Source organism: Apilactobacillus apisilvae, from assembly GCF_023380225.1.
In the GTDB taxonomy this organism is placed as follows: domain Bacteria; phylum Bacillota; class Bacilli; order Lactobacillales; family Lactobacillaceae; genus Apilactobacillus; species Apilactobacillus apisilvae.
In genome coordinates this window covers 692,059-807,401 of record NZ_CP093362.1, presented here as the reverse complement: position 1 = coordinate 807,401, position 115,343 = coordinate 692,059, and the positions used below count along the sequence as shown (strand labels likewise).

The 115,343-nt window shown below is 31.1% G+C and carries 108 protein-coding genes, 1 pseudogene, 3 riboswitches and 1 other annotated feature (2 of these 113 only partly in view); of the genes and pseudogenes, 68 read left to right on the top strand and 41 right to left on the bottom strand.

Annotated elements, in window-relative coordinates:
* Positions 1-809, top strand: the final stretch of a protein-coding gene (locus MOO46_RS04175; RefSeq protein ID WP_249510445.1) for an ABC transporter ATP-binding protein. 967 nt of this gene lie to the left of the window's left edge; 809 of the gene's 1,776 nt are visible here — the last part of the coding sequence; the start codon falls outside the window, past its left edge; it ends in the stop codon at positions 807-809.
* A 43-nt stretch (positions 810-852) separates the two neighbouring features.
* Here MOO46_RS04175 and thiD read toward each other — a convergent pair whose 3' ends face one another.
* A complete protein-coding gene (gene thiD, locus MOO46_RS04170) occupies positions 853-1,653 on the bottom strand; it encodes a bifunctional hydroxymethylpyrimidine kinase/phosphomethylpyrimidine kinase (RefSeq protein WP_249510444.1) in 801 nt (266 codons plus the stop codon).
* Between the two features lie 338 nt (positions 1,654-1,991).
* On the opposite strand from thiD, the pseudogene MOO46_RS04165 reads away from it, so the two are divergent.
* The 4 genes and pseudogenes from MOO46_RS04165 to MOO46_RS04150 form a co-directional block, all read left to right on the top strand.
* Positions 1,992-2,645, top strand: a pseudogene (locus tag MOO46_RS04165) (ribonuclease H family protein); the annotation flags it as partial.
* 214 nt (positions 2,646-2,859) lie between these two features.
* A complete protein-coding gene (locus tag MOO46_RS04160) occupies positions 2,860-3,411 on the top strand; it encodes a sugar O-acetyltransferase (protein WP_249510443.1) in 552 nt (183 codons plus the stop codon).
* 186 nt (positions 3,412-3,597) lie between these two features.
* A complete protein-coding gene (locus MOO46_RS04155) occupies positions 3,598-5,244 on the top strand; it encodes a BCCT family transporter (RefSeq protein WP_449658085.1) in 1,647 nt (548 codons plus the stop codon).
* 92 nt (positions 5,245-5,336) lie between these two features.
* On the top strand, positions 5,337-6,272 hold the full coding sequence (locus tag MOO46_RS04150; RefSeq protein ID WP_249510441.1) for a phosphoglycerate dehydrogenase: 936 nt from the start codon (positions 5,337-5,339) through the stop codon (positions 6,270-6,272).
* A gap of 44 nt (positions 6,273-6,316) precedes the next feature.
* On the opposite strand, the gene map is transcribed toward MOO46_RS04150, so the two are convergent.
* Complete coding sequence (gene map / locus MOO46_RS04145) at positions 6,317-7,117, bottom strand: type I methionyl aminopeptidase (RefSeq protein WP_249510440.1); 801 nt, start codon at positions 7,115-7,117, stop codon at positions 6,317-6,319.
* Positions 7,118-7,258: 141 nt separating this feature from the next.
* Here map and MOO46_RS04140 point away from each other — a divergent pair, with 141 nt between their 5' ends.
* Together MOO46_RS04140 and MOO46_RS04135 are read left to right on the top strand one after the other, a co-directional pair.
* Positions 7,259-8,152 carry an alpha/beta hydrolase gene (locus MOO46_RS04140; protein ID WP_249510439.1) on the top strand — a complete coding sequence of 298 codons (894 nt, stop codon included), beginning with the start codon at positions 7,259-7,261 and terminating at the stop codon, positions 8,150-8,152.
* A gap of 144 nt (positions 8,153-8,296) precedes the next feature.
* The gene (locus tag MOO46_RS04135) at positions 8,297-9,652 is read left to right on the top strand and encodes an MFS transporter (protein ID WP_249511697.1); all 1,356 of its coding nucleotides are present in this window, start codon (positions 8,297-8,299) and stop codon (positions 9,650-9,652) included.
* Between the two features lie 53 nt (positions 9,653-9,705).
* Here MOO46_RS04135 and MOO46_RS04130 read toward each other — a convergent pair whose 3' ends face one another.
* From MOO46_RS04130 to MOO46_RS04115, 4 genes are all read right to left on the bottom strand, one after another.
* The gene (locus tag MOO46_RS04130) at positions 9,706-11,625 is read right to left on the bottom strand and encodes a M13 family metallopeptidase (RefSeq protein ID WP_249510438.1); all 1,920 of its coding nucleotides are present in this window, start codon (positions 11,623-11,625) and stop codon (positions 9,706-9,708) included.
* Between the two features lie 89 nt (positions 11,626-11,714).
* On the bottom strand, positions 11,715-12,623 hold the full coding sequence (locus MOO46_RS04125) for a glycine betaine ABC transporter substrate-binding protein (protein ID WP_249510437.1): 909 nt from the start codon (positions 12,621-12,623) through the stop codon (positions 11,715-11,717).
* A gap of 16 nt (positions 12,624-12,639) precedes the next feature.
* Positions 12,640-13,506, bottom strand: coding sequence for an ABC transporter permease (locus MOO46_RS04120; protein ID WP_249510436.1), 867 nt, complete (start codon positions 13,504-13,506; stop codon positions 12,640-12,642).
* Positions 13,499-14,698: a quaternary amine ABC transporter ATP-binding protein gene (locus MOO46_RS04115; RefSeq protein ID WP_249510435.1), complete on the bottom strand. Its 1,200-nt coding sequence runs from the start codon at positions 14,696-14,698 to the stop codon at positions 13,499-13,501. The genes MOO46_RS04120 and MOO46_RS04115 overlap by 8 nt, the downstream gene beginning before the upstream one ends.
* Positions 14,699-14,937: 239 nt before the next feature.
* Here MOO46_RS04115 and MOO46_RS04110 point away from each other — a divergent pair, with 239 nt between their 5' ends.
* The 4 genes from MOO46_RS04110 (at position 14,938) to MOO46_RS04095 (ending at position 19,289) form a co-directional block, all read left to right on the top strand.
* Positions 14,938-16,041, top strand: coding sequence for a YibE/F family protein (locus MOO46_RS04110; RefSeq protein WP_249510434.1), 1,104 nt, complete (start codon positions 14,938-14,940; stop codon positions 16,039-16,041).
* The gene (locus MOO46_RS04105; protein ID WP_249510433.1) at positions 16,038-16,793 is read left to right on the top strand and encodes a YibE/F family protein; all 756 of its coding nucleotides are present in this window, start codon (positions 16,038-16,040) and stop codon (positions 16,791-16,793) included. The genes MOO46_RS04110 and MOO46_RS04105 overlap by 4 nt, the downstream gene beginning before the upstream one ends.
* 12 nt (positions 16,794-16,805) lie before the next feature.
* Positions 16,806-18,734 (top strand): S9 family peptidase, encoded by a 1,929-nt coding sequence (locus MOO46_RS04100; RefSeq protein ID WP_249510432.1) that lies wholly within the window; start codon positions 16,806-16,808, stop codon positions 18,732-18,734.
* 66 nt (positions 18,735-18,800) lie between these two features.
* On the top strand, positions 18,801-19,289 hold the full coding sequence (locus tag MOO46_RS04095; protein WP_249510431.1) for a hypothetical protein: 489 nt from the start codon (positions 18,801-18,803) through the stop codon (positions 19,287-19,289).
* 38 nt (positions 19,290-19,327) lie between these two features.
* On the opposite strand, the gene MOO46_RS04090 is transcribed toward MOO46_RS04095, so the two are convergent.
* From MOO46_RS04090 to MOO46_RS04080, 3 genes are all read right to left on the bottom strand, one after another.
* Positions 19,328-20,587, bottom strand: coding sequence for a M20/M25/M40 family metallo-hydrolase (locus MOO46_RS04090; protein WP_249510430.1), 1,260 nt, complete (start codon positions 20,585-20,587; stop codon positions 19,328-19,330).
* Between the two features lie 85 nt (positions 20,588-20,672).
* A complete protein-coding gene (locus MOO46_RS04085; protein WP_249510429.1) occupies positions 20,673-21,356 on the bottom strand; it encodes a VIT1/CCC1 transporter family protein in 684 nt (227 codons plus the stop codon).
* Positions 21,357-21,370: 14 nt separating this feature from the next.
* Complete coding sequence (locus MOO46_RS04080; protein WP_249510428.1) at positions 21,371-22,060, bottom strand: VIT1/CCC1 transporter family protein; 690 nt, start codon at positions 22,058-22,060, stop codon at positions 21,371-21,373.
* A 352-nt stretch (positions 22,061-22,412) separates the two neighbouring features.
* On the opposite strand from MOO46_RS04080, the gene MOO46_RS04075 reads away from it, so the two are divergent.
* Both MOO46_RS04075 and ppcA read left to right on the top strand, forming a co-directional pair.
* The gene (locus tag MOO46_RS04075; RefSeq protein WP_249510427.1) at positions 22,413-23,585 is read left to right on the top strand and encodes an aminotransferase class I/II-fold pyridoxal phosphate-dependent enzyme; all 1,173 of its coding nucleotides are present in this window, start codon (positions 22,413-22,415) and stop codon (positions 23,583-23,585) included.
* A gap of 21 nt (positions 23,586-23,606) precedes the next feature.
* A complete protein-coding gene (gene ppcA, locus MOO46_RS04070; protein ID WP_249510426.1) occupies positions 23,607-25,118 on the top strand; it encodes a phosphoenolpyruvate carboxylase in 1,512 nt (503 codons plus the stop codon).
* Between the two features lie 49 nt (positions 25,119-25,167).
* Here the strand turns inward: ppcA and MOO46_RS04065 are convergent, their stop codons facing one another.
* The 3 genes from MOO46_RS04065 to MOO46_RS04055 all read right to left on the bottom strand — a co-directional run bounded on the left by MOO46_RS04065 (position 25,168) and on the right by MOO46_RS04055 (position 29,026).
* Positions 25,168-26,592: an MFS transporter gene (locus tag MOO46_RS04065; protein ID WP_249510425.1), complete on the bottom strand. Its 1,425-nt coding sequence runs from the start codon at positions 26,590-26,592 to the stop codon at positions 25,168-25,170.
* 83 nt (positions 26,593-26,675) lie between these two features.
* Positions 26,676-27,656, bottom strand: a complete 981-nt coding sequence (dapF, locus tag MOO46_RS04060) for a diaminopimelate epimerase (protein ID WP_249510424.1) — start codon at positions 27,654-27,656, stop codon at positions 26,676-26,678.
* A gap of 2 nt (positions 27,657-27,658) precedes the next feature.
* Positions 27,659-29,026: an aspartate kinase gene (locus MOO46_RS04055; RefSeq protein WP_249510423.1), complete on the bottom strand. Its 1,368-nt coding sequence runs from the start codon at positions 29,024-29,026 to the stop codon at positions 27,659-27,661.
* A gap of 184 nt (positions 29,027-29,210) precedes the next feature.
* A riboswitch (Lysine riboswitch) is annotated at positions 29,211-29,396 on the top strand.
* A 132-nt stretch (positions 29,397-29,528) separates the two neighbouring features.
* On the opposite strand from MOO46_RS04055, the gene lysA reads away from it, so the two are divergent.
* From lysA to MOO46_RS04020, 7 genes are read left to right on the top strand one after another with little or no spacing between them, the layout of a single operon-like run.
* A complete protein-coding gene (gene lysA, locus MOO46_RS04050) occupies positions 29,529-30,836 on the top strand; it encodes a diaminopimelate decarboxylase (protein ID WP_249510422.1) in 1,308 nt (435 codons plus the stop codon).
* Between the two features lie 14 nt (positions 30,837-30,850).
* The gene (dapD, locus tag MOO46_RS04045) at positions 30,851-31,555 is read left to right on the top strand and encodes a 2,3,4,5-tetrahydropyridine-2,6-dicarboxylate N-acetyltransferase (RefSeq protein WP_249510421.1); all 705 of its coding nucleotides are present in this window, start codon (positions 30,851-30,853) and stop codon (positions 31,553-31,555) included.
* A gap of 6 nt (positions 31,556-31,561) precedes the next feature.
* The gene (locus MOO46_RS04040; protein WP_249510420.1) at positions 31,562-32,704 is read left to right on the top strand and encodes an N-acetyldiaminopimelate deacetylase; all 1,143 of its coding nucleotides are present in this window, start codon (positions 31,562-31,564) and stop codon (positions 32,702-32,704) included.
* 10 nt (positions 32,705-32,714) lie between these two features.
* Positions 32,715-33,629 carry a 4-hydroxy-tetrahydrodipicolinate synthase gene (dapA, locus tag MOO46_RS04035; RefSeq protein WP_249510419.1) on the top strand — a complete coding sequence of 305 codons (915 nt, stop codon included), beginning with the start codon at positions 32,715-32,717 and terminating at the stop codon, positions 33,627-33,629.
* Positions 33,626-34,402 (top strand): 4-hydroxy-tetrahydrodipicolinate reductase, encoded by a 777-nt coding sequence (gene dapB, locus MOO46_RS04030; protein WP_249510418.1) that lies wholly within the window; start codon positions 33,626-33,628, stop codon positions 34,400-34,402. The genes dapA and dapB overlap by 4 nt, the downstream gene beginning before the upstream one ends.
* A 15-nt stretch (positions 34,403-34,417) precedes the next feature.
* Complete coding sequence (locus MOO46_RS04025) at positions 34,418-35,593, top strand: aminotransferase class I/II-fold pyridoxal phosphate-dependent enzyme (protein ID WP_249510417.1); 1,176 nt, start codon at positions 34,418-34,420, stop codon at positions 35,591-35,593.
* Between the two features lie 18 nt (positions 35,594-35,611).
* Positions 35,612-36,688: an aspartate-semialdehyde dehydrogenase gene (locus MOO46_RS04020; RefSeq protein WP_249510416.1), complete on the top strand. Its 1,077-nt coding sequence runs from the start codon at positions 35,612-35,614 to the stop codon at positions 36,686-36,688.
* Positions 36,689-36,724: 36 nt separating this feature from the next.
* Here MOO46_RS04020 and MOO46_RS04015 read toward each other — a convergent pair whose 3' ends face one another.
* The 5 genes from MOO46_RS04015 to MOO46_RS03995 form a co-directional block, all read right to left on the bottom strand.
* Complete coding sequence (locus MOO46_RS04015; protein ID WP_249510415.1) at positions 36,725-37,174, bottom strand: Fur family transcriptional regulator; 450 nt, start codon at positions 37,172-37,174, stop codon at positions 36,725-36,727.
* A gap of 105 nt (positions 37,175-37,279) precedes the next feature.
* The gene (locus MOO46_RS04010; RefSeq protein WP_249510414.1) at positions 37,280-37,705 is read right to left on the bottom strand and encodes a hypothetical protein; all 426 of its coding nucleotides are present in this window, start codon (positions 37,703-37,705) and stop codon (positions 37,280-37,282) included.
* Between the two features lie 195 nt (positions 37,706-37,900).
* Complete coding sequence (mmuM, locus tag MOO46_RS04005) at positions 37,901-38,677, bottom strand: homocysteine S-methyltransferase (protein ID WP_249510413.1); 777 nt, start codon at positions 38,675-38,677, stop codon at positions 37,901-37,903.
* Positions 38,678-38,679: 2 nt separating this feature from the next.
* Positions 38,680-39,855 carry an amino acid permease gene (locus MOO46_RS04000; protein ID WP_249510412.1) on the bottom strand — a complete coding sequence of 392 codons (1,176 nt, stop codon included), beginning with the start codon at positions 39,853-39,855 and terminating at the stop codon, positions 38,680-38,682.
* Between the two features lie 11 nt (positions 39,856-39,866).
* The gene (locus MOO46_RS03995; RefSeq protein WP_249510411.1) at positions 39,867-40,019 is read right to left on the bottom strand and encodes a hypothetical protein; all 153 of its coding nucleotides are present in this window, start codon (positions 40,017-40,019) and stop codon (positions 39,867-39,869) included.
* 43 nt (positions 40,020-40,062) lie between these two features.
* Positions 40,063-40,269 (bottom strand) — a binding site (T-box leader).
* A gap of 147 nt (positions 40,270-40,416) precedes the next feature.
* On the opposite strand from MOO46_RS03995, the gene MOO46_RS03990 reads away from it, so the two are divergent.
* Entirely contained in the window at positions 40,417-41,454 is a 1,038-nt protein-coding gene (locus MOO46_RS03990; protein WP_249510410.1) for a lactonase family protein, read from the top strand.
* Between the two features lie 35 nt (positions 41,455-41,489).
* Here the strand turns inward: MOO46_RS03990 and MOO46_RS03985 are convergent, their stop codons facing one another.
* Entirely contained in the window at positions 41,490-43,865 is a 2,376-nt protein-coding gene (locus MOO46_RS03985; protein ID WP_249510409.1) for an ATP-dependent DNA helicase, read from the bottom strand.
* A gap of 30 nt (positions 43,866-43,895) precedes the next feature.
* On the opposite strand from MOO46_RS03985, the gene MOO46_RS03980 reads away from it, so the two are divergent.
* From MOO46_RS03980 to MOO46_RS03970, 3 genes are all read left to right on the top strand, one after another.
* Positions 43,896-44,099, top strand: a complete 204-nt coding sequence (locus MOO46_RS03980; protein ID WP_249510408.1) for a hypothetical protein — start codon at positions 43,896-43,898, stop codon at positions 44,097-44,099.
* Between the two features lie 83 nt (positions 44,100-44,182).
* A complete protein-coding gene (locus MOO46_RS03975) occupies positions 44,183-44,650 on the top strand; it encodes a DUF2798 domain-containing protein (RefSeq protein WP_249510407.1) in 468 nt (155 codons plus the stop codon).
* A gap of 134 nt (positions 44,651-44,784) precedes the next feature.
* Positions 44,785-45,642: a DegV family protein gene (locus tag MOO46_RS03970; protein WP_249510406.1), complete on the top strand. Its 858-nt coding sequence runs from the start codon at positions 44,785-44,787 to the stop codon at positions 45,640-45,642.
* Here MOO46_RS03970 and MOO46_RS03965 read toward each other — a convergent pair.
* The 3 genes from MOO46_RS03965 to MOO46_RS03955 all read right to left on the bottom strand — a co-directional run bounded on the left by MOO46_RS03965 (position 45,628) and on the right by MOO46_RS03955 (position 48,192).
* Positions 45,628-46,326 carry an MIP/aquaporin family protein gene (locus MOO46_RS03965; RefSeq protein ID WP_249510405.1) on the bottom strand — a complete coding sequence of 233 codons (699 nt, stop codon included), beginning with the start codon at positions 46,324-46,326 and terminating at the stop codon, positions 45,628-45,630. The two genes, MOO46_RS03970 and MOO46_RS03965, sit on opposite strands and share 15 nt — an antisense overlap.
* Before the next feature lie 110 nt (positions 46,327-46,436).
* Positions 46,437-46,772, bottom strand: a complete 336-nt coding sequence (locus MOO46_RS03960) for a hypothetical protein (protein ID WP_249510404.1) — start codon at positions 46,770-46,772, stop codon at positions 46,437-46,439.
* A 106-nt stretch (positions 46,773-46,878) separates the two neighbouring features.
* Positions 46,879-48,192 (bottom strand): nucleobase:cation symporter-2 family protein, encoded by a 1,314-nt coding sequence (locus MOO46_RS03955; RefSeq protein WP_260525481.1) that lies wholly within the window; start codon positions 48,190-48,192, stop codon positions 46,879-46,881.
* A 72-nt stretch (positions 48,193-48,264) separates the two neighbouring features.
* Positions 48,265-48,364, bottom strand: a riboswitch (purine riboswitch).
* 122 nt (positions 48,365-48,486) lie between these two features.
* On the opposite strand from MOO46_RS03955, the gene MOO46_RS03950 reads away from it, so the two are divergent.
* Entirely contained in the window at positions 48,487-49,464 is a 978-nt protein-coding gene (locus MOO46_RS03950) for an asparaginase (protein ID WP_249510403.1), read from the top strand.
* Positions 49,465-49,481: 17 nt separating this feature from the next.
* The gene (locus MOO46_RS03945; RefSeq protein WP_249510402.1) at positions 49,482-50,645 is read left to right on the top strand and encodes a hypothetical protein; all 1,164 of its coding nucleotides are present in this window, start codon (positions 49,482-49,484) and stop codon (positions 50,643-50,645) included.
* Positions 50,646-50,694: 49 nt separating this feature from the next.
* Here the strand turns inward: MOO46_RS03945 and MOO46_RS03940 are convergent, their stop codons facing one another.
* The 4 genes from MOO46_RS03940 to MOO46_RS03925 all read right to left on the bottom strand — a co-directional run bounded on the left by MOO46_RS03940 (position 50,695) and on the right by MOO46_RS03925 (position 53,576).
* Positions 50,695-50,877: an LBP_cg2779 family protein gene (locus MOO46_RS03940; RefSeq protein WP_249510401.1), complete on the bottom strand. Its 183-nt coding sequence runs from the start codon at positions 50,875-50,877 to the stop codon at positions 50,695-50,697.
* Positions 50,878-50,950: 73 nt separating this feature from the next.
* Positions 50,951-51,589: an energy-coupling factor transporter transmembrane component T gene (locus MOO46_RS03935; RefSeq protein WP_249510400.1), complete on the bottom strand. Its 639-nt coding sequence runs from the start codon at positions 51,587-51,589 to the stop codon at positions 50,951-50,953.
* Entirely contained in the window at positions 51,586-53,001 is a 1,416-nt protein-coding gene (locus MOO46_RS03930) for an ATP-binding cassette domain-containing protein (RefSeq protein ID WP_249510399.1), read from the bottom strand. The genes MOO46_RS03935 and MOO46_RS03930 overlap by 4 nt, the downstream gene beginning before the upstream one ends.
* 14 nt (positions 53,002-53,015) lie before the next feature.
* Complete coding sequence (locus tag MOO46_RS03925; protein ID WP_249510398.1) at positions 53,016-53,576, bottom strand: ECF transporter S component; 561 nt, start codon at positions 53,574-53,576, stop codon at positions 53,016-53,018.
* Positions 53,577-53,673: 97 nt separating this feature from the next.
* Positions 53,674-53,764, bottom strand: a riboswitch (TPP riboswitch).
* 64 nt (positions 53,765-53,828) lie between these two features.
* Between MOO46_RS03925 and MOO46_RS03920 the strand changes: the two genes are divergently transcribed.
* Together MOO46_RS03920 and MOO46_RS03915 are read left to right on the top strand one after the other, a co-directional pair.
* A complete protein-coding gene (locus MOO46_RS03920; protein WP_249510397.1) occupies positions 53,829-54,830 on the top strand; it encodes a D-alanyl-D-alanine carboxypeptidase family protein in 1,002 nt (333 codons plus the stop codon).
* A gap of 104 nt (positions 54,831-54,934) precedes the next feature.
* Positions 54,935-55,555: an LVIS_2131 family protein gene (locus MOO46_RS03915; RefSeq protein WP_249510396.1), complete on the top strand. Its 621-nt coding sequence runs from the start codon at positions 54,935-54,937 to the stop codon at positions 55,553-55,555.
* Positions 55,556-55,593: 38 nt separating this feature from the next.
* On the opposite strand, the gene MOO46_RS03910 is transcribed toward MOO46_RS03915, so the two are convergent.
* Complete coding sequence (locus MOO46_RS03910; protein ID WP_249510395.1) at positions 55,594-57,447, bottom strand: FAD/NAD(P)-binding protein; 1,854 nt, start codon at positions 57,445-57,447, stop codon at positions 55,594-55,596.
* Positions 57,448-57,568: 121 nt separating this feature from the next.
* Between MOO46_RS03910 and MOO46_RS03905 the strand changes: the two genes are divergently transcribed.
* From MOO46_RS03905 to MOO46_RS03895, 3 genes are all read left to right on the top strand, one after another.
* Positions 57,569-57,895: a hypothetical protein gene (locus MOO46_RS03905; protein WP_249510394.1), complete on the top strand. Its 327-nt coding sequence runs from the start codon at positions 57,569-57,571 to the stop codon at positions 57,893-57,895.
* A 123-nt stretch (positions 57,896-58,018) separates the two neighbouring features.
* Positions 58,019-58,453 carry a MarR family winged helix-turn-helix transcriptional regulator gene (locus MOO46_RS03900; protein WP_249510393.1) on the top strand — a complete coding sequence of 145 codons (435 nt, stop codon included), beginning with the start codon at positions 58,019-58,021 and terminating at the stop codon, positions 58,451-58,453.
* On the top strand, positions 58,446-59,828 hold the full coding sequence (locus tag MOO46_RS03895) for a DHA2 family efflux MFS transporter permease subunit (protein WP_249510392.1): 1,383 nt from the start codon (positions 58,446-58,448) through the stop codon (positions 59,826-59,828). The genes MOO46_RS03900 and MOO46_RS03895 overlap by 8 nt, the downstream gene beginning before the upstream one ends.
* A 116-nt stretch (positions 59,829-59,944) precedes the next feature.
* On the opposite strand, the gene MOO46_RS03890 is transcribed toward MOO46_RS03895, so the two are convergent.
* The 6 genes from MOO46_RS03890 to MOO46_RS03865 form a co-directional block, all read right to left on the bottom strand.
* A complete protein-coding gene (locus MOO46_RS03890; RefSeq protein WP_249510391.1) occupies positions 59,945-60,490 on the bottom strand; it encodes a hypothetical protein in 546 nt (181 codons plus the stop codon).
* A 98-nt stretch (positions 60,491-60,588) separates the two neighbouring features.
* Positions 60,589-61,359, bottom strand: a complete 771-nt coding sequence (locus MOO46_RS03885) for an ABC transporter ATP-binding protein (protein WP_249510390.1) — start codon at positions 61,357-61,359, stop codon at positions 60,589-60,591.
* A complete protein-coding gene (locus tag MOO46_RS03880; RefSeq protein ID WP_249510389.1) occupies positions 61,352-62,251 on the bottom strand; it encodes an ABC transporter permease in 900 nt (299 codons plus the stop codon). Before MOO46_RS03880 ends, MOO46_RS03885 begins: the two co-directional genes overlap by 8 nt.
* Positions 62,248-63,243, bottom strand: a complete 996-nt coding sequence (gene trpX, locus MOO46_RS03875) for a tryptophan ABC transporter substrate-binding protein (protein ID WP_249510388.1) — start codon at positions 63,241-63,243, stop codon at positions 62,248-62,250. The genes MOO46_RS03880 and trpX overlap by 4 nt, the downstream gene beginning before the upstream one ends.
* Before the next feature lie 395 nt (positions 63,244-63,638).
* On the bottom strand, positions 63,639-65,264 hold the full coding sequence (locus tag MOO46_RS03870) for an APC family permease (RefSeq protein ID WP_249510387.1): 1,626 nt from the start codon (positions 65,262-65,264) through the stop codon (positions 63,639-63,641).
* Positions 65,265-65,435: 171 nt separating this feature from the next.
* On the bottom strand, positions 65,436-65,819 hold the full coding sequence (locus tag MOO46_RS03865) for a VOC family protein (RefSeq protein ID WP_249510386.1): 384 nt from the start codon (positions 65,817-65,819) through the stop codon (positions 65,436-65,438).
* 188 nt (positions 65,820-66,007) lie between these two features.
* Between MOO46_RS03865 and MOO46_RS03860 the strand changes: the two genes are divergently transcribed.
* From MOO46_RS03860 to MOO46_RS03850, 3 genes are all read left to right on the top strand, one after another.
* Entirely contained in the window at positions 66,008-67,558 is a 1,551-nt protein-coding gene (locus MOO46_RS03860) for an ABC-F family ATP-binding cassette domain-containing protein (protein WP_396121418.1), read from the top strand.
* A gap of 85 nt (positions 67,559-67,643) precedes the next feature.
* On the top strand, positions 67,644-68,378 hold the full coding sequence (locus MOO46_RS03855) for a hypothetical protein (protein ID WP_249510384.1): 735 nt from the start codon (positions 67,644-67,646) through the stop codon (positions 68,376-68,378).
* Between the two features lie 18 nt (positions 68,379-68,396).
* Entirely contained in the window at positions 68,397-68,696 is a 300-nt protein-coding gene (locus MOO46_RS03850) for a hypothetical protein (RefSeq protein ID WP_249510383.1), read from the top strand.
* A gap of 45 nt (positions 68,697-68,741) precedes the next feature.
* On the opposite strand, the gene MOO46_RS03845 is transcribed toward MOO46_RS03850, so the two are convergent.
* The 3 genes from MOO46_RS03845 to MOO46_RS03835 form a co-directional block, all read right to left on the bottom strand.
* Entirely contained in the window at positions 68,742-69,554 is an 813-nt protein-coding gene (locus tag MOO46_RS03845; protein ID WP_249510382.1) for a hypothetical protein, read from the bottom strand.
* A gap of 104 nt (positions 69,555-69,658) precedes the next feature.
* Positions 69,659-70,570 carry a proline iminopeptidase-family hydrolase gene (locus MOO46_RS03840; protein ID WP_249510381.1) on the bottom strand — a complete coding sequence of 304 codons (912 nt, stop codon included), beginning with the start codon at positions 70,568-70,570 and terminating at the stop codon, positions 69,659-69,661.
* Positions 70,571-70,606: 36 nt separating this feature from the next.
* Positions 70,607-73,027, bottom strand: coding sequence for a Xaa-Pro dipeptidyl-peptidase (locus MOO46_RS03835; protein ID WP_249511654.1), 2,421 nt, complete (start codon positions 73,025-73,027; stop codon positions 70,607-70,609).
* Between the two features lie 138 nt (positions 73,028-73,165).
* On the opposite strand from MOO46_RS03835, the gene MOO46_RS03830 reads away from it, so the two are divergent.
* Together MOO46_RS03830 and MOO46_RS03825 are read left to right on the top strand one after the other, a co-directional pair.
* Positions 73,166-73,576, top strand: a complete 411-nt coding sequence (locus MOO46_RS03830; RefSeq protein WP_249511653.1) for a bis(5'-nucleosyl)-tetraphosphatase — start codon at positions 73,166-73,168, stop codon at positions 73,574-73,576.
* Between the two features lie 5 nt (positions 73,577-73,581).
* Positions 73,582-74,142 (top strand): guanylate kinase, encoded by a 561-nt coding sequence (locus MOO46_RS03825; protein ID WP_249511652.1) that lies wholly within the window; start codon positions 73,582-73,584, stop codon positions 74,140-74,142.
* A gap of 17 nt (positions 74,143-74,159) precedes the next feature.
* On the opposite strand, the gene MOO46_RS03820 is transcribed toward MOO46_RS03825, so the two are convergent.
* Entirely contained in the window at positions 74,160-75,032 is an 873-nt protein-coding gene (locus MOO46_RS03820; protein ID WP_249511651.1) for a LysR substrate-binding domain-containing protein, read from the bottom strand.
* A gap of 106 nt (positions 75,033-75,138) precedes the next feature.
* Here MOO46_RS03820 and MOO46_RS03815 point away from each other — a divergent pair, with 106 nt between their 5' ends.
* The gene (locus tag MOO46_RS03815) at positions 75,139-76,158 is read left to right on the top strand and encodes a YeiH family protein (protein ID WP_249511650.1); all 1,020 of its coding nucleotides are present in this window, start codon (positions 75,139-75,141) and stop codon (positions 76,156-76,158) included.
* Between the two features lie 35 nt (positions 76,159-76,193).
* Here MOO46_RS03815 and hflX read toward each other — a convergent pair whose 3' ends face one another.
* A complete protein-coding gene (hflX, locus tag MOO46_RS03810; RefSeq protein ID WP_249511649.1) occupies positions 76,194-77,462 on the bottom strand; it encodes a GTPase HflX in 1,269 nt (422 codons plus the stop codon).
* Between the two features lie 144 nt (positions 77,463-77,606).
* Here hflX and MOO46_RS03805 point away from each other — a divergent pair, with 144 nt between their 5' ends.
* From MOO46_RS03805 to MOO46_RS03770, 8 genes are all read left to right on the top strand, one after another.
* Positions 77,607-79,256 (top strand): peptide ABC transporter substrate-binding protein, encoded by a 1,650-nt coding sequence (locus MOO46_RS03805; protein WP_249511648.1) that lies wholly within the window; start codon positions 77,607-77,609, stop codon positions 79,254-79,256.
* A gap of 198 nt (positions 79,257-79,454) precedes the next feature.
* Positions 79,455-81,086, top strand: coding sequence for a peptide ABC transporter substrate-binding protein (locus tag MOO46_RS03800; protein WP_249511647.1), 1,632 nt, complete (start codon positions 79,455-79,457; stop codon positions 81,084-81,086).
* 157 nt (positions 81,087-81,243) lie between these two features.
* Positions 81,244-82,872, top strand: a complete 1,629-nt coding sequence (locus tag MOO46_RS03795; RefSeq protein ID WP_249511646.1) for a peptide ABC transporter substrate-binding protein — start codon at positions 81,244-81,246, stop codon at positions 82,870-82,872.
* 147 nt (positions 82,873-83,019) lie between these two features.
* Complete coding sequence (opp3b, locus tag MOO46_RS03790) at positions 83,020-83,949, top strand: oligopeptide ABC transporter permease (RefSeq protein WP_249511645.1); 930 nt, start codon at positions 83,020-83,022, stop codon at positions 83,947-83,949.
* A gap of 4 nt (positions 83,950-83,953) precedes the next feature.
* Entirely contained in the window at positions 83,954-84,973 is a 1,020-nt protein-coding gene (locus tag MOO46_RS03785) for an ABC transporter permease (RefSeq protein WP_249511644.1), read from the top strand.
* A 10-nt stretch (positions 84,974-84,983) separates the two neighbouring features.
* Complete coding sequence (locus MOO46_RS03780; RefSeq protein ID WP_249511643.1) at positions 84,984-86,030, top strand: ABC transporter ATP-binding protein; 1,047 nt, start codon at positions 84,984-84,986, stop codon at positions 86,028-86,030.
* A gap of 18 nt (positions 86,031-86,048) precedes the next feature.
* Positions 86,049-86,999, top strand: coding sequence for an ABC transporter ATP-binding protein (locus tag MOO46_RS03775; RefSeq protein ID WP_249511642.1), 951 nt, complete (start codon positions 86,049-86,051; stop codon positions 86,997-86,999).
* Positions 87,000-87,080: 81 nt separating this feature from the next.
* Entirely contained in the window at positions 87,081-87,344 is a 264-nt protein-coding gene (locus MOO46_RS03770) for a hypothetical protein (protein WP_249511641.1), read from the top strand.
* A gap of 46 nt (positions 87,345-87,390) precedes the next feature.
* On the opposite strand, the gene MOO46_RS03765 is transcribed toward MOO46_RS03770, so the two are convergent.
* Positions 87,391-88,053: a histidine phosphatase family protein gene (locus tag MOO46_RS03765; protein ID WP_249511640.1), complete on the bottom strand. Its 663-nt coding sequence runs from the start codon at positions 88,051-88,053 to the stop codon at positions 87,391-87,393.
* Positions 88,054-88,212: 159 nt separating this feature from the next.
* Between MOO46_RS03765 and helD the strand changes: the two genes are divergently transcribed.
* From helD to MOO46_RS03720, 9 genes are all read left to right on the top strand, one after another.
* Complete coding sequence (helD, locus tag MOO46_RS03760) at positions 88,213-90,513, top strand: RNA polymerase recycling motor HelD (RefSeq protein WP_249511639.1); 2,301 nt, start codon at positions 88,213-88,215, stop codon at positions 90,511-90,513.
* A 117-nt stretch (positions 90,514-90,630) separates the two neighbouring features.
* Positions 90,631-91,554: a type I pantothenate kinase gene (gene coaA, locus MOO46_RS03755; RefSeq protein WP_249511638.1), complete on the top strand. Its 924-nt coding sequence runs from the start codon at positions 90,631-90,633 to the stop codon at positions 91,552-91,554.
* 80 nt (positions 91,555-91,634) lie between these two features.
* Positions 91,635-93,182 carry a glutamine-hydrolyzing GMP synthase gene (gene guaA / locus MOO46_RS03750; protein WP_249511695.1) on the top strand — a complete coding sequence of 516 codons (1,548 nt, stop codon included), beginning with the start codon at positions 91,635-91,637 and terminating at the stop codon, positions 93,180-93,182.
* Positions 93,183-93,269: 87 nt separating this feature from the next.
* A complete protein-coding gene (locus tag MOO46_RS03745; RefSeq protein WP_249511637.1) occupies positions 93,270-94,031 on the top strand; it encodes a hypothetical protein in 762 nt (253 codons plus the stop codon).
* A gap of 102 nt (positions 94,032-94,133) precedes the next feature.
* Entirely contained in the window at positions 94,134-98,831 is a 4,698-nt protein-coding gene (locus tag MOO46_RS03740; protein WP_249511636.1) for a type ISP restriction/modification enzyme, read from the top strand.
* A gap of 107 nt (positions 98,832-98,938) precedes the next feature.
* On the top strand, positions 98,939-99,346 hold the full coding sequence (locus MOO46_RS03735; RefSeq protein ID WP_249511635.1) for a hypothetical protein: 408 nt from the start codon (positions 98,939-98,941) through the stop codon (positions 99,344-99,346).
* 66 nt (positions 99,347-99,412) lie between these two features.
* Positions 99,413-100,462, top strand: a complete 1,050-nt coding sequence (locus tag MOO46_RS03730; protein ID WP_396121413.1) for a DNA/RNA non-specific endonuclease — start codon at positions 99,413-99,415, stop codon at positions 100,460-100,462.
* Between the two features lie 106 nt (positions 100,463-100,568).
* On the top strand, positions 100,569-100,832 hold the full coding sequence (locus MOO46_RS03725) for a hypothetical protein (RefSeq protein ID WP_249511634.1): 264 nt from the start codon (positions 100,569-100,571) through the stop codon (positions 100,830-100,832).
* Entirely contained in the window at positions 100,829-101,203 is a 375-nt protein-coding gene (locus MOO46_RS03720) for a hypothetical protein (RefSeq protein WP_249511633.1), read from the top strand. The genes MOO46_RS03725 and MOO46_RS03720 overlap by 4 nt, the downstream gene beginning before the upstream one ends.
* 44 nt (positions 101,204-101,247) lie before the next feature.
* On the opposite strand, the gene MOO46_RS03715 is transcribed toward MOO46_RS03720, so the two are convergent.
* A complete protein-coding gene (locus tag MOO46_RS03715; protein ID WP_249511632.1) occupies positions 101,248-101,589 on the bottom strand; it encodes a hypothetical protein in 342 nt (113 codons plus the stop codon).
* A gap of 84 nt (positions 101,590-101,673) precedes the next feature.
* On the opposite strand from MOO46_RS03715, the gene MOO46_RS03710 reads away from it, so the two are divergent.
* The 6 genes from MOO46_RS03710 (at position 101,674) to MOO46_RS03685 (ending at position 108,395) form a co-directional block, all read left to right on the top strand.
* Positions 101,674-101,979, top strand: a complete 306-nt coding sequence (locus tag MOO46_RS03710) for a hypothetical protein (RefSeq protein WP_249511631.1) — start codon at positions 101,674-101,676, stop codon at positions 101,977-101,979.
* A gap of 94 nt (positions 101,980-102,073) precedes the next feature.
* On the top strand, positions 102,074-103,003 hold the full coding sequence (locus MOO46_RS03705; protein WP_249511630.1) for a hypothetical protein: 930 nt from the start codon (positions 102,074-102,076) through the stop codon (positions 103,001-103,003).
* A gap of 69 nt (positions 103,004-103,072) precedes the next feature.
* Positions 103,073-104,464 carry a flavocytochrome c gene (locus MOO46_RS03700; RefSeq protein WP_249511694.1) on the top strand — a complete coding sequence of 464 codons (1,392 nt, stop codon included), beginning with the start codon at positions 103,073-103,075 and terminating at the stop codon, positions 104,462-104,464.
* A gap of 526 nt (positions 104,465-104,990) precedes the next feature.
* Positions 104,991-105,392, top strand: coding sequence for a hypothetical protein (locus MOO46_RS03695; protein ID WP_249511629.1), 402 nt, complete (start codon positions 104,991-104,993; stop codon positions 105,390-105,392).
* 63 nt (positions 105,393-105,455) lie between these two features.
* Positions 105,456-105,809 carry a hypothetical protein gene (locus MOO46_RS03690; RefSeq protein WP_249511628.1) on the top strand — a complete coding sequence of 118 codons (354 nt, stop codon included), beginning with the start codon at positions 105,456-105,458 and terminating at the stop codon, positions 105,807-105,809.
* Positions 105,810-105,869: 60 nt separating this feature from the next.
* Positions 105,870-108,395, top strand: a complete 2,526-nt coding sequence (locus MOO46_RS03685) for an AAA family ATPase (protein WP_249511627.1) — start codon at positions 105,870-105,872, stop codon at positions 108,393-108,395.
* A 38-nt stretch (positions 108,396-108,433) separates the two neighbouring features.
* On the opposite strand, the gene MOO46_RS03680 is transcribed toward MOO46_RS03685, so the two are convergent.
* On the bottom strand, positions 108,434-109,069 hold the full coding sequence (locus MOO46_RS03680) for a carbonic anhydrase family protein (protein ID WP_249511626.1): 636 nt from the start codon (positions 109,067-109,069) through the stop codon (positions 108,434-108,436).
* An 82-nt stretch (positions 109,070-109,151) separates the two neighbouring features.
* Between MOO46_RS03680 and MOO46_RS03675 the strand changes: the two genes are divergently transcribed.
* From MOO46_RS03675 to MOO46_RS03655, 5 genes are all read left to right on the top strand, one after another.
* Positions 109,152-110,030 (top strand): RluA family pseudouridine synthase, encoded by an 879-nt coding sequence (locus MOO46_RS03675; RefSeq protein WP_249511625.1) that lies wholly within the window; start codon positions 109,152-109,154, stop codon positions 110,028-110,030.
* A gap of 14 nt (positions 110,031-110,044) precedes the next feature.
* Complete coding sequence (locus tag MOO46_RS03670; RefSeq protein ID WP_249511624.1) at positions 110,045-110,803, top strand: DUF1003 domain-containing protein; 759 nt, start codon at positions 110,045-110,047, stop codon at positions 110,801-110,803.
* 17 nt (positions 110,804-110,820) lie between these two features.
* A complete protein-coding gene (locus tag MOO46_RS03665; protein WP_249511623.1) occupies positions 110,821-111,219 on the top strand; it encodes a hypothetical protein in 399 nt (132 codons plus the stop codon).
* A 135-nt stretch (positions 111,220-111,354) separates the two neighbouring features.
* Positions 111,355-111,891 carry a GNAT family N-acetyltransferase gene (locus MOO46_RS03660; protein WP_249511622.1) on the top strand — a complete coding sequence of 179 codons (537 nt, stop codon included), beginning with the start codon at positions 111,355-111,357 and terminating at the stop codon, positions 111,889-111,891.
* Positions 111,892-111,972: 81 nt separating this feature from the next.
* Entirely contained in the window at positions 111,973-112,884 is a 912-nt protein-coding gene (locus MOO46_RS03655) for a cation diffusion facilitator family transporter (RefSeq protein ID WP_249511621.1), read from the top strand.
* A gap of 42 nt (positions 112,885-112,926) precedes the next feature.
* Here the strand turns inward: MOO46_RS03655 and MOO46_RS03650 are convergent, their stop codons facing one another.
* Positions 112,927-113,271 carry a hypothetical protein gene (locus MOO46_RS03650; RefSeq protein WP_249511620.1) on the bottom strand — a complete coding sequence of 115 codons (345 nt, stop codon included), beginning with the start codon at positions 113,269-113,271 and terminating at the stop codon, positions 112,927-112,929.
* A gap of 167 nt (positions 113,272-113,438) precedes the next feature.
* Between MOO46_RS03650 and MOO46_RS03645 the strand changes: the two genes are divergently transcribed.
* The 3 genes from MOO46_RS03645 to MOO46_RS03635 form a co-directional block, all read left to right on the top strand.
* Positions 113,439-114,098: a metal-dependent transcriptional regulator gene (locus MOO46_RS03645; protein ID WP_249511619.1), complete on the top strand. Its 660-nt coding sequence runs from the start codon at positions 113,439-113,441 to the stop codon at positions 114,096-114,098.
* Positions 114,099-114,199: 101 nt separating this feature from the next.
* Positions 114,200-114,964 (top strand): threonine/serine exporter family protein, encoded by a 765-nt coding sequence (locus MOO46_RS03640; RefSeq protein ID WP_249511618.1) that lies wholly within the window; start codon positions 114,200-114,202, stop codon positions 114,962-114,964.
* 9 nt (positions 114,965-114,973) lie between these two features.
* Positions 114,974-115,343, top strand: partial view of a threonine/serine exporter family protein gene (locus MOO46_RS03635; protein WP_249511617.1) — the 5' portion only. 86 nt of this gene lie beyond the right edge of the window; 370 of the gene's 456 nt are visible here — the first part of the coding sequence; the start codon lies at positions 114,974-114,976; the stop codon falls past the right edge of the window.

Here is a 115,343-nt window from a genome sequence, read left to right as displayed (position 1 = left end):
TTATGAACATTAAAGAACAAAATGATTATTCAGGAACTTTGGCTTTTCCAAATGATTTTAAATCTATTGATTATAATCATTTATCATTTAGTTATCCTGGTCAAAATGAACTAGCGTTAAATGACGTTTCATTTAATGTTAAATCAGGTGAAAGAATCGCAATTGTTGGTGAAAATGGTTCTGGTAAATCAACATTAGTTAAATTATTAATGCGGTTTTATGATCCTGTTAAAGGGAATATTAAAATTAATAATAAAGACATTAACAAAATGAATATTGATGATTATCGTAAAAATTTAAGTGCTGTTTTCCAAGATTATTCAAAATTCTATTTACCAATTAAGGATTCAGTTGGACTAGGTAATATTAGAAAATTGAATGATAAACAATCAATTATTAATGCGATGCAGGATGGTAATTTTTATGAAACTTTTAAAAATAAAAATTTATCATTAAATACAATGTTAGGAAAACAATTTGATAATGGAATTGATCTGTCAGGTGGGCAATGGCAAAAGTTAGCAATTTCAAGAGCTTTTATGGCTGATTCTAAGATAATTATTTTAGATGAACCCACAGCTTCATTAGATCCTAGAAGTGAATTTAATATTTATCAAAGTTTTATCAAAATGACAGAGAATAAAACAGTTTTCTTTATTACTCACAGAATGTCAGCTGTTAAGTTAGCAGATGAGGTATTAGTTTTGAAATCTGGAAAAATTGTTGGTTTTGATAGTCATGACAAACTTATGAAAAATAATAAATATTATGCAGATTTGTATAATTTGCAGGCGAAATCATTTGAATAGAAAAAAGGTCTCCCGAAAAAGAGACCTTTATTATTTGTGTTATCTATTCTGCCCAATGATTAATAGGACCAAATTTGTGACCAACTTCGATACCATTTTTAATGGCTTTATCTACATAATCATCAGCAATTCTAATTGAATCTTCAATCGATGTTCCTTTAGCAATTTCAGCGGTAATGGCAGCAGATAGTGAATCACCAGTACCATTTTTATGGGTAGTATCATAGTAAGGGCCGTCAATCCAAAAATCTTTGCCAGACTCTAACAGTACGTAATCTTTTACTTGTTTAGTTTCACCAGCAATGTGTTTGCCTTTAATAATTACATTTTTGGCGCCCATTTTAATTAATGCTTGTGCAGCTTGTTTTATATCTTTATCAGACTTAATCTCTTTATTGGTTAATTTTTCAGCTTCATAGAAGTTAGGTGTAATAACAGTTGCCAATGGCACTAGTTTTTCGATTAATGTAGCCAATGCATCTTCTTTTAATAACATGTTACCATGTTTGGTAACGATTACTGGATCGACAACTAGTGGACCAAAATCATATTTTTTATAATTTTCAACAACTAATTTAATCATATTAGTATCATCTAGCATTCCAGTTTTAGCAGCTTTGATTTTAAAATCATCAGCCAAATCTTTAAATTCTTGATTGATAAATCTTTCAGGCATTGTGACGCTATCATGAATTCCATATGAATTACCAGCAACACATGCTGTGATGACTGATGTTCCATAAGTTTTTCTTACAAAGAAAGTATGCAAATCAGCTTGCATACCAGCACTACCATCGCTGTCTGAACCTGCAATTGTTAAAGCTTGTGGAAATTCATTTACCATAAATATACACACCCCTGATATTTAAATTAATAACATTCTAACATAAACTTGAAAAAATTATTCATTATATATATAATATTATTTGATTAAGTCTAATTTGCGTTAAGTGTCATGTATGTATTATAATGACATGAGTTAAGTTTTTAGATAAAGGAGTAATTTACATGAGAGCTTGTCATCCAAACGGTGTTCAAGGACGTCGTCCAATTAACACTAATAAACGTAATAAAAAACAAAAAGAAGTAGCTGACTTAAGAAAATTCTTGAAGTCATCAGCTAAGTAATTTTTAGGACTCAGTTTTAACTGAGTCTTTTTTTGTATGATGGGAGGATCTTTGATGGCTAAATCTAAAAAATATTATGCAGTTAGAAAAGGCAAGCATCCTGGAATATATACAACTTGGGCAGAGACCCAAAAACAAGTTATTGGCTTTTCGGGAGCCCAATTTAAAGGCTTTGCAACTGAAAAAGATGCCAAAGAATTTATTGGTGTAAAACTTACTAAGAAACCAACACCTGCTAGTATTAAAATTTTTACGGATGGTGGTTCTAGAAATCATGGCAATAAATTAGGTCAGCATGTAAAAAATAATGATCCAGCAGCTTGGGCCTATTTAATTAATCAACATGGCAATAAACATTCTGATTCTGCTGGTGAATTTGGTGCTACTAATAACAAGATGGAAGTTTTAGGACTAGTTAATGCATTAGACTATTTAGTTAAAAATAATCTAAATAAATTATCTGTTGATGCGATTTTGGATTCTAAGTATGTTTTAGACTCAATCAATAAAAAATGGCTTTGGGGATGGAAACGTCGCGGTTGGAAAAAAAGTGATGGTAAAACAATCAAAAACAAAGTCGAATTTATGCAGCTAGCAGAGTTATTACCCAAATTTTCAAGCCTGCATTTTTATTGGACCAAAGGACATGCTAATAATAGTGGTAATAACTATGTTGATGATCTTTTAAATAAAACAATGGATAAACTAGAAGGTCAGCAGTTTAATAAGCCTAAAATTAAAAATAAAGTAACTATAGAACATAATATTAATCAAGATTCTTCTTCAGCACAAGATAATAACTATATTGATAAGCAAAGTTCGATTAAAAATATAGAAGAAAACTTAAAAAATATGAACCTTTTTTAGTTAATTTTGTTATTGTGATATAATTAATTTTAAATATATGAAAGCGGGATAATTAATGAAAACTGAACGACAAAAGATGACTGATGGTGAACCTTATAAACAATTTGATGAAGACTTACAAGCTCGTCGTCGTTATATTCGTAAACAATTAAAATTGATTAACAATCTAGACGATAATAGCAAACAAAATGATCTTATAAAGCAGCTCTTTGGTGACTGTGGTAAAAGTTTGTGGATTGAAGATGGTTTAGAATTTGATTATGGATATAATATTCATATTGGAGACTCATTTTATGGTAATTATCATTTAACCTTGTTGGATACTTGCCCAATCACGATTGGTGACAATTGTTATTTTGGACCTGATGTTGGTTTATATACGCCAGTCCATCCAATCAATCCAGACGAAAGAAAAGCCGATGTCGAATCAGGTAAGCCTATTACAATTGGGAACAATTGTTGGCTTGGCGGTCATGTGACAGTTTTACCTGGTGTAACTTTAGGTGAAAATGTTGTTGTCGGTGCTGGTTCAGTTGTTACCAAATCATTTGGTGATAATGTTGTCTTAGTTGGCAATCCTGCACGAGTAATTAAAACGGTAAAATAAACTACAAAACGCCTATTTTCGGGCATTTTACATATGTGATTATTTGTGTATAATATAATTGATATGTAAAAATAATTAACTTATTTTGTATAACCTTAGCAAAGCTGTGCAAATAGTTATTCGTTATATACGAATCTCTTTTTGGCAGCTTTTTGCGTAAAATGGTTTATAAATATCATGAATATTATGAGGAGGATTATTATTTTTAAAAGTAAAAATATTGACAAACTAGTCTTTATTCCTACTGTAATTTTATTCTTTGGGGTTTCTATCTTCTTAATGATTGGTGGATCTTCCCTTCAAGGAGTGTTGAACATTGTCCTAAGCTGGATAACTGGCAATATGGGATGGGGATACATGTGGATTTACATAATTAACTTTCTTTTCTTTGGATATCTTATTTTTTCTAAATATGGAAATATCCGATTAGGGGATGTTGATGAAAAACCTGCTTACAGTAACTTCCAGTGGGGAAGCATGGTTTTTGCGACAGCAATTGATGCAAGTATTTTAATGTTGAGTATGGTTGATCCATTAAGATATGTTCAAAGTCCAGAAGGTGGAGTAAAGCCATTTTCTGAATCTGCATATAACTTAGCACATATGTATGGCCAATATGATTGGGGTCCAATGGCATGGTTAATGTTTGGAGCACCTACGATTGCAATTGGCTATATGATGTATAATAAAAAACGCAAAATTCAATCATTAAGTGATGCAATTACCATTTTAGATGGTGATTCATTATGGAAGAATATCACTAAAAAGATTGTAAATATTTTAGTTGTATTTGGAATCATGGGTGGTGTTGGAGCTTCTGTTGGACTAGAAATTCCTATTATTTCCAATGTATTAAGTTCTTTAACCGGACTACCAGATAATTTAATGATGAAAATTGGACTTTTCTTAGTTCTATTTGTTATTTTCTCTGCTGCTGTATTTAAGGGGCTTAATGGTGGAATTGATAAGTTAAGTAATGCTCATATTTGGACAGCTATTATCTTTTTAGCAATTGTCCTTATTTTGGGCCCAACTGTTTATATTCTTAAATCTGAAACAAATAGTGTTGGAGTATTAATTCAAAAGTTCATTCCAATGAGTTTGAATACTGTTCCTAACGGTAATCCTAGTATTGAACAACAAGAAACAATCTTCTATTGGGGTTGGTGGCTATCATACATGCCTTTTATGGGATTATTTATTGCCAAATTATCTCGTGGACGTACTATTCGTCAAGTGTTAGTAGGAATGCTTACTTATGGTGCTTTAGGCTGTATGAGTTTTTATGCAATTTTAGGTGGTTACTCTTTATGGTTGCAAAAGACTGGAACTATTGATCTAGTTCATATATTGAATACACAAGGCCAGGCAGCTGTTATTTCAGCAGTTGTTGGCTCATTACCAATGAAGTATTTAATGTTTGCTATCTATTTCTTATCTTGTTTTGTATTCTTGGCAACAACTATTTCATCTTCAGCATTTGTACTTTCATCATTTACTAGCTTACCTTTAAAACCTGGTCAAGAACCTAGTCGATTAAATAGAATGACTTGGGTAGTCGTATTCATTATCTTTTCATTTAGTTTAGTGTTAGTTGGTGGTTTTGAGACAGTTCAAACGTTCTGTACATTAGCTGGTTTCCCATTGATGTTTGTATGTGTATTAATCATTATTTCAGTATTTAAGATGATTAGAGAAGATAAATCAATTATTAAAACTAATAGTTTTGTTAACCGTCGTCGAAGGAAAAAAGCTGCTACGGTTGAAAGAAAAAGTGCTATTAAGGGTAAATTAATTTTATGGCCCAAAAACACAATTAATAAGAAAAAATAATCTTAAAAAGACTACTTAATTAAGCGATTTAATAAGTAGTCTTTTTGTTTTTGTGATAATATTTATATAAAATAATAATTAGAGGTGTCAGTATGGCTGAAAAAGTTATCATTCCTAAAGAATTTGAAAAATATTTAAAACCTAGATTTGAAGAACGAGGTTTTGAAGTTATTTCACTAAATAGTGAGCAAAAAAATTCATTGCTAGAACATAAAGATGCTGATGGTATTGTTGTTAACACATCCCCTTTATCTAAGGACATTATCGATCAAATGCCTAATCTAAAAGTGATATCTCGCTTTGGCGTTGGTTATAACAACGTTGATTTAGAACATGCTAAAGAAAAGGGAATCTATGTAACCAATACTCCAGCTGGTAATGAAGTATCAGTTGCTGAAAATACTGTTGCTGATATTTTGTTAATGTCAAAAGACTTATATAATGTTTCTAAGCATATGCGTAATGGCGATAATGATTATGCTTTTGATAATCCTTCCCATGATTTAAGAGATAAAACCGTTGGAATTATTGGTTACGGGAATATTGGACATTACGTTGCTAAACTATTATCTAGTTTTGGTGTGAATATATTAATTTGGAATCGGAGTAAAAAAGAATCACCATATGGTAAGTTTGTTGAATGGGATGAATTATTAAAGAAGTCAGACTATGTTAGTCTTCATTTACCAGCTGTAAAAGGAACGATTGGTTCAATTAATAAAGATTCCTTTAAAATGATGAAAAATACAGCTCACATTATTAACTTTGCTCGTGGGGCAGTCATTAATCAAGCTGATTTAGTAGCTGCCTTAAAACAAGGTGAAATTGCAGGTGCTGGTTTAGATGTTTATGAAAACGAACCATTGCCAATGGATGATGAATTAAGAAAACTTGATAATGTCTTTATTACTCCACATAGTGCAAGTAATTCAGTTGAATCTTTTACTAAAATAGCCGAAATGGATGTTAGTGAAATTACAAAAGTCTTGAATGGTGAAAAACCAGATCATTGTGTTAATGGTCTATAAAATAAAAAGCTTCGTTAACTAAATGGTTAACGAAGCTTTTTTGATTAGAATTTTAGTTTATATTTTTCATCAATATCATCATCTTGTGAGGTTAAAATTTTAGGACCATCTTTAGTGATGGCGATAGTATGTTCATATTGAGCTGAGTTAGTTCCGTCAGAAGAAACATAGTAAGTCCAATCATCTTTTTTGTCATAACGATCAGTAATTTCCCAAGTTCCGAGATTAACCATTGGTTCAATGGTAATAGTCATACCTTCTTTTAGACGAAGACCTTGACCTTTTTCACCATATGCAGGAACATTTGGTTTTTCATGCATTGTAGGTTGAATTCCGTGACCGATTAGTTCACGAACATCACCCATATGATTTTGATTTTCGATATAATCTTGGCAAGCAAAACCAATATCACCTAAACGATTACCAATAACAGCTTGATCAATACCACGATATAATGCATCATGACATACTTTCATTAATTTTTCGTCTTCTGCCGCCATTTTACCAACTTTATATGTCCAGCAGGAGTCACTTTCAAAGCCATCTTTATTAACAGTCATATCTACTTTTAAGACGTCGCCTTCTTTTAATAGTAGACCTTTACGTGGAATTCCATGAGCCACTTCATCATTGATAGAGATACAAGTAGCAAATTTGTAGCCATCAAATCCTTTTTCAGAAGGAGTAGCACCATGTTCTGTAATATATTTATTAGCGAATTCTTCGATATCCCAAGTATCTAAACCTGGCTTAATCATCTTTCTTAATCCTTTGTGAACACCAGCTAAAACAGCACCTGATTTAGCCATCATTTCGATTTCTCTTGGTGATTTTAGTGTAATCAAAATAATTTCTCCTTTTGTTTATATAATTAAACTATATCTCTAATCTACTACATTTAACTCTATTTGGCTAATTATAATAAATAATGTACATTTTTTAAAATTCTAGTATCATGATAATAGAAGAAAAGGAGGAGTTTTCTTTTGAGTAAAACAGCAAGAACTAATGTTATCTTAATCATTATTACCGTTTTTGTTGCTTTTTTTGCAGTGTTTTTTGCAATTAGAAGTGATCATATTATCAAAAATAATGCCTCTTCAGGTGGTTTAGGATTTGGTGGTGGATATAATACGCCAACTCTTTATGTCCATGGGATGCGAGGCTCTAATAAATCGACTAATCATCTAGCTACAATTGCCAGTCGTGACGGTGGTCATCGTGCATTGGTGGTATTTGTAGATAAAGATGGTAATATCAATTACAAGGGTAATTTAAATTTACAAACTAGCAAACCAATTATTCAGGTTATATTTAAAAAGAAATTTACGCCAGTTAAACAACAAACTAAATGGCTTCATGAAATTTTAAAACATTTAAAAGACCATTATGGATTCAATTATTACAATGCCGTGGGGCATTCAACAGGGGCATTGTCAATTTTAGAAGTCGTTGCTAAGCACAATAAGGATGAATCAATGCCTAAATTGCAAAAGTTTGTTTCAATTGCTGGACCTTATGATGGATTACTAACAATTAATGATCGACCAAATCGAAATTATGTAAATAGTAATGGTAAACCTAATATTATGTATCCATCTAATAAATGGTATCCAGCTTATACTTCATTATTAAATGACTGTAAAGATTTTCCAAAAAATGTTCAAATTCTAAATATTTATGGAAACGACAGTAGTAATACTAATTCTGATGGCATTGTTTCAACAGCTTCTGCTAAGTCGCTTAAATACTTAGTTTCAAAAAGGGTAAGCGATTATCAAGAAATTCCAATTTATGGGATGAATGGTGAACACAGTAGGTTGCATAACAATATTGCTGTTGATCATATCATTGCACGTTTTTTATTTGACCGAAATTAAAGACAAGATATTTTACTTATTTTATTTTTGGTATAGAATTAATATAGTTATTATTTTATAATTATTCTAAACTGGAAGGTGAAATTTGTGAAAAGCTATGATTTGAATGGTAAACCATATAATCGATTTTTATTTGTTTTCATAATGTTGTTAGGTAGTTTTACTATGTCAATTAGTCAATCATCAATTTCAACAGCATATCCAACTCTAATGCAATTTTTTGGAATTGATGCCTCGACAGTTCAATGGTTAACAACCGGTTTTATGTTAATTATGTGCGTGATGATGCCGGTTAGTCCTTGGTTACTTAATAATATTAAGTTTAAGCAATTATTTTTAATGATTTTAGCTATTTTTGATATTGGAACTTTGATTGTTGTGATTGCCCCTAACTTTGGCATCATGATGCTAGGTAGAGCAATGGAAGCTGTTGCAGTCGGAATCTTATTCCCATCTTATCAATCTGTATTACTTTACATTACTCCAGAAGAAAAACGTGGGTCTACAATGGGGTATGCAGGATTGATTATGGGATCTGCACTTGCTTGTGGACCAATTCTTTCGGCCATTGTGCTTCATTTTTCTGCATGGCGTGGATTATTCATCGTATTCATGATTATAATTAGTGCTTTATTTGTTATTTCATTATTTGCAATTAAAGATGTCATGCCACAAAAAGAAAGTCATTTAGATATTACTTCAGTTATTATGTCATTTGGCTTAATTGGGATATTGTATGTTGTAAATATGATTGGTAAAGCTAACATTGATTTTACTTTAGCGATAGTTATTTTATTAGTAAGTATTTTGATGATTGTAGTTTTTGTAATTCGTCAATTTACAATTAAACAGCCATTACTCCAATTAAGAGTTTTAAAGAATTTTAATTATGATTTATCGATCGGATTAACGGGAGCATCTTATATTGCTTTGATTGTTGTAACGGTTATTTTCCCACTATATTATCAAAATGTTTTGGGGGTCTCTAAAACTATTTCTGGTTTAGCATTAGCTCCTGGAGCGATTTTATTAAGCTTATTAAATCCAATTACTGGTAAATTAGCTGATAAAATTGGCTTTAAACTAGTAATGTTAATTGGAATGACGATGATTCTAGTTGGCTGGGGAACGCTAAGTATTGTTGGAGCAAGCATTAGTTTAGTTCCGATGATGATCTTAGCCGCATTAATTGAAGGTGGAAATGCCTTTGTTATGATGCCAGCTGTAACAATGGGAGCTAATTCACTACCTAAAGATTTAATTTCTGATGGGACTGCTGTTGTTAGTACCTTTAGACAAATTTTAGGATCCACAGGTGTATTAGTGGCTACGTTGATTTTATCTAATGTAATGACTGACAATGTTTCCAGAGGAATGAGTCACTCATTAGCACAACAAAGTGGATACCACGTAGTATTTATTACATTTTTCGTGATTGAAATCATTGGCTTAGTGATGGCTTTAATGCTTAAAAATACTAAACAAACCAAAATAAAATAGTAAAAAATAAATAGAGCTATCCATTAACGGACAGCTCTATTTTTATATCTTAATTACCAAATATTTACTCGATCTGCAGGTTTCATGTACATACCATCATCAGGTTTAACATCAAAAGTAGTATAGAAGTCGTCTAAGTTTTTAACTTGAACTTGTGCTCTTAATTCTGAAGGAGCATGAACATCAATTGATAATAATAATTGTTTGAATTGTTCAGTTGACTTAGTCCGCCAAATCTTAGCCCAGTTAATGAAGAAGTCACGTAAATTACAATCTTCTTCACCTTTAGCAGCTTCTTCAGCACAACTTAATCCACCAGCATCAGCAATATTTTCAGAAACGGTTAATTTACCATTAACTTTTTGTCCAGCAAATGGCATGCCATCGAATTCTTTAATCATACTTTGAGCTAATGTATCAAAGTGTTTATGATCTTCTTTAGTCCACCAATTGTTTAAGTTACCATCTTCATCAAATTGACAACCATTATTATCGAAAGCATGTGAAATTTCATGGGCAATTACTGCACCAATACCACCAAAGTTTTCACTTGATGATTGTTTCAAACTATAAAATGGTGCTTGTAAGATAGCGGCAGGGAAGACAATCACATTTTCTAGTGGTGAGTAGTAAGCGTTAACAGTATTAGCACTCATATCCCATAGACTCTTATCAACTGGTTGGTTCCATTTACTAAATTCATCCTTAATGACTAATTTGCCAATATTATGAATGTTTGTGAATAAATTACCATCTTCTTTACCAGTTACTTTAAATTGGTTAAATAGTGGGTCAATCTTATCTGGAAATCCAACGTGAATTGATAGTGCATTTAATTTCTTAATTGCCATTTTCTTAGTATCTTCGCTTAACCAGTCATTGTTGCTTAGACGTTTTTCGTAAACGTTGATCATTTTAACAACCATATCATGAACATCTTGTTTAGCTTTTTCACCAAAATATTTATGACCGTAGTAATCACCAATAACTTGGTCAAAAGTTCCAGCAGCTAAGTAATATGCTGCTTTTTCTTTTTTAACAGCTTCTTTTTTACCAGATAGTGTTCTGGAAAATTCACCACCGACTTGACGGAATTCTTCTGTCAAAATACTAGTTGATCCATTTATAGTTTTAACTAGCATCCAATTTTTCATCATTGCAAAAGTATCATCATTAACAATCTTATTGAAAGCTTCAAAGTATTCTGGTTCGGATACAATTACTTGATTAGGTTCTTGACCAATTAATCCTTTTATATAAGTGATCAAATCAAATTTATTAGATTTAGCTGCTAAATCATCAAATGACATTGGATTGTACATTTTAGTGAAGTCAGCACTTTCTTCTGCTGATTTAACATTTGGGGCAATCAAACGATCGAATTGTTCCGCTGAGTCCACGATATTTTTAGCTTGCGCATCTTTATAACCAGCCATTACTAACAACTTTTGTGACATCTTTTTAAATACCGGCATTAATTTTGCGCCAGCTGGATTTTCTTTGTCATAGTAAGTTTTGTCTGGTAAGAAAGTGCCGGCACCACTTGCATATAATGCATTATATTTAGCATTCTTCATATCAGCTTCAATGCCAAAATTAAATGGAAGTGGAAGACCATCCAAAGTCCAATCACTTAGTTTTTTATTTAAATCATCGAATGATTGAATATTTTCAATTTTCTTTAATAGTGGTTGAATAGGTTTAGCACCATCTGATTCACGTTTGTCAAAGTCAGTAGCTAAATCATATAGTTTTTTAAATTCAACCATATCATCGTTTTGAGGCTTCATTTTACCTGATTTTAATGCATCAAAATCATTCATTAATGTTTTATCGATATTATCTACTAAGTCCATGAAACCACCAGTAGATGAATGATCATTGGGAATGGTAGCATTCTTAATCCATTCACCATTTACGGCTTTATAAAAATTATCTTTAATTTCTGAATCTTTAAATTCACTATTCTTCATTTAAACACCTCATTTTATAAGTTCACTCTAGGATAAACTATAATATACAAAAAAGCTATTCACAAGTTAAGTGAATAGCTTTTGGATGACTACTTATTAATTAAATCGTCGATTGAATTAATATTTTTCATATATTTTGGAACTGCTAAACCAACTTTAGCACCATTTAGATTGGTAGTAACATCGTCAATTTTACCCTTATATTGTTTCATATAAAGGCCAGCAGTGTTAGGTAACCATGCGGCCAATGAAGCATCAGCTGCATTAGTAGCAATTGAAGCAAACATTGGTTGCATTTCTAGTGCTTGAATTGTCGCTTTATATCCCATCTTGTTTAGTAATTCAGCCATAACATTTGTTGATGCAATTTCTGAATCCCAAGCAACATAAGTTAATTTGATAGGCTTACCATTACCTTTTGGAACACCTTTAGTCCATTCAGCAACTAATTTTGGATTCTTATTAATGAAATCATCAGCAGCTTTTTTAGGATCAACACCATCGTTAGTTTGTAACATAACGTCAGACATTTGAGCAGGTGTCCAGTGGAATTGTTTTAGCAATTGATAAGCACCAGGATTATCTTTCTTTAATCCTTCTCTTGCAATTGTATGAATTTGTTCAGATTTACCATATACATTCTTAGGATCTTTTAAGAACTTAATAGGGAATTTTTTGAACATCCAGTGTGGTTGCCATCCAGTTACAACAATTGGTTGCTTGTACTTGATAGCTTTACCTAGTGTACTTGTCATTGCGGCAGTAGAACTAGTTTGTAGTTGCCACTTATTTTGTGCTAATGGATATTCACTTAATGCTTTTTGAGTGGAAGCCATAATACCAGCACCAGCATCAATTCCAGTAATTGTATAGTTGATTTGAGGTCCTAACTTCTTATGAGAATTATAAGGTGAAGTTGCACTACTGCAGGCAGTTAAGACTGTCGCAAGTAGGAACATGGATAAAGTTCCAAGAACAAATTTAAATCTCTTTCTCATTAAAATCCTCCTTTAACTATTTTGAACTACTTTTGCTTTTGTTAAATGCTTGTGTGATACGGTCTAAGATAATTGCTAAGATAACGATTGCGAAACCAGCAGCAAATCCAGATCCAGCATTGTTTCTACCAACAGCGAAGTAAACTTGAGCACCTAGACCAGTAGCACCAATCATAGAAGCAATAACTACCATTGATAGGGCTAACATCATACCTTGGTTTACACCAGACATTAATGTACTTTTAGCAATTGGTAATTCAACTTTCATTAGCTTTTGCCAACTAGTTGAACCAAATGAATCAGCAGCTTCAACTAAGTCTTCAGGAACTTGTTGAATCCCTAAAGCAGTCATTCTAACCACTGGAGGTAGTGAGAAAATAACTGATGCAATAACACCAGGAACCATTCCAATTCCGAATAGTGATACAGCTGGAATTAGGTAAACAAAGGCTGGCATTGTTTGCATAAAGTCTAAAATTGGTTTAACAATTAAGTTAACTGTACTACTTTTAGCCATCCAGATACCTAAAGGAATTCCAATGATAACAATAATTAAACTCGAAGTTAAAACTAAAGTTAAAGTTTGTGTCATATCACGCCAGTAACCTTGGTTCCAAATTAATAATAAACCTAATAGTTCAAAAAGCATTAATCCCCAGTGCTTGCTATCATGAAGAGCCCAGTAGGTAATACCAAGAACTAAAATAATAAATAGCCAAATTGGTAAGATATCGAAAACAGCTTGGAAACCATTAATAATTCCACCAATAAAGTTAGTGATTCCATTAAAGAAGCCAACAAATTGAGTTAACCAGTTAACAAACTTATTAATCCAATCGGCTAAAGGAATTTGTGTCATATTTAAAGCGAATAAATTAGCCATTATTAGCCACCTCATTTCCAGAAATTGCTTCAAGTACAGAACTTCTTAAGATAATTCCTAATAGACGACCTTCTTTATCAATAACTGAGAAAGGAACGGAAGTCTTAGAAATATCAGTCAAGATTGACTTGATAGGAGTATCAGGAGATGTAGTTGGAACGTTTGTATTTAAAATTTCATTTAAATCACGTTTATCATTTTCGATTAAGTTAATAACGCCTTTAGCATCAACTAAACCTTTGAAGTGATGGTTAGAATCAACAACATAAGCACTTGAAATTTCATTGTGTTGCATTAATCTCAATGCAGTTCTTGGACCATCCTTTTCAATATTTACAACGTTAGGGCGAATCATTACACGGCTAGCGGTAAGGATCTTAGTACGATCAACACCTTCAATGAATTTTTCAACATATTCATTTTTAGGATGTTGTAGAATATCTTCAGGTCCACCGATTTGAACGATTTCACCATCACGCATAATCATAATACGATCACCGATACGTAAAGCTTCATTTAAATCATGTGAAATGAAAATGATAGTTTTCTTTAAATGTGATTGTAGTTCAAGTAATTCATCTTGCATTTCTTTTCTATTAAGTGGATCCAATGCAGAGAAAGCTTCATCCATTAGTAGAATTTCTGGATCGTTAGCTAAACCACGAGCTAGACCAACACGTTGTTGTTGACCTCCTGATAATTCGTTAGGGTAACGATCATCATAACCATGTAGTCCAACTAGTTCTAGACATTCATGAGCCTTTTTGTTACGAGTTTCTTTATCAACACCTTGGATTTCTAAACCATAAGCTGCATTATCCAATATAGTGCGGTTAGGGAATAATGCAAAGTTTTGGAAAACCATACTCATTTTCTTACGTCTGAATTCACGTAATTGTTTTTTGTCGAAATCGGTAACGTTTTGACCATCCAAAATAATTTCACCATTGGTTGGTTCATACAAACGATTAAGCATTCGAATCAATGTAGACTTACCACTTCCTGATAGTCCCATAATAACAAAGATTTCATTATCGTTAACATCAAAGTTGGCATCATGAACACCAACAACGCTGTTAGTTTTAGCCAAAACTTCATCTTTGGATTCTCCATTATTGATCATTTCTTGGGCGCGACCAATATGACGACCGAAAATTTTAGTGAGGTGTTTAACTTCAACTTTTTTGGTCATAAAATTCCTCCTTAAAAATTATAGATACTATAAATAAGTGCAAAAGCATAAACAACATTATTACAAAAAATTACATTAGATGTCAAATGATAACGTGTTTTGAAAGTTGATTTGACGGTCTAAAAGCCTTGCTATAACTTAAAGTTATGCACTTTATTAGTATTTTATATTAACTATGTTAAGATTATCCTATCTACGTTTATTGTAGTACAAACTAATAAAAATGAGATGAAAAAAGCATGCTAAAAAATTTACAAAAAATTCCATTAAAGATGATTACTTTATTCATTTTATTTGGAATATTATTAATGGTTTTTGTTAGTCATGACGACTTCTTGTATCATCAACCGATCATAAGAGTCGATAGTGCAAAAGTTGTTAATACCACTAAAAATAGTGATAGTTTTCAAAACACAGACTATAGTTACCAACAAAAAATTTATGGAACCATTGTTAATGGAAAATATAACGGTGAAAAAATATCTTTAAATAATACTTATACTAAATCTGGTGCAATGGACCATAAATATTCTGTGGGTCAGCATGCATTTGTAATATTACATAAAAATTGTAGCTTAAACGCTACAATTAAGGATTATAAAAGGGATGTACCGATTGTATTTTTGCTTTATTTAGTAATTGCATTGTTATGTATTTTCTTAAAATTTGCTGGATTAACTGCAGTAGGCAGTATCATTGTTAATACAATTTTGTTCATGCTGGCCATTTATTTAGATGGTTTTAATAATGGAAATAATGTTCTTTTGATTTTTAGTTTATTATCAATTGTTTTCTCGGCAGTGACATTGTGGATGGTCATTGGAATTAATAAGCAAATGTTGGTTACTCTAGTTTCTACGGTTTTATGTACTACTTTATCGATTATCGTAAGCTTGATTGTATTTAAATTTACGCATGAAAAAGGTATTTTTTATGAATCAATGCAGTACGTTACTCAACCACCCAGACCGTTATTCTTAGCGTCGACAATTATTGGTTCATTGGGAGCGGTAATGGATGAATCAACTGACATTATTTCGTCTTTATTTGCTTTAAAGATGGAGCGACCACAAATTTCTAAAAAACAATTGTTTTTATCAGGTCGTAATATTGGCAAATCGATTATGGGACCTTTAATCAATGTCTTATTTTTTATTTTTATGGGTGAAACTTTGGCAATGACATTATTATTCTTAAAAAATGGTAATAGTTGGGGTTATTCTTTCTCAATGAATATGTCACTTGGGATGGTTCAAAGTCTTATTAGTGGAATTGGTATTGTGTTAGCCATTCCAGTTGCTAGCGCATTGACTAGTCTAATTGCTGAGGAGGCTAAAAAATGAGTGCAATTGTTGTCTTGGGATTAGTTTTATTTGTATTAATGATTTTAGTTGGTGGTAAACAGGGACTAGAGTCGTTTTTAAGTTTGCTATTTAATTTTGGCTTTTTATTTTTCGCAATTGTTTTAATTACATTTCATTTTCCACCAATAATTGTGACTTTAGTTACTGGAATAATTGTTTTAGCACTTACTATTTTTTTAAGTGGGACTAATGATAGTACTAGTAGTTTAGCTTTTCTTGCTTCTATTTTAGTGTTGTTCATTTTAGTTTTGCTGATTGTTCCAGTTGAACATTGGGCTCAAGTTCAAGGATTTGGATTGGAAGATAGTGATGATTTAGAAGGAATGTCGATTTTAATTGGCATTAATTTTATAAAAATCGAAATTGCAACAGCTATTTTAAGCACATTAGGTGCAATTGCTGAAGCAACCATGGCGATTGCATCTGGATTGGATGAAATTAAGGAACAACATCCAGAAATAAAACCTAGTCGCTTATTGTTTGATGGGATTTACGTTGGAAAACAAATTATTGGGACCACACTAAACACATTATTTTTTGGACTTTTTGGTGGTTCGTTATCGCTCTTTGTGTGGTTTCATAGTTTAAATTATTCTTTTGGTGATATTTTGAATGATAAGGTTTTTGATGCCCAATTTATTGTAATTTTATTTTCTCTAATTGGAGTTATTTTAACTATTCCAATTACTTCAATTGTAATCGCTGAAAAATGGCGAAAAGATAAAAAATAGGAAGATGATTATATGAAGAAGATTAATGATGGTGATATTTATGACTTGTATTCGCTAACGCAACTTAACTCTGACAAGTTTTTTGTGAAGAATGGAATAGATAAATTTGAAAATTCATATACTGCAAAAATATATCATCTTGATAACCATTTAAATTCAACACCAATTACAGATGAATCTTTTAGTTTATCGCCAATTAAAATTAATGATGAACTTTATTATTTAAATAAAATTAATGGTAATATGCAACTGGTGAGAAGATCATTAACTAATCACGATAAAAAAATATTAACTAGTAATGGTAATGTCAGTGATTTATTATCTTCTAAAAATAAACAAAAACTATTTTTTAAAGTAACTAGGACTAAAGTTGAGCCTAAATTTGAAGCCAAAAAGTTTCCACAAGTTCGATATATTAATTGTTTAGATAATCGCAATGATGGCTTTGGTTGGAAAGATCATCAAACAGTTTATATTCTATACGAAATGGATGTAGCTACTGGTGATTTTCAAATATTAAAAACAACGAAGCACAATTTTAATATTTTAGACATTAATCAAGATGGAACCTCACTAATGTTTAGCCAAAATATCTATTCACTTAATAAAAGCATTTCCAGAGTTTACAAGTTAAACTTAGTTAGTATGAAAGAAAATCTTATAACGCCAACCGATGGCAATTTTAATGAGGCCATTTTTGCTCCCGACAACAATAACGCATTGCTAGTTGGTAATAATAATGAATATGGTAGTGGGACCGTTTTTGATTTATATGTATATAATTTCATTGATGAAAAAATGAATAATTTAACTAGTTGTATTGATGATATCGAAGTTAGTTATAATGGCGGCTTAGCAACTGATTTTGTTCAAAATCGTAGTAATAAAGGGGTTAAATGGATAAATAACGATTATTATTTATTTCACGCTACTTCTCATGGTCGCAGTCAAATTTATCTTGGTTTCAAAGATGATATTAAAAAGATATATGATGATGAAACTGAAATATATGATTTTAGTATTTTAAATGAAAATCAGTTATTATTAAGTGTTTCCTCACAATCTTCTCCTAATAAACTATTGTTATTTAATATCAAAGAAGATAAACAACAATTAGTTTATAATCCAAATAAATTGTATGAGCAAAAGCATGATTTTGTATTGCCAAAGTCTTTTTCGACAATTTCTGAAGATAAGAAATTTAATATACATGGCTGGTGTTTATTTCCAGAAACTAACAAAACAAAAGTGCCAGTTATTTTATATATTCATGGGGGACCTCATGAAACTTATGGCGATAGCTTTTTTTATGAATTTCAATATTTAGCTAGTCATGGTTTTGCAGTTTTATTCATGAATCCACGAGGCTCCAGTAGCTATGGTCAAACTTTTGAAAAAGCTTCAATGGGTAGAGTTGGGAAAGAAGATTATTCTGACATACTTACAGGATTGAATTATTCAATGAAAAAATTTGATAATTTAGATAAGGATAATATTTTTATAGCCGGGGGATCTTATGGTGGCTTTATGGCTAGTTGGATTATCTCTCATACTGATAAATTTAAAGCTGCAATTGTACAAAGACCAATTGTCGATTGGCATTCATTTTATGGAACTTCTGATATTGGAGTTCGTTTTTCCAGGAATGAGTTAGGAGCAGATATGGATGATGAGGGGGTTAACTTTTATTGGGATGCTTCTCCCTTAAAATACGCTAAAAATATTAAAACACCCACCAGAATTCAACATGGTGAATGGGATATGCGTTGTCCTGTAAATCAAAGTGAAGCCTTATTTCAAGCGATTAAGCGTAATGATATTGAGGCTGATTATATTAGGTACCCACAATCTTTTCATGGATTTTCCAGAAATGGTTTGCCTAACTTGAGAGTTCAAAGAATTAATGACATTTACAATTGGTTTAACAATCATGTTAATTAGTTTTTTATTTTCATTAATAGTGTGATAATAATAGTGTAATATACATATGAAAGTGAAGTGATATCAGTGGGAACAATTGTTTATATTGTCTTATTAGTTGTTTTAGCTTTGGCAGTATTATTTGGTTTAGTAGAAGTTTTACCTAAAATTCGTAAACTTAATAATCAAGTTGAAAAAAGTATTAAGACTTCTATGAATGATAAAACTTTGATTGCAAGAATGGATAATCAGAAAAGACAAGTTAGTGGTTTGAATGTTCGTTATGGATTAATGGCAATTATTTTTACTATTTTTGTACTAAGTATATTTTATGCACAACTTGCTAATAATTGGATGATTTTAGCTTTAATTGTGATTGAAGTAATTTTTATCATGAATGAATTGAAAAATTCTAATTTAATTAAGAAAAATTGGAATCACGATAAAGATAGTTTGAAATTAATGCAACAATCTAATAAATTAACGTTTTTTATGATGATTGGTGTTTTCATAGCCGTTGATGTATTCGAATTATTATTTGAATTATTATACGCACAAGGTTTTACGTTACTTTAATAAAAAATGTTGCTAAGTGAATAACTTAGCAACATTTTTTATTTACTCATGAAATTTAATATAGATTTTTCTAGTAAATCAATCATATTGAAATAACTAGGCATGTCTACGTATTCATTGGGGCCATGTGAAGTAGTATTACCTGGTCCTAAAATAATAACGTCCATTTTTTCATTTCGACGTCTAAATTCTGAAGCATCAGTACCTAATGATACTCCAATTGTGGGTAATGGCATGGGTTCATCCATAGTATTTTTAGCATTTTGCTGTAAAATTTCAATTAAACCAGTATGATCATCACTTTTTACGGGCATTTCACTATGTTCAACAGTTAATTCTAAATCAATCCCTGGTTCCGTATTCATTTTATCAATCATGCATTGAAGACGATGAGTTAAATCTTCATTGTCTACTTGTGGAATAGTTCTAACCTTTACGATTTCATATGCCAAATCTGGGACTGAATTAATTTGTTTACCACCACGGAAAATGTCAGGGGAGTAAACAGTTTTTCCTAATTCTGGATCAGATTCAACTAAGTTAGCATAAAATTCTTTTTCTTTTAAATAGTATTGGATCAATGTATCAATAGCATTAATTCCCATTCTTGGCATAGAGCTGTGGACAGCCTTACCGTGAGCAGTTACTCGGTACGCCATCCATCCTTTATGAGCACTAATAATGAAATGTTGCTCATTGGCATCAGACAAGAATGATTTTTTGAGTAATTCTTTTAGTGTTTCAGGAGCGATTGTGACGCCATCACTATTTACATATTTTCTTAGTCGATGAAGATTAACACCACTGGGTTCAGCAATCATAAGAGCATCTAAATCATCAGCATAGCCTTTGTCAGTCAGATATTTAGCTCCAGCTGCACTTAATTCTTCACCAATAGTGGCGATTAATCTAATGGTACCGTTTATTTTAGAGGAAGATTCATATAATTCAATCATAGTGATAACCATTTGAGCGATTCCAGATTTCATATCAGAAGCGCCACGACCATATAAGCGACCTTTTTTAATTTCAGCCTTGAATGGATCAGATAACCAGGTTCTTTCATCACCTTGATGGACAGTATCTAAATGACCACTTAAGCCAAGCTTAGGGTGGTCACCATTTCCAATTTCAACAATTAAATTACTGCGCCCATGGTATTGCATGATTAGTTTTCCATCAATTCCATGTTTTTTGAAGACATCTAGTAAATATGTTGCAATGTCATTTTCGTTATCATCAACAGTTGGCATATTGACCATATTTTTTAAAATTTTAATTTTTTCGACTTTATCCATAGAATATCCTCCTAAAGTTATAAACGGTTAGACTAATTTTAGGGGATGACAAATTAAAAATCAACGTTATCTTATCTTTTAATAATTAAAACTGATTCATCAGTTTACCGAGCGAATAATGGATAATCATAGTTAAAATACCAATAATTATGTTTCTGATAACAGCAGTTTTAACTAATCCGTTACCTAACTTAGCACTTAAAAATCCAGTTAAAGCTACAGAAGCAATTACTGCCGCAATCGTATATGGCCAGCGATAAATACCACTTGTTAAACTCATTGCTAAGAGTGGAAAAATACCACCTAAAGCAGCTGATATTAATGACGAAAATGCTGCATTCCATGGATTCATATAATGACCAAGTTGAATACCATATTTAGTATTAACAACGGTTTCCAATGGTTTTTTATTAATTAATTCTTTGGCGATTTGTGTTGCTGTGTCATCACTAATCCCACGTTGCATATAATAATTTTTAACTGATTCAATTTCACTATTGATATTGGTATTTAATAAATTTCTTTCTACTTTTACTGCTGAGTTTTCAGCGTCACGTTGTGAACTAACCGATGCATATTCTCCTGAAGCCATTGAAAAAGCACACGCTAGTAAGTCAGAAAGCCCAGCAATGAAGATTGTAAAAATATTAGGCGTAGCAACTGCAACTGAAAATAAAACACCAACAACAGTTAAAATACCATCATTGGAACCCAGCACTCCAGCCCTAAGGGTATTTAACTTTTCGTTCATATTTTGCTTTTTTGCCATAAATTAAATTCCTCCTATTTGCCAATCATTCCGACTAATAAACCAATTAAATATGTCACAATCATTGTTAGTAGTCCCGAAATAATATTTCTGGTTGCTGATTTTAACTTATTTGCATTACTTAATACCGCAGCAATATATCCAGTAATTGCTAATGCAATCACAACAGCAATGAAAGTGGCTATGATATTTAATCCAGATGGAAAAATAGAAATTGCTACTAGGGGTAGAATCGATCCAGTCGGAAAAGAAATCATGGAAGCAATTGCAGCGGCATAGGGGCTGGTAAATTCATTTACTATAAAGCCATATTTTTCGCGAACCGTTGTTTTTAATGCGTCTTTTTTCATCATTTCATTGGTTGCATTAGTAGCTAATTCTTTGGAAATTCCAATCTGCATGTATTTATCTCGAACTAGAGTAAACTCTTCATTATAATTATTTTTTAGAGCCTGTTTTTGGCTTATAACTGCATTCTTCTGAGAATCACTTTCAGTGTTAACTGATACATATTCACCCATAGCCATGGAAACAGTACCGGCAATCATACCGGCAATTCCAGAAATGAATACAGCAAATGTATTAGTTGTTGCACCAGCAACTCCAATAACAATCCCAGCAACTGATAAGATGCCATCATTAGCACCCATCACACTTGCTCGAATAATATTTATTTTTTGTGCTAAACTCTGTTTACTTTTCATAAATACTTAATCACCTTGCTAGTTTATAATGATTATTAATTAATAACATTTACAATATTATTATTAAAAAACCAAAATGTAAAGCTTTTTCTATTTATTATTGTATATTTAATGAAAAAGTTAGGCAATCCTAATAAAAGTTGTTTATATCTTTAAAATGCCTTTAAAATAACAATTTAGCAGTAAAATAAAATGTTAATTATAATCCGATGATAAAACAGTGTTGATTTTATTAGTTAGTTATACTATGATTTTCTTAACATTAAAATGTGAATTGAACGTTGAAAAGAGACTTCTTGATTTTTTAATTAAAACCAAGGGGCCTCTTTTTGTTAATTTAGGAGGAAAAGTAATGCCAAAATTAGCTTCATCATTGACCGATGTATACAATAAAAGTTTAGATTCATTAGCACCATCAGGCATTAGAAGTTTTGATAAAAAGATTTCTGATATTGATGGAATTATCAAATTAACAATTGGAGAACCTGATTTGAATACTCCAGAACACGTAAAGCAAGCTGGAGTGGATAGTATCATGAATAATGATTCTCATTATGCAAATCAAATTGGTAAAAAAGAATTAAGGGATGCAATTGCTAATTATTTAGATAAAAAACATAATTTGAATTATGATTCTGATTCAGAAATTGTTGTAACGGTAGGGGCGACTGAAGCTATTTACGCAGCTTTTCAAACCATTTTAAATCCTGGGGATAAAGTTATTGTTCCTACTCCAACATTTGCATTATACTTTCCAATTATTCAAATGTTAGGTGCTACTCCAGTCAAAGTAGATACTTCTGATAATGGATTTGTACTAAGTCCAGATAAATTATCCCAAGCATTAGATAATGAGGGCTCAGCAGTTAAAGCGGTTCTTTTGAATTATCCTGGGAATCCAACTGGAGTTGAATACTCAAAAGATGATTTAGAAAAATTAGCTAAAGTAATTAAAGAACGTAATTTATTCGTTGTATCAGATGAGATTTACAGTGATATTACTTATGATGTTGAACATTATTCAATTGCAACAATGTTACCTGAACAAACTATCTACATTAGTGGATTATCAAAATCACATGCAATGACTGGATATCGAGTTGGTTATGTATGTGGACCTAGTGAAGTTATTAAAAAATTAAGTATGGTTCATGCTTTCTTAGTCACTGCAACCACTAATTCAGCTCAAGTTGCTGCTGCAGAAGCTTTGAAAAATGGGATGGAAGATCCTGTTGAAATGACTAAGATTTATAAAAAACGTCGTGATACCTTGCAAAAAGGTTTAACTGATATGGGCTTTGAAATGCCTCAACCAAAAGGTGCCTTTTATATGTTTGCTAAAATTCCAGCTGAATTTGGCAATGATGATGAAGCATTTGCGCTTGAATTAGCAAAAAAAGCTAAAGTAGGGGTTATTCCAGGTAGTGCATTTGGCCCTGGTGGTGAAGGTCACATCAGATTTTCTTATGCTGCTTCAGATGCTGTAATTGATGAAGCAGTTAAACGAATTAAAGAATATTTATAATATTACTTGGGGGTAAATACAATGGACAGAAGAATACCAAACATCATGGGGACGCAACATCCAGACAATGCCAATGTTCCGTTTTTTAAGAAAGATGGCGATTCATTTGTTTCAGCATTTAATGAAATTAACGAAGCCTATCAAAACTATTCAGTTTTAGATGCTGATGAATATATGTGGGATTGGGAAGGTAAACATGCTGATTCATCTGTGATTGATCGATTGTATTCAGAACATTATGAATATTTTAAACAACATCCACTTGGTAATGACAAATTTTTAACTTTCCGGTTGCCTAATATTTGGGAAGAAAAGGGTTATAGTTTAATGCAAGCTATGACAACCATTCTTTTGGCTGAAGATTTTGCAGATGACTTAAAATTTAAAAATCGTCCATTATTTGAAGCAATTTTACCAATGGCTAGAACTGCTGACCAATTATTAAATATGGAAGAAAAATTCTCTAGTTTAGCACATTTCAAGGATAAGGAATTTGGTAATGGTCATAAAAATACTGATCGATTACGTATGATTCCACTTTTTGAAAGCTTTGAAGCTCAATATAATGCACCTAAAATTTTGAAAAAATATGTCGAATTATATAAGAAAAATTTTGGTGAAGACTTAAAATATATGCGTGTCTTCTTGGCTGGTTCAGATTCAGCATTATCTAATGGATTCTTAAATAGTATTATTGGAAATAAATTAGCCTTAACTAAATTAGGCGAATTTTCGAATGAATCTGGCATTGATATTTATCCAATTGCTGGGACTGGTAGTACAATTTTTAGAGGTGGATTATCACCATTGATGGTTGATCGTTATTTAGAAGAATTTCCCGGTCTAAAGACAGCAACTATCCAATCAGCATTTAGATATGATTTTCCGTTAGATTCAGTTGTTAAACCAGCAGTTGCTAAATTACGTGATGGTTTACAACATAATGCATTTAAGATTATTAATGATGAAGATCAAAAAACTTTACTAGATGTCGCTGATAAATCAGCAGCCGAATATCATAAGACACTTGATCCATTAATTAATGATTTACAATCAGTGTTTGATGCATTTCCAAAACGTCGTGATCGTCACCAACACGTTGGAATTATTGGTTATTCTCGTGATGTCGATGGATATAAGATGCCTCGTGCAATTACTTTTACTGGATCATTGTATTCAGTTGGGGTGCCACCAGAAGTGCTTGGAACTGGTCGTGTCTTGAAAAAATTAGATAAAGAAGAATTTAAAACACTAACGCAATATTATCCAAATATTAAGAAAGATTTTGAACATGTCTTAAGATACTTTAGTGCAGATGCATTAGAATCATTAATTCAACAAAATGACAATTGGAAAGGCGTTAAAGAAGATGTTGAAGCAATTCAAGATGTCTTTGGAATTGTCGCTGGCCCAACTAATGATGATGAAGTGGAACATGCTAAGTTAGCTAACGATTTAGTAAGAATTAATGATAAAGAAGTTCGTGATATTTTAATTGAAAAAATGGCTAAGTTAAGACATTTCTTAGGTTAATAAAGTTTATAAAAATAGCGTATCGAAAATTTATTCGATACGCTATTTTTTATTTTGCTTTTTTACGATGATGCATTAACCACATCAACATTAACATTACTGCGATCATAATTGCAGCTGCTATCCAGTATGTGAAATGCATTCCGAATAAGAACCATGCATCATGTCCAAATGGATAAGTAGTGATTGATCGATTAGCTTTCATACTCATTCCAGTATATAGCAATGAAGTTGATAACGATAACCCTACTGTGAAACCAATGTTACGACTTAAAGCTAAGACTGAACCAGCCACACCTTGTTGATCCTTGCGTGCATTTTCCATTACCATTGGATTATTTTGGAACAATCCATTCGCAGTAGCAAAAACCATAAAACCAAATAATAGGATTGCTAATGGCCAAGTAGGTTGAACGACTGCAAAAATGATTTCAGCAATTACGAAAATAATGGATGCTCTAAATGACATTTTAACAGCACCATATTTATCACATAAAACACCACCTAAATATGCAGTAAATACATTTACAACTGGTAAAACACTCATAATAAAACCAGTTTGTGAAGGTGAAAATTTTAGATTATCTTGAATATAAAATGGCAATAAAACATTGTTGAAATAAATAATAATATACATAAACATTAAAGCAATAATACTGATTGTAAAACCAGGATTTTTGAATAATGATAAATCTAAAATCGGTTCTTTGACCTTTAATTCAATTCGAATAAATGTGGCAACTAAGATAGCAGTGATAATAAATGCAGCAATGACACCAATGTTACTAAAACCAATTTCTTGTCCAGTGAAGATGGCAACAAAGAATAATCCAATTGAAATTGCTAAAGTAATAAAGCCAAAATAATCAATATTTAATTTTGGCTTAGGTTCATTTTTACTTGTTTTATTATAAACAAATTCACCAAAGATAAATGCGGCAATTCCGATAGGTACGTTAAACAAAAAGATCCAATTCCAACTAGCAATTGATAGAATAATTCCTGCAACGGCTGGTCCAGCGATATATCCCAATTGACCAATGGTAGTATTTATTCCAAGTGCTTTTCCACGTGAACTAAATGGAACGGACTCAGTAATGATTCCTAAGTTAGTTGCCATTGTCATTGAAGCGCCTAATCCTTGCAGACAACGTGCAATTAATAAAACAACTAAATTAGTGCTAATTCCACAAATTAAAGAACTGATAGTAAAAACTAAAGTTCCGAGTTGAAAAATCCTTGATTTACTAAGTTGATCACCTAGTTTGCCAAAAAGAATTAACGACATACATATTAGCACTAGGTATGCGGAAGATATCCATTCAGCTTGATTCATTGGAACATTTAAATCTTTGGAAATTTGCGGTAAAGCTGTATTTACAATACTCATATCAACAGTTCCTAAAAATGAAACAATGGCGACTGATAGAATGATAAGCATCTGTTTGTGTTTCAATTTCTTCACTTCCTTCATAATATTCATTTCATATTGTATCAGATTAACTAATCATTTATTAATCTAAAAAGACATCTACAACATTGTAGATGTCTTCTTTATTATTTAATTGATTCAACAAATTTTTGATAGTATTTCTCTTCACTAGAGTCGATAAATTCACTATTTTCATTGCTTATATTAGCTGAATGTAAGTTACTTTCATTAACTGATAATTTACCCACAAAAGTAGCGTTACCGATTAATTCAATCCATTGTTTATTAGGTGTGTCATGAACCTTAGTTTGCACCATTCCACCTGGATTATAAACATTAATAGGTTCCTTAATATCAACTAAATTAGGGAAATTAATTGCGAAAGCTAATGAAGTAGCGGACATTCCAGTCCCACAGGCATTGGTGAAGCCAACTCCACGTTCATAAGTGTGTACAAATAGGTTGTTACGACTTAGAATCTTGGCAAAATTGACATTTACTCCATCAGTAAAGTAGGGGTTAGGATCATTTAATTTTTTACCAATTTCACCCAATGTTTCGTTTAAATCGTGGTCATTTTCTACAAAGCTAATTAAATGAGGATTAGGTACTGCAATTGCAGTAAATCTTAAGTGATCATTGATTTCAGGTAATGCTTTATTCAAAATATTTGTTGTATTTAAATTGTCAAATGGGAAAGATTTATTGTCAAAACGCACCGGTGATATTTCAACGCTAAATGCAGGAACATTATTAGCTAATTCACCATGCTTATTTACTAAGAGGTCAGCTGACATCGTTTCAACTTTAAAACTATCCTTATGATATTTACTAGATAAATATCTGGCTACACACCGTAAGCCATTTCCACACATCGATGCTTCACTGCCATCAGCGTTAATTACACGCATCTGAGCTAAAGCATCTTCATGATTTGATTGGTTAATTACTAGTAATCCATCAGCAGGATTTAAGTTACTGCTTTGACTAGTGATTTGTTTAGTTAAATTTACTAACTCTTGATCATCTAATGTTTTGTCTAATAGTGTTTGATCTAAGATATAAAAATGATTTTCAGAACCATGCACATAAAATAGATTAATCATAATTATTTCTCCTTATTAAAAAATTCTTTATAAATACTTTTTACAGCTTGATTAGCATTGGCTTCTCTAGTTCCAATCATAATTGAAATTTGGGAAGCTCCTTGATTAATCATATGAATGGGAATGTTGTCATTAGTGATAGGTTCAATAATATCACTAATTGTATTAGCTGAATCACGCATTCCTTCACCAACCACCATGATAATAGCATAATCATCAATCCAGCTTAACTTATCGGGCTTGATGGTTTCTTGAATGTCATTACATAATTTCTTAATAGTTGGTTTATCTAAATTGTCTTTATCAAAAATAATAGTTAAATCGTCAATTCCAGATGGCATATGTTCATATGAAATGTTGTACTTTTGAAAAATAGTTAGTAATTTAAGTGTGATCCCGACTTCTTTATTTAGCAAATATTTATGTAAATAAAGCGCTGAAAATCGATTAGATGAGGAAACTCCAGTAATTGGGTGTTCAGGTTGAAAAGAGCCTTCGGGAACAATTAAAGTGCCCGGTTCATCTGGCAGGTTAGTGTTTTTTACATTAATCGTTACATTACCTTTGATTGCTGGAATAATTGCTTCATCGTTGAAAACAGAAAAACCAGCATATGCTAGTTCACGCATTTCACGGTAAGTCATTTTCTTAATTGAAACAGGGTGATTAATTATTTTTGGATTAGCTGAATAAATTGAACTAACATCAGTGAAATTTTCATACATTGGAATGTTTAAACCATTAGCGATGATGGAACCAGTGATATCTGAACCACCACGTGCAAAGGTTGCGATATCGTCATTTTTTGTATAACCAAAGAATCCGGGGATAACTAATTTTTCGTATCCATAACCAAAATGGCCTAAGTTTTCATATGTTTCATCTAAAACATCAGCTGCATTGGGATTTTCATCAGAAACAACAATCCCTAATTCTTTAGGATCAACAAATTTGGCGGAAATGTTTAGATGATTTAAAATAATGGCCATTAATTTCGCATTCATTCTTTCACCATGGGCTTTAAAGGCAGCCATTAAATAATCATTATTTAAATAATCTTTATCTGGGAGCTGTTTAAATATATTAACAATGGGGGCAAATTCTTTATCACTAATATCATAAGTATCAGCGATATCTTGATATCTTTGAATAATATTTTTTAAAATATCTTGGTAATCATTTTTGTTAATAACTTTAGTAGCATAATCAATTAATAAATCAGTCACTTTAATATCGTCGCTAAAGCGCTTACCAGGTGCTGATAGTACTATAATTTGGCGATTTTCGTCACTTTTTATTATATTAATTACTTTTTGATATTGTTCACCATTAGCTAATGAACTGCCACCAAATTTAATTAATTTTGTCATCCAATATCAACTCACAATCTAATCGTTCTAATTAATTTGCATTCTAACATTAAAATTGAATTAGACAAGCGGCTTTTGTTTTTGCAACGTGCATTTAAAAAGTCTATATATAGTAAATAAAAATTATAAAAAAATATGTTTTATAAAATAGTTGACTTAGGTAGGTAAATAGTTTTATTATGTAACTAATCGAAGAGGTCGCAATCGAAAAGATTAGATAAGCTTAGTCACTACAATGATTTTGAGGCTTGTTGAAAGGTGAGATTGCCGAAGTGGAATTTAATTGTAGGTAAATATTCTGCTGGGACATGATTAAACAAATCATGGACTGTCACAAGAACATATTTCTTGTGGAGCGCTTTCGACAATTGAAACCGAAAATGAGAAGAACATTAAATTTGGATTCTTTTGTACGAGTGTAACCACATTCATACGAAGGAATCCTTTTTGTTTTCAATTGGCCGAAATCGAACAAAATATTCGATAGAAAGGCATGTTTATTATGACTAAACAAGTTACAAATGAAAATATTAATGATAAGGGGCATCTTTTAATTGGTGGTTGTGATGCAGTTGATTTAGCTAATCAATTTGGCACGCCACTAGTTGTCTATGATGTCGCAAAAATAAGATCACAAATTAGAAAATTTAAAGCAGTTTTTGAACAAAGTAATGTTGACTATGCTGTTTGTTATGCCAGTAAAGCATTTGCTAATACTGCCATGTATCAATTAGTTAACCAAGAACAAGGTCACATTGATGTTGTATCTGGTGGTGAAATGCAAATGGCATTACATGCTGGTTTCCCAGCGTCAAAAATGAGTTTCCATGGGAACAACAAATCTAGTGATGAATTAAAAATGGCATTGGAAAAGCATGTTGGAGTTATTATGCTAGATAATTTCCATGAGATTAATTTATTAGGTAATTTGTTAAATGATATGAATACAACTTGTGATGTAATGTTGAGAATTACTCCTGGCATTTCAGCACATACGCATGAATTTATTCAAACTGGTCAAACCGATAGTAAGTTCGGATTTGATCTAGAATCTGGTCAAGCAGAACAAGCTTTTAAGAAAGTTAAAGCTAATGAAAGAATGAATCTGTTAGGAATTCATGCTCATATTGGTTCACAAGTTTTTGAATTGAAAGGCTTTGAAATGGCTGCTAGTAAGCTAGTTGATTTAGCGGCTGAATGGAAACAAAAATTTGATTACGAAACCAAAGTTATTAATGTTGGTGGTGGTTTTGGGATTAGATATACCGATGAGGATGAACCATTAAAGCCCGAAGCATTTGTTAAAAATATTGTTGAAACCATTAAAGCTAGAACAAAAGCGACTGGTATTAAAATGCCAGCAGTTTGGATTGAACCAGGGCGTTCAATCGTTGGGAATGCCGGTTACAATTTGTATCGAATTGGTTCTAGAAAAGATGTTCCTGGAATTAAATCTTATGTATCTGTTGATGGTGGAATGGGCGATAATATCAGACCAATGTTATATGATGCTGAATATGAAGCTGTAATGGCTGATCAACCATTACGTAAGCCAATCGAAAACGTTCATTTAGTTGGTAAATATTGTGAATCTGGTGATGTTTTAATTAAAGATCAACCACTACCTGAAACTAAACCTGGTGATGTAATTGTTATGTTAGATACAGGTGCTTATGGATATTCAATGGCATCTAACTATAATTTGAATCCTAAACCAGCAATTGTATTTGTTGAAAATGGTAAGCCTCAAATAGTTACTCGTCGTCAGAATTACGATGATTTATATGAATTAGATAATCCATTAAATTAAAAGGAGAAATTAAAATGGCAAATTTAGACGCACACGAAATTATTAACTACATCGGTAACGCTGAAAAGAAAACTCCCGTAAAAGTTTATCTTAGTGGTCAAATGGATAAAATTGATTTTCCAGATTCAATTAAGGTATTTAAAGAAGCTCATACTGCAACTATCTTTGGTGATTGGAAAGTGATTGCCCCACTTTTAAATTCTGATTTTATTAATGACTATGAGATTGAAAATAATGCTCGTAATTCAGCAGTCCCATTATTAGATTTGAAAAATGTGAATGCACGAATTGAACCAGGTGCAGTTATTCGTGATCAAGTTAAAATTTCTGATAATGCAGTTGTCATGATGGGAGCTATTATCAATATTGGTTGTGAAATTGGTGAAGGTTCCATGATTGATATGGGAGTAGTTATGGGCGGCCGTGCGCTAGTCGGTAACCATTCTCATATTGGTGCTGGAGCAGTTCTTGCAGGGGTAATTGAACCAGCTTCTGCCAAACCTGTTCAAATTGATGATGATGTTTTAATTGGTGCGAATGCGGTTGTCATTGAAGGTGTTCACGTTGGAAAGGGTGCTGTGGTTGCTGCCGGAGCCATTGTTACTTCTGATGTTGCTCCTTATACAATGGTTGCTGGAACCCCGGCTCGTAAAATTAAAGATGTCGATGCAAAAACTCAATCTAAAACTAGCCTTGAAGACGACTTAAGAAAGTTGTGATTTTTAATGACTGATATTAACTTAATTGATATTAGACGACACTTGCACCAAATTCCTGAGTTAGCATTGCATGAAAATAAAACTCACGAATATTTGATGCGTATAGTAGGAAGTTTTAATCAAAAAAATTTAACAATTGGATCAATTGAATCTTTACCAACTGCAATCTTAGTTAAAATTAATGGTTATGACCCTAAAAGAACAATCGGTTATCGTTCTGACATTGATGCTTTACCAATTGAAGAAGCTACTGGTCTATCATTTTCATCTAAACATCCGGGATGTATGCATGCTTGTGGTCACGATATTCATATGACTGTTGCATTAGGAGTTCTACATTATTTTGCTGAAAACCAGCCGAAAGATAATATGGTATTTTTCTTCCAACCAGCTGAAGAAAGTGAAAGTGGTGGTCGTAAAGCATATGAAGCAAATGCCTTTAATGGAAATTTTAAAGTTGATGAATTTTATGGATTACATGATAATCCTAGTTTGCCAGCTGGTGCAATTGGTTGCCGAATGGGAACTTTATTTGCTGGAACGACCGAAATTAATATTAATTTAACTGGTAAAGGCGGGCATGCTGCTTATCCACAAAATGCTAATGACATGGTAGTTGTTGCTGCACAGTTGATTAATCAAGTGCAAACTATTATTTCAAGAAGTATTGATCCCATTCAAAGTGGTGTTATAACACTAGGAAAGATTGAAGCTGGAACTATTCGAAATGTAATTGCCGGACATGCCAGAATTGAAGGAACTATTCGGGGGTTAACACAATCAATGATTGAATTGATTGATAAGCGCTTAGAAGAAATTTGTCATGGAATTGAATTAAGTTATAACTGTAAAGTTGATTTGGAACTTAATCAAGGTGGATATTATCCAGTCGAAAATGATTCAGAGTTAACCCGTGAATTTATTGAATTTATGCAAAATGATGAAGATGTTAATTTTATTGAAACCAAACCAGCAATGACAGGGGAAGACTTTGGTTATTTATTGTCTAAAATTCCAGGAACCATGTTTTGGTTAGGAGTTGGCGATGATTCTTCATTACATACCGCAACTCTAACTCCTGATGAATCTTCAATTGATAAAGGGGTTAATGCCATTATTAGTTTCTTAGAAAATCGAATGAAAAGATAGGTGAGTATGAATGTTTGAAAATGTTGATTTAATGACGGCAATTATTACACCCTTTGATAATGAAGGGAAAATTGATTTTGATGTTTTAAAAAAAATCACTGACCACTGTTTAGCAACAGGTAGTCGTGGCTTTGTTATTGGTGGAACTACTGGAGAAACACCTACATTAACTCATGATGAGAAGATTGATCTATATCGTCGCTTTGTCAAAATTGTCGATGGTCGCTGTTCAATTATTGCGGGTACTGGTAGTAATAATACTCAGGAAACAATTGAATTTACTAAAGAAGTCAGTGAAATTAAGGGAATCGATGCTGCATTAGTTGTTGTTCCTTACTACAATAAACCTAATCAACGTTGTATGAAGGCCCATTTTAAAGCTGTTGCTGATAATTCAAATGTACCAATTATTATTTATAATATTCCAGGTCGTACTGGCGTCACAATGGATAATGAAACTGTGATTGAATTATCACATCACGCTAACATTATTGGAGTTAAACAATGTACTTCGATGGAAGACTTAGAATATTTAGTTGATCATACAGATGCTAAATTTAATATTTATACGGGTGAAGATGCTCAAGCTTTATTTGCCAAAAGTATTGGTGCTAACGGTGTCATTTCAGTTGCTTCACATATTTATGGTAATCAAATGCGTCAAATGTATGATGAATTGGAAGCTGGCAATTATAAATTAGCCGGAACATTACAAAGAAAACTAACCCCAAAAATGTCAGCATTATTTATGTATCCTTCACCTTCACCAGTAAAAGCAGTGATGAATGCTCAAGGATACTCAGTTGGTGATTGTCGTTTGCCAATTCTTTCATTGAACCAAACAGAAAAGCAAACCTTAGCTCAGCATTTAGGATTAGCTAAAGAGGCACTATCAAATTCATTACCAAAGGAGTTAAATTTATGATTAAAGTTTTATTAGCCGGCTTTACCGGATCAATGGGGCAAAAAGCAATTAATTTAATCGATACAACTAAAGGAATGGAATTAAGTGGTGTTTATTCTCCACACTGTGTGCAAGATAACGCTAAATATGATTTAGCAAGCCAAGTTAAAATTTATAATTCTTTAGATCAAATTGATTCAAATTATGATGTTTGGGTTGATTTTACCCAACCAGATGCAGTTTATGAAAATACAAAATTTGCGATTGAACATGATATTCATCCCGTGATTGGAACTAGTGGTATGAAAGATGAACATCAAAAAGAATTGCTTAAATTAGCTCAAACTAAACAACTGGGAGGAATTATTGCACCTAACTTTGGCTTATCAGCAGTCTTATTAATGAAGTTTGCTGGTGAAGCGGCTAAGTATTTCCCAGATGCAGAAGTTATTGAAATGCATCATCAAGATAAAAAGGATGCACCATCTGGGACTGCCTTGAATACTGCTAAAATTATTAGTGCTAATCGAGATGAAGATAAAGCTAGCAAGGATGAAAATAAAGATAATTTATCAGGATCTCGTGGTGGAACGTATGATGGTGTCCACGTCCATGCGGTTCGTTTACCAGGTTATGTTGCGCATGAACAAGTTTTGTTTGGTGGTGCTGGCGAGGCCTTGACATTACGTCAAGACTCATTTGATCGTGGATCATTTATGAAAGGGGTCAAAGTTGCAATTGAAAAAGTTGCTGACTTAGATCACTTAGTAATTGGATTAGAAAATATTTTATAAAAGAGATGATTGTAGATGCCTGAATTATCAAATGGCTTAACTAAAACTTATAATCAAAGATTAAATTCGATTCAACCTTCTAATATTAGAGGCTTTGATAATCAAATTTCTAAAATTAAAGATATTATTAAATTAACAATTGGAGAACCAGATCTAAATACGCCTAAGCACATTAAAACGGCAGCCAAGAAAAGTATTGATGATGATGATTCTCATTATTCACATCAAGCTGGTAAACTGCCACTAAGAAAAGCCATTCATAATCACTTGCTAAATGAATATCGCTTAGATTACAATCCAGAAAATGAAATTGTAGTCACAATTGGAGCAACTGAAGCCATCTATGCTACTTTTGAAACACTGCTTAATCCTGGAGATGCAGTGATTTTACCAACACCACTGTTTTCATTATATGAACCAATTATTACTTTATTGGGTGGTAAGGCGATTAGCTTAGATACTTCTAAAGATGGATTCATGTTGACGCCAGAAAATTTAGATAGTGTTCTGAAAAAATATGGCAATAAGGTTAAAGCAATCCTTTTGAATTATCCAGGAAACCCAACTGGGGTTGAATATTCACCAGAAGAAGTTAAAGCATTATCAAATGTTATTGAAAAGTATAATATTTTTGCAATTACTGATGAAATTTATTGTGAATTGACTTATGACGTTGAGCATCAATCGTTAGCTGAATATTTACCTGAACAAACGATTTATATTAATGGATTATCAAAATCACATGCCATGACCGGTTGGCGTGTTGGTTATGTATGTGGGCCACACGAATTTATTGAAAAATTATTAACAGTGCATGCTTTTATGGTTACTTGTCCACCTGATGTTACACAAGTAGCAGCTTATGAAGCTCTTGAAAACGGTGGCTCAGATGCTAAAGAAATGCGTAACATTTATAAACGTCGTCGTGATTTTATTAGTGATAGGTTAACTAAATTTGGTTTTAAGATGGCGATGCCTCGTGGAGCTTTTTATGTATTTGTTAAAATTCCAGATAAATTTGGGAAAGATGATACTAAATTTGCTTTAGATTTAGCTGAAAAAGCTAAAGTGGGTGTAATTCCAGGTAGTGTTTTTGGAAAAGGTGGCGAAGGATACATTCGTTTATCCTATGCTGCTTCAGATGACAATATTAAAGAAGCAATGAATCGAATTGAACAATTCTTAAATTAATAAAGAAGGTAATTATTTATGAAAGAATATAATGTAGCAATTTTAGGTGCCACTGGTGCTGTTGGAATTAGAATGGTGGATCAATTAGCCAATTCAACGGTTCCTGTAAAATCATTGAAATTATTGGCATCAGCACATTCTGCTGGTAAAGTAATGGACTTTAATGGCGAAAAAATTACGGTTGAAGAGACTACTCCTGAATCTTTTGATGGCGTTGACTTAGTGTTAGCATCAGCAGGTGGTGCAGCTTCCAAGAAGTTTTTACCTGAAGCTGTTAAACGTGGAGCAGTTTGTGTGGACAATACTAGCGCTTTTAGAATGGACCCTGAAGTTCCATTAGTGGTTCCAGAAGTTAATCCAGAACAATTAAAAAATCATAAGGGGATTATTGCTAATCCAAATTGTTCAACTATTCAAATGGTTGTGGCATTAGCACCGGTCTTCAAAAAGTATGGGTTAAAACAAGTCATTGTATCTACATACCAGGCAGCATCTGGTGCCGGTCAATCTGCTTTAAATGAATTTTATCAGCAGGCTAAAGATTATCTAGAAGGTAAACAAATGTCTGCCGATATTTTACCAACAGCAGGAGACAAAAAACATTATCCATTAGCATTTAACTTATTACCTCAAATTGATGTTTTTGAAGATGAAGGCTATACCCATGAAGAATGGAAAATGATTCATGAAACTAAAAAAATTATGTTGAATGATATGGATGCTACAGATTTAAAGGTTACTGCAACTTGTGTTCGTGTTCCGGTTCCAATTTCACACGGTGAATCAGTGTATTTTGAAGTTGAAGATAAAAGCGCAACTGCCGAAGATATTAAAAAAACTATTAGTGATGCTGCAGGGGTAACTTTACAAGATGATCCAGATCATCAAGTTTATCCTCAACCACTTAATGCTGAAGGTAAACGTGAAACCTTTGCTGGTCGAATTCGTCCAGATCAAGAGAATAAGGGATGCTTTAATATGTGGGTTGTTGCTGACAACTTGTTAAAAGGAGCTGCATGGAACACTGTTGAAAATGCTGAACGCCTGGTTGATGAAGATTTAGTTAAAGTACCTAAAAATTATTATCAAAAATAATATACAAAAAAGTCATCAGATTTTTCTGATGACTTTTTATTTTTTTAATTTAGTTTGGCATTCTTTACATAAGCCATATACTTCAACGTGACTTTGTTTTACTTTAAAACCGGATTGTTGTTCAGTAGCTTGACTAAGTGATTTTTCCAAACCTTTATAATCTGGATATTCAATATCAATTATTTTTCCACAGTTATTACAAATAGCATGAAAATGTGGATTCCCAAAGAAATCATAACGGATTCCACCATCTTCAGCTGGTAGCTCAATAATGATGTCTAATTTTTCAAATAGTTGTAAACTGTTATAAATAGTAGCAACACTTAAATTTGAAAATTCTTTTTTTAAAGCATCGTAAATAGTATCTACTGAAGGATGATTATCATTATTAATCAAATATTTTAAGATAATTTGTCTTTGCGGAGTTATTCGAACTTTATTTTCTCTTAATGTATCTAAAGCATTTTTGTATGCTGAATCTGACATATAATATCCCTCCTTAAATAATTTGCTAGTTTAGAATAATTATTAACTTAATAATAAAATTAATTTTTAAATAAATCAATAAAATAGCAATTATTTAAATGGAAATTAATATAGTCTTAAATGACGTTCAATTTTCTCATTGGTTGGTTGAATATTGTAATAAAATTTAGCTGTTGGCCAGTAATCTTTAGCTAGTTTGTGAATTCGGTTTAAGATTTCCATTTCTAAGGTTGTATCAATTTCGATGATATTAAGATAAATGGTAGGAGCAGTATCACCTTCACTAATATTAGCAATTCCACCCATTCCAATAAATTGGTGGGTCTCTTTATTTTCAATTCCCCATAATAGGGCTTTTTTACGCATAACATCAATCATGGCAGCATTAATGAAATTACCAGTTGATGCAATATCAGATTCAGGGTCAGACTTTTTTTGAAAATCAATTACATCTTGTAACTTAAATTCTGTTAACCAATCTAATCTAAAATTATTAGTTAAAATAGGATGAATACCTTCAAAACTCTTCATATTTATTTAAGCTCCTTTATTTAAAATACTACATATAATTATATTCCATAAATTTTACTTTTTAAAGAAATGCTCATAAATAGATAGAGTTTGTTTTTCAGACATGCAGCAGCATCCACCAATGTATTTTAAACCTAAATGTAGCCATTGCTTTGCTAGTTTATTGAATTCATTAATATTCAGTCCATCTTGATTTCATTCTTTAATTTCAGGGTTGTAAGTTGCACCAGAGTTAGGAAATGCGATTAAGTCTTTATGGTTAGGGTAATTATTAATTAAGTTTTTTAGAGCAGGGGTGACAATTTTAGGGTCAGTACAATTGAGGCCATAGACAATTACATTATTTTGTTTTTCTAAAAATGCTTGGACAACTTTAATATTAGTTCCATCAGCTAAATGATTGGCATCTTTCATTGAACAAGCGACAATAGATGGGACTGTAAATTGTTTAGTAAATTTTACCAATGCCTTGATTTCTGCAAAATTAGGTAATGTTTCTAATAATAATACATCAACACCCAATTTTACTAAAATTTCAATTCTTTCTTTATGAAAATCAACATATTCTTTTTCAGATAATTGATAATCACCAGTATATTCAGACCCATTTGCTAAGAAAGCGCCATAAGGACCAATGCCGGCTGCTAACCAGGCTTTTTTAGATACTTGTTTTTGAGCATCTTTAGCTAAATTGAAGGCCTTTTGAATTAAATTACAAGCTTGCTCATGATTGTAACCATGACTAGTTAAGCCTTTAATACTTGCTTGATAGGTATCAATAGTTGTTAAAGTAGAACCAGCATTAAAATATGCTTGATGAACTTCTTCCACTAACTTTGGATATTGATCTAAAGCGCGTGCAGTCCATAATTTATCATTTAAATTTAGTCCACGTTCTTCCAATCCAGTAGACATAGAACTATCCATTAAGATGTGTTTTTGATTTTTAGCCCAAAGTTCAAATTTATTCATAGCTAGGCTCCTTTTCTTTCATAAAATAATTTATATGTTAGGTAACAAATAATTGCAAATGGTAAACCAATAATAATTGCAATCCGCTGATTAGGATCCCATGCAATTCCAATTAGTGAAAGGGTACAAATAATAATTACTAACCACGGAATTATTGGATACATTGGTGTTTTATAAGTTAACTCATCAATTGAATGTTTTTTAAGAAACAGTTTACTAAAGTTTAGTTGTGACCAACCAATAATTAGCCAAACTACGACAACCGCAAAAGCCGAAATTGCAGTTAATGCTAAGTAAACTGTATTGGGGGCATAAATACTAGAAAATAATGCCAAAAAGCCACCTAAAATGGTTAAGGTTAATCCATAAATAGGAATACCGTGTTTACTTAACTTAGCTAATGATTTTGGTAAAGTTTGTTTATCAGCTAAAGACCATAACATTCTTGAAGCTGCATACACTCCAGAGTTAGCCCCAGAAAAGATTGTGATAAATAAAATGGCATTCATAATGTCTGAAGCATATGGAATATTAACTGAATGTAAAACTGTAACAAATGGAGTTTGTGAAAATGATGATGAACTTTGAGGTAAAATTGACCCTAAAGCAATGATTGTGCCAATAAATAAAATAATTAGTGTAATTAGATTTTTTTTGATTGCGATAGGAACAGACTTTTTTGGATTACTACTCTCACCAGCACCAACTGCAATCATTTCAGTTCCTGAGAAAGCAAAGTTAGCGGATAAGATAATTGATATAAGGGGTGTGATTCCATTTGGGAAAATGCCATTTTTTGTTAACTTACCAAAAATGGGGTGAAATGGAATTATTTTAAAAATGATTAAAATACTAATTACTAAAAATACTGATAAGGCAAGAACCTTAATTAAAGACATCCATAGTTCACTTTTAGCAAAAACATCCATATTTAAAGTATTAAGTAATAAAATTATAATTGCAAAAATTAAGCTATATCCCCAAATAGGAATATTACTAAAATACTGTCTGGCAATTGTAGCTAGTGCGATAAATTCTGAACCTAAAGCAATTGTCCAAGTTAACCAATACATCCAAGCAACTACAAATCCCATTGCTGGACTAATGTATTTGCTGGCATAAGTATGAAAAGCACCGGTATTTGGATCTTGAACAGTAAGTTCACCTAAGCATGCCATGACCATGCATACTAAAATAGAACCAATAATATAGGCAATGATTGTCCCAATTGGTCCATAGAGTAACCAGTACTCATAAAAATACCAGTACCAATAACACCACCTAATGACATTGTGATTAAATGCTTACTTTGTAATTCTTTAGAAAAAGTTTTCTTCACCATATTCAACATCACTCCTTTATAAAATAAAAAACACCCGTCCTTAAAAAAGGGCGAGTGTCTCGTTGTACCACCTTATCCGGAACGACTTACATATTCCTTTGTGTTTTATCGGGTACTACCGTTATAAGTTAAATGTTCACTTATAATAGTTCAGAGACCATTTTCGTATAGTAATAATTTACTTATTTTCACCAACCATAAGTTCTCTTTAAAATTATTAACTATTTACTTTTCTCATCAAAACCTAATATTTTAATTTGTTACTCATTATTATAAGGATATTTATTATTTAGTCAATATCTAAAATTGTTTAGCAAAATCTTTCGAATTACTATAAAAATATGTAATAATAGAACTATATAGTAAATCTAATTCTAGTTGAAAGTGAGATTTTAACATGATTGAAAAATTCTTAATTGGAACATATACTAGCAAAATTAGTAAGGGTGTCTATGAAATTGACTTAGATACTGATAAAAAAGAATTACAAAATTTACAATTTGTTGCTAAGGGCCGTAACCCTACATATGTAGCAATGTCTAAAGATAACAAGATTTATTCAGTTGATAAAGCTGAAAATGGTGCTGGTGGTGCAATGGCATTAGATGCATCTACTCGTCCAACTACTGAAATTAACCGTTGTATTAATGAAGCTACTAATCCGGCTTATATTGCTGTTGATGAAAAACGTCAATTTGTTTATACTGCTAATTATCATACTGGTGAAGTAATGGTATATAAGATTGAATCTGATGGCTCAATTGATTTTCAAAATAAGGTTGTTCATGAAGGTCATGTTGGTCCAAGACCTGAACAACAAAATGGTGCGCATCCTCATTATGCTGATTTAACACCGGACAATCGTTTAGTGGTTGTGGACTTAGGTCAAGATCGTGTTTATGTTTATGATATTAATGACGAAGATGGTAGTTTAACTGAAATTTCTTGCTTAAAGATGGAAGCAGGCTTTGGTCCAAGACATATTGTTTTTGATCATAATACTAATTTGGCATATTTAGTCGGTGAATTAAGCAGCAAGTTAGCAGTGCTAAGATATAATGCCGATAATGGAACTTTTGAAGTTAAACACATTGTTGATACAATTCCACATGATTGGGTTGATCATAATGGTTCTGCTGCTATTAGAATTTCCGAAGATGGTAAATTTATCTATGTTTCTAATCGTGGGAATAATAGTTTAGCTGTTTTTGAAGCTCAACCAGATGACAAAGTTAAACGCATTCAATTAATTCCTACTGAAGGTGACTTTCCACGTGATTTTAACTTTAATTCTGATGAAAGTTTTGTAATTGTAGTTAACCAAAATAGTGATAATGCTACTTTGTACTCACGTGATAAACAAACTGGTAAATTAACAGTTATACAACAAGACTTCATGGTACCAGAAGGTGTCTGTGTAGCTAAAGAAATTTAAATATAATAAAAATAAGCATATCTTAATCGATATGCTTATTTTTTATGCATTTGCCAAAAATTTTTAATTAGATAATTGTTTTGTTTTTGACTATAAGCAGTTTGTAGATTATTTTTTTGCCAGTTATTAGGAAAATATTTTTTATAGCGGCTTTGTGAGAATCGATAATCCATTAATAAGATATTACCAACATCTTGGTCGGTTCTAATTAGTCGACCAGCAGCTTGAAAAATATTATTTAGTCCCGGTAATTGGTACGCATATTCAAATCCATGACCATTTTCTTTATCAAAAAATTCTTTGATTAAATTATTTTCGGTGCTCAGTCCTGGTAATCCAACGGATATAATTCCGACACCAATTAATTCATCATGTTTTAAATCAATTCCTTCACTGAAGATGCCACCCAATAAAGCAAATCCAATTAAGTTTTTATTTGTATTATTTTTAAAAGTATTAATAAAATTAGCCCTTTGATCATTATTCATAAATGATTCTTGTTCAATAATTGGAATATTGGGATTTTGTTTTTTAAATTCTTTAACAATCATTTCTAAAAAATGTTTAGAAGGTGCAAAAATTAAATAATGGCCAAATTTATTATTAACCATAGTTTTGATGCTATCAATTATTTTTTGTACATTATTTGCTCTTTGTTTGTAGGTTGTTGCAATATAATTATTAATAATTATTTGTTGATTAGTAGGTTTGAAAGGCGATTCAATTTCGTATGATAAACTATCATCCTCATCACCAAGTAATCTTTGATAATATTTAATTGGCGAAAGGGTAGCAGAAAATAAGACTGCAGCTCCACCCAATGATAGGGATTCACTTAGATTTTGACTAGGATCAATGCAAAACAATTTAATGATTGTATTTTGATTATCTTTGAAAATTCTCGTTTGATAAGTTTGATCATAAAAATCATTTATTCTTTGATAATGTAATAATTTAAAATAATATTCAAGAATCATATCAGTTAGTTCATCATCTTGTTCGTTTTTTCTTAACCATTCGTGGATTTTGTCAATTAATTTATTAACTTGTTTGTTAAATGCATTTAACGGTTCTGAAAAATTAACTTGATCAACATTTTTGTCTTTTAAAATTTTAGTATTACTCTTATAAGAACGATTGAATGTTTTTAATGCGTTATTTAACTTTTCATTTTTATTTGTATTTACATTTGATAATTTAATTAATTTCTTAATTGGAGAATTATTTAAACTAGCTGAATACATATCACGAGAACGATTAACCAAATTATGGGCTTCATCAATTAAAAAGATGTTGTCGCTATCTTTAACTGCAAAAAATCTTTTTAAATACACTTGAGGATCAAATAAATAGTTATAATCACAAATAATAACATCACAAAATAAGCTAATGTCCAGTGAAAATTCAAAAGGATCCAGTTGATATTGTTTAGCATATTTTTTAAGAACTTTATTATTGATTTGATTTTCATTGGTTAGAATTTGTTTGATTGCTGGTTTCAGTCGATCATAATATCCAATCATATATTTATTATCTTCAGGTTTCACATTTCTTTCTTCATCAAAGATAATTTTATCTTTAGCGGTAATCGTAATACTTTTAATATATAATTTATTTTGTGATAGGATATTGAGGGTTTCTTCAGCGACGCTTTGGGTGCTTTGCTTAGCAGTGAAATAAAAAATACGATTACACAGATTTTCACCCATTGCTTTAACTGCTGGAAATAACGTGGAAATTGTTTTACCAGTTCCAGTGGGTGCTTGCGCAAATAAATGCTTTTGAAAAGCGATTGATTTGTAAACAGTCGCTGCAAATTCACGTTGACCCTTTCGAAATGATTTAAAAGGAAATTTTAGTTTCTTAGCAGTGACATTTCTTTTTTTAATGATATCACTTCTTAATTTGAGCCATTCTTCATATTCATTAATTAAATTATCAAAAAAAGTTTTGGCTTCTTTTTTTGATATGTCTAAATATTTAGTATTAATCTTTTCATCAGGTGTCTGAACATAAGTTAATTTTAATGTTACTTTTTTAATTTTGGGTTTTGCATCCATCAATAAATGTGCATAAACTTTTGCCTGTCCCCAATATAACTTTAAGATGTTATCGGGAATTTCATTAAAATTTAAATCGGATGTTTTAATTTCTTCAATTTCTGTTTTTTTATCGTTTGAGATTAATCCATCAATTCTTCCATCCAACTTGAATTGGATATTATTGATTACTAATTTTTTAGATAAATTTATCTCTGATTGATAATCTTTTGATTGCTTTTTTTGTAATTTTCGATGAATTCTAGTTCCTTGTTTAGCAGTGTTGTTACTATTTAAATGACTGTTTAAATCACCACTACGCAATGTGAATTCAACTAATTCACGAACGCCAATATGATTAATAATGATCACCTCTAAAATAAAATGGATGGAGTATTACTTATGAATGAACAAGACTTACAACGAATTGTGAATGGATTTAAAAAATATAATATTGAGATTAAATATGATGGTCTATTAATTACGAAAATTAATGATCAAAATGCGAAGCTGGATGTCAGAACGTATATGCCTAATCAAATGGTTGAATTAATATGTAATGTTATGAAAACAAAGATCATCAATGATATCTGGAATAATTTGTAACATAATTGTAACTTACGAAGCTTTTTTTTTAATGGTATGGTAAAAATTGAAGATTAATATAAATACTAAGAAGGAGTAAATACATGCCAAGAAATTTTAAAGAAGAGTTAATGTTTACAGGAATGATGGCAGGAATGATGGTTATTGTAATGGAAGCTTATAATATTGCAATTTCGAGTGGAATTGATTCAGGATTTATTTTAGAAGTGTTAAAGGGATATCCATTAGCACTAGTTGTTGCAGCTATTTTAGATTTAGCTTTAGTAGGTCCACTTGTTAAAGGAATATTCTTTAAATTTATTTTTAAACCAGAATGGGAAAAAACCCCCATCAAAATAGCATTATGGATCTCATGTATGATGGTCTTAGGAATGGTAACTCTAATGTCACTATTTGGCATTATTGTAACATTTGGTTTAGGCAATATTTCATGGGGAATTTACGGTCATGCTTGGTTATTTAACTTAATTGTTGCTTTGCCACTTCAACTAATCATTGTGGGACCAATTAGTCGATTGGGACTAGGTAAAATTCAAGCAAGTACTAATTAAATTTATTCAAAAAGATAGGCTTAAAAAGTCTATCTTTTTTTATTTTATATTATAAGTTACAAAAAGATAGTGAAAAAAAGTTTAATTACCTTTATCATGGTTATATATAAGTAGCTTAGATAAGGAGAATTTAAATGATAAAAATTGTAACTGATTCTACTGCATTAATTCCACAAGATGTTTGTAATGAATTAGGAATTAATGTAATTCCTTTGAATGTTAGCATTGGGGATAAATCGTACAAAGATGATATTGATATTAACGGTCAAAAATTAATTAAACAAATTGATGATAATCCAAAAGGTGACTTTCCAATTACTAGTCAACCTTCAATTGGTGACTTTGTGGAATTATACAATAGTTTAACTAAAGATGGCGATACCGTTATATCAATTCATATGACCGATTTGTTAAGTGGAACAGTACATTCCGCAGAACAAGCTGCTGAAATTGCCGATGGTACAGTAAAAGTTATTAATACCCATTATATTGATCAAAGTCTGGGATTTATTGTTAAAACAGCTGCCAAAATGGCTAACACTGGTGAATATAACGTAAATCAAATTATTGATGCAGTAAATGAAATGATTAAAAATACTAATTTATATATTGGTGCAAGTACACTAGAGAACTTGGTTAGAGGTGGACGTATTAGTAAAGCAAAGGGAATTATTTCTAAATTAATGAATTTACATGTCATTTTTGAAGTTTTACCTAAAGATATGGATTTACAAATTAAAGGTCGTGGCAAAAAAACATTTAATAAATGGTTTGAAAATTATTGCGAAAACATTAAAGATGAAGATTTTTCTTTTATTGGAATTAGTTACACTGGTGATGATACTTTTCCATCAAAAATAAAACAACGTTTAGGAGAAATGTTCCCAAACGCTGAATTATCAATGTTATATACTTCTGCAATTGTAGCAACTCATACTGGTAAAAATGCTTTTGCAGTTATGACTTGTAAATCTGGATCATTTATAAACTAAAAAACTAAATATAATGCCTAAGATACCGCCAACCAGTGGACCTAGTAATGGAATAATTGAATATTTCCATTGTGATAGTCCTTTGTCATAGGTTCTAGAAAAGAACAATCTAGGAATTAAGTCACGTACTGGATTGAAAGCAGCGCCAGTAATTGGTGCAATAATTGAAATTATAATCGTCATTAAAATTGATGACCAAATAGTTTTTATCCACCAAGGACTATCTACTATATTAGACATGGCCTGCATGTTTATTACGATAATAAATGTACCAAACATTTCCCAAATAAAATTTGTTTTCCACTTATTTAGATTTCTTGGTACAGTTGCATATAAGTTTAAATTAAGTGGCAAGCTTCTTAGCCATTTTGACCACACCAAGTTAACCGTGGATGATGCTAACCAGGCACCTAAAGTTTGCATAATTACTTCTCCAATAAATAACCAAAAACTAATTTTATCATTTACTGCTAAAGTAAGCGAAACAACGGGGTTAAAACCTGCAGTACCAAATAGCAACGTGGTTATAAATGATGGAATTAAAATACTAATTCCCCAATAAAAACCAGTTAACCAACGATTTTGATGCTTAGGAAATAAAAAATAATTAATTACAACACTGCTTACTAAACCTAAAGATAGCATTAAGTATGTACCGACAAACTCACCAATTAAAAGTTTCATTAATTATTACCCCCCTTTATAAGTATTTACGTTTAGTAGATTAACACTACTTTGATAAAAAATGAAATATTATTAACTATAAAAAAACAAGCCATCATAAAGGCTTGTTTTTATTTTTCCCATGAATTTAGTTGAGGTTCATTATTACCCAAATAATTAAATGCTTTTTTAGCAATAATAGGTGCCTTTTCATTTACAACTTTAGTATCATGATCATAAACATCGTTTAAATATCCAACACCAATATTATAAAACTTTTCATTTCTACCGAAACCTTGGTCATTGAACAGACTATCCAGTCCTTTTAAATCATTCTTTCCAGCATTGTAGATGTCTTTAGCAACATTTTTATCATTGCTTAACTTTTTATTACCATATTCGACTAAAAAGTCATCCATATCATGAATAATTGTTGATTCCATATTACGAATTTTTTTCCCAGACATTTTAATCACCTCAATTTCAATTCTAGACCTAATATTGGATTGTTATCAAATTTCTTGCTTTAAATAAAAAAATAAGGATTATACAACATGTACAATCCTTATTTTTTTATTCTTTATTTAATTCAATTTGACCACTAAGACTGAATAATACAGTTAGCAATACTGCCATAAATCCACCAACAACGATTCCATTGTCTAAAACAATTTGTGCTGCTTTTGGGAATGAATTAAATATTTGTGGATAAACAGTTACACCAATGCCTGATCCAACAGATAATGCAACGATTAATAGGTTAGCATTTTTATCAAAGTCAACTTGTTGCAAAATTCTTATTCCTTGCACTCCAACCATACCAAACATTACAATCATAGCACCACCAAGAACTGAACTTGGTACAATTGTTGCAAAAGCACCAACTTTAGGAAGTAATCCTAAGAATAATAGGAAAAATCCAGCATAGTAAATTGGACGTTTAGTTTTAATTCCTGATAGTTGAACTACTCCGACGTTTTCTGAGAAAGTAGAGTATGGGAAAGTGTTGAATACACCACCAAGCATTGCGGCAATACCTTCAGCACGGTAGCCATTTGCTAATTCTTTACTAGTTAATTTTCTACCTGTAAGATCACCTAGTGCCAAGAAAACACCAGTTGATTCAACCATAGTAGTTAATGATACTAAGATCATAGTTAAAATTGCAGACCAACTAAAATGAGGTGTACCAAAATAAAATGGTTGAGGTAGGCGGAACCAACTGGCACTAGAAACTGATGCTAAGGAAATCATTCCCATTGCTCCAGCTAATCCAGTTCCTGCTGCCATTCCAATTAATACAGAAATTGACTTTAAGAAACCCTTACCAAAAATATTAATTAATAAAATGATAATCATAGTTACTAAACCAACAGTTAGATTTTGAGTACTAGCAAATGTTTTGGCACTAGCATCGCCACCACCCAAGTCTTGGACTGCAACTGGCACTAACGAAAATCCAATAATAGTAATTAAAGATCCAGTAACAACCGGTGGGAAAAATTTTCTTAGTTTAGAAAATAATCCGGAAATTAAAAATACGAAAAATCCAGAACAAATAATTGCACCATAAATATAAGTGACTCCTAAAGTCCCACCAATTGTTTCTAACGGGGTAATAACTTGAACCGCACACCCTAAGACAACTGGCAAACCAATTCCTGTAATCGGAGTTTTCTTTAATTGAAGTAATGTTGCAATTCCACACATAAAGATATCAGCAGAAACTAAGTAAGTCATTTGAGCGGCATTAAAATGTAAAAATGCACCAATTAACAATGGAACAATAATATCACCTGAATACATAGCCAACAAATGTTGTAAACCTAAAACAGCAGCTTTCAAGTGTGAAACTTGTTTTAGATTACCTTCATTATTATTCAAAATAATCCTCCTAGTTTTATTAACCTATATGTAAATAACTAAGCAAATAAAAAAATCCTCATGCATAAGCAAAAGGATTCTCATCTTTTTACTTATAGTCTGGAATTTATGGTTCCAGGTAGAAACTTACCAACCATATTTTGGTAATTATATAGGCAATAAAATATATTATATTTGTCATAATATTATATTAAAATATTTGAAAAATCAACCGTATGTCGATGTATAATTGTGATACTTACTAATTAAATGTACAATGTAAACTATTAGTTTATAATCACGAGGAGGCAAATTGTCTTGAAAGAAATCTTAGCAATTCATACTGGTGGAACCATTTCCATGTCACAAGATGATAGCGGGGATGTCATTCAAAATGAAAAAAATCCAATTGCAAATCAACAATCAAACTTATTAGGGAAAAATATAAAAATAGTAAACGAAGAATTATTCAATTTACCTTCGCCACATATTACGCCTAAAGTAATGTTCAAAATTGTGAATCGAATCAAAAAAGCTAAGAAAGAAGGATATTATGGTGTCGTTGTGACTCATGGAACTGATACCCTTGAAGAAACAGCTTACTTTTTAGATTTAACTTTGCCTAATGACATGCCAGTCGTTGTTACTGGTGCTATGCGTTCCTCTAATGAAATTGGAACGGATGGTTTGTATAACTTATTAAACGCTGCTGCCACTGCTGCTAATGAAGATGCTAAAGGCAAGGGTGTGTTGGTTGTTATGAATGATGAAATTCATACTGCCAGATATGTTACCAAAACACATACAACTAATGTAGCAACATTTAGAACACCAACCTTTGGACCAATTGGAATTATTAGTAAACATCATCCAGCATTTTTCCAAGAATTGATTCAAAGTGAAGTTGTTAATATCGATAACGTTTGCGATGGAGTATTTTTAATTAAAGGTTTTGCTGGAATGGATGGAACCTTATTTGATGCTTTAAATAACGATAATACTAAGGGATTAGTGATTGAAGGTTTAGGCGCAGGCAACTTGCCTCCAGAAACATTACCTTCAATTCAAAGATTGTTAGATCGAAATATTCCAATTATTTTAGTTTCTAGATGTATCAATGGTGTAGCTCAAGATATTTATGCCTATGAAGGTGGTGGCATTGAGTTGCAAGATATGGGATTAACTATTTGCCACGGATTAAATGGTCAGAAAGCTAGAATAAAGTTGATAGTTGGCTTAAGTGCTGGAAAATCTGGTAAAGAGTTAGCTCATTTTATGAGTAACGCAATTTCTTAAAATTTGAGGTTTTTAAAATGAATTCGATACTAGAACAAATAAGTAACGCTAGGTTAAATAATTTGTTAGTTAATATTTATTTAACTTCGGGGGATGTTTTTTATACCGGATATATTTATCAGTATAATCAAAATGAAGTGTTAGTTAAGACTTATGAATCAACTGCGATGGCAGATGGCTTTGTATCAATTAAAGTATCAAATATTGAAAGTATTGAATATCAAAGTGAAGATTTGGATCGAATTGAAGAAAAAATGGTAATTGTTGATAATGATCATTTAATTCAATTTTCCCCCAAAGAACCTAATTTTGTCAGCAATATTCATTTGTTTCAACAAATTTTAATTCAAAGTTATTTAGATAAACAAATGATTTTGTTACAAGAAAATGATTCTGAAAAATTCTTCACTGGAATTACTACTAAGATTAACAATGACGGTATTGATTTCTTAGTAATTAATAAGTTTAAGCTAGCAGAAAATTATATTAAACATCTATCTTTTGATAATATTAGATTAATTGAATTTCAAGGACGTGAGTTAGAAACCATGAGTAAGGTTATTAGTAAAATGAACACTCATGACCAAGTTTCACAAACTACCAAATCAATTAATCATATTATTGAATTATTAACACAATCATTTGATAATCAAAGCTTTATTGAGGTCAATGCTAGATATAATGATAGTTACTTTTATGTAGGAAAGGTAATTATGATTAATGATGAGGGAATTATATTACGAGTTGTTGATATGTCAGGCCAGTTTGGTGGTTATGTACTAATGAAAATGATTGCTATTGATAGTGTAACTATCAACACTGATTATTTATCAATTGTGCAATTAATGGTTCAAAATAATATCCAATCATCAATAGTTCAACAACCCGTGTTAAATGCTGATCGCCAATTTGATGCAACTGAAAACAATCTGTCACTGATATTGAATCAGTCAATGAATACTAGAAACTTAATCCGACTACAATTGAAAAATGGTAATGCTTTCTTAGGGTATCCATCTCTTATAGATACCGAATATATTGAGTTTAATCTATTAGACGAAACTAGAACTTTCTTTATTAATGATAAAAAAATTGCGATTAATGATATTGTTGAAATTGGTTTTGACTATATTCAAGCTTATATAGATGAACGTCGTTTAAAATTAAATGGTGATTTATAAAAAAGATACGGTGTCTTTATGACATCGTATCTTTTTTAGTTGTTAATTGTTATCCTAATATTTCTTTAATAATATTAACTTCATCTTGACTAGGTGACTTTTCCATACTTTTAATATTGTGCAATTCTTCTACACTAAAATGTAATTTAAATGCTAACAAAGTATCTGGAATATCATTATCTTTTTGATAATTAATTATTTCTTCGGCAATGTTGTTCATTTTTCTTTCCATTTGAACTCCCCCTGTATAATTAACTTTCAATTTAATTATAACGTAATTATAAAATAGAGCATTAATTTAATCTTTAAAATATAATAATAATTTGAATTATTATTAATATTATTAACATTTTCAAATAGTCTAAATAATTAATTTCAATTTTATTAAAATGAGTTCTTGGATGATTATCTATAAAAACATGTGAATTCATCCCTTCAGCTAACATGTTGGACCAATTTAGTGCTGACATAATACTTTTGAAATATAATGTGGGTGATAATAATGATAGATATACATTCCGCATAGCTGCAGCAATTTTTATTTGTTTTATTTCTTTTTGAATAGTTTTAGTTAAGTTAAATGCACCTAATATGCCATAAGCAAATTTGGCTGGTAGTTTAAAGTTCTGTTCTAATGTGAAAACTAATTCTTCAATAGAAGATGAATTGGTGAAAACACTTCCTAATAGAATATAAGAATAGACACGAGAAACTAAAATAATGCTATAATCTGGATTTCCATTAATATTTTGTGCAAAATAAATACCCAGGGCAGGAATTATAGGAACAATAACAAGATAGATTAAACTCTTTATTTTAATTTTATTGATTATTAAAATTAAAATACTGATGATAATAATCAATGAATTTAGTATCAAGTTGTACGTAAAAGATATTTCAATCGCAATCATTAAGATTGTTATTAATTTTAATGCTGAATTCATTTAACATCCTCCTGATAGATTAAATTTTTATTTCGAAGGGTTAAATGAAAATCAATTAGCGATTGTAATTCAAATAATTGATGACTAATTATAATTTGGGTTTGTCCACGCTTCTTGGCTAGCTTTAAGATACCAATAATTAATTCGATATTCTTTAAATCTATGCCTTTAAAGGGTTCATCTAGTAACAAAACTGATTGGCCCATAATAATCATTACAATTATTTGCAAACGTTTCTTTTGACCATCACTTAGTGAGTAAACAACTTGTTGATATAGCTTATTTAGACCTAATTTGTTAATAAATTGATTAATTTCTGCCTTAGAAAAAATCATGTTTTTAGTTTTCTTTAATGATAAATTGATTTCGTCTTTAACGGTCATTTTAAAGAATTGCCGATCATTTTCTTGAAAAACAATTCCTATTTCTTGATAGTATTTTCTGGATTTTATTTTACCAATATCTTTATTATTCAATATAATTTGACCCTTAAATTGATGCATCTTTATTAAAACGTTCATTAAGGTTGATTTACCGACACCATTTTTCCCAGTTAATAAAGTTGTCTTATTTTTATATAAAGTAGTATTAACATTTTTTAGAATTTCTTTATTGCCATTATTGATTGAAACATTTTTTATTTTTAAAATACTTTCATTATTCTTAGGCAATTTGCATGTTAAATTTATTTTTTGTTCGAATTTATTAATTAATAGCTTGTGTTGATTAATATTTAAAAATTTAAAGCTACTATTTGATTCATCAAATGAAATAATATTATCAACAATATCATTATAATTTGATAGATCATGATCAATAATAATAATGGTTTTTCCTAATTTCTTTAAATTGTTTAGTTGAATAATTAGTTGTTGTCTAGCTTCTTGATCGATACTAGCAAACGGTTCATCTAAAAATATAATATCGGAATCAATTGCGTAAATGATTGCTAAGGCCAATCGTTGCTTTTCACCACCTGATAACTCTTCAATTGGTTGGTGAAGAATTTCGTTTATTTTGCAAAAGTTGGTAGCTCTTTTAATTCTATCGATAATTTCTGAGTGATTTAGTTGCATATTTTCCAGTGTGAAAATAAATTCATCATATCCATTTTTCATGCAAAATTGTTGATTGGGATTTTGAAACATCATCGCCACTTTTGTTCTCATTTGTTGTTCGGTAAAATTATTAATATTAGTTGTATTGATTATAATTTGACCATTAACTGTTCCATTATCATATTTAGGATAAAATCCTGCCATTACTTTTAATAAAGTTGATTTACCACAACCAGAATCTCCATATAATATTGAAAGGGTAGATGATTTAAAACTTAAATTTGTATTTTTAAAAATATAATTTTGACTATTATCATATTTAAAGCTTAAATCGTTTAATTGTAATATTTTCAATATAGTGAATGCTCCTAATTATTTTTAATGACATTACTTTTTTCTAGCATATTAGAGATTAATTTACTTAAAATACCACCAAATACAAATACAGAAAGCAATCTAGTTATAAATAATAAAATTAATAAGTTGAAAGAATAAGCATTATAACCATTTTTAAACCAGTCCCATCCAAATGTGATAATGGTGGTAGTAATAGTAGTACTTATAATTCCAATCCAGTTATAATTTTTATATCCTGTAACTGTAAATCCTAATTCAGAAGCGGTTCCTTGAATAGCACCACTAATTAAAGTGGAAGCTCCCCATTGACCACCAATAAACATTTCTACAACAGAACCCAATATTTCTGATAAAATGGAAGCACCAGGAACTTTAAATATTAATGTAGCCAGTGGGGCTGCCATGATCCATAATCCAATTAATAAGTCATTTGCCATTGGGGCTAATCCCATTGGTGTTAATAAAATAGTTATTGCATTATATAAGAATCCGGTTGCAAAAAATATGATTCCACAAATAATAGAAATCAATGTTAATAAAATAATGTTTCTTAAGTTCCAGTTACTATGCATAAAAAATCTCTCCTTTTGATATTTGGAGCAATAAAAAAGAGCTCCAAAAAAGTTTGGAGCCCTTTAATTGATTTATACTATTAAAAGTAACGATATAAATTAAAAGGTATTGTTTTCCTTCGCAGGGATTATCCTGAATCAGGTACAATGGGTTTTATCTCAGCCAAAAGGCACCCCAAACATTTATGACTAAAATATACAATGAATAAAATTAAAAATCAAGTAATGATGATTATAGAAAGTGAATAATGTATGAAAAATAAAATAATTAGTTTTTCAATTGCTTTTTTATTAGTAATTGTTGGACTTACATTTATTGAAATGAAAAATCCTAATTCGATTGCAAATCAAATAATTAAAAATAATAAAAGCCAAAAGCCACATTCATCAGTTATCCAATTTAAAAATGCCCCAATAACTAACTCTAAAGATTTAAAACTTGTAGGTGAACCTAAATCGATGGTTGCGATAGATGCGGATAAGGGTAAAATACTTTATTCACATAATGCAAAACATCTAGAAGAAATTGCTTCATTATCTAAACTAATGACTTTATATCTAGTGATTAAGAAGGCGCAAAAAGTAAATGGTTGGAATCAAATTGTTAATACATCTGATCCAAGATTAAAAAAAATGGGCGATAGCTATATCCTTGGTGGATTTAAATTTAATGATGGTCACAAATATACGGTAAGAGATTTATATAAAGCTGCTTTAATCAAATCATCAAATAACTCAGCAATTGCCCTAGGTGAATGGGTGGCTGGTACTAATGTGAAATTCATTAAAATGATGAATGAACAAGCTAATGAATGGCATTTAAATTCTCACTTTGTTTCATCCTCAGGGTTGGATAATACCGACTTAAAGCCTTATGGATATCATGATGTAGGGGGATCTAATGCTGTTAATGAGGTTTCAGCAGAAGATATTGGTAAAATTGCAGTTTATATCTTAAAAGAATACCCAGAAATTGTTAATGATTCTAAGCAAACCGAATCTTATGTAAATGATCAAACTCTTTATAATGAAAATGGCTTATTAAAGGGAAAGCCTTTTTATGATCCATCTTTATATGTAGATGGATTAAAAACTGGTTATACTGAAAATGCTGGACTTTGTTTTGTTGGTACTAGTAAAAAAACTGGTAAAGACAGATTAGTAACAGTCACACTTGATGATAATAATGAGTTTTCAAATACTAGTACTTTAATGAAATTTATTTATAAAAATTCTAATTTGTATAAAAAATAATTTATTAATAATGTTAATAAGTGTTTGGTTATTTTAGTTATATAGTGTAAAATGGTTCGTATTGTTGTACTTTTATTTTAATTAATAATAGAAGGGAAAGGTTTATGGAATCGGCCTGGAATATAGTAGGTGTGATTTTTTGGATAGCACTGTTTATTTACGCTATTTTTATAGTTCATAATATTGGTGTTAGAAGAAGTAGAATTATACTTAATAATAATTATTCCTTTTCATGGAATCATTTTATCAAAACAATTTTACAATTGTTAATATTACTTTTAGGTGTAGGTTTTCTTATTTTTCAAACATTTAAATCTAACATTGATGCTAAAGATGTTCTAATCAAAAGAGAATATAATCCATTAATTTTAGATACTAATGGAAAAGAATCTTACTATGTAAGTGTATCCAAACAAAATTCACCTAAATTGAATCAGTCATATTCTTATTTAAGTAGGGATAAACATATTCAAGTTTCTAGTGACAATTCTAGTATTCTTGTTGGTAGCAATAATGTTATTAATATTCCTAGTTTTGTTTTTGATTGGCAAAAACAAAATGTTAATCGACTTGATAAACTTTATCAAAAAGCATGGGTAGTCAAAGTTAAAACTACTTATAAAAATAATTTTATAAATGGAATTGGATTGCATGCTGGTAGACAAGCAAATCAGTATACTTTAATTAGAATTCCAGATAGTTCATTTATTTATAAATCTAATTAAAAAGTCTTAATGAGATATTCTACCTCATTAAGACTTTTTTACATATATTTAGTTACATTATCAATTTTTAAATTTAATATGTTTTTTGAAATTTTTTCAGCTGCTTGTAAAATAGCATCATTAACACCAGGACGAGGAATAGCACTAGTTACGAAGTATAAGCCTTCAGTATTTAGCCCCCAAGTGAAAAGATTTACCTCATTTTTAACTTGATCGGAATCAACTTCAATATCAATTGATGTATTATTTACAATATCTCCATTTGATAATTTAATAGATTGTGGCTTAATCATATGACTATCAAGTAAATTTTTTAATAATGGGTTATCAGTAATATTAATATTAGGAGCGTTAGTCCGAGCTTCAATTAAAGCATCACCCTGGATAATTTGATTGCCATAAAATGCAGAACGAGAGATGAACTTATGATTAGCACCGATTGTTTGCATTTGAGGTGGTAAAATAGTTACAATTTTTGCCCTCATTAAAGCTAATAATTCTTCACTTCTAATAACTGGGGCACCCATAGATAAAAATTTAATATTAGATGAGAATTGCCCTTTATATTTATTTACATACTCATCATTGGACAGTAGATTATTTGCTAATACATACCTAATATTATCTCTTAAATCTCTTAGCATTTCTAAGCCACCAATTATAGGTCCAGTTTTGGAGCCCATTTTGGCATCTTTGATAACCATACTTAACCAATTCATAACATGTGTTTGATAATCTTCTGTATTAGTCACTTTAATTCCAGCAACTGGATTTAAAATTAAATCCCAGTTAAATATATCGTTATTTTTAATTTTATAATCTTCAATTAACTTTTTATGGTCATTAATTTTTAAAAAGTCTGATTGAAATTCTTTTAAATCAATATTTTTATAATTCTTTTGAATTAATAAAGTATAATAACGGTATTCAACATCTAGTCTTAGTAGTTTTTGAAAATCATCAAATGATAGTTTGCCATTTTTTATATATTTTTCAATATTTTCTTTTGTTAGAAAATAAGCAGGATAGTTTTCGTTATAATTTTTTTGGCTAATTGCTTTTGGATAATATGGAATCCCACGTCTAGATCCAGCCACGATGGTAGGTTCTTTGCCTGCTGGATGATAAGTAAGTGTTCCATCATCATTTGTAGTAAAATTACCACCACGTTCTTTAGTTAATCGACTTAAGTAATCGTTGAAGCTTAAGCCCATCCCTCTAACGATGACAGTATCATTTGACTTAATAGTTGATAGATTAATTTCATCAGCGTAATCTGGCTTAACATAAGTTAAATTATTTTCTTTTCCATATTTTTTGAATGATTCTTCGGTTGTCGATAGACTGTTATCTTGCTGACCTAGACTAAAGACAACTTTGTCAACGTAATAATTTTGTTTTGCTTGTATTATAAATTTTTCTTCTTCTTTTTTAATATCGCTAACGACTTGATTAAGATGTAAAGATAATTCAATATTGTTATTATTATTGATTATATCAATCATTTTTTTAAAAAAATATTTACAATAAACGCCACAAATAGCTCGAGGAACATAACTATTGTATTTTAATTTATCCAAAGCTTTTAACAAATTATTTTTGTTAGGGTATTTTTTCTCGTTTAGGTTACTAATAAATTGTTGAGCTTGCTTTGACTCTATCCATTCAGCAATTGAATATGCGCCTTTTTGATCATCATTAAATAAAGTTAATTCATTAGCGGGAGTATTCATAATTAAGTCGATTGGTTGATTAATTTTCCAAACTCGGCCGCCAATATCTTTAGTATCAAATAAGTGCAAACTAAGTTGTTGATTTTTATTTACATTATTTATTAAATTGTTCAAGATTAGTAGTCCTCTGGGACCAGCACCAATAATTCCAATATTCATATTTTGAACGCTCCTTTATTATATTGATAATACTAACATGAATAAATTAAAAATTTGAATTTTTACACCGAAAAGATTATCTATATATATGATAAAATTATTCATAAGGATGGTGTTAAAGATGAGTGAAGAAATTCCAGAAAATATGGATGAAGTTAAATTAAAGATGGCACGACTACAAATTGACGGTCATGAAAATATTAATGAAGATGAAATCATTCAAAAAGCAATTAATGACTTGTTTCAAGATTATTTAGATGAAGCAGAAGAAGGACACTATGATACTGGAAAATTAGATAAAAATAAAATTGTTATTACTGGTGTTACTGGTAATATAGTTGCTACCTTAGAATCTGAAGGCAATGATTTTATTGAGGATTTTAAAAAAGATGCTTTGTCTTTATGTTTTCGACTAGAAAACGAAGCTGTCAAAGTTGCCAAAATGTAATTACAACAAAGACTGACCCTAAATGGGTAGTCTTTTTTATTTTAAATATTACCCCTTGAAAATAAAAAATAATCGCTTATAATAATTGTTAGTTAGCTAACTAATTTTATAGGGGTGATTTATTTGAAAGAGAATGTTGGTCGTTTAGTAAAAATAGCATCCATTCAGTTTGCACGACATTTTGATAATATGGCTAAAGAATATGGTTTAACTAGTACACAAATGTCGATCATTGATTTTGTTATGCGTAAACCAAATGAAGAAATTTTTCAAAAAGATATCGAAGAGGAATTTTATATTCAACGTTCAACGGCATCAATTTTATTAAAAAGGATGGAAGATAAAGAACTTGTCCGAAGAATTCCGTCGACGCTAGATGCTAGGAAAAAACAAGTCATTCTTACTGATAAATCATTTAAATTACAGTCTAAAATTAATGATTTTATGAATGAAAATCAAGAATTATTAGATGAAAAATTCTCTGAAAAAGATTTAGATAAGCTAAACGAAGGTTTGAAAAAAATAATTTATATTATGGGGGATAGAAAGCATGAATGAAAAGATTTCTTTAAAAACATTATTATCTGTAATTGCTGCTGGAATTATGTCCTTTAGTGGAGTAATTATTGAAACTTCAATGAACATAACATTTCCAACATTAATGAAAGATTTTAATATTGATACAAGTACCGTTCAATGGATGACAACTATTTACTTATTAGTCGTTTCAATTGTTGTACCGTTATCAGCTATTTTAAAACGTAATTTTAAGACTAAGTCATTATTTATAACTGCGAATATTTTATTTATTGCAGGAGTTTTAATTGATTTATTTGCACCCACTTTTTCTTTGTTATTAATTGGTAGAATGGTACAAGGATTAGGAACAGGTATTGCTTTACCACTAATGTTCAATATTATATTAGAACAAGTTCCAAGGAAGAAAATCGGTTTAATGATGGGAGTGGGTAATTTAATTACTGCAATTGCTCCTGCTGTCGGTCCTACTTTTGGTGGAATTGTAGTTTCATCGATTGGGTGGAGATACATTTTCTTAATTTTATTACCAATTCTAGTTATTTCATTAATACTAGGTATGTTCGCAATTAAAAACAATGAAGTTAGTGAACGGACTAAACTAGATTTCATGAGTCTGATCTTGATTGTTATTACTTTTGCCGGTTTAGTTTATGGATTCAGTAGTATGGGTAGTGGAAACGTATTTAGTTTAAATGTTTTACTTCCAATTATTATTGGAATCATTGCTCTAATTATCTTGTATAGACGTTCAGTAACAATTGATAATCCCATTATTAATTTATCTATTTTAAGAAATAGTAAATTTTCAGGACATGTTGTTGCCTTCTTTATTTTGCAATTTATCACATTAGGAATGTCATTTATTCTTCCAAATTACGTTCAAATTGTAAATAATCAATCAGCCTTTATTGCTGGATTAATTGTTTTACCAGGTGCTGCATTAGGAGCTGTTTTTGCACCATTAGCTGGTAAAATTATGGATAAACTAGGTGCGTATAAGCCAATATTATCAGGAATGTTAGCTGGACTTATTGGTTTATTACTATTTGTCATTTTTGGTACACATTTATCAAATTGGATGATCTTAATGTTCTACTTAGTTTATATGCTATGTTTAGGTTTGTCCTTTGGTAATATTATGACTAGTGGATTAAGTAATCTAAATTCAAATGATAGTTCTGATGGGAATGCTATTTTTAATACAATTCAACAAATTTCAGGAGCAATTAGTACTTCAGTTATTTCTGCAATTGTTGCTATCAGTCAAACAAACCCTGCATATAGTAAGAGTTTAGGAACAGCAATTGGATCTGAACATGGATTTATTTTATTAATTGTATTGCTATTAATAGCATCATTTATACTAAACAAGGTTGTTAAAAAGGGTAAATAAATATTTTATCCTAATTAAAAAAGTATCTATCATTTTTAATCGATAGATACTTTTTTATTATTCTATATCTTTAGGATTTAAAATATCTGCTTCACATTTTTTATTAAAATAATATTTTATTTAATAAATTTTAATGTATAGAATCCCTGACTATCAGCACTCACTGTGTAAGTCTTATAACCATTATTTAGCCATTGACTTTGAGTCGTTTTAGCATAACTCTGTGCATCAGCCACCGAGCTAAAAGTATGTGGTTCAGCAAACATATCATCACTGCTACTAGATTTGTTGTTTGATTCCTTTTTATTAGTATCATTTTGGACTGAATTGTTTTGGCTTTTGTTTTCAGTTTCATTACTATCTTTAGATACATCAGATTTATTTTTTTGCTGTTTGTTAGAATTATCGTTAGCATTGCTATTTTTATTTTCGTCGGTTTCTTTAGAAGTTTTATTACTAGTAGATAATTCTGTTTTAGTACTATTGTCAGAAGTAAAATAAGTGATTGCTTTCACTCCGCCAATAATTAAAGCAGCAATTACAACAATGAAAATAATGATAGGCCATATTTTAAAGTTAGAAGCTTGGTTAGTTCTGGTATTATATTGCTTTTCATTAAAATCATATTTTTTTATACGATTATTGTCATCGTCGTTATTCATATATATATGTTCCCCTCCATTTCAAGGAAAAATAAAAGTAGACATACTATATTATAACAAACATTTCTATATTTATTAATTTTAAATCAATTTGCTTATTATTGAATATCGTTAAAAAAGGTTAATAATTTTTCTTTAGTTAAGTTTTTCTTTTCTTCACCAGAGATATCATAAGAAACTTTACCTTGATGGAGAACTAAAAGACGATTTCCATAGTTAATAGCATCGTCTAAATGATGTGTAATCATTAAACAAGTCAACTTTTCTTGATGAATAGTATTATCTGTGATGTCCATTAATTGTTGTGAAGTTTTGGGGTCCAAAGCAGCTGTATGTTCATCTAAAAGTAAAATGCCAGGCTTATTAATGGTTGCCATTAAAAAACTTAGTGTTTGTCTTTGACCACCAGATAAATTACCGGTTGCTGTGGTTAAACGTTTATCTAAATTATTGTTCATTTTTTTAGTAAGCTTTTTAAACTTATTCATCTGGCTCTTTAAGTTACGAGGGACTAATGAATGTTTTTTACCTCTTTTTTCAGCAAGAAGCAAGTTTTCAGCAACTGTCATTCGCGGAGCAGTTCCCATTTTAGGATCTTGGAAAACACGACTTAAGAATGCAGTTCTTTTAACAACTGAAGTCTTAGTGATATCTTTATTATTATAAATTACTTGGCCAGAGTTTGGTTTTAAATTTCCACCAATCGTATTAAAAAGGGTAGATTTACCTGCTCCATTTGATCCTAATATTGTTATGAAATCACCAGGATAAATATCTAAATTAATATGATCTAAAATGTTTAATTCCTCAGCGGAACCTTCATTTACGGTTTTAACGATATTTTTCAATTGAAAGATTGGTTTAGTCATGATTCTTTAACCCCCGTTTCAATACATGTTTTAAGTGAAATTTCTTTTCTAAAGCTGGCACTCCCATGAAAATAGCTAGTAATACTGATGAAATAAGGTTTAGATCGGTTGCATTGAATCCTAGTTGTAATACCAATAATAAAACTAAACGATAAATGATACTGCCAATAGTAACGGCGATTAGTCTTTGCACCATTGTTAAATCACCAAATACGACTTCACCAATAATGATGGATGCAAGTGCAACAACAATGATTCCAATTCCCATATTAACATCTGAGTAGCCATTGTTTTGTGCAACAAGGGCACCACCTAAAGCAATTAAACCATTTGATACACTAACACCCATTATTTTCATATTATCAGTATTAATGCCTAAAGATTCAGCCATGTTTTCATTATCACCAGTAGCGATAAATGCTTGACCTAAATCAGTTTGTAAGAAATATACCAATACAATTGTTACGATTACAATAATAATAAGTCCTAAAGCAACACTATCAAAATATGGTGGTAGTGATTGAAAAAAATGGCCATTTAATAATGTTGGTAAACCTAATAAAGATTGGTTGGGTTTACCCATGATTCTCAAATCAATGGAATATGATGCTGTCATAACCAAAATCCCAGCTAATAATACTGGAATTTTAGCTTTTGTGTATAACAATCCGGTTACTAAACCAGCGAGGCATCCCACTAAAAAGGCCATAATCGTTGCGATTATTGGTGAATATCCATGAGCAATTGCTGTAACTGCGGTTGCAGCTCCCATAGGAAAAGTACCTTCGACTGTCATATCTGGGAAATCTAAAATTCTAAAGGTTAGGTATAGTCCAACTCCTATTACTGCCCATAATAGGCCTTGGCCAATTGCAGAAATTATTAAACTCATTTATAAATCACTCCTTGTCTTTCAGCTTTTTGAATTAATGGTTGAGGAATATGAATGCCTAATTTTCTAGCCTGGTTGAGGTTAAGTGCTAAATCACCATGTTTTAAAGTTTGAATTGGCATTTCTGATGCATTTTCGCCATGTATTATTTTTGCAGTAACTTTACCGGTTTCCACACCTAATTTAAATTGATTTAAGCCATAGGTTGCAATTCCGCCATTTTTAACGACATTTGATGCTGTAGGGAAAATAGGGACGTTACGTTTATTGGCCACTGCGACTAATGTTTGGATTGCTGATGCTACAGTATTATCATTTGGTACATAGACTGCATCAACATTTTGGACCATTTGAGTAGCAACTTGATTTAAATCATTTGTATTAGCAATTGAGTATCCTTTAACTTTAATTCCTTCTTGTTTACATATTTCCGTAAATTTTTTGTATTGGCTAGTAGCTGAATCATCACTAGAAGTATAAATAACGCCCAAAGTTTTCATATTTGGCATAATTTGTTTTATTAGATCTAGTTGTTGCTTCATTGGTGGAAGATCTGAAACTCCGGTGGTGTTTCGACCTGGTTTTTGATTTGAATTTACTAGTCCAGCTGACTTAGGATCTGTAATGGCACCTAAAACTAAAGGTCTATTTTTTACTGTATTTGCTAAAACTTGAGCAGAAGGGGTAGCAATACCAATTGATAAGTCGACATTTTCATTTGCAAACTTCGTACTCATTGTTTTTAGATTACTTTGATCGTTTTCGGCATTTTGAAAATCAATCTTAATATTTTTACCAGGTTGAAATCCGGATTCTTTTAATCCTTGTATAATTCCATGATGGATGGCATCCAAAGCGGGATGCTCTGTTAGTTGTAAAATCCCAATTTGTGGGATATGATCACGACTTATTTTTACAGGTTGTTTCTCTTTATAATAACCAAACGCTAAAATTAGAAATAATACAATAATTACTGAATATAAACGTTTCATTTATGTAGCACTCCTTTATTTGATGTTCTTAATAAAATATTCCAATAAAAAAGCGGATAACCCAAACATCCCAGGTTTATCCGCTTAAAATACATATATAGCATACCTGTGGTGTTTGAATTTCATCCGCACAAGCTTTTATTGATTCGTGAGAAAGAAGCTGGTACAGATGCGCTTAATTAATAGGAACATCTAATTAAATCGCATCTGTATTTTATAATGCGATTTATTAACACCAGCTTTGCCAAGTAGAAACTATTGATAAGTTGTTTAAAATATTTTCCATTGGATCTTTCCCCTTTCATTTATTAAGTTTAATTTTAAATTTATCCTATATAAAAGTCAAGCATAACAAAAAAGAGTGAACATTAAGTTCACTCTTTTATAAATTTATTTTATTTGTCTTTTTTATTTTCGTCTTCAAAATCTTCTAGATTAATTTCATCATTTACTTCTTTGGCATTTCTTAAATCTTTGGTTACCATTGCACTTGAAATCCCCCATCTGTAGAAGGCAAGTGAAGCAATAATGATAACTAAGAAATCATATGGATAATGAATCCAGTTTTGACCACCGAATGGTGTTGAACCCATGTATGAAATAATTGAAATGAAAATTAAGTAACCAATCATCCAGAAACTACCTGTAAATTGATCCTTAGTTTTCTTCCAACCAGTTTTCCATTCGAAATAGAAGTAGAATGGTAAACCTAGTAAGATAACAAGAATAACTTTAACAGTTGTTGGCCACATTGCCCAGTAAGTTGCTAAGCTAGCAAGAACAAATGCAAGTGGAGCCATAACTTTTAATAGTTTCAAACGAATAGGACGTTTGAAGTTTGGAGCAATTCTTCTTAGTGCAGTTACTGTAACAGGACCAGTTAAGTATGCAATTAGAGTAGAAGTAGAAATAACACTAGCAAGTGTTCCCCAACTTCTGAACAATGCTACTAGTAACACACTAATAATTAAGTTAACTATCATGGCAATTCTTGGAACACCCCAACGTTCATTCATTTTACCAATGAATTTAGGCATGTGTTCGTTTTGTACCATGGCTGCTAATGTACGACCAGTTTGGGCAACGAATGAAACACCGGTACCAAATGGTGATATAAAAGCATCTAAGTATAATAGTACAGCTAACCAATGAATACCCAACAAGATTGCTAAATCAGCAAATGGTGATTGGAAATCAACACCGTGCCAACCGTTAACTAAATCTTGAGGTACGATTGTACCGATAAATGTGAATTGTAGTAATACATAAATAACGATACTAATTGCTAAGGAAATAGTAATTCCTAAAGCGATGTTTCTCTTAGGATTTTTAATTTCTTTACCCATGTTAATAACAACTTGGAATGCATTGTATGAGAAAATAATACCTGAAGCTGTTGTTGCTGAGAAAATAGCAGCACTACCATAAGGCATGAATCCTTGAGAAGTGAAGTTTCCAGAGTGGAAACCAGACATTAATAACATAATAATTGTTAGTAATGGAATTCCCAATTTAAAAATTGAGATAAAACTAGTGAATCGAGCTAATAAATTAACAGACCAATAGTTCAATAATGTAAAGACTAATATGAAAAGAAAAACGACAAATAAACCGGTATTGGATATTTCACCATTTACCAAGAATCCATGTGTCCAGTGTGCCCATTTCCATGGCCAAGAACCCATGTATTGAACCGCAGCAACGGCTTCAATTGGAATCAATGTAACTAATGATACCCAATTAGCCCAAGCCGCGATGAAACCTAGTAAAGAACCGTGGGTGTATTGAGCGTATTTACTCATTCCACCACTTTCTGGGAACATAGAACCAAGTTCAACATAGTTGAATGCGATAGCACCAATAACAATAGCACCAACGATCCAAGATATAATAGCAGCTGGTCCAGCAACCTTGGAAGCTTCCCAAGATCCGAATAACCAACCTGAACCAATAATGGAACTAAGTCCCAACATTACAATCTGAAATAAACCTATCTTTCCTGAATTATTATTTTTTTTCATAATACTCCTTTCATGGTCTCCAAGTATATTACCAAAAATATTTATCAGTGTAAAATGATAAAAGACCAGTGTGATAAGCTTTTATGCTTCCATCTACTATAATAATAGTATTTCTAAGCATTTACAAATAATTAAAACCGTAATAAAAATTATTAAAATTTTGTAATGTTTTTAATCTTTATATTCGCAAATTTCAATAACATTTTGTTCAGGATCATTAACATATATTGAGTTCATTTCACCATTAGCACCACTAACTTTTTTTGGACCATCGATAATTTCTACTCCATAATTAGCTAAATGCGAAGTTATATCTGACAAAGAGTCCTTAGCAATAATGCAAAATTTGCTGGATCCTGCACTAGGATTTTTAGGGTTGTTATTGTCACTACTAATAATAGTTAAGAAAATTAATTTTTGCTTGCCCAATTGAAATTCTAGTTTAGATTCATCAAACGTTAAGATAGGTAAATCAAAGACCTCATGATAGAATCTCATCGTTTTTTCTAAATCTCGTACAAAAATTGTAATATGATCAATATCTTTTACTTTCATTATTTATAGTCCTTTCTAAATGATTAATATTTAAGCTTAACTCTAATATTATAAACAAAATTTTATTAAAATGAAATTGACTAAATGTTTTTTAGTGTGGTATTTTTAAGAGTATGTATATAAGTACGACTTTTTAATGATTATAAGGAGTGAAAATAGTGGCTTTACTTGATGTTAAAGATATAAGTATGGGCTTTGCCGATAAAAAATTATATGACGAAGCTAGTTTTACTTTAAACAAGGGCGAACATATGGGAATTGTTGGTCAAAACGGGGTTGGTAAAAGTACTCTTATAAAGATTATTACTGGCGTTGAATTACCAGTTTCTGGCTCTGTTAAGTGGCAAAACAACGTTAGTGTTGGTTATTTAGACCAATATGCTGACATTCCTGAAAAAATGAATTTAATTGATTTTCTTCATACTGCTTATCAAGGCTTATATGACCAATCTAAGCATATGGCTAAATTGTATGAACAATATGCTGAAAATTTTGATGATAAATTATTAGAACAAGCGGGTCGAATTCAAGAAAACCTTGAGGCTAATAATTTTTATGATATCGAAACAGAAATTGAACGAGTTATTACTGGACTGGGATTGGATGATGTTAAACGTGATCAACAAATCTCTCATATGTCTGGTGGACAACGTTCTAAGATTATTTTAGCTAAATTAATTTTAGAAGATCCAGATGTTATTTTACTTGATGAACCAACTAACTATTTGGATACTGCTCATATTTCATGGCTAGAAGACTATCTAAATAATTTTGACGGTGCTGTTATGGTTATTTCTCATGATTATGAATTTTTAGAAAAAGTTACTAACTGTATCGTAAATATTGCCTTTGGTAAAATTACTAAATATCGTGGTGATTTTCAATCAGCAATGCGCCAACGTGATGAACGTGAAAAGGTTCAACAAAGAGAATATGATAAGCAACAGGTTGAAATTGAAAAGGCCAAAGCTTTCATTCGTAAAAATAAGGCTGGTTCTAGATCAACGATGGCGAAGTCACGTGAAAAAATGCTATCACATATGGAAGTTGTTGATCCACCTTCAACAAATATTCATGCTTCCTTTAACTTTCCATATGAAGATACAGGTTCACAAAATGCATTGGTTGTTGATGAACTATCAGTAGGATATGATAAGCCATTGTTAAAACCAGTTAGCTTTTCAGTTAATACTGATGAAAAAGTTGGCTTTGAAGGGTTTAATGGAGTTGGTAAATCAACACTAATTAAATCAATTTTAGGCCTACTAAAACCTAAGGGTGGTAAAGCTGATTTTTCACCATCGGCAAAAGTTAGTTACTTTAGTCAAGATTTGATTTGGTCCAATGATAAAGAAACCCCATTGCAAATTATTCAAAATAAATTTCCTAAGTTGGAACAAAAACCAATTAGAACTAAGTTAGCCAAGTGTGGTTTAGATGCTGCGAATGCAATGAAACCTATCGGGGAATTATCTGGTGGGGAACAAACTAAGGTTAAGTTAGCGATGCTAGAATTTACACCAAGTAATTTCTTAATCATGGATGAACCTACAAATCATCTTGATGATGAAACTAAGGAATCTTTAAAACAAGCAATCAATAACTTCCCTGGGAATGCGATTATTGTGTCTCATGAAACTAGTTTTTATAATGGCTTAGTAGACAAAGTCTTAAATGTTGAAAAACTAAGTTTACGTGATAAAGATGAAATTGAAAAAGCAAACGAACAAAGTAATTAGAAAAAAGCACTTTCGATAAAATTATTATTTTTTAAAATAATAATTTTCGGAGGTGCTTTTTTATGTACTATGTGTCGTATAATACGTGTATGAAGGTTATAATTTTATTGATTCAGTTAGGGGCAAGATTAATAAATGCTACTATAATAATCATAAAAATGATAAATACGATTATCTGTTATTTCTTTTGAAAAGAAAGGATGTATACGAAAGTAAATTAACGGCTATTGTGAGAATTATTGGTATTAAGTACTTTAATAAATTTGAAGAACCACTCTCTAAAGAATTATTACTAATTCTAAAAAAAGGCTGTCCACTATATACAAAGATTGAAATTCAAAAAGTACTTTCTGCTGGGACAAAACATACAGCAATTTTACTAATATCAGAACTAGGTAAAATTGGTAATAATCAATATCTGAAGGTTCCAATGAAAACAAGTAAAAAGAGTACATATCCGATTGCGCGTGATATTTGTGCAAGAATTCTTCAAAAAATGGATATCATTGCAGTTTCTGAAATATATATAAATATTCAACAAAATAATATGAATAATTCGCAAAAAAGTGAATCATTAGATGTTTTAGAATACTGTATTTTTCATAATTCATTATTAGGTACTTTGAATTTGTTGAAAGTAATTGTTAATGAAACTAAGTCAGAAAACATACTATGCAAATGGAAAGCAATACGAGCACTATCTGCGTTCAAAAATAATGATTTTGTTATATCTTACCTCGAATATCTATATACAAAAGAAGAATCCGAGGGAATTATTAATGAGATTAAAAGAAGTATAAGATTTGTTAAAATTAAATAAAATAGGAAGTGCTGTTAAATGTTAAAATTTTATCATGATTGGTTTAAATTTATGAAAAATGGTAAATTTAAGCAATATGAAAAAGAATATGATTATTATAAGAAAAACAATGAGAATACAATGTATAATTTAGGTAGCCCAGTAAATGATTATCAAAAGGGGTATCAAAAAGCTTTCTATGATAACAACACCAAACGATACTTAACTAGTAATAAAATTATGCTAAAATTATTTAAGTATAATCAAAGTAAACGATATAAAAAAAGTGATGAATATAATCGCGGATATGATGATTTTATTAAAGATACTGTAAAATAAAAATAATTCTCTTTTAGAATTTAAAAACTAAAAGAGGATTATTTTTTATTGAAAGTTTTTTGGTTCATCAGCATAATCATTCATAAAACTTTTGGCATCATTGTAAGATGGAAATTGACTAATGATGGTTATCTTTGAACGATGACGATTATTTGTCTTATTAGTTACTTTTTTAACTAGAAAATATTCTTTGATATCATCTAATGGTTTTAATTCATTGTTTTTTACGAAAATTTGTAAATTAATTTTTTTGTTTTCAAAATCAATTTCACGTTTAGCCAAATTAATATATGCTTTTGAATCTAAATGGCTTTCACGAGGATGTTTTTCTGAAATGATGTTATCTGTTTTACAGAAGTACATTAAGCACCAATAAATATTTGCAATTAATAATCCCAACGAAAAGACGTTTCTAAATAGGGTGGGCAAAAGTTGAGTTGCAATATTTGTTTGTTTAGTGACTTGCATAATAAAACTAAAATCGATAATACTTTGTAGATTGGTAGCAAGTAAACAAATAATAAATATAATTATCCAATAAAATTTATACACTTTAGAAACCTGATGTAAGAAATTATAGTGTAAGTTTTCAAAGTAATGAAAGTTCATGGATAATTTAGAAATAGATGTTAGAGCCAGCCAAATTAAAAATAATAGCAAGGGTACTTTGTAGTCAGTTAATAGATAAAAGACATTTAATAAAAATGTATTCATGGATGTTGATAAGAAACTAGGGACTCGGTAACCAAAAATTTCTAAAACCACTAATAGAATTGAAGCTTCACGAATTAGATTAATAAATTTTTCAGAACTATTACTGTTAGTTCGATTAATAACTAAATTATATAGATTTTGCATATTGCAGAACTCCTTAAATATATAATAATAGTTATACCACTAAAACTTTAAAATAAACATAAAATAAAAAGCCTGGCTATAATTAACAGCTAGGCTTAAATTTATTATTTGTTAAAAGTATCGTTTTCAACTTCACGTAGGAATGTTGCTAAATGATCATAATAAACGGGGGCATTATCAATCATATGATGATGTCCACCATTTGGAGTCGATACAAATTTAGCATTTGGAATCATTTTAGCCATTCTTTTACCAGTTTCTAATGGCATTGATTCGTGTTCACCAAAAGTTACTAATGTAGGAACATGGTTATCTTTTAAGTTCTTAGTATTATGCCACTCACCTAATTTACCAGTAATAACGAATTCATTATCACCTTGGAAAGCATTGTAAATATCAGTGTTTGATAAACCAATTAAGTGTTCTAATTTGGAAGGTTGTTTACGATCAATATAATCTTTGTTTAATTTATCAACATCTTTTTGATAACGTTCATTATCATAATCATTGTTAGCTTCGCATTTTTTCATGAAGGCTAATTCATCAGGTGAAAATTCTTTTTCACGAATTTGATCTAAATGAGTAGTGTAATCATCAATTTCATCAACCATTGATGAAATGATTGCACCTTTAAGGTGTTTACCATATTTTTGAGCGTATAGTTGAACTAATAATCCACCCCAAGATTGACCAATTAAATAAAAGTTATCTAAACCAAGCTTTTGTCTAACTTCTTCAACTTCATCTAAGAAATAGTCATAGGTTAATACTTTGTTAGAAACTTCTGGGTCAGAAAAATCAGGAGTATCTGAATACCATGATCCTAATTGATCATAGTAAGTAACGGAAACATCTAAGCCTTGTTTTTTAAGTTCATCAGCTGTATTTTCCCAATATTCGTGGGTACCACCAGGGCCACCATGAAGAGCAAGTAAATTGATTTTACCTTCACCTGAGGTATGCGTCCATAAATGATATCCGTTATCTAAAGTAATGATTTTAGTCTTTTGTTTCATGATAATCCCTCATTTCTTTTAATTAATATCCTAACACTATTGCTTACGAATAGGCAATTGAATGTTACTTTCGGCTAAGTTGATGGTGTATTTAATATCTTGGTTACCACGAACGGTATTTTCAAAATCAGTAGCGAAAATAACTAAGCCTAATTGATGACCAGCTAATAAGTGGTAGAAAGTAGGTTGTAATTCTAGTGACATATCATAATCTGCATTAGCTTCCATATCATCAACTTGGTAGCTATTACTACGATTTTGCATATTGATATGACCTTCTGCGATTTCCTTATAAGGAGTTTTTTGCATTTTCATTTTAAATTCACGTAATGAATCTTCACGCCATAGGTAGCCTTCATTAATTCGATGGCCTAATGGCTTAGGTGTTTCAGTTAAACGATAATCGTTTCCATAATCAACTAACATACAACTTATCATCCCAAAGTTTTGGGATGCTGAAGCATTTAATTGTATTTTTACTTTTCCATCGATAGTGAAGTCTTCTTTAGCAGGAGCTGTTTTAAAAATAATCCGGTTATCTTTTAACGGATTGTCTTCACGATCTAATACTAAATCGTTGCGCCACTTTTTATAATCAAGACAGTATTTTTGAAAGTCTTTAGAATCAACACTATCTTTGAATTGCTTTTTACCATGGTCGAAATCATCAATTAATTCATTATTCTGTGATGGGTGAAGTGTTTTAATACTGTCTGGATTTTCCCATTCGTTAAATGCATTCCAAGTTTGTTCCTTAGTATTGTCTTGAATAATAACATTTGGGATTAATTCTGGAGCATTATTATCAACATCTAGTAATTTGTAAGTTAACCACAAATTAATCATGTCAGTAAAATCAATTGATTGAAATGCATTGATATAAATATGTTTACCTTGATGTAAAATTAATTTTTTGTTGATGTTTAATGGCTTGATTGCCTGCCAAATCTGTTCCACATTTTTAGGTTTAACGTTGTCATCATTCAAACCGTGAATTAAGAACATATCAGCTTTGATATTTTTAGCATCTTTAAGGTAATTACGGGCATCCCAGAATTCGTTATAGTTTCCAGTATCACGTTCTTGACCTTCAGTTATTTTTGCTAATTGTTTTTGCCAAGCTTCTTCATTTTTATAAAATTCACTAGCATTTTGTTTCCTACTATAAGTTTCAGCAGCTAGGACATCAGCATCTTCACCCTGAAAACCACCAGGTGCTAATACCAAACCATTTTCACGATAGTAATCATACCAATTTGAAATAGCTGCTTCAGCGATACAAGTTTTTAATCCTTCAACACCAGTTGTAGCGGCAGCAATTTGTAGGGTTCCTAAATATGAACGACCCGACATTGCAACATTACCATTAGACCAGTAAGCTTCAATTTGGTTGTTATCTAACTTATTAGTGAAAGCAGTACGTTTACCTGTTAACCATTCAATAACAGCAGTTGCTGATAAAGTTTCATCATAATCACCAGTGGTTCTAAAACCATCTGATTCATAAGTACCGATTCCAGCAGAGTAAACGACAGCAAAACCACGTGCTAAGAAGTAATCATTTAATGTGTAAGATAATTCACGGTCTAAAGTTTGTTCAGCTTTTCTAGTTTTACCTTCAACGGTTCTTGGTTCAGGTAGCTTTTCTTTATTATTTTTTGCTTTGATATTTGAGTATGAATAATTATTGGGTTCTTTGTGTTGTAGACCAATATTGACATTGTGAGTTAAATCTTTGCCATCTTTATCATTAGTACCTTGATTGTAAGGACTATTGGTGAAAATGACAGGGACTTTATTTTTATTACTTTCTTTAGGTCTAATGATTTCAGTTTTTAGTAAATCTAATTTGCCGTCATTATCAGTATCTTGGTCTGCTTCAACGTAAACAACTTCACGAATTAAGTTATTAGTATCATATACGGGCATTGTTTTACCATTAAAAATTAATGGCTTACTAAAACTGTTTAAATTTTGTGCGAAGTAGCCTTTAGATGCTAGATCATCAACGAAAGTAGTTCCATATTTATTGTGTGTGTTTAATAGTAAATACCATGCACAGATGGTATCATATAGATTCATTTCATCATTTACATCAGCAACTGGAAGATTTAAGTCCTTCATTTTAGTAATGGGATTATCGATTAAAAAATCTTCTCCAACTTGGAAATGAAGTAATTGTAGTGCAATATTATAGAAGCCAATTTTAGAAAGTGGCGCATTTTTATCTAAAAATGATAACGCATTTTCTTCGAAACTAGCCATCATGCCTGCAATTTGTTGTCCTCTAATTGTTAAACTTTGACTGTCTAAAAAAGCTTTTAGTAAAAATGTTTTTAGTAACTCAGCTGGTTTTTTAATGTCATCAGTTGATTTATCTAAAAAATGAATATCAGTTAATTCTTTTTTAGCAATTTTTAAATTGTAGTCAGCAATTGCATATTGATGATTTTTCATGAAAGTCCTCCTAAAAATATATGTAATTTATATTATATCGTAAATTAGAAACAAATGAGGATTAAATCTTTATTAATCATTTAAAGCTTAAAATACATAATGCTATAATATAAGTAATTATTATATGGAGGGGATATTATGGTTACTGAAATTGATGGTGGAGCAATTGTTTATAAAATGGTTGATGGTAAACCGCAATATTTATTAGAAAAAAGTGCAACTAGTGACTTCTGGGGGTTTCCTAAAGGCCACGTTGAAGGTGATGAATCATTAGAACAAGCAGCAATCAGAGAAATTAAGGAAGAAACTAATATTGATGCAACAATTGACACTGATTTTAGTATTGATGCTGAGTATGATATGAAAAATGGCCACCATAAAGTGATTACTTTTTATACTTCACAAGTGGATGATCCCAAAATTACACTACAAAAAGAAGAAATTAGTGACTATGTTTGGCAAAGCTATGATGATTCCCGTAATACACTTACTTATGACAACCTAAAAGTAATTTTGGATAAAGCTAATCAATACATTGTAGGTAAGTGATTAAAATGATAAAAGAAAATAAATTAATTGTAATTACTGGAGCAACCGGTAGTGGCAAAACCACAATTAGAGATTATTTGGTTAATCATTATCATGTTGCCAAGGTAGTTACTCATACAACTAGAGCACCACGTAAAAATGAACAAGATAAAGTTGATTATTATTTTGAAAATGATGAAACATTTGCTAAAAATCATTTCTTGGAACATGTTCAATATGCTAAGGCTAAATATGGTTCTTCATATGAAGGCCTTGAGAAAGCTTGGCGAAACAATCATTGTGCAGTAATTGTATTGGATACTCAAGGAGCTATTACTTATCATGAAAAATTAGGCAATCAAGCGTTAATCTTTTTTATTGAGGTTAATGATCCAGTTATTTTAAAAAATCGCATGATTGAACGTGGCGATAGCGAAGATAAAATTAAGCAACGTTTATCTAGTCATGAATATGAACGCGACTTAAAAGTTCCCAAAGAATTGCAATCATCAGCATATGTGATCGAAAATAATGATTTAAAACATGCTGAAGCTACGATTGATGCTTTAGTGAATAAATTATGTTAAAAAATAACGATACCTATTTAATGGGTATCGTTATTTTTGATTAATTTTAATAAATCATTAAAGTAATTACTTTTGATGGCAACTAAATTGATTGGTCGAATGATGTCTAATCCTTTTACATGAATTTCTTTTAGTTTACCGGAATTAATTTCATCTTTAGCCAGTGATTTATACATAAAAGACACGCCTAAATCATCTTCTAGTAAATGATTAATAACTGTTGGTTCATTGATGTTAATGACTTTATTGAAATCATTTTCAGTAATGTTTAATGATTCTAACCAGTTGGCGAAAATGAAACGAGTTCCAGAGCCTACCTCACGTAGTAACAGGTTTTCCTTGAGTAATTGTTGAATCCTAACTTCTTTGTATTTGGTGATTGGATTGTGAACGCTAGTAACACAAATAAATTGCTCTTCTTTGATAACATGATAGCTATATTTATCTTTATCGAAATTACCTTCTAAAATTGCAAAATCCAAATCACCATGATCAATCATTTTTAATATTTTATCAGTGTTAGTTACAACACATTCAATATTTTTAAATTGATTTTCGATATTTGTAATGATAGCAGGGGTCATGAATAGAGCAACCGAGCGAGTAGAACCAAAAACTAAATTTCGTTGTTTGGGGTGATCTTTTAGTTCATGAATAAACTTGTCACTTTGAATATTAATATTATTTATGAATTCGGCTAACTTGATTCCATCTTCAGTAATGTTTAGATATGGTTGCTTATAACTAACTAATTGTAAATTTAAATCTTTTTCTAAACTTTTAATTTGTTGTGTAACTGCTGGTTGAGTGATGAATAATTGTTTTGCCGTTTTAGTATATGATTTGTTTTCTGACAAAATTTTAAAGGTAATATATCTTTGGTCTAACATTTTATTCTCCATAACTTATTTTTATATCGTTATTAATAATGATAATTTTATTTTATAATAACATTAATTTATACTTAATATATAAATTAATGAAGGGAAGATAGTAATGAGAATAATATTAACAACTAAGTTTTGGTTAGCTATTATTGTTACTTTTATTTGTACTCTTGCTGGAACTTATTTAGCAGGAATGCCATATTTAAATATTATCGGTTCACTCGTTTTAGCACTTATTTTTGGAATGTTGATCCAAGTTCAACCTAAGATTACTAAAAATTTAAAATCAGAAGCAGGGTTTATTTCTAATAAATTTTTGCGTTTAGGAATTATTTTATTAGGATTTAAGTTAAATCTTAATACCTTGATGTCTTCTGGGGTTAAAACAATTTTATTAGCCATCTTAGTAGTTTGTGGAACGATCTCAGGTACTTATTTATTAAACCGTAAATTGGGTGTAAATAAAGAACTTTCAATTTTAACAGCTAGTGGTACTGGAATTTGTGGAGCTGCCGCAGTTATGGGAATATCACCACAAATTAAAGTAAATGCTGATAAACAAGCTCAAAAAGAAGAAGATCAAGTGCTTGCAGTCGCAATTGTTGCCATTATGGGAACTGTATTTACTTTAATTGAAATTGCAATTAAACCATTGTTACATATGACACCTGACCAATTCGGTGTGATGGCTGGGGGATCCTTACATGAAATTGCTCATGCGGTTGCTACTGGTAGTTCTGATGGTCCAGTTGCTTTGAACATTGCGATTATCACTAAATTATCACGAGTATTAATGTTAGCACCTGCGGCTGTGATCATTGGTATTTGGTATCAAAAGACCACTGTTAATAGTGAAGCTAGTGGTAAACGTAAATTACCAATTCCATGGTTTATGGCTGGGTTTATTGCTACTAGTATTATTGGTAGCTATGTTCCGATGAGCGCCAGCTTACTATCAACATTAGTTAGCGCTGCTTATTTATTCTTAGGAATGGCAATGGCTGCTTTAGGAATGACAGTGAACTTTAAAGTATTACTTAGTCGTGGAGTTAAACCATTGGTTGCTTCATTTATTAGTTCAATTTTCTTACTTGTTTTTGTTGTTATTGTTAGTAAAATATTCTTCTAAAATAAAAATGCTGCTAATTATTAGCAGCATTTTTTTTAGTCTTCATTTGAAATTAAATATTCTTTTAAGCGATCCATTTGTTCGGATGATAATTCAGCTTTAATTTTAGTGCCTTCTGCTACATATTCAGTATTTATAACATTAGTATTGTCATTTAAATAACTAGTTACGTCACCTTTACTAAATGGAATTAGAAATTCAGCGGTAACATAATTTGAATAACTATTTTCTTTAATAACTTTAACTAATTCATCAATTGAATCTTCTTCATTAGCAGAAATTATTAAGTTATCGCCAACTCTTTCAGGGCGTCGTTCGTCTAAAATATCAGCTTTATTGAAAATAGTAATCATTGGAATATTTTCGACACCAATTTCTTTTAGCGTATCTTTTGTAGTTTTCATCATTAAGTCTTTATTTTTGTCAGATTCATCAACAACTTGAACTAGTAAATCAGCATTAGCTGCTTCTGATAAAGTTGAACGAAAGGCCTGAACTAATTGATGGGGTAACTTACTAACAAAACCAACTGTATCTGAAAGTAGCATGGTTTTATTATCCGGGAAGACTAATTTTCTAACACTAGTGTTTAAAGTTGCAAATAACATATTTTTAACCATTACTTGTTTTTCGTTATTTTCACCATATCGACCAACTAGTTTATTCATAATAGTTGATTTACCAGCATTAGTGTAGCCGACTAATGCAACTGTGGGGATGCTTTTGGAATCACGTTGCTTACGTTGTGTTTTATCAGATTTTTGAATGGATTTTAGTTCGTTGCGAATATGAGTCACATCACGTTCGATTGCACGACGATTTAATTCAATCTGTGATTCACCAGAACCACGGTTAGTAAATCCACCACCACCTTGTTGATCTAGTCTTTGACTAGCGCTGGTGTGTAATCTTGGTAGTTGATATTGTAGCTTAGCTAAGTTTACCTGTAATTTGGCTTCATGGGTTTGTGCACGTTCACCAAAGATTTCTAAAATTAAACCAGTCCGATCAATTACTTTTGTATTGGTCTTCTTTTCTAAATTTCTTAACTGACTAGGTGATAGTTCGTCATTGACGATGATCATATCAACATCATAATCAATGACATCAGTTGCTAATTCTTCAACTTTTCCTTTACCAAAATAAGTTGCCGAATCGGGATGATCTAATTTTTGAACTAAAGTTGTTAATACCTCAATATTATTAGCATTGGCTAGTGCGGTTAGTTCTTGCATTGAATAAGCAAACTCTTCATTATCTAAATTCAATCCGATTGTGATTGCAGTTGTTTGTATGTTGTCCACTCAATCATCCTCCTTAATTTGATACATTATAACATTTATGCATGTTAACATTAATTATTTTAATGAGAAAATGATTAGAAAAGGATTGAAAACAATTAATTCGAGCGTTACTTTATTAATTGTAGTCAATTTTAATTTTAGGGGATGTTATTTAATGAAAGTAAAATTATAGATTCAAAAATCAATAATGCCATTAAAATCGGGGTGATTGGATTAGCTTCTTCAATTCTTTTATCAGCATGTGGAAATAAAAACGCTGAAAATAATAAAACAATTAGTTGGCAAGAAAGTTCTAATATGATTACACTAGATTCTTCTAAAGTTAACGATACTATTAGTGCTGGAACAATGAATAATAGTAATGAGGGATTATTAGTCGGATCTTCTGATAATAAAGTAATTCCAGGAGTTGCTAAAAACTACCATGTTTCATCAGATGGTAAAATATATACATTTAATTTGAGGCATTCGAAATGGAGTAATGGTCAACCCGTTACAGCAAAGGACTTTGTTTACGGGTGGCAACGAACATTAAATCCAAAGACGGCTTCACAATACTCTTACATATTTAATAATGTTAAGAATGCATCACAAGTTAATACCGGTAAGGCACCACTTTCTTCATTAGGTATTAAGGCTAATGGTAAATACAAATTGACCATTAACTTGAATAAACCACAGTCTTATTTTAAATATTTACTTACAATGACGCCATTTGAACCACAAAATGAACAAACCGTTAAAAAATATGGTTCAGCATATGGAACTAATAGTAATAAAATGATCTACAATGGACCATTTAAAGTTACTGGTTGGACTGGTGTTAATGACAGTTGGAACCTAGTTAAAAATAATGAATATTGGAATGCAAAGAATATCAAATTGAACAAAATAAAGTTTGTTGTTGAAAAAGACGCTAATACTGGTTTAAATGAATATCAAACTGGTGATTTAGATAAGACAAGTTTAGTAGGAGCTCAACAGGTTAAGCAATTTGCAGGCACCAGAGATTATCATGCTAATAAAATTGGTGGCACTAGTTATATGGAAATGAATCATGCTAAGAATCCTATGCTTCGTAACATCAACATTAGAAAAGCTATTTCAATGTCTATTTCTCGTAATCAACTAGCTAACCATACTTTAGGTGATGGTTCCCTTCCCGCTAAAGGAATAGTCACTGACAATATTGGTAAACACAATGGTAAATCCTTTGCTGATGCATCTTATGTAAAATCTGGAGTGGAATATGATACCCATAAGGCTGTAAAGTATTGGGAAAAAGGAATGAGACAACTAGGTAAAAAGAATGCTAACTTTTCTCTAATTACTGATGATACTGCTAATGGCAAAAGTACTGCTGAGTTTATTCAAGAGGCAGTAGAAAAATTACCTGGAGCTTCAGTTTCAGTTCAAAGCATTCCTAAAAAATCAGAGATTGCTCGTTCTGAAAACGGTGATTTCGATTTCGCAATTGGCGGATGGTTTGCTGACTTCCCAGATCCTATTTCATTTATGTCTTTGTTTAAGACTGGAGCAGTTTATAACTTCGGTAAATTTAGTAATACTCAATATGACAAATTATTAGATAAAGCTGAAAGTGTAGACGCTAATAATGGTGACAAACGTTGGGATGATTTGGTACAAGCAGAAAAAATAATTATGAATCAACAAGGAATTGTTCCATTGACATATGTAGTTCAACCAATGGTTATTCAGCCTAAAGTAAAAAACTATGAACTATTGCCTACTGGTTCACCAATTAATTTTAGAAATACATTTGTGAATAAATAACATAAAAATGGTGTTCATAATGAGCATCATTTTTTCTTGTCATTAAATATCACATAAAAACTCTATTTTTGTTAAAAATTAGAATAAAATTACAAAAAGCATTGCTCTTAATTATATAGCAATGGTAGAATTTTATTAATGTATTCATAAAATTAATATTATGTTTCATGGATATTTTCACTTTGGAGGGAATTATATATGAGAATAAAGTCAGCTATAAGACTTGTGGCTGTTAGCATGACCTCGATTTTCTTACTTGCGGCATGTGGTAATAAAGAACAATCTAGTAGCAAATTAGTTCAATGGCAACAACCTACGAATTTGACGACTTTAGATGCATCAAAGGCGACCGATAATGTTTCCTTTGGTACTTTAAATAATAGTAATGAAGGACTTATGATGTCTGCCAAGAATAATACTGTTAAGCCGGGAGTTGCTGATAGTTATCAAGTTTCTCCAGATGGTAAAACTTATACATTTAATTTACGTCATTCTAAATGGAACAATGGGAAACCAGTAACTGCTAAAGATTTTGTTTATGGTTGGCAAAGAACTGTAAATCCTAAGACAGCTTCACAGTACTCATATTTATTTGATCATGTTAAAAATGCTTCACAAATTAGTGAAAATAAAGCTTCTGTTTCTTCATTAGGTGTCAAAGCAGATGGTGATTATAAATTAGTTGTTAGCTTAACTAAACCACAAACTTACTTTAAATACTTAGTAGCAATGGCACCATTTTATCCAGAAGATAAAATTACAGTTGAAAAGTATGGTCAATCATATGGAACAAACAGTGATGACATGCTTTACAATGGACCATTTAAAGTTACTGGTTGGAGTGGAACTAACGATAGTTGGCAATTAGTAAAAAATAATAATTATTGGAATGCTAAAAATATCAAATATGATGGCGTTAAATTTAACGTTCAAAAAGATTCCAACACTGCTTTAAATCAATATTCAACTGATGCGCTAGATTTAACTAATTTGGTTGGTAAACAACAAGTTGGTCAATTCAAGAACTCAAAAGAACTACATAGTGTAAATATGGCATCCACTTTCTATATTGAAATGAATGAGAAAAAAGATGCAATGTTTAAAAACTTAAATATTAGAAAAGCTATTTCAATGGCAATTGATCGTAAACAATTCACTCAAAATATATTAGGGGATGGATCTACACCTGCCCAAGGCTATGTTTCTCCAGGAATGCCTAACCACAATGGTAAAAGTTTTGTTGCTGCTGCTGGAACTAAGTCAGGCGTTTCTTATAATCTAAGCGAAGCCAAGAAGTTATGGGAAAAGGGATTAAAAGAAGTTGGCAAGAGCAATGTAAACATTAATTTATTATCTGATGATACCGATAGTGGTAAGTCAACTACAGAATATCTACAAACGGCATTGGAAAAATTACCTGGTTTAAACGTAGTATCACAAAATATTCCAGTTAAATCTAGAATTAGTAGAGCGTTGAGTGGACAGTTTGATATGGTGGTTAATTCATGGGTTGCTGACTTTCCAGATCCAATTTCATTTTTATCATTATTTACCAGTAGCGCATCTTACAACAATGGTAAATGGAGCAATGCCAAATATGACGCATTAATTCAAAATTCTGAAGGTAATGATGCTAATAATTCTAGCAAACGTTGGAATGATTTAATTAATGCCGAAAAAATATTAATGTACGACCAAGGGATTATTCCAATCTATAATCCGGTCAGACCAGTTGTAATTAAGCCTAGAGTAACTGGAACTCAATTTTTCCCAACTGGATCACCATATGATCTTAGAGATATTCATATAGATAATAACAAGCGTATGTAATGTTAGATGACATCGAAAGCGATTTTTATACGAAAATTAAAATAAAATGAGAAAATTAATTGCTTTTTATAATTAATTAATGTTAATATTTTAATAATCCTTTTAAAAGAAGTGTAATCTATTTCGCGAATGGATGTATGAATTGGGGGTAAAGGATATGAAATTAAAGTCTGTTGTTAAGTTAGGTGCCGTTGGTGCGGCATCTGCGATTCTATTAGCCGCTTGTGGTAATAATAGTGGTAAAGAATCAACTAGTAAGTTGGTTAATTGGCAACAATCTGCTAACTTAACTACTTTGGATGCATCAAAGGCAACTGATAATACTGCTTTTGGGACATTAAATAATAGTAATGAAGGTCTATTAATGTCAGGTGAAAACAATACTGTTAAGCCTGGTGTTGCTGAAAGTTACAATGTTTCTAAAGATGGTAAGACTTATACATTTAATTTGAGACATTCTAAATGGAGTAATGGTAAACCAGTTACTGCCAAAGACTTCGTTTATGGTTGGCAACGTACAGTTAATCCAAAGACTGCTTCTCAATATTCATACCTATTCGATCACGTTCAAAATGCGACCGAAATTGGTAAAAATAAAGCACCACTTTCTTCACTTGGTGTTAAAGCTGATGGTGATTATAAGTTAGTTGTAAATCTAACTAAACCACAAACATACTTCAAATACTTAGTTGCAATGGCTCCATTCTATCCACAAAATGAATCAATTGTTAACAAATATGGTAGTTCTTATGGAACTAACAGTAATAATATGATTTACAACGGTCCATTTAAAGTTACTGGTTGGACTGGTACTAATGATAGTTGGAAACTTGTTAAGAACAATGATTACTGGAACGCTAAAAACATTAAATTTGATGGTGTTAAATTCAACGTTCAAAAAGATCCAAATACTGCTTTGAACCAATATCAAACTGGTTCATTGGATGTCGATACACTTTCTGGTAAACAACAAGTTAATGAATTTAAGAATAGTAAAGAATTGAACAGTCAAAAAGCTGCTACTACTTTCTTTATTGAAATGAATGAAAAATCTAATCCAGCATTCAAGAATACTAATATTAGGAGAGCCATTTCCATGGCTATTGACCGTAATCAATTGACTCAAGATGTTTTAGGTGACGGATCAACTCCAGCTGTCGGATATGTTGCTCCTGGTATGTCAAAACGTAACGGTAAAGACTTTACTGAAGCTGCTGGAACTAAGACTGGTGTAAGTTACAACTTAGCAGAAGCTAAAAAGTTATGGGCTAAAGGTCTAAAAGAAACTGGTAAAAAGTCTTTAAACGTATCATTATTGTCTGACGATACTGCTGCTGGTAAGAGTACAACTGAATTCTTACAAACCGCATTACAAAAACTTCCTAATTTGAAAGTTACTTCTCAAAACATTCCATTCAAGTCAAGATTAAGTCGTTCACAAAATGGCCAATTTGACATGGTTATAACTGCTTGGGGTGCTGACTTCCCTGATCCAATTTCATTCTTGTCACTATTCACTTCTGGTGGTTCATACAACAATGGTGATTGGAGCAACAAGGAATACGATGCTTTAGTAAACAATGCTGAAAATGCTGATGCTAATAATGCAAGCAAACGTTGGGATGATTTAGTAAACGCTGAAAAGATTTTGATGTCGGATCAAGGAATTATTCCTATCTACCATCAAGTAGTTCCAAGAGTTATTAAACCAAGAGTTCACGGAATTCAATTCTTCCCAACAGGTTCACCATATAACCTTAGAGATATTACTTTATCAAATAAATAGTACACAAGTTATTTGAGATTTTATAATTAAATAGCTTATAATGGAGAAGAGTTAAATACTTACTAATTGTATGTAAATATTTAACTCTTTCCATACATATTGAACATTGTTTAGTATAAATTTTAAAAAGATTGTGGGGATTCATCTATGGTAAGATATCTGGCAAGACGAATATTTTATTTGATCTTGACATTATTTATTGTAACGACAGTTACATTCTTCCTTATGAAGATAATGCCAGGAACACCATTAACTAATGAAGCGAAGTTATCACCTTCAGAAAGAAATATTGTTTTACAGCAATATGGTTTGAATAAACCGGTTTGGCAACAATATATTAGTTATATTGTTAATGCTGTTCATGGTAATTTTGGAACTTCTTTCCAATTTAGTGATCAACCAGTTTCTTACCTAATTTCTAGCAGAATTGGACCATCATTATTACTAGGATTGCAAGCAATTATTCTTGGTGTCTTCGGTGGAATTGTTTTTGGTTCAATTGGAGCTATTAAAAAGGGAACATGGGTTGATACGACAACAACCATTATTTCAATTTTAGGAATTTCAATTCCTTCATTTGTTCTTTCAATTTTATTGCAATATTTCGTTGCATTAAAATGGGGAATGTTACCAATTGCTGGTTGGAGTGGATTTGCTTATACGATCTTACCAACGCTGGCGTTGGCCGCTTTGCCATTTGCTGAATCAGCTCGTTTCGTTAGAACTGAAATGGTTGATGTATTAAGTGACGATTACATTGAATTAGCTCGTGCTAAAGGGCTAAGTAAATTTGGAATTATCTACCATCATGCTTTAAGAAATAGTTTGATTCCATTGGTAACAATTGTTGGACCATTAGCCGTTAATATTATGACCGGTTCACTAGTTGTTGAAAATATTTTTGCTATTCCTGGTATCGGTGAACAATTCGTTAACTCAATTGTAACTAATGATTACCCAACCATTATGGGACTAACAATTTTGTATTGCTTCATGTTATGTGTTGTTTTATTAATTACAGATATTGTTTACGGATTAATCGATCCAAGAATCAGAATTACAGGAAAGAAGGGTTAATCATATGGCAGATAAAGCAAAAGAATTACCAAAAGATGCTTTTGAACCACTATCAGATGGTTCACATCTAGATAATGAAAAAATTGCCGCTCCGTCATTAACTTTCTTACGAGATTCTTGGCGTCGACTAAAGAAAAACAAAGCTGCAATGGTTTCATTAGTTATTTTGATTATATTGTTTGTTGTTGCATTTGGTTCTGCTTTAGTACCTTCAATGAGCAATATTACTACTAATCCAAACTTAAATAACTTACCACCAAGAATTCCAGGAATTGATATTCCTGGTTTTAACGGAACTTTAGTTCAAGGTGGTCAAAGAGTGAATGCTTATACTGGTGCTGCTGCTAACCATTACTTTTGGTTAGGTAGTGATTACTTAGGTCGTGATTTATTGGCTAGAACCCTTTACGGAACTAGAATTTCACTAATCATTGCCGTTGTCGCAACATTCTTTGATTTAACAATTGGAGTTGCCTACGGAATTATTTCCGGTTGGAAAGGTGGCAAGATTGATACATTCATGCAACGTGTAATTGAAATCATGCTATCAATTCCTAACTTAATTGTTATGGTTTTACTACTATTAATCTTAAAACCAGGGATTCCTGCAATTATTATTGCAATTGCATTTACTAGTTGGATTAATATGGCGCGTTTAGTTCGTGCTCAAACTCTTGAATTAAAGAATCAAGAATTCGTATTGGCAGCTAGATCTTTAGGTGAAAGTCCATGGAAGATTTCATTTAAACATCTACTACCTAACTTAACTAGTGTTATTATCATCAACACTATGTTTACAATTCCTAATGCTATCTTCTTCGAAGCATTCCTATCATTTATCGGAATTGGAGTTCCAGCTCCAGCTGCTTCATTAGGTACTTTAATTAGTAACGGTCAAAAATCATTCCAATTCTTACCTTACCAAATGTGGGTTCCTGCAGTTGTTCTATCATTATTAATGATTGCATTTAACATTTTAGGTGATGGATTACGTGATGCATTTGATCCAAAATCAAGAGAGTAGGTGACTAAGAATGGAAAACAAAGACGATATCTTAGAAGTTAGAAATTTAAAAATTAATTTCAAAACTTATGCAGGTACAGTTCAAGCCATTCGTGATATTAGTTTTGATTTGAAGAAAGGTGAAACCCTAGCAATTGTGGGTGAATCTGGTTCTGGTAAATCAGTTACTACTCGAAGCATTATGGGATTGAATGCACCTAACGCTGAAATTGCTGGCGGTAGCATTAAGTTTAAAGATGAAGAAATTTTAGACAAAAATGAAAAACAATTAAGTAAAATTCGTGGTAAAAGTATTGCTGAAATTTTCCAAGATCCAATGACTTCATTGGATCCAACCATGAAAGTTGGAAAACAAATTGCTGAACCATTGCGTGTTCATCAAGGAATGAGCAAAGATAAAGCCATGAAAAAAGCTTTAGAAATGATGAAATTAGTGGGTATAACACATGCGAAAGAACGTATTAATGATTATCCATACCAATTCTCAGGTGGGATGCGTCAAAGAATTGTGATTGCAATTGCTTTGGTTAACTATCCTCAAGTTCTAATTGCTGATGAACCAACAACAGCTTTGGATGTTACAATTCAATCCAAAATTCTTAATTTGATGAAAGAATTACAAACTAAGATTAATACTTCAATTATCTTTATCACCCATGATTTAGGAGTTGTTGCTGGTATGGCTGACCGTGTAGCGGTTATGTATGCTGGTAAGATTGTTGAATATGGAAAAGTTGATGAAATTTTCTACAATGCTAAACATCCATATACATGGGGACTATTAGGTTCAATGCCTACCCTTGATACTGATGCTGAAGTATTACCATCAATTCCAGGAACACCTCCTGATTTGTTGGAACCTCCAGTTGGTGACGCTTTCGCTGCTAGAAATAAGTATGCATTAAAAGCTGATACAATACAGCAACCACCATTTTTTAAAGTTTCAAATACTCATTATGCTGCAACTTGGTTGTTAGATGAAAGAGCACCTAAGGTGACTCCACCAGCTGACATTACCAAGCGTCAAGAATACTTTAAAAAAACACGTAATAAATAATATTTAGGTGGTGGAATTATGTTAGACAAAAATGCTCCTAAGATTTTAGAAGTAGAAGGCTTAAAACAATACTTCAACGTTGGGAAAGCAGATGAAGTTAAAGCGGTAGATGATATTTCATTTACTGTTTATAAGGGTGAAACATTTGGTTTAGTAGGTGAATCCGGTTCTGGTAAAACCACAACTGGTCGTGCTATTAGTCATTTATATGAACCTACTGCTGGTAAAATTGTTTTTGATGGTGAAGATGTTTCTAAATTAAAACACAAACAACAAAAACAACAATTCAGAAGTAATATTCAAACAATTTTCCAAGATCCATATGCTTCTTTAAATCCTCGAATGAAGGTTAAGGACATTATCGCTGAAGGAATTGATATTAATCATTTGGCTAAGGATAATGAAGATCGTAATCATCAAGTTGAAGATTTACTTGAAACTGTTGGTTTAAATAAAGAACATGCTAACCGTTATCCACATGAATTTTCTGGTGGTCAAAGACAACGTATCGGAATTGCACGTGCTTTAGCGGTTAAGCCAAAATTTATTATCGCTGATGAACCTATTTCTGCTTTGGATGTTTCTATTCAAGCTCAAGTAGTTAATTTGTTAAAAGACTTACAAAAGAAACGTAAGTTAACATACTTATTTATTGCCCATGACTTGTCCATGGTGAAATACATTAGTGATCGAATTGGTGTTATGCATTATGGTCGAATGTTAGAAATTGCTGATGCCGATGAATTATACAAAAATCCATTGCATGATTATACAAGAAGTTTATTATCAGCGGTTCCAGTTCCTGATCCAGATTACGAACGCAGTCGTGAGATTGTCGATTATGATCCTAGTCAAGAAGACGATGATAAAGAACGTAAGTTAGTTGAAATTGCACCTAACCATTATGTTCGTGCTGCCGATGATGAAATTGCTATGTATAAAGAACGTTTAAAAGACAGTGATAAATAAAATAAAGCCGCTGGAACATTAAATTTCAGTGGCTTTTTTGCTACAATACTAATAGATTATATTTAGGAGTTTTTTATTTTAATGAGTTATAAAGAAGATGAAGAATTTAAAGAACGCCGCCATGCGATGATTGGACATAAAGTATCGTGGATATGTGTTTATATCGTGATGCTTGTTTTATCATCTAATATTTTGTCATATGTTCTTGACATATTTTTTTATTTTATTAATTTTCCTTACATTAATATTTTACAAGGAGGACTAGAACTTTTTATTTTCTTTTTTCAATTCTATTCCGCCTGGTGGATTACCCATTATTTCTTAGGAAAATATAGCTGGGGATAAAAAAGAGCCGTTATCTTAATGATAACGACTCTTTTAATTTACTTAATTATACATTTTCATCTTTACGGTTATAATATTCAACTTTAATGTTAGTGCCATCTGGTTCTGCAGTTAATTTTGAAACACTACCATTTAAAATGGATTCTGAAACATCAATACTGCTGTCAGCAAATTGAGAAATTGCCCATCTGATAATAGTACCATGTGCAGCAATTAATACATTTTCACCATCTTTAGCATTTTGAATGGCTTTTTTAAGTCCAGGCATAAAGCGAGCGCGAATGTCATCGTCAGTTTCAGCATCGCCATATGGATCAGCTTCTGCGATTAAATCAGCAGTACCACCCATACCTAACTTATCAATCATTTCGCCATAGCTTCCCATACCTTTAGGGCCACCAATTTGGTGCCAAGCTTGTTCGCTATCGTTTCCTTCAAAGTAACCAAAGTTTTCTTCACGGAAAGCAGTATCCATAGTTGGTTCTTTAATGTCTGAAGGGTTTTGTTGCAAAATATATTTACCAGTATCATATGCACGTGGCATATCACTTGAGTAGGCGTGATCAAACTTAATTCCACTTAGTCTTTTTCCAGCATCAACAGCATCAGCTACACCCTTAACGGTTAAAGGTGCATTTGATAAACCTTGAATACGGAAATATTTGTTTAAATAAGTTTGTCCATGACGTACTAGATAAATATTAATCATAAAAAAACCTCCTTGTTTTTAAAAACACATACTTTATAAATTCATTTTATCATATAAAATCACTAGGTTAAAAAGATGTCACTCAATTTAAACGCTTTGAATTGTAAAAAAAATGTGCTAGAATTATTAATCAACTTTTTGAATGGGGGAAATGTCTAAATGACTGACTCAATTAGAGAATATGAAACCAAACATTTAAAAAATGTTTTGGGCAAAATCGGTGTAGCCAAGACAGAAGCTGCACAAAAAATTAACCGTGCTGAAAAAGATGAAAGTGCAATTAACAAAAATTTTTACAATGATGTCCGTTTAAAAACTAATACTTATAGTGGAATGATGGAAACATCAGTTTCAATTCGTCAACAGCAACAAATGCTAGAAGAACGTGAAAATAGCTGGAAACACGCAACTAAAGAATATGATAAATTAAATAAAATGCAAGCACGTCCATACTTTGCACGTCTGGACTTTGAAGAAGCAGGCGAAGGTCAACCTGAAACAATCTATATTGGTCTAGGTTCTTTTGCCGATACACCTGATCATTATTTAATCTATGATTGGCGTGCACCAATTTCTAGTATTTATTATGATAGTAAAATTGGTAAATTAACTTACAATACTCCAATGGGAACACAAACAGTTAATGTAACTTTAAAACGTCAATTTCAAATTAAAGATGGTGAAATTGATACCATCTTTGATACTGATCAAGTCGTTGGCGATCAAATGTTGTTAGATAACTTAAATGGTAAATCTAGCACTAAGATGAAGAGTATTGTTACCACCATTCAATCTGAACAAAATAAGATTATCCGTGATACTGATTCAGACTTATTATTTGTGCAAGGTGCTGCTGGTTCTGGTAAAACAGCTGCTGTTTTACAAAGAATTGCGTTCTTACTATATCAATACCGTGGGAAATTACATTCTGGGCAAGTAATCTTGTTCTCACCTAACCAATTATTTAATGATTATGTTAATCAAGTTTTGCCTGAATTGGGTGAACAAAACATGGTTCAAATGACTTATTACCAATACAGTAGTTTACGAGTACCACATATGAATGTTGAAACTTTGTCAGAACGTTTTGAAGAGGATAACTCCGAAGATGGTCAAATTCGCAAAATTAATAATCTTAAAAATAGTTTAGATTATTTCAAGGCGGCGACCGCATATGCTAACCATTTGAATACTGAAGATATGAAGTTTAAAAACTTGAAGTTCAATGATGAAATTTTTATTTCAAAAGAAAAAATTGCTGAAATATACTATAGCTTCAATGAAAACTACAATTTAAGAAATCGTTTATCTGCAACAAAAGAACGTTTGATTAAAATTTTAAATCGTCGTGTTAAAGCAGAAATGAAGAAACCATGGGTTGAAGAAGCAGTTCAAGATTTGGGCCGTGAACAAATTGAAGCAGTGCAAAGAACCCATCCGGATGAATTTGAAAACGCAGATAAAGAATTTAATTTCTTAGCTAAACACATTGTAATTGGTGCTTTTAAGAAAGTTCGTAAACAAATTGTGCATGCTCGTTTCTTAAGAATTAATAATCAATTCGTTCACATGTTAAGAAATATTCCTAATCTAGTTAATTTAGAAGAATATGATTTAACGAAAGACGCCTGGGAAGCTAGTGTTGATAAATCAATTGCACAAATGAAATCCGGGAACATCTCAATTTCTGATGTGTCAGCTTATCTATATTTATTCGATAAAGTATCTGGTAAACGTGCAAAAACTGATATTAGATATTTATTCATTGATGAAGTGCAAGATTACACGGCTTTCCAAATGGCATTCTTAAAATTCACTTTCCCTCGTGCTCGTTTTACTTTACTAGGAGATTTGAATCAAGCAATCTTTACCCATGAAAATAGTCACAAATTATTGGAAGAACTGGGCACAATGTTTGATCCAGAAAAGACCAATGTAGTTCAGTTAACTAAGTCATACCGTTCAACTGAACAAATTACTGATTTTACCAAGTATTTATTGGGCGATGGTGTTGAAATTGAATCATTTGCGCGTGAAGGCGATAAACCAATGATTAATTTTGTCGATAATCATAGTGAAGCATTACAACAATTAAATGATAAAATTAATGCCGATCAGCAAAAACATGATACGACAGCGATAATTGTTAAAACTTTAGGTGATGCTGAATCATTATCCGAACAATTAGACCAAATGGACGCAAAAAATACGCTTATTAGAACTGAAAATCAACGTTTGGCTACTGGTACCCTCATTATTCCTTCATACCTTGCCAAAGGGCTAGAATTTGATTCTGTAGTGATGTGGGATGCTACTGCTGAACAATATGGTGATGAAGCAGACCGTCAATTAGTTTATACAATTTGTACAAGAGCAATGCATGAATTAACCATCATTGCTGAAAAGACATTGTCACCAATTTTCGATAGTGTGCCTGCACAATTTTATGATTTACAATAATTAATATTAGTAACAAGCAAAAAGAGCCTAACTAAGCAAGTTAGGCTCTTTTTAATACATCTAAATATAGAAATGTTATGATTAAAAACAATTATTTATTTTATTGGAGGGATTGCCTTGGCAAATCCAATTAACTATTACACATTTAAAAAAGATGAATGGAAAAACTTTTATCATACTAAATCAGTGCCATTAACTAAAGAAAGTTTAAAACAAATTAAAGCTTTTAATGACCAAATTTCATTACAAGATGTTAAAGATGTTTATATTCCAATTGTTCATTTATTAGATTTATGTACGCAAAATTTTAATGAATGGCAAAAAACTAAAACCCAATTTTTAGACAAAGAAAATCGTAAAGTACCATTTATTATCGGAATTTCTGGAAGTGTAGCGGTTGGTAAATCAACGACTGCTCGTTTATTGGAAGTTTTACTAAGTCACTTTTTCCCTGAAAAGAAAGTACAATTAATTACGACCGATGGATTTTTGTATAATACTAAAGAATTAGAACGTCGTGGGATTATGCAACAAAAGGGCTTTCCAGAAAGCTATGACATGAAGGCCTTAATTAACTTTTTAAATGAAGTTAAATCTGGTCAACATAATGTGAAAGCACCAGTTTATTCACATGAAGTCTACGATATTATTCCTAATCGTTATGATATTATTGACCGTCCTGACATTCTAATTATTGAAGGAATTAATACGCTTCAATTACCAAGTAATCAACAAATTTATGTAAGTGATTTTACTGACTTCTCCATTTATATTGATGCAGCTGATGATTTAATTGAAAAATGGTATCTAGATCGTTTTAAAAAATTAATGGATACCGCCTTTCAAAATCCTTCTAACCATTATTATGAATTAGCACATTCCAATCGTGATAAAGCAGTGCAAATGGCGAAAGATGTCTGGCAATCAATTAATTTACCAAACTTGAAGGAAAATATTAAACCTACTAGAACCAGAGCAGATTTAATTATTCATAAAGGTGAAGAACACCGGATTGACAATATTTTGTTAAGAAAATATTAGCTAATAAAATTTGACACATTCCTATCTTCTCGGTATGATTAAAAGCAATTTATAAAAGGAGCGTGGATGGTTTGGCTGAAATGGATTTATCTTCATTTGATAAAGTACTTGTGCTTGATTTTGGTAGTCAATACAACCAATTAATCACCCGTCGTATTCGTGATTTTGGTGTGTACTCTGAGTTGAAGTCACACAATATGTCAATCGAAGAGATAAAAGCTTTTAACCCTAAGGGAATTATTTTCTCTGGTGGACCTAACAGTGTTTATGCTGATGACGCCTTGAAAGTTGACCCTAAAATTTTTGAAATGAATATTCCAATCCTAGGAATTTGCTATGGAATGCAATTGATGGCATATGACCTAGGCGGGGGAAAAGTTGATGGCGAAGATCATGGTCAATATGGACATGCTGATATCGACATTACAACTGATGATGCTGATTTGTTTAAGGGCTTACCTAAAAATCAACCAGTTTGGATGAGTCATGGAGACCTTGTTAGAAAGGCTCCGGATGGCTTCGAAAATGTTGCATCTGCTAAGGGATGCCCAATTACTGCAATGCAAGATACCGCTAGAAAGTTCTATGGAATTCAATTCCATGCTGAAGTTAGAAATACCAAATACGGTACTGACATCTTAAAGAACTTCGTGTTTAACGTTTGTGGCGCAGAAGCAAACTGGTCAATGAATGATTTTATTGACTTAAAGATTAAACAAATCCGCGAAGAAGTCGGCGACAAGAAAGTTATCCTTGGTCTATCCGGTGGGGTTGATTCAAGTGTAACTGGAGTTTTATTACACAAGGCCATTGGTGACCAATTAACTTGTATCTTCGTAGACCATGGTTTACTACGTAAGAACGAAGTTGAAGAAGTTATGGATAGTCTAAAAGGTAAATTCGGCTTGAATATCATCCAAGTGGATGCAAGTGATCGTTTCTTAGGTAAGTTGAAGGGTGTTTCTGATCCGGAACAAAAACGTAAGATTATCGGTAACGAATTTATCGAAGTTTTCAATGATGAAGCTCGTAAGTTAAAAGACATTGACTTTTTAGCGCAAGGAACTCTATACACAGATGTAATTGAAAGTGGTACTGATACTGCTCAAACTATTAAATCTCATCACAACGTGGGTGGACTTCCCGAAGACATGCATTTTGAATTAATTGAACCAGTGCGTTCACTATTCAAGGATGAAACTAGACATTTAGGTGAAGAAATGGGGATGCCAGCTAACTTGGTATGGCGTCAACCATTCCCAGGTCCTGGTCTAGGAATTCGTGTCATTGGTGAAATTACTCAAGAAAAATTAAGGATCGTGCGTGATAGTGACTTTATTTTACGTAAAGAAATCGCTAAAGCAGGTCTAGATAAAGAAATTTGGCAATACTTCACGGTCTTGCCTGGTTTCAAGAGTGTGGGTGTCATGGGGGATGAAAGAACTTATGACTATACCATCGCAATTCGTGCAGTAAACTCAATCGATGGAATGACGGCTGACTTTGCACAAATTCCATGGGATGTTTTATCTGACATTTCAACCAAAATCGCAAATGAAGTTGATGGCATTAACCGCGTAGTGTATGACATTACTAGTAAGCCACCTTCGACAATTGAATGGGAATAATATTTTATTCCTATAAACTTTAAAGAGTTATCTATTTTTGGATAGCTCTTTTTTATAATTATAATATTGAAAGTTGGATTACATTTTATGATTAAAAAATATTTTAATAATTTTATTACCTTAATAATTGTTTTATTAACTTTTTCTTTCCTATTTATAGCTTTAATTATGGGTAATTTTTTTAAAGATTCTAGTTCTGGAGATTGGTTACAATCTTTTACAACAATTTTATCTATACTTATAGTTCAATACTTTACAATTAAGTATATTGGTGTACAAATAAGAGAAAATAAAAGAGTTTCAATTAAAGTTAATGAATATTCCAAAAAATATGAAAAAATAATTGATGTAGGTAATGATTTATTATCGTTGTCAACATCTATAAGGAATGTTCAGTATTATTATTTTAGTTTTGATTTATCTACTGGCGAGCATTTTATTAATATTAACAATAATCAATCAATTGAAATTTTTTCATTAAAAGAAAAAGATATAGATGTTTTAGAACATTTATTTGATGAGTTACAAAAAACGTATGATTTGTGTCAGAAAATAAAATTTTCTATAGAAATTAACGATATCATAGGTAGTGATATTATAATTAAAGTTATTGACAACATTTCTTATAATAATGAGAAAATTTTAAATAATAAAAGAAGTATAGAAAATCATTGTTACTATCTTTTAAAACTTATTGATGAAAATAAAAATAATGAAAAAATTAAAAAGATTAAACATGAAATCAAAGAATATATAAAATATGGTAAATACTTAAATGAAATTGATACCAAAATGAAAGATTGTATGAAATCTATACAATCAGTTAAAAATGTAAATAGAAATTTATGATTCAATAAAATATTATTTAATAACTTTCGTATATGTGTTGTTCTAATCAAAAAAATATTAGATAATTAACAATATTAATTAATATTTGATAGGAGAATAATGATGGCTACATTTGAAGAGTTGGTTGATCAAGTAGATTCCAATCTAGACAATCAAAGGGATCGTGGAACTGCTTTTGAAGAAATGGTAGTTTCTTATTTAAAAAATGAACCTACATATAAACAAAAATATAATAACATTTGGATGTTAAAAGACGTTCCTGAACAATATCAAATTCCCAAAAAAGACACAGGAGTTGACATTGTTGCTGAAGGGTATGATGGTAAATTAACTGCTGTTCAAGCTAAATTTTATAAGGGTAAAGTTGGTAAAGACACTATTAATTCCTTTATTGCTGAAGCTGGTAAAGATTATTATGATGCTGGACTAATAGTATCTACTACTGATGAATGGAATAAAAATGCTGAAAGTGCATTGGAAAATAATTCTAAACCATTTGGAAGAATTGGTTTATCACAATTGAAACATGCAAAAATTAATTGGCAAAAATTTTCTTTTGGAAAACCAAATCAAGATTTATCTTTAAGCACCCCCAAAAAGTTAAGACCATATCAAAAAGAAGCAATTGAAAATTCTTTAGAGTATTTTAAGGATAATGATCGTGGAAAATTAATTATGGCTCCAGGAACTGGAAAAACCTTCACTAGTTTAAAGATTGCTGAAGCTTTAATGCATGATCAAAAAAAGAACAATTTTAATGTTCTTTACTTAGTTCCAAGTATTCAATTGTTGTCACAAACCTTATTTAATTGGAATGATGATAAATCTGATAACATACATATGACTTCATTTTCTGTTGTGTCTGATCGAAAAGCAAATAAAAAATCGTATGGTAAAGATGACTTGGGAGCAAAAGACATTGGGTTCCCTGCAACAACTGATGTAACAGAATTAATCAATAACTTTAATCAAATTAAAAAGTTGAATATAGATAATAATATGACAGTTGTGTTTTCAACTTATCAGTCAATTGATGTTATTCATGAAGCTCAGAAAAAGGGTTATCCAGAATTTGATTTGATTATTGCTGATGAAGCTCATAGAACTACAGGTGCTACAAAATTAAATGAGGACAGTGTCTTTACTGAGGTTCATTCTAATACTAATGTAAAGGGTAAACTAAGACTTTATCAAACAGCAACGCCTAAACTTTATGATGCTAATGCTAAGAAAAAGGCTAAAGAAAACAGTATCATAGTTTCTTCAATGGATGATGAAAATAAATATGGTAAAGAAATATTTAGACTAGGTTTTGGTGATGCTGTATCACAAGGGTATCTTACAGATTATAAAGTTACAGTTTTGGCAGTTAATGAATCCTATATTAATAAAGATATGCAAAAACTTTTAGCTGCTGATAATCAACTTAAAGTGGACGATATTGGTAAAATAATTGGTGTCTGGAATGCAATGGTTAAGCGTGATGGAATCACTGGTGAAATCAAAGGTTCACCAATGAAAAGAGCAATTGCTTTTACTGACACAATTAAACATTCTAAAACCATTTCTAAAGAATTTGAAACAGTTGTTAATCAATATCTTGATGCTAAAGCAACTGGAAGCTTCCAAGTAGATGTTCATCACGTTGATGGTGGACTAAATGCATTACAAAAAAAAGATGAAATTGATTGGTTAGGCGATAAGAACATTAAAGAAAATCATTCTAGAGTATTATCTAATGTCAGATTTTTAACTGAAGGAATTGATGTTCCTAACCTTGATGGAATAATTTTCTTTAGCCCTAAAAAATCACAAGTTGATATTGTACAAGCCGTTGGTCGTATTATGCGTCGTGCTGAAAATAAAGAATATGGTTACATTATCTTGCCAATCGTTGTAGCTGATGGAGTTGATCCACATACAGCCTTAGATAATAACTCTAAGTATAAAGAAATATGGCAAGTTCTAAATGCATTGAGATCAACTGATGAAAGATTTGATGCTGAAGTTAATAAGTTAGATCTTAACAAGAAAAAAGATGGTAGGGTTAATTTTATTGGGGTAGATTCTAGTCCTGATAATGAAGTTAATGAAAATACTTCTAAAAAAGAAGAAGCTAATAATAAACAAATGGAGCTGCCATTAGACTTTCAAGAAATGCGTAGTGCTTTCTATGGAAAGGTAGTTCAACATGTTGGTGACCGTCGATATCTAGAAGATTGGTCTAAAGATGTTTCTGATATTGCTAAAAAATATATCAGAAGAATTAATGACTTAATTGATAGCAATGATGGTGCCAAAATGGCATTTGATAACTTCCATACTAGTTTAAAACATAATATTAATGATTCTATTTCAAAAGAACAAACTGTTGAAATGTTAGCTCAACATCTTATTACCGAACCTATTTTTGATGCTCTATTTGGTGAATATAGTTTTGTTAAAAATAATGTTGTATCAAAATCAATGAATGATGTTATCTCTGCTTTTAAAGTATTTGGTTTTGCTAAGGAGCAAGAAAGTTTAAAACCATTTTATGACTCTATTAAATTAAGAGCTTCTGGTATTGATAATGCAGAAGGTAAACAAAAATTAATTTTGTCTTTGTATGATAATTTCTTTAAAAAAGGTTTTAAAGAAACTACTGAACAATTGGGAATTGTTTTCACTCCAACAGAAGTTGTTGATTTTATCATTCATTCAGTTGATGATGCTATGCATAAATATTTTGGTAAGGGTTTAGCTGACAAAGGTGTGCATATTTTAGATCCATTTACTGGTACCGGTACTTTTATAACTAGAACTTTACAGTATCTCAAACAAGAAATGGATGCTGGAAAAATTACTTTTGACGATATTTTATATAAATATATGCATGAATTGCATGCAAATGAAATTGTTTTATTAAGTTATTATATTGCCGCTATTAATATTGAATCAGTATTTGATGAAGTAAACGGTCCTAATCGAGGATACGAACCATTCAATGGAATTGTTTTAACTGATACATTTGAGAGTACCGAACGTAAAGACTCATTTATGGATGACTTACTTGGTCAAAATAATGAACGTTTGAAAAAACAACAAGAACAACCCATAACTGCAATTATTTCTAATCCGCCTTATTCAGTAGGACAAAGAAGTTCTAATGATGATAATCAAAACATTAGTTATCCGAATCTAGAAACGCAAATAAATAAAATTTATGTAAAAAACAGTAATTCCAAGTTGAGTAAGGGTAATTATGATAGCTATGTTAAAGCATTTAGATGGGCTAGCGATAGAATTGGCAATAATGGAGTTATAGGATTCGTTACTAATGGAAGTTTTATAACTAGTGGTACTAGCGATGGATTTAGGTATTCTTTATACAATGAATTTAATCATCTTTATATTTTTAATTTACGTGGAAATCAAAGGACTAGTGGTGAGACATCACGTAAAGAAGGTGGAAAAATATTTGGATCGGGAAGTCGTACCCCTGTTGCAATCAGTATATTGATAAAAGATGGTTCAGATAAACATGAAATTCATTATCATGATATAGGTGATTATTTAAGTCGTAAGGATAAATTTGAAGTTATTAATAAGTTTAAAACGATTAATAATATTAATTGGGAAAATGTAAAGCCGGACATTAATAATGATTGGATTAATAAAAGAGCTAATACTAACTATACAAAAATTATAGGTGATAATGGTAAAAGCGTATTTAATAAGTTTTCACCTGGAATAGTTACTAGCAGGGATAAATGGGTATATGGATTTGATAAAAAAAGTGTTAATAATAATATAAATACATTTATTAATACTTATAATTTACAACTAGATAAAATAAATAATTTAGATGTAAAATTTAGTAATCGTAATGTTACTAACGATAATACTAAAATAAAATGGAGTAGGAAACTAAAAAACATTTTACAAAAAGGAAAACATATAAATAAAAGTGAAACATTTGTTAAAGCTATGTATAGACCCTTTGTTAAGAAATGGTTATATTATGACAATTATTTAAATGAAGTTCCAGGTGGTTTTGATAAATTATGGGGCAAAACAAATTTGAGTATAAATATATCTGGAAGTGGTTCTAGTAAAGGTTTTTCTTCATTTATTACTAGTGATTATACGGATTTCCAAACATTAATGAATGGAAAATCTTGTATGCTTTATAGCAATATTGATTATAACGAATTAATTGATGAAAAATATAATATTTCACTATATTTTTTAAATAAAATACGTTTAAATGCAGAAGACACTTTTTATTATATATATTCATTATTAAATTCCAAAGGGTACTTGTCATTTTATCATAATGATTTAACCAAAGATGTTCCTCAAATTCCTATAGTAAAAAATAAAATGAAATATGTAGAAATTGGTAAAAAATTATCTACTTTACATCTTAATTATGAAGAAGTTCCAACATATAAAGATGTCGATGTTGAAAGTGAAAGTAATAACTATGTAGTAAATAAAATGAAATTTGATAAAGTTAGAGATGAAAATGGTAATTCAGTTAAAGATAAATCTACTATAATTTTTAATGATGATATTACTATTAGTGATATTCCATCTAAAGCTTATGAATATGTTGTTAATGGTAAATCTGCTATTGAATGGATTATGGATCAATATCAAATTAAAACTGATAAAAAATCAGGTATAATTGATGATCCTAATGAATATAGTGATGATACTAAATATATTTTTAATTTATTATTAAGAATTATTAATGTATCAGTACAAACAGTTGATTTAGTAAATCAACTACCTAAATTTGAAATTGATGAATAAAATTATTAAAGTATTGCTTTCATAGCAATGCTTTTTTAGTTTGCCAAAAATAATTTAAAGAATTATTATTAAAAAGTAATGTATTTATAAATGAAGGAGATATACATATGAAAATACATAATTTTGTAAAGTATTCATTAATTACAATTGGAATGGTTTCAATCATGTCCACTTGTTATGGAACACAAGCGCACGCTAAGTATATGGGACATCATCAAACGCCTACTGAAATTAGAGGAAATTGGTATCAATGGGACAATTATGAACATAAGATGACACATATGAATATTTATAAAAAGAGTATTTATGTAAATGGTAAAAAGAATAAAGAAAAGTTGAATATTGTTATGCCTTTTAAGCATGAATATAATTTATACAATTTTAAAAATGGAGATATACCATTATATAGATTAACTAATAAAAAGATTCACGGTAAAAAAGCTTTGTTTACTGGTGGTGGAGATGCAGCTTATTGGATCAGAAATAATATTAAACATACTTACATTTCACATTAATATTGATTACAATAATTTTTGATCTTTAATATGAAAATATATATTACATAATTCATAGGAGATAACATGAAAAAAATATTAACTGGAGGAATTGTTACCTTTTTACTACTAGCCTTATTAGGTAGTTGTATGGGTGGCAAAGATTCCTTAAAAAATAATAGTAATTCAAGTTCATCACAAAGTTCTAGTATGCAAAGTAGTGACAGTAGTTCATCGCATAGTGATAAACATGTTGCTAAAAAGCAAGCTAAGGATACTAAAAAACATGTTCAAAGTGATAATGAACTAGCTGATTTAAATTATACTTCTGGTGATCAATCCTTTACTTATGTAAATAATGATCATGCCAATTTAAAGACGACTGATTGGAAATACAATCATGTTATTTACAGCAATTTAGATAATTTGAATCGAACTTCAGCTGGCAACACCGCTTATTTAGAATCACTAAACGTTGCTAATGATAGTTTACGTTCCACTCAAGATGTTAAACCAACTGGTTGGCATCAAAAATTTATCAATCGTGAAGCCATCATTAATCGTGGTCATGAAATTGCTTATAGTCTTTCTAAAGGTATTAGTGTGAATGGTAATTATGAACCTAATTTACAATCTGGTGATCAAAATAATTTGAAAAACTTATTTACCCAAACTGCTTTTAGTAATCAAAAAGTACAAACCATTTACGAAAGTAAAGTTCGTGATGCTTTACGTGCTGGGAAGAAAGTAATTTATCAAGTTACACCTGTCTTTAAAGGCAGCGACTTAATGGCACGTGGAGTGCATCTGCAAGCATTATCTACTGATAATACTTTAGATTTCAATGTATATTTATATAATGTGCAACCAGGAGTTCAATTTAACTATGCGGATGGAACTTCTAAGATTGATCATAATATGAATGTACCAACGCCAGCAGGGGCACCTAGTTTTAGTGAACATCGTAATTATAATGGTGAACACTATCATCGTCATCATTATGTTAGGGATGCGGTGATTGCTGGAGCAGCTCATCACTATATTAAGCGTCATTATCAAAGAAAATATGAACGTCATTATTATCATCCATATCATCGTCATTTCTATGGATATCATAGGCGCCATCATTTCTTTTAAACAGTAAAAGATAGCCCTAAATCAATAGGACTACCTTTTTATTATTTGAAAACTTTAGTAGATAGAACTAAAATTTAATTATATTCACAAAAGAAGGTATTTACATATGAAGATTAGTAAAAGAATGAAAAAATTAACTGGTGTATCAATGGCATCGATTGCATTACTATTGGGTGGTTATCAAGCACTTAATATAGTAACAGCACATGCACAAGGTCCAGTTACAGTTTTAAATAAAGCACAACTTAATCATTTTAAATTTGATAATCGTAAAATCCCCCAAACATATCATGGCATTTGGTATTATGCTTACAAGGAAACTCCTAAGAGTTCCATTAAGTTGAGTAAAATGAGTATTAATAATATTTGATTAAACAAAGTAATTTTTATGGCGCAAATAATAACTATGATACTCACCGTCCTTTAAACTATGCTAAAAGTTTTAAAAATCAAACTATTAACCATAGTTCATTGAGATTTGCTAAAGCAAAAGTTCGCGTTAAAGCAAATCGTAAATTTGGTATAAATAAATCAATGCAACAGCCAATTTATGCTTATCAAAATGAAAACAATGGTGTCGGTGGTTTTGGCTTAATGTACATTAATAATCAAAAGGGAAAGTTAACAATGAGCTATCCCAATGTTTCATCTAATAGTCATTTATCAAATGAAATTACCTTAGCTTACAATTATTATTCTAATCCTAGCCAAGCTAAACAACATTTTAATAAAGAATATTAAATTAAACTAAAAAGGTAGTCCTAAATTAATAGGCTACCTTTTTGTTATTTCTTATACCAATGTCCGTTCATTTCAGGCACTAAGTAAAAAGTTTTATGGGTTACTCGATAGTGCTTATTTTTGATAACATAACCACCAGTCGACATAAAGTAATTTGAAACTTTTAGATGAGTACCTTTTTTAATATGACCAGTATATGTAAATTTATTAGCTGCCTCAAATTTACCAGCAGTTACTTTATAAACTTTAACGTTTTTAGTAGTTTTCACACTGGTTTTAGCAGTTGAACCATATTCATGTGCAGAAATAGCACTAGCATTAGTACTAAAAGTAAAGAATAGTATTAATAATGGCAAAATCACTGGTATTACTTTCTTGATTTTCATAATAACACCTCCTAATAATATTAATTATACTATTATATTATGATAAAATTAGTATAAATTATTCAAAAACTAATAAGGAGCTCTATGCAATATATAAAGAGTCTAATCATTCAAGTTTGTATTCTTGCTTTACCAGTATATTTGGTCATTTGTGGATCAATTGATTTAGCAAAGGGGAATCCATTTCATCCGGATGTATTAATTGATTTTGGATTATTAATAATTGGCATTGTTAACTTATTTAATATATTTGTTTTTATTACTTATCTAATTACATCAAATTGGCATGATATACATAGATACTATAAGGTTATGTGTATTGTTCACGTTATCTTTTTCACATTTGTCTGTTTAGCATTATTAGTATTAAATGGAATTATTCACTTATAAATTAGCATCGTCGAATAGGCGATGCTTTTTTCATACCATTAAAATTGTTATATAATAAAATCAAATCTTGAAATCTGAGGAGATGAATTGAATCATGACACCGACTGAATTTCATAAAATATATGATTCTTTGAACCAATATGGTAAGTCAGCATTGAATTCAATTACTGATGAAAACTCCGATTATCAAAAACATTCCCATGACCATATCTATAAGCATTTTTATATTAATGCCCATGATATTGGTGAAATCTATCATTACACTAGCATTGGTGCTTTAAAAAACATTGTAAAAACAAAGCTATTTTATGTTGGATACATTCACTCAATGAATGATCCACTTGAGGTTCGTTATACTTATCGAGTTGCGATTAAATATTTACAACAACTGGGTGCGACGAAAGATGAAATCAAAATTTTCATTAATGATTATCAAAATATTAATTACGATAGCTATGTTTGGAGTTTCTCGCCAAACCGTAATTCACAAGCGTTAGCCAATTATGGCGATGTCGCTTTAGGTTTTGATAGTCAAAAGATTCAAAAGAAATTATCAGATCAATACACTTGTCCAAATTTTAAACGTATGGAAGAAGGGTATGGATATGTCTTTCCTTTGAAGGTTGAATATGATCAAAATGTCCACCAAGAGTTTATTCAACCAATTATTCAAGAATGGTTAAATTCGTATCGTGGTTTAAATGGGATTTGGAATTCAGTAGCTCGCGATATTCAAAATAAATGTTTAAGTTCATTATTTTTATTATCCTTATGTTTCAAACGCCAGATTTTATGGCAAGAAGAAGAAATTCGCTATGTGATTGTAAAGCCTAAAAGTAATCATTTTGATGCATCAGCATTAGTTAGTGATCGGCCTATTTCATTAGCGAAAATTAATCCTAATATTTTACGTGAAGTGATTTTAAGTCGAAATTCAGAAAGTCGTAAGCAGGAAGTTAAAGATATATTAAATGATAATGGTTTTGCTAAGACTAAAGTGAAGATTACCGATTTACCTTATTGAGCATTGTTCTTTAGACAATGCTTTTTTTGTAATAAAATAAACGTATTAGTTAAATATTAAGGGGTGTGAATAATGGGTAAGTATGTATTTCAACCAACTGCCATCAATAAATTAAAGGATAATTATGATGTAGTAATTGTTGGTTCTGGTTCAACAGGTTTAGTTAGTGCGATTCAAGCTTATGAATTGGGATTAAAACCAGTGATATTAGAAAAAATGGATAAATTAGGTGGTAATTCCACGCGTGCATCTTCAGGGATGAATGCTGCTGAAACTGAAACACAATTAAAGTATCATATTATTGATAGTTTTAAGGCTTTTTATAATGATACTTTTATCGGTGGTGATAAACAAAATAACCCAGAAATGCTTGATTACTTTACTAGTCATTCCGCATTATCAGTTGATTGGTTAGCTGATCACGGTATTGATTTAGATGATTTAACTATTACTGGTGGTATGCATACTAAAAGAACGCATCGTCCTAGTTCTGGAGCCCCCATTGGAGCCTTCTTAGTTACTAACTTTCTTAAAATTGTTGAAAAAGACCAGATTCCAGTTTTTAATAATATTGATGTTGATAAAATCATAAAGGAAGATAATGAGGTTACTGGTGTTGATGTGAAATTAGCATATGGTAACAAACAATCAATTCACGCCAAAGCAGTTATTTTAGCAACTGGTGGTTTTGGTGCTAGTAAAGAAATTATTGGTAAATACCGCAGTGATTTAACTCATTATCGAACTACTAATCAACCAGGAGCTACTGGCGATGGCTTAAAATTAGCTACTGATGCAGGAGCTGGCTTAGTTGATATGGATAAAATTCAAGTGCATCCCACTGTCCAACAAGACAATGATCATGCTTTCTTAATTGGTGAAGCTGTCCGTGGTGAAGGGGCCATTTTAGTTGATCAACAAGGACACCGTTTTGTAAATGAATTAGATACTCGTAAGAATGTAACCAATGCGATTAATCAATTACCTAAAAAGTCAGCTTATTTGATTTTAAATCAGGGGATTCGTGAACATGTGGGTGCCATTAATTTTTACGATTCCATTGGTTTAGTTATTCATGGAGATTCGATTGATGCATTAGCATCCAAGATTGATGTTGATGCTAATGAATTATCCAATACATTAGCAAAATGGAATCAAACTGTAGAAAAGCATGATGATTCAGACTATGGTCGAACAACTGGGATGGATCGTGATATTAGTGCTGGTCCATACTTCGCAATTCATATTGCCCCAGCAGTTCATTACACGATGGGCGGGATTAAAGTTAATGCTGAAACCCAAGTTTTAAGTGATGATGATACTCCAGTAAAAGGATTATTTGCTGGTGGAGAAGTTGCCGGTGGATTACATGGTGATAATCGCATTGGTGGTAATTCAATTGCTGAAACTGTGATCTTTGGTCGCCAAGCAGGCCAACAGGTATTTAAATATATTAGTTAGAAGTAATAAAAAGTCTTAAGCTAATTAATAGCTTAAGACTTTTTATTTATTTGAAATATTAATAACCATCCAGATGAAAATAATAATAACCATGATATTAATAATATTATTATTCGGATATTGCTACTAAAGAATGCTGTAAACAAAGAAATGATCATTAAGGTAATTCCTAATATACTGATTGAATTAATAATTAGATTTTGAATTTTATGTTTAGGTGTGAATAAATTAATAATGTTAGCAATTAGTGTAATTCCTATCAAAGTTATAAATATAAATAATAATGTTTGAAAAATATTATTATTATCTGCTAATCCTACAAAGATAAAGACAGGTATACCAATCAATGTAATAATCGGCATTATAATATTAGCAATGGCTGTAAATATTTTTATTTTATAGATATATTCTTCCTCCAGTTTTCATTCTATATTGATTTTATCATGCATATTTTTTTTAGAAATTAAATATGCGATAATAATATATTAGTTATGTTGTTGAAAGGATGTTTTATATTCAGGTTAAAATGAACACTATAAGAATTATATGTAAAATCTGGGATGCTTTATATGGGTTAGTTATGGCGATGTTTCTTCCAGTAAGTTATTTTGTATTATTTGCTTTTATGGATGCCCAAATTCCAATGTCAGTCATATTAATTAGAAATTTAGTTTTTCTAGTTGGATTAATAGGATTTTTCATTCATTATCTATTATTTAAGCAGGGTAAAAATAATGGTTATCGATTAAAGGGTGCATATTGGGAAATGATTGTTAATATTATTTCTGGTATTTATGGAATGATATTAATGATTAGTGTTAATACAGATATTCCAATGATTCTTATGGGAATTTTAATGTTACCTATCGTTATATCATTCTTTTCTTTTTGGAATTTATCTTCTGTATCTAAGTTAAGAAAGTTTTAAAAAGCATTGTTCTTTGGGCAAAGCTTTTTGTCTGCTAAAATATTTTTAGGAGATGAATTACATATGCATAGTGGAGAAATGGCTGAGTGGGTAGCTGCAATTGCTGAATCATTATCAGTTGTAGTAGCACTATTCTTACCTTATTACAATAGTCATAAAGAAAAGAAACTAAAACGTCGCAATGTGAAAATTGTTATAAAAAAAATGACTGAAAGAGCTATTAATGGTGATAAAGATGGGGTCGAACATTTACGTTCAATGTTAACCAACGTGTTATTTAATAATTTAGACTCTCGTCTAGAAGATATTATTGATTCTGGTCAACAAATTTATGAAATTTTGAAAGACCACAATGATCTTTCTAAAGAAGATCTTCAGCAAATTCATGATTTACTAGATCAAATCGATAAAAAGTAATTAAAGTGCTGATATAAATCGGCACTTTTTTAGCATAAATTTAAGAAAGGAAAATTTATAATGGTTAATAAAAATGTTTTACCAACCCAAATTGAAGTACGTGGCGGCAATGTTCATAATCTTAAAAATATTGATGTTGATATACCATTAAACCAATTCGTCGCAATTTCAGGGCCTTCTGGTTCGGGAAAAAGTTCATTAGCGATGGGAATCCTATATGCAGAAGGATCTAGACGTTACCTGGAAGCACTATCTACATATACCAGACGTCGAATTGGCCAAAGTACTCATACCAATGTCCGTGAAGTTCGCCATATTCCATCGGCAATTGCCTTAAAGCAACGGCCCAATGTTCCTTCTGAACGTTCAACCGTTGGTTCTATGAGCGAAATATTTAATATTGTTCGTTTGATTTTTTCACGATTAGGTTCACCAGTTTGTCCAAATGGACATCGAGTTGTGCCCAGTTTAAAAATTGCTCAAGCGATGGATTTACCTAATGATGGCAAAAGTGGCATGGGGATGATTCAGTGTCCTACTTGTGGAATTAAGTTTGAAGCTAAATCATCGGAAGACTTTGCTTTTAATGCTGGTGGTGCTTGTCCTAAATGTGAAGGTACTGGTCAAATTAGCACTTTAGATCCAGATACAATTATTGAAGATGATAATGAATCGATTAATGAAGGGGCGATTGCACCATGGCATTTGCCAGGACGTAATTTTATGGCATCAATTGCTCAATCATTAGGTGTGCGGACTGATGTTCCATATAAAAATTTAACCGATAAAGAAAAACAAATTGTTTTGCATGGTGAAAAGAAACAATATCCAGTTGATTTTCACACGTCGACAGGAAGAGTGTTTCATTCTGACAATGCTTTGTATGAGAACGCTTATGAATCAGTCTACGGTTCAATGAAAAAGGCTAAAAGTTCTCGCGCCTTCAATCGGATTAGTAAATTCTTTCATTTTTCAACGTGCCCAGTTTGCCATGGGTCACGGTTGAATCCTGATTTATTAAATCAATTAGTAGCTAATAAAAATATTGCCGAAGTTACTGATCTAACACTGGGGCAATTAAAAGATTGGGAAGTTGAAACTAAAAAATCTTTACCAAAAAATATGCAGCACATGGCTGATATTTTATTTGAAAATTTGGATGATAATCTTAGCCCATTGTTGGAGTTAGGCTTAGATTATTTAACACTTTCTAGAAGTGGTAATACTTTATCAATCGGTGAACTACAAAGAATTCAATTAGCTAAGACATTACGAACAGAAACGACTGGAGTCTTATATGTACTAGATGAGCCATCGGTTGGCTTACATCCTGATAATATTAAAGGCTTGATTCACATTTTTCGAGCATTAATTGCACAAGGTAATTCATTGGTGGTAGTTGATCATGAAGTGGACATCATTAGTGCTGCGGATTGGGTCATTGAAATTGGCCCCGGTTCAGGTGATGAAGGTGGAAGGGTAATTGCACAAGGTACACCTAAACAATTAACCCATAATAAAAGTTCATTAATCGGTCCATTTATCGACGGACAGGCTAATATTATGCATTCCAAAGTTTCATCTAACACTGATTGTGCAGATACAAAGATTAAAATTAATGATTACTATAATTTGCATAATGTTCAAGCCACCATTCCTAGTGGTCAAATTACTGCTATCACTGGTTTTTCAGGTGCTGGTAAAACGAGCTTCATCTTAAATAGTTTAGTCCCAGCAATTAATGGTTATCCACATGATAAGTTGCCTAAACAAGTTGCTCAATTTCAGACTGGCATAAAAAATGTTATTAGTGTGGATGCTAAACCGGTGGGTAAAAATGAACGGTCTACTTTGGCTACTTACACTATGATCATGGATCATTTACGCCATATGTTTGCTAAATTACCAGCTGCAAAACAACATAAATATGGGATTGGCGCATTTTCATATAATAATAAACAAGGTGCATGTCCAACTTGTGGGGGCCTAGGAACTATTCATTTAGATGTTCAATACTTACCCGATATTGAAGAAATTTGTCCGACTTGTCACGGTGATCGTTTTAATCCAACAATTCAAGAAATAAAATGGCATGGTTATAGTATTGTTGATTTATTAAAATTATCAGTTAAAGATGCGTTACCAATTCTTAAAAATGTCCCATCAATTGAAAGCCAACTACAGATTTTAAATGAAATTGGTTTAAATTATTTACACTTAGGTGAAAGTACGCCTAGTTTATCTGGTGGGGAAGCTCAACGATTAAAATTAGTTAAGCATTTAAAGAATAATCAAGACAATACAATGTTTGTCTTTGATGAGCCTTCCGTTGGTTTGCATCCTGCTGATGTCCAAACTCTGTTAGGCGTTATTAACCAATTAAAGGCGAAAGGTGCTACCGTTATTTTAATTACACATGATTTAGACTTAATGGCCAATGCTGATTATATGATTGACTTAGGTCCTAAAGGTGGTAATGCTGGTGGTAAGATTATGGCGACCGGTAATCCAGCCGAATTAGTTAAACATCCTAAAGGATTGACTTTGCAATATTTGAATGATCATTTTAAAAAATTTAATTTATAATAAAAAAGCCAGAATGCTCTGATTGAGAATTCTGGCTTTTATTTATTAGCATAATATTCGATATTTCTTTCATTTAAAGGCTGGCACTCACGATTATTTCCACCAAATTGTTGCATAAACCAATTAACTTGATTTTGGCTAACTGTAATTTCAGGATTAGTAATAACTACCCATTCAACGTTTTCTGTTAATGGTGGGGTAGTTAAAGACCCAGCATAATGAAATCCTTTAGCTAAATTAGGCACCCATTCACTAAGTTTAATTGAGACGTTATTTTCAGCGCCTACTTTAAAATTGTTGATAATTTCTTGAATTGCCGAATTGGCATTACCTATTTTTAAAAGTAATGCGACAACGACAGTTTGTCCAATGTTATCCTTATGTACTAAATGAATTTCAAAGGGCGCTTGTTGATTGTCTACTAAGTGTTCAGCTGGTGTATGAAAATGAACTTGTTGAAAGGCAAATTCACGATTAAAGATGGTTGCATTGCCCATTCCGGTTAGTCTAATGGTAGTTTGATCATCAATTTCATTGTTTAGTTGATAAAAATCATCGACGTTGATGGGCAGAAAATCATTAAAAGCTTGATTATCATTGGTTGATAAATTAATTGGTGATTGTAGATTACCAAAATTGTTAGGCCAATTTTTTTGATCATTATAATTTAACATTTGATATCTTCTTTCTATGAATTTATGAGTTCCTCTAATTAATATGTTAATATAACATACATATAAAATAAACTGGAGGAACATGACTTTGGAATTCACTTGGGTAAATAATGATAAAATTGAATACGGAATTAAAAAATTTTTAGCAAGCAAAGGTGTTAGTCATCGAATGTATAATGATTTAAAACATGATGGCTCAATTATGCTAAATCACCATAAAACTAAGTTTGATGCTCAAGTAGAACCCAGTGATTCTCTAACAGTCGTTTTTCCCGATGAACAAAGTGACGATGAGGTTGCTTTTAGTGATCAACCAATTAATGTGGTCTATGAAGATAATAACTGGCTAGTTATTAATAAGTCAGCTGGATTAACGAGCGTCCCGGGACCAGCTAATCGCGAGGATACTTTAGTTAACCGAATTAAAGGTTATTTGAGAAAAAATGGCAGTCATGATTTAAAACCACATCTAATTACAAGGTTAGATCGTTTTACTTCTGGATTGGTATTAGTCGCTAAAAACCGATTAGCTAATAGCCTAGCTAATCAACGAGTAGCAAAGCATCAAATTGAAAAATATTACTATGCAATTGTGGAAGGAAAACTCTCTGATGAGCATTCCATTATTGATCAACCAATTGGTAGAATCGGTGATAATTTTCGGCGTGAAGTTACGCCTGATGGTAAGAATGCAATTACTGAATATTTGGTAGTTAGCAGTTTGAATGATAAAACATTAGCAAAAATTAAGCTACATACAGGTCGGACGCACCAAATTAGAGTTCATATGACTGCTTTAGGGCATCCTTTATTAGGTGATCAATTATATGATGGACCATTAAATGAAGGGATTGAGCGCCAAGCTTTGCATGCTTATTATTTAAAATTTCATGATGATTTATCTGATGTCGACCGTGAATTTAAGTTAGATTTACCAGCCGATATGAAAGCAATTTTATAGTGGAGGATGGAAAAATGAATAAAGATTCACAGCAAGAAGTAAAGTGTGTGGTTGATGGTAAAACTTACTTAAGAGATGAAGGGATTACTTTAAAAGAATTAGCGCAACCGATATCCAATGCAATTAAGCAAGACTATCCTAAAGCTAAAATGACTAGCTTTATTTGTGCTAATCATTTGTTGGAATATCGAATGAATCGAGTAGACTCATTAATTAATTCAGATTTAAGGCAGAGTCAAAAAATTAATCGTAAATTAACCCGCGCTTTGAGGGATGATAATTATGAGATTACCGATGTGAACGTTTCATTAAGCAAAAGCACGACTTTTGGCCAAAAAGTATCGGATGCAGTAGCTAAATTTGGTGGTAGTTGGACTTTTATTTTTATTTTTGTCTCAATTCTGGTAATATGGATGCTTATAAATGGTTTAGCAATTTTTGGTATTCACTTTGATCCTTATCCATATATTCTATTAAATCTATTCTTAAGTTGTTTCTCAGCAATTCAAGCACCTATCATTATGATGAGTCAGAATCGTTCAGCTCAACGTGATCGACTAGATGCTGAAAATGATTTTCATGTTAATTTAAAATCAGAACATGAATTAAGAATTTTACATGCTAAGTTAGACCATTTAACTCAAAATCAGATGCCCCATGATTTAGAGATTGAAAAATTACAACTACAAATTTTGGGTGAGGTTCGTGCTGAGTTAACTAATTTAAGAAATGAAAACATTAAATTAAAAGAAAAATTAAAGCAATCTAACTAGTTAGAGGAGAATTATTAATGGAAGACAATATTAAAATTGGTGCACCAGCTTTTAGCAAGATGATGTTTGTTTTAAATACACCAGTAACTGAAGCCAATCATAAATACTATCGTTTTATGAATGAAGAAATGCAACAAATTGCTGAAGATGTTTGGGCAATGCCTGCATATATGAAAGAAAATGATGATTTTTCATTGTTCTTTATCATTACCAAAATCGAATCTGGTGAAACTGTCGTTGCCTTCTCAGAAGGTCATTTAAAAGAAAATGATTTTTCATTAGGTCAACCGATGGCCTCAGGTAAGGGATTAAATAAGTTAAATGAACATGATGAAAAACGTGCAACTTCAGTTCTACACTTCTTAAATCAAATTTCAAAAGCTGCCGAAGGTAATTGGCGCATGTTAGAAGAATAATGTAAAAGGTATTCCATTAATTGGAATACCTTTTTTTAAAAAAATAAAATAAAATTCTTTGCATATTTTTAGAAAGGTGTTATTATCTTTAAATTGAGTTTTAAATAATGAAATTGAAAAAGGGGGGGCTTAATCATGTTAATGAGAAGAGCACACATCGAAGATTTGAATGCAATTAAACAAATTATTTTCGAAGGGAAGGAATTGCTTTCTAAACAAGGGGTTAATCAATGGCAAGATGGTTACCCAAATACTGACTCATTAATTAACGATATTCGTAATCAATGGACCGTTGTTTTAGAAGAAAATGGTGAAATTTTGGGAACAGCAGCTGTAATTCCAGGAACTGATGACAGTTATGAAAACTTAGACGGAATATGGTTATCAAATGGCCCCTATGTTTCAATTCATCGGGTAGCCGTATCTAATCATCACCATGGACGTGGCTTATCACAAAAATTATTTGAAGCTATTTATGATGTTGTTAAAAATGTTAATGGTATTAATAGTATTCGTGTTGATACCAATCCTGATAACTTAGGGATGCAACATGTAATTAAGAAGGCTGGTTTTATTGAAACTGGCAAGGTAGTACCTATCTCAGCTACCCAAAATACTAAAATTAGAAATTATGCTTATGAACGCTTAATTAAACAACCACTATTAGTTTAAAATTAAAGCTGCTTTCAACGAAAGCGGCTTTTTTTGTTATGTAATTTTATTGTATAATAAATATAGATAGGAGGGGTTAAAATGCATGAACATAACCATGAAAAAAGTCAAATGACTGGTCGCCGATTTTTCTTTGTGACAGTACTAAATTCGACAATTACGATTGTTGAATTTTTAGGGGGGATTCTTTCGGGAAGTTTGTCTTTAATATCTGACGCTTTTCATAACTTAGGTGATTCAGCTTCAGTTGTAGGTAGTTATTATGCACATCGAATTAGCGAACGTCCACAAAATAAATTTAATACGTTTGGCTATAAAAGAGCACAAATTATTTCTGCTTTCTTAAATTCAATTTTCTTATTGATGCTTTCAGCTGTTTTGATTTTTGAAGCGGTTCCTAAACTGTTTAAACCAGAACAAATTAATGGAAATCTGATGTTAATCGTTGCTGTGGTTTCAACAGTTGCCAATCTGATTTCAACACTTATGTTAAGTCACGGATCTAAGAATAATTTAAATATTCGAGCTACATATCTTCATTTATTAAGTGATACTTTAGCATCAATTGGAATTATTATTGGTGGTCTTTTAATTAAGCTGTTTGGTTGGAATATTATTGATCCACTAGTGACAATTATTGTTGCTTTATATATTATTTCGGAAACATTCCCAATTATTAAAAAAACAATTAAGATTTTGATGCAGGGTGCACCACATATTAATTGTTATGATATTCAAAAAGATTTACTTAATATCAACGGAGTAACTGGAGTTCATCATGTTCATATTTGGTTAGTCGATGAGAATAGTATTATGTTTTCTGCTCATATTAATATGAAAGACATGTTAATTAGTGATGCTGAAAAGATATATGATCCAATTGCTAAAATATTGCATGATAAATACCATGTTGAACACGTAACTTTACAAGCTGAAGTTGAACATGGCAAGAAAGAAGATTTATTTTACGATAGTGGTACTGATATTAAATAAAGAAGCTTCCATAATTTTTATGGAAGCTTCTTTATATTGTTATTATAGTCCCTCAGGGGTTTGATTATATTTATTTTGATACCATTCTTCCCAAGGTAATTCAGGAGTACCATTAGCTAAGAATGAAACATTCAAATCATTTATAATTGCACGATAATTATTCATACAATACTTCACTGTGTCTTTTGCAGCATGATCAATAGATTCAAATCGATTGCGATATACTTCACGATCAATATCCCATAAGAATGAGTTATCAATATCTGCACTAATTATTTCCATGTTACGATCTCGATACATTTTGACAAAGAATTGACTGAAACCTTTGACACTGTTTAATTGAGATTGTTCATTGAGTTGATTGAACTTAAGTAACTTTTTACTCATATTTCCATCTCCAGTTTCTTAATTAATGATATCATTACCATTACAGTTTAATTATATATTTTTTATTAAAAAAAGTTAAATAAAAATGGTAAAATTATATTAAATGCTGTAACATTGATTATTAAAAATTGATGTAATTAGAATTTATTTAGGAGACGCTGATAATAATGACCCCAAAAAAAGAGGACTATTTAAAAATTATATTTGAACTAGGTGGAACTAAAGATAAAGTTTCCAATAAAAGAATCGCAATCAGTTTAGATATAGCTGCGGCCTCTGTCACTGAAATGATAAATAAGTTATTGGGTGAGGGACTAGTTTATCACGAACCCTATTCAGGAGTTTATTTAACAGAAAAGGGTGTAAAATTAGCTGAAGTTTTAGTTAGAAAGCACCGTATTTGGGAAAGCTTTTTGGTTAATGAATTAAATTACCCACTTCCTGATTTAGATAATGAAGCTGAAGTTTTGGAACATGTCACTAGTGATCGTTTATTACAAGCGATGTACGAAAAGCTAGGCAAGCCTACTCATTGTCCGCACGGAGGTGTTATTCCTAATACTAATGGTCATTATAAAGAAGATAGTCATGTCTTATTGAATGATGCTAAAGATGGCGATACTGTTGTAGTTGATCGTTTTATCGACAACCATGATTTATTGACTTATTTAGGTGATATACAACTAGATATTGGTGATAAATTAAAAGTTATTAAGCATTCACCTTTTGAAGGCCCCATTACAGTTCAAAATTTAACTGATAAGCAAGAAAATGCCATCAGTTATAAAGCTTCACATTATATTTTTATTAAAAATATTAATGAATAAAATAAACGAGTTTTAAGTAATTTAACTTAAAACTCGTTTTTATTTAAACGATAATTATTCATGTTATACTTTTACTAATTATTATTGTTTTATCATGGTAGGTGAAATGTTTGAACGAAAAAAGAAAAAGTAAGTTAGTTGTTGAAACTTGTTTACTTGCAGGAAAGATAATGATTGAAAATGGATCTGAAATGGTTAGAGTTAATGACACGATTGATCGAATATGTCATAATGCGGGTTTTTCGGATAATCGTTCGTATGTAACATTAACAGGGATTATTATGACGGTTAATCCAAATATGGGATCGCAAGTTATTTCAATTGATAAGCGAAGTTTTGACTTAGAAAAAGTTTCAGTGGTCAATGATTACTCTCGACAATTTCAGTCAGGATTAATCACCCTGGGGCAATTTTATCATTCTTTAAAACACATGGATAAACATGTTACTAGATATCCATTCTGGATTGAATTACTTGGCGCTGCTGTGGTTAGTGGTGCTTTAGAAGTTGTATTCAGAAAAAATTATGTCGATTTTTGGGCTGCTGCTTTAATCGGGGTATTAGGCTGGGTCATTTATAGTATTACTGAGCGTTACACATCCATTCGATTTTTGAGTGAATTTATATCAGCTATTGCAATTGGCTTTTCAGCAATTATTATGTTTAGACTCCATTTGGTTAGCAGTGCCGATGATTTGATAACTGGTGGCCTAATGCCGTTAGTACCCGGAGTGCCAATTACTAATGCGGTTCGTGATGTATTGTCTGGTAATTTAATTTCAGGTCCTTCACGTGGAGTTGAAGCAATTATGAGTGCCTGTGCATTAGGTTTTGGAGTTGCGATGGCAATTAAAATAATGGGATGAGGTGATTAATTGCTATTATTAGTTAATATCTTTTGTGTATATTTAGCAACAATTGGTTTTGGACTATTAGTAAATGTTCCTAAAAGAGCCTTAAATATGGGCGGATTAGTTAGTGTTTCTGGTTGGCTAGTCTATTATTATATTAATACTTATATTAGTGGATATGTTTTCGCTAATCTTTTTGGGACTTTTGTGGTTGGATTGTTAAGCATTTTAGCTTCTCGTTATAAAAAAATGCCGGTTATTATTTTTAATATTCCAGCTTTGGTTCCATTAGTCCCAGGTGGCCAAGCCTATCAAGTTATGAAATCTTTGGCTATTAGTAATTATGCTTTGGCCAAAACTAATTTAATTCAGATGGTTTTTATTGCTGGAGCGA

Bases quoted from the DNA above. Each gene is read 5' to 3' on its own strand.
- MOO46_RS03660 (WP_249511622.1), top strand. From the start codon at position 111,355: ATGTTAATGAGAAGAGCACACATCGAAGATTTGAATGCAATTAAACAA.
- MOO46_RS03735 (WP_249511635.1), top strand. From the start codon at position 98,939: ATGAAAATACATAATTTTGTAAAGTATTCATTAATTACAATTGGAATG.
- MOO46_RS03935 (WP_249510400.1), bottom strand. From the start codon at position 51,589: ATGAATTCAGCATTAAAATTAATAACAATCTTAATGATTGCGATTGAA.
- MOO46_RS04100 (WP_249510432.1), top strand. From the start codon at position 16,806: ATGAAGAAGATTAATGATGGTGATATTTATGACTTGTATTCGCTAACG.
- MOO46_RS04115 (WP_249510435.1), bottom strand. From the start codon at position 14,698: ATGACCAAAAAAGTTGAAGTTAAACACCTCACTAAAATTTTCGGTCGT.
- MOO46_RS03715 (WP_249511632.1), bottom strand. From the start codon at position 101,589: ATGAAAATCAAGAAAGTAATACCAGTGATTTTGCCATTATTAATACTA.
- MOO46_RS03870 (WP_249510387.1), bottom strand. From the start codon at position 65,264: ATGAAAAAAAATAATAATTCAGGAAAGATAGGTTTATTTCAGATTGTA.
- MOO46_RS04020 (WP_249510416.1), top strand. From the start codon at position 35,612: ATGAAAGAATATAATGTAGCAATTTTAGGTGCCACTGGTGCTGTTGGA.
- MOO46_RS03800 (WP_249511647.1), top strand. From the start codon at position 79,455: ATGAGAATAAAGTCAGCTATAAGACTTGTGGCTGTTAGCATGACCTCG.
- MOO46_RS03740 (WP_249511636.1), top strand. From the start codon at position 94,134: ATGGCTACATTTGAAGAGTTGGTTGATCAAGTAGATTCCAATCTAGAC.
- MOO46_RS03805 (WP_249511648.1), top strand. From the start codon at position 77,607: ATGTTATTTAATGAAAGTAAAATTATAGATTCAAAAATCAATAATGCC.
- MOO46_RS03785 (WP_249511644.1), top strand. From the start codon at position 83,954: ATGGCAGATAAAGCAAAAGAATTACCAAAAGATGCTTTTGAACCACTA.
- MOO46_RS03880 (WP_249510389.1), bottom strand. From the start codon at position 62,251: ATGAGTTTAATAATTTCTGCAATTGGCCAAGGCCTATTATGGGCAGTA.
- MOO46_RS03965 (WP_249510405.1), bottom strand. From the start codon at position 46,326: ATGAAACTTTTAATTGGTGAGTTTGTCGGTACATACTTAATGCTATCT.
- MOO46_RS03925 (WP_249510398.1), bottom strand. From the start codon at position 53,576: ATGCATAGTAACTGGAACTTAAGAAACATTATTTTATTAACATTGATT.
- MOO46_RS03710 (WP_249511631.1), top strand. From the start codon at position 101,674: ATGCAATATATAAAGAGTCTAATCATTCAAGTTTGTATTCTTGCTTTA.
- MOO46_RS03815 (WP_249511650.1), top strand. From the start codon at position 75,139: ATGAGAATAATATTAACAACTAAGTTTTGGTTAGCTATTATTGTTACT.
- MOO46_RS03835 (WP_249511654.1), bottom strand. From the start codon at position 73,027: ATGAAAAATCATCAATATGCAATTGCTGACTACAATTTAAAAATTGCT.
- MOO46_RS03860 (WP_396121418.1), top strand. From the start codon at position 66,008: ATGGGCTTTGCCGATAAAAAATTATATGACGAAGCTAGTTTTACTTTA.
- MOO46_RS04015 (WP_249510415.1), bottom strand. From the start codon at position 37,174: ATGTCAGATTCAGCATACAAAAATGCTTTAGATACATTAAGAGAAAAT.
- MOO46_RS03645 (WP_249511619.1), top strand. From the start codon at position 113,439: ATGACCCCAAAAAAAGAGGACTATTTAAAAATTATATTTGAACTAGGT.
- opp3b (WP_249511645.1), top strand. From the start codon at position 83,020: ATGGTAAGATATCTGGCAAGACGAATATTTTATTTGATCTTGACATTA.
- MOO46_RS03690 (WP_249511628.1), top strand. From the start codon at position 105,456: ATGCATAGTGGAGAAATGGCTGAGTGGGTAGCTGCAATTGCTGAATCA.
- MOO46_RS03650 (WP_249511620.1), bottom strand. From the start codon at position 113,271: ATGAGTAAAAAGTTACTTAAGTTCAATCAACTCAATGAACAATCTCAA.
- MOO46_RS03675 (WP_249511625.1), top strand. From the start codon at position 109,152: ATGACTTTGGAATTCACTTGGGTAAATAATGATAAAATTGAATACGGA.
- MOO46_RS04125 (WP_249510437.1), bottom strand. From the start codon at position 12,623: ATGAGAAAGAGATTTAAATTTGTTCTTGGAACTTTATCCATGTTCCTA.
- MOO46_RS04160 (WP_249510443.1), top strand. From the start codon at position 2,860: ATGAAAACTGAACGACAAAAGATGACTGATGGTGAACCTTATAAACAA.
- MOO46_RS03885 (WP_249510390.1), bottom strand. From the start codon at position 61,359: ATGACTAAACCAATCTTTCAATTGAAAAATATCGTTAAAACCGTAAAT.
- thiD (WP_249510444.1), bottom strand. From the start codon at position 1,653: ATGGTAAATGAATTTCCACAAGCTTTAACAATTGCAGGTTCAGACAGC.
- MOO46_RS04150 (WP_249510441.1), top strand. From the start codon at position 5,337: ATGGCTGAAAAAGTTATCATTCCTAAAGAATTTGAAAAATATTTAAAA.
- MOO46_RS03865 (WP_249510386.1), bottom strand. From the start codon at position 65,819: ATGAAAGTAAAAGATATTGATCATATTACAATTTTTGTACGAGATTTA.
- dapA (WP_249510419.1), top strand. From the start codon at position 32,715: ATGTTTGAAAATGTTGATTTAATGACGGCAATTATTACACCCTTTGAT.
- MOO46_RS04065 (WP_249510425.1), bottom strand. From the start codon at position 26,592: ATGAAGGAAGTGAAGAAATTGAAACACAAACAGATGCTTATCATTCTA.
- mmuM (WP_249510413.1), bottom strand. From the start codon at position 38,677: ATGAATAAATTTGAACTTTGGGCTAAAAATCAAAAACACATCTTAATG.
- MOO46_RS04025 (WP_249510417.1), top strand. From the start codon at position 34,418: ATGCCTGAATTATCAAATGGCTTAACTAAAACTTATAATCAAAGATTA.
- MOO46_RS03680 (WP_249511626.1), bottom strand. From the start codon at position 109,069: ATGTTAAATTATAATGATCAAAAAAATTGGCCTAACAATTTTGGTAAT.
- MOO46_RS03995 (WP_249510411.1), bottom strand. From the start codon at position 40,019: ATGGTGAAGAAAACTTTTTCTAAAGAATTACAAAGTAAGCATTTAATC.
- dapD (WP_249510421.1), top strand. From the start codon at position 30,851: ATGGCAAATTTAGACGCACACGAAATTATTAACTACATCGGTAACGCT.
- MOO46_RS03905 (WP_249510394.1), top strand. From the start codon at position 57,569: ATGAGTGAAGAAATTCCAGAAAATATGGATGAAGTTAAATTAAAGATG.
- trpX (WP_249510388.1), bottom strand. From the start codon at position 63,243: ATGAAACGTTTATATTCAGTAATTATTGTATTATTTCTAATTTTAGCG.
- MOO46_RS03780 (WP_249511643.1), top strand. From the start codon at position 84,984: ATGGAAAACAAAGACGATATCTTAGAAGTTAGAAATTTAAAAATTAAT.
- MOO46_RS04130 (WP_249510438.1), bottom strand. From the start codon at position 11,625: ATGAAGAATAGTGAATTTAAAGATTCAGAAATTAAAGATAATTTTTAT.
- MOO46_RS03775 (WP_249511642.1), top strand. From the start codon at position 86,049: ATGTTAGACAAAAATGCTCCTAAGATTTTAGAAGTAGAAGGCTTAAAA.
- MOO46_RS03705 (WP_249511630.1), top strand. From the start codon at position 102,074: ATGACACCGACTGAATTTCATAAAATATATGATTCTTTGAACCAATAT.
- lysA (WP_249510422.1), top strand. From the start codon at position 29,529: ATGACTAAACAAGTTACAAATGAAAATATTAATGATAAGGGGCATCTT.
- MOO46_RS03920 (WP_249510397.1), top strand. From the start codon at position 53,829: ATGAAAAATAAAATAATTAGTTTTTCAATTGCTTTTTTATTAGTAATT.
- MOO46_RS03685 (WP_249511627.1), top strand. From the start codon at position 105,870: ATGGTTAATAAAAATGTTTTACCAACCCAAATTGAAGTACGTGGCGGC.
- MOO46_RS04000 (WP_249510412.1), bottom strand. From the start codon at position 39,855: ATGGCATGCTTAGGTGAACTTACTGTTCAAGATCCAAATACCGGTGCT.
- MOO46_RS03980 (WP_249510408.1), top strand. From the start codon at position 43,896: ATGAATGAACAAGACTTACAACGAATTGTGAATGGATTTAAAAAATAT.
- MOO46_RS03770 (WP_249511641.1), top strand. From the start codon at position 87,081: ATGAGTTATAAAGAAGATGAAGAATTTAAAGAACGCCGCCATGCGATG.
- MOO46_RS03960 (WP_249510404.1), bottom strand. From the start codon at position 46,772: ATGTCTGGGAAAAAAATTCGTAATATGGAATCAACAATTATTCATGAT.
- MOO46_RS04040 (WP_249510420.1), top strand. From the start codon at position 31,562: ATGACTGATATTAACTTAATTGATATTAGACGACACTTGCACCAAATT.
- MOO46_RS03665 (WP_249511623.1), top strand. From the start codon at position 110,821: ATGGAAGACAATATTAAAATTGGTGCACCAGCTTTTAGCAAGATGATG.
- MOO46_RS03795 (WP_249511646.1), top strand. From the start codon at position 81,244: ATGAAATTAAAGTCTGTTGTTAAGTTAGGTGCCGTTGGTGCGGCATCT.
- MOO46_RS03975 (WP_249510407.1), top strand. From the start codon at position 44,183: ATGCCAAGAAATTTTAAAGAAGAGTTAATGTTTACAGGAATGATGGCA.
- MOO46_RS03850 (WP_249510383.1), top strand. From the start codon at position 68,397: ATGTTAAAATTTTATCATGATTGGTTTAAATTTATGAAAAATGGTAAA.
- MOO46_RS04110 (WP_249510434.1), top strand. From the start codon at position 14,938: ATGCTAAAAAATTTACAAAAAATTCCATTAAAGATGATTACTTTATTC.
- MOO46_RS04055 (WP_249510423.1), bottom strand. From the start codon at position 29,026: ATGACAAAATTAATTAAATTTGGTGGCAGTTCATTAGCTAATGGTGAA.
- MOO46_RS04010 (WP_249510414.1), bottom strand. From the start codon at position 37,705: ATGAAGAGTTTTGAAGGTATTCATCCTATTTTAACTAATAATTTTAGA.
- helD (WP_249511639.1), top strand. From the start codon at position 88,213: ATGACTGACTCAATTAGAGAATATGAAACCAAACATTTAAAAAATGTT.
- MOO46_RS04080 (WP_249510428.1), bottom strand. From the start codon at position 22,060: ATGAAAAGTAAACAGAGTTTAGCACAAAAAATAAATATTATTCGAGCA.
- MOO46_RS03895 (WP_249510392.1), top strand. From the start codon at position 58,446: ATGAATGAAAAGATTTCTTTAAAAACATTATTATCTGTAATTGCTGCT.
- MOO46_RS03765 (WP_249511640.1), bottom strand. From the start codon at position 88,053: ATGATTAATATTTATCTAGTACGTCATGGACAAACTTATTTAAACAAA.
- dapF (WP_249510424.1), bottom strand. From the start codon at position 27,656: ATGATTAATCTATTTTATGTGCATGGTTCTGAAAATCATTTTTATATC.
- MOO46_RS03990 (WP_249510410.1), top strand. From the start codon at position 40,417: ATGATTGAAAAATTCTTAATTGGAACATATACTAGCAAAATTAGTAAG.
- MOO46_RS03915 (WP_249510396.1), top strand. From the start codon at position 54,935: ATGGAATCGGCCTGGAATATAGTAGGTGTGATTTTTTGGATAGCACTG.
- MOO46_RS04075 (WP_249510427.1), top strand. From the start codon at position 22,413: ATGCCAAAATTAGCTTCATCATTGACCGATGTATACAATAAAAGTTTA.
- MOO46_RS03725 (WP_249511634.1), top strand. From the start codon at position 100,569: ATGAAGATTAGTAAAAGAATGAAAAAATTAACTGGTGTATCAATGGCA.
- MOO46_RS03695 (WP_249511629.1), top strand. From the start codon at position 104,991: ATGAACACTATAAGAATTATATGTAAAATCTGGGATGCTTTATATGGG.
- MOO46_RS03820 (WP_249511651.1), bottom strand. From the start codon at position 75,032: ATGTTAGACCAAAGATATATTACCTTTAAAATTTTGTCAGAAAACAAA.
- MOO46_RS04105 (WP_249510433.1), top strand. From the start codon at position 16,038: ATGAGTGCAATTGTTGTCTTGGGATTAGTTTTATTTGTATTAATGATT.
- MOO46_RS04120 (WP_249510436.1), bottom strand. From the start codon at position 13,506: ATGGCTAATTTATTCGCTTTAAATATGACACAAATTCCTTTAGCCGAT.
- MOO46_RS04155 (WP_449658085.1), top strand. From the start codon at position 3,598: ATGAGGAGGATTATTATTTTTAAAAGTAAAAATATTGACAAACTAGTC.
- MOO46_RS03910 (WP_249510395.1), bottom strand. From the start codon at position 57,447: ATGAATATTGGAATTATTGGTGCTGGTCCCAGAGGACTACTAATCTTG.
- MOO46_RS03670 (WP_249511624.1), top strand. From the start codon at position 110,045: ATGAATAAAGATTCACAGCAAGAAGTAAAGTGTGTGGTTGATGGTAAA.
- MOO46_RS03970 (WP_249510406.1), top strand. From the start codon at position 44,785: ATGATAAAAATTGTAACTGATTCTACTGCATTAATTCCACAAGATGTT.
- MOO46_RS03655 (WP_249511621.1), top strand. From the start codon at position 111,973: ATGCATGAACATAACCATGAAAAAAGTCAAATGACTGGTCGCCGATTT.
- MOO46_RS03845 (WP_249510382.1), bottom strand. From the start codon at position 69,554: ATGCAAAATCTATATAATTTAGTTATTAATCGAACTAACAGTAATAGT.
- MOO46_RS04135 (WP_249511697.1), top strand. From the start codon at position 8,297: ATGTTGTTAGGTAGTTTTACTATGTCAATTAGTCAATCATCAATTTCA.
- MOO46_RS04085 (WP_249510429.1), bottom strand. From the start codon at position 21,356: ATGGCAAAAAAGCAAAATATGAACGAAAAGTTAAATACCCTTAGGGCT.
- guaA (WP_249511695.1), top strand. From the start codon at position 91,635: ATGGATTTATCTTCATTTGATAAAGTACTTGTGCTTGATTTTGGTAGT.
- ppcA (WP_249510426.1), top strand. From the start codon at position 23,607: ATGGACAGAAGAATACCAAACATCATGGGGACGCAACATCCAGACAAT.
- MOO46_RS03730 (WP_396121413.1), top strand. From the start codon at position 99,413: ATGAAAAAAATATTAACTGGAGGAATTGTTACCTTTTTACTACTAGCC.
- MOO46_RS03825 (WP_249511652.1), top strand. From the start codon at position 73,582: ATGATAAAAGAAAATAAATTAATTGTAATTACTGGAGCAACCGGTAGT.
- dapB (WP_249510418.1), top strand. From the start codon at position 33,626: ATGATTAAAGTTTTATTAGCCGGCTTTACCGGATCAATGGGGCAAAAA.
- MOO46_RS03940 (WP_249510401.1), bottom strand. From the start codon at position 50,877: ATGGAAAGAAAAATGAACAACATTGCCGAAGAAATAATTAATTATCAA.
- MOO46_RS03745 (WP_249511637.1), top strand. From the start codon at position 93,270: ATGATTAAAAAATATTTTAATAATTTTATTACCTTAATAATTGTTTTA.
- MOO46_RS03890 (WP_249510391.1), bottom strand. From the start codon at position 60,490: ATGAATAACGACGATGACAATAATCGTATAAAAAAATATGATTTTAAT.
- MOO46_RS03945 (WP_249510402.1), top strand. From the start codon at position 49,482: ATGAATTCGATACTAGAACAAATAAGTAACGCTAGGTTAAATAATTTG.
- MOO46_RS03840 (WP_249510381.1), bottom strand. From the start codon at position 70,570: ATGAAACAAAAGACTAAAATCATTACTTTAGATAACGGATATCATTTA.
- MOO46_RS03830 (WP_249511653.1), top strand. From the start codon at position 73,166: ATGGTTACTGAAATTGATGGTGGAGCAATTGTTTATAAAATGGTTGAT.
- MOO46_RS04090 (WP_249510430.1), bottom strand. From the start codon at position 20,587: ATGGATAAAGTCGAAAAAATTAAAATTTTAAAAAATATGGTCAATATG.